136 protein-coding genes and 1 riboswitch (2 of these 137 running past the window's edge) are annotated in these 109,252 nt (G+C 68.7%); of the genes, 114 read left to right on the forward strand and 22 right to left on the reverse strand.

All coding sequences use genetic code 11. The annotated features are described in order from the left end of the window. Positions 1 to 22, reverse strand: the 5' end (the start) of a protein-coding gene (locus H283_RS0103670; protein WP_020142168.1) for an aminoacyl-tRNA deacylase. 512 nt of this gene lie to the left of the window's left edge; only the first 22 of its 534 coding nucleotides appear in the window; it begins with the start codon at positions 20 to 22; its stop codon lies off the left edge, out of view. A 53-nt stretch (positions 23 to 75) separates the two neighbouring features. Between H283_RS0103670 and H283_RS0103675 the strand changes: the two genes are divergently transcribed. From H283_RS0103675 to hutI, 3 genes are read left to right on the forward strand one after another with little or no spacing between them, the layout of a single operon-like run. Then, on the forward strand, positions 76 to 1,341 hold the full coding sequence (locus H283_RS0103675) for an allantoate amidohydrolase (protein ID WP_020142169.1): 1,266 nt from the start codon (positions 76 to 78) through the stop codon (positions 1,339 to 1,341). Next, the gene (locus tag H283_RS0103680) at positions 1,338 to 2,684 is read left to right on the forward strand and encodes a formimidoylglutamate deiminase (protein ID WP_028785308.1); all 1,347 of its coding nucleotides are present in this window, start codon (positions 1,338 to 1,340) and stop codon (positions 2,682 to 2,684) included. The genes H283_RS0103675 and H283_RS0103680 overlap by 4 nt, the downstream gene beginning before the upstream one ends. Next, positions 2,681 to 3,877, forward strand: a complete 1,197-nt coding sequence (hutI, locus tag H283_RS0103685; RefSeq protein WP_020142171.1) for an imidazolonepropionase — start codon at positions 2,681 to 2,683, stop codon at positions 3,875 to 3,877. The genes H283_RS0103680 and hutI overlap by 4 nt, the downstream gene beginning before the upstream one ends. Here hutI and H283_RS0103690 read toward each other — a convergent pair. Together H283_RS0103690 and H283_RS0103695 are read right to left on the reverse strand one after the other, a co-directional pair. Further along, a complete protein-coding gene (locus H283_RS0103690) occupies positions 3,874 to 4,083 on the reverse strand; it encodes a DUF1918 domain-containing protein (protein WP_020142172.1) in 210 nt (69 codons plus the stop codon). The two genes, hutI and H283_RS0103690, sit on opposite strands and share 4 nt — an antisense overlap. A 91-nt stretch (positions 4,084 to 4,174) precedes the next feature. After that, on the reverse strand, positions 4,175 to 5,587 hold the full coding sequence (locus H283_RS0103695; protein WP_020142173.1) for an MBL fold metallo-hydrolase RNA specificity domain-containing protein: 1,413 nt from the start codon (positions 5,585 to 5,587) through the stop codon (positions 4,175 to 4,177). A 162-nt stretch (positions 5,588 to 5,749) separates the two neighbouring features. Here H283_RS0103695 and H283_RS0103700 point away from each other — a divergent pair, with 162 nt between their 5' ends. Both H283_RS0103700 and H283_RS0103705 read left to right on the forward strand, forming a co-directional pair. Next, positions 5,750 to 6,934, forward strand: coding sequence for a sensor histidine kinase (locus tag H283_RS0103700; protein WP_020142174.1), 1,185 nt, complete (start codon positions 5,750 to 5,752; stop codon positions 6,932 to 6,934). Positions 6,935 to 6,978: 44 nt separating this feature from the next. Continuing rightward, positions 6,979 to 7,632, forward strand: coding sequence for a response regulator transcription factor (locus H283_RS0103705; protein WP_043648360.1), 654 nt, complete (start codon positions 6,979 to 6,981; stop codon positions 7,630 to 7,632). 3 nt (positions 7,633 to 7,635) lie between these two features. Here the strand turns inward: H283_RS0103705 and H283_RS0103710 are convergent, their stop codons facing one another. Further along, a complete protein-coding gene (locus tag H283_RS0103710; RefSeq protein ID WP_020142176.1) occupies positions 7,636 to 8,103 on the reverse strand; it encodes a DUF4235 domain-containing protein in 468 nt (155 codons plus the stop codon). A 64-nt stretch (positions 8,104 to 8,167) separates the two neighbouring features. Continuing rightward, positions 8,168 to 8,284, forward strand: a riboswitch (TPP riboswitch). Positions 8,285 to 8,373: 89 nt separating this feature from the next. Between H283_RS0103710 and H283_RS0103715 the strand changes: the two genes are divergently transcribed. From H283_RS0103715 to H283_RS0103745, 7 genes are all read left to right on the forward strand, one after another. Further along, entirely contained in the window at positions 8,374 to 8,988 is a 615-nt protein-coding gene (locus tag H283_RS0103715; RefSeq protein WP_020142177.1) for an ECF transporter S component, read from the forward strand. 22 nt (positions 8,989 to 9,010) lie between these two features. Continuing rightward, positions 9,011 to 11,341, forward strand: a complete 2,331-nt coding sequence (locus H283_RS0103720) for an ATP-binding cassette domain-containing protein (RefSeq protein ID WP_020142178.1) — start codon at positions 9,011 to 9,013, stop codon at positions 11,339 to 11,341. 61 nt (positions 11,342 to 11,402) lie between these two features. After that, positions 11,403 to 11,933, forward strand: a complete 531-nt coding sequence (locus H283_RS0103725; protein WP_020142179.1) for a hypothetical protein — start codon at positions 11,403 to 11,405, stop codon at positions 11,931 to 11,933. A 1-nt stretch (position 11,934) separates the two neighbouring features. Then, the gene (locus tag H283_RS0103730; protein WP_020142180.1) at positions 11,935 to 12,531 is read left to right on the forward strand and encodes a histidine phosphatase family protein; all 597 of its coding nucleotides are present in this window, start codon (positions 11,935 to 11,937) and stop codon (positions 12,529 to 12,531) included. After that, the gene (mptB, locus tag H283_RS0103735; protein WP_020142181.1) at positions 12,524 to 14,077 is read left to right on the forward strand and encodes a polyprenol phosphomannose-dependent alpha 1,6 mannosyltransferase MptB; all 1,554 of its coding nucleotides are present in this window, start codon (positions 12,524 to 12,526) and stop codon (positions 14,075 to 14,077) included. Before H283_RS0103730 ends, mptB begins: the two co-directional genes overlap by 8 nt. Before the next feature lie 126 nt (positions 14,078 to 14,203). Then, a complete protein-coding gene (locus tag H283_RS0103740; protein ID WP_020142182.1) occupies positions 14,204 to 14,737 on the forward strand; it encodes a hypothetical protein in 534 nt (177 codons plus the stop codon). A gap of 87 nt (positions 14,738 to 14,824) precedes the next feature. Further along, positions 14,825 to 16,039, forward strand: coding sequence for a pyridoxal phosphate-dependent aminotransferase (locus H283_RS0103745; protein WP_028785311.1), 1,215 nt, complete (start codon positions 14,825 to 14,827; stop codon positions 16,037 to 16,039). Between the two features lie 10 nt (positions 16,040 to 16,049). Here H283_RS0103745 and H283_RS0103750 read toward each other — a convergent pair whose 3' ends face one another. Further along, entirely contained in the window at positions 16,050 to 16,331 is a 282-nt protein-coding gene (locus H283_RS0103750) for a hypothetical protein (protein WP_020142184.1), read from the reverse strand. A gap of 15 nt (positions 16,332 to 16,346) precedes the next feature. Here H283_RS0103750 and H283_RS0103755 point away from each other — a divergent pair, with 15 nt between their 5' ends. Further along, positions 16,347 to 16,796 carry a DUF732 domain-containing protein gene (locus H283_RS0103755; RefSeq protein ID WP_020142185.1) on the forward strand — a complete coding sequence of 150 codons (450 nt, stop codon included), beginning with the start codon at positions 16,347 to 16,349 and terminating at the stop codon, positions 16,794 to 16,796. A 40-nt stretch (positions 16,797 to 16,836) separates the two neighbouring features. Here H283_RS0103755 and H283_RS0103760 read toward each other — a convergent pair whose 3' ends face one another. Next, positions 16,837 to 18,366 carry a hypothetical protein gene (locus H283_RS0103760; RefSeq protein ID WP_020665704.1) on the reverse strand — a complete coding sequence of 510 codons (1,530 nt, stop codon included), beginning with the start codon at positions 18,364 to 18,366 and terminating at the stop codon, positions 16,837 to 16,839. A gap of 185 nt (positions 18,367 to 18,551) precedes the next feature. Here H283_RS0103760 and H283_RS0103765 point away from each other — a divergent pair, with 185 nt between their 5' ends. Then, positions 18,552 to 19,541, forward strand: a complete 990-nt coding sequence (locus H283_RS0103765; protein ID WP_020142186.1) for an LLM class flavin-dependent oxidoreductase — start codon at positions 18,552 to 18,554, stop codon at positions 19,539 to 19,541. Positions 19,542 to 19,590: 49 nt separating this feature from the next. Then, a complete protein-coding gene (locus H283_RS0103770) occupies positions 19,591 to 20,031 on the forward strand; it encodes an OsmC family protein (protein ID WP_020142187.1) in 441 nt (146 codons plus the stop codon). Positions 20,032 to 20,064: 33 nt separating this feature from the next. On the opposite strand, the gene H283_RS0103775 is transcribed toward H283_RS0103770, so the two are convergent. From H283_RS0103775 to H283_RS0103800, 6 genes are all read right to left on the reverse strand, one after another. Then, on the reverse strand, positions 20,065 to 20,988 hold the full coding sequence (locus H283_RS0103775; protein ID WP_020142188.1) for a helix-turn-helix transcriptional regulator: 924 nt from the start codon (positions 20,986 to 20,988) through the stop codon (positions 20,065 to 20,067). Between the two features lie 68 nt (positions 20,989 to 21,056). Beyond that, positions 21,057 to 22,430, reverse strand: a complete 1,374-nt coding sequence (locus H283_RS27090) for a L,D-transpeptidase family protein (protein ID WP_156022944.1) — start codon at positions 22,428 to 22,430, stop codon at positions 21,057 to 21,059. A 183-nt stretch (positions 22,431 to 22,613) separates the two neighbouring features. After that, positions 22,614 to 23,438 carry a thioesterase family protein gene (locus H283_RS0103785; RefSeq protein ID WP_020142189.1) on the reverse strand — a complete coding sequence of 275 codons (825 nt, stop codon included), beginning with the start codon at positions 23,436 to 23,438 and terminating at the stop codon, positions 22,614 to 22,616. 30 nt (positions 23,439 to 23,468) lie between these two features. Next, a complete protein-coding gene (locus H283_RS0103790; RefSeq protein ID WP_020142190.1) occupies positions 23,469 to 24,179 on the reverse strand; it encodes a TetR/AcrR family transcriptional regulator in 711 nt (236 codons plus the stop codon). Between the two features lie 35 nt (positions 24,180 to 24,214). Then, entirely contained in the window at positions 24,215 to 25,279 is a 1,065-nt protein-coding gene (locus tag H283_RS0103795; RefSeq protein ID WP_231372216.1) for a glycerophosphodiester phosphodiesterase family protein, read from the reverse strand. 1 nt (position 25,280) lies between these two features. Further along, positions 25,281 to 26,261, reverse strand: a complete 981-nt coding sequence (locus H283_RS0103800) for an L-lactate dehydrogenase (protein ID WP_020142192.1) — start codon at positions 26,259 to 26,261, stop codon at positions 25,281 to 25,283. Between the two features lie 159 nt (positions 26,262 to 26,420). Here H283_RS0103800 and H283_RS0103805 point away from each other — a divergent pair, with 159 nt between their 5' ends. After that, positions 26,421 to 27,179: a YqjF family protein gene (locus tag H283_RS0103805; protein WP_020142193.1), complete on the forward strand. Its 759-nt coding sequence runs from the start codon at positions 26,421 to 26,423 to the stop codon at positions 27,177 to 27,179. 17 nt (positions 27,180 to 27,196) lie between these two features. Here H283_RS0103805 and H283_RS0103810 read toward each other — a convergent pair whose 3' ends face one another. Then, a complete protein-coding gene (locus tag H283_RS0103810; RefSeq protein WP_020142194.1) occupies positions 27,197 to 28,552 on the reverse strand; it encodes an aspartate aminotransferase family protein in 1,356 nt (451 codons plus the stop codon). Positions 28,553 to 28,704: 152 nt separating this feature from the next. Between H283_RS0103810 and H283_RS0103815 the strand changes: the two genes are divergently transcribed. Further along, positions 28,705 to 30,087 carry an FAD-binding oxidoreductase gene (locus H283_RS0103815; protein ID WP_028785314.1) on the forward strand — a complete coding sequence of 461 codons (1,383 nt, stop codon included), beginning with the start codon at positions 28,705 to 28,707 and terminating at the stop codon, positions 30,085 to 30,087. A 46-nt stretch (positions 30,088 to 30,133) separates the two neighbouring features. On the opposite strand, the gene H283_RS0103820 is transcribed toward H283_RS0103815, so the two are convergent. The 4 genes from H283_RS0103820 to H283_RS0103835 form a co-directional block, all read right to left on the reverse strand. Then, positions 30,134 to 30,955 (reverse strand): 2-phosphosulfolactate phosphatase, encoded by an 822-nt coding sequence (locus tag H283_RS0103820; RefSeq protein WP_020142196.1) that lies wholly within the window; start codon positions 30,953 to 30,955, stop codon positions 30,134 to 30,136. 20 nt (positions 30,956 to 30,975) lie between these two features. Continuing rightward, entirely contained in the window at positions 30,976 to 31,767 is a 792-nt protein-coding gene (locus tag H283_RS28025; RefSeq protein WP_020142197.1) for a CAP domain-containing protein, read from the reverse strand. Positions 31,768 to 31,842: 75 nt separating this feature from the next. Continuing rightward, entirely contained in the window at positions 31,843 to 32,250 is a 408-nt protein-coding gene (locus H283_RS0103830; RefSeq protein ID WP_028785315.1) for an MmcQ/YjbR family DNA-binding protein, read from the reverse strand. Positions 32,251 to 32,288: 38 nt separating this feature from the next. Then, positions 32,289 to 32,981 (reverse strand): DsbA family oxidoreductase, encoded by a 693-nt coding sequence (locus H283_RS0103835; RefSeq protein ID WP_156022945.1) that lies wholly within the window; start codon positions 32,979 to 32,981, stop codon positions 32,289 to 32,291. 59 nt (positions 32,982 to 33,040) lie between these two features. Here H283_RS0103835 and H283_RS0103840 point away from each other — a divergent pair, with 59 nt between their 5' ends. After that, positions 33,041 to 34,687: a recombinase family protein gene (locus H283_RS0103840; protein ID WP_020142200.1), complete on the forward strand. Its 1,647-nt coding sequence runs from the start codon at positions 33,041 to 33,043 to the stop codon at positions 34,685 to 34,687. A gap of 181 nt (positions 34,688 to 34,868) precedes the next feature. On the opposite strand, the gene H283_RS0103850 is transcribed toward H283_RS0103840, so the two are convergent. Further along, positions 34,869 to 35,375 (reverse strand): hypothetical protein, encoded by a 507-nt coding sequence (locus tag H283_RS0103850; RefSeq protein ID WP_020142202.1) that lies wholly within the window; start codon positions 35,373 to 35,375, stop codon positions 34,869 to 34,871. Between the two features lie 89 nt (positions 35,376 to 35,464). Between H283_RS0103850 and H283_RS0103855 the strand changes: the two genes are divergently transcribed. From H283_RS0103855 to H283_RS0104205, 69 genes are all read left to right on the forward strand, one after another. Continuing rightward, positions 35,465 to 36,883: a hypothetical protein gene (locus H283_RS0103855; RefSeq protein WP_231372217.1), complete on the forward strand. Its 1,419-nt coding sequence runs from the start codon at positions 35,465 to 35,467 to the stop codon at positions 36,881 to 36,883. Positions 36,884 to 36,912: 29 nt separating this feature from the next. Further along, positions 36,913 to 37,092 (forward strand): hypothetical protein, encoded by a 180-nt coding sequence (locus H283_RS0103860; protein ID WP_020142204.1) that lies wholly within the window; start codon positions 36,913 to 36,915, stop codon positions 37,090 to 37,092. A gap of 168 nt (positions 37,093 to 37,260) precedes the next feature. Then, a complete protein-coding gene (locus tag H283_RS27530; protein ID WP_156022946.1) occupies positions 37,261 to 37,476 on the forward strand; it encodes a hypothetical protein in 216 nt (71 codons plus the stop codon). Between the two features lie 99 nt (positions 37,477 to 37,575). Next, positions 37,576 to 37,878, forward strand: coding sequence for a hypothetical protein (locus H283_RS0103870; RefSeq protein ID WP_156022947.1), 303 nt, complete (start codon positions 37,576 to 37,578; stop codon positions 37,876 to 37,878). A gap of 344 nt (positions 37,879 to 38,222) precedes the next feature. After that, complete coding sequence (locus H283_RS0103880; protein ID WP_020142208.1) at positions 38,223 to 38,579, forward strand: hypothetical protein; 357 nt, start codon at positions 38,223 to 38,225, stop codon at positions 38,577 to 38,579. Positions 38,580 to 38,651: 72 nt separating this feature from the next. Continuing rightward, positions 38,652 to 39,128, forward strand: a complete 477-nt coding sequence (locus tag H283_RS28030; protein ID WP_196805900.1) for a KTSC domain-containing protein — start codon at positions 38,652 to 38,654, stop codon at positions 39,126 to 39,128. A 47-nt stretch (positions 39,129 to 39,175) separates the two neighbouring features. Beyond that, positions 39,176 to 39,490: a hypothetical protein gene (locus H283_RS0103890; RefSeq protein WP_156022948.1), complete on the forward strand. Its 315-nt coding sequence runs from the start codon at positions 39,176 to 39,178 to the stop codon at positions 39,488 to 39,490. A gap of 126 nt (positions 39,491 to 39,616) precedes the next feature. Then, positions 39,617 to 39,856, forward strand: coding sequence for a hypothetical protein (locus H283_RS0103900; protein WP_020142212.1), 240 nt, complete (start codon positions 39,617 to 39,619; stop codon positions 39,854 to 39,856). Between the two features lie 39 nt (positions 39,857 to 39,895). After that, positions 39,896 to 40,144 (forward strand): hypothetical protein, encoded by a 249-nt coding sequence (locus H283_RS0103905; RefSeq protein ID WP_020142213.1) that lies wholly within the window; start codon positions 39,896 to 39,898, stop codon positions 40,142 to 40,144. Then, positions 40,128 to 40,412 carry a hypothetical protein gene (locus tag H283_RS0103910; RefSeq protein WP_020142214.1) on the forward strand — a complete coding sequence of 95 codons (285 nt, stop codon included), beginning with the start codon at positions 40,128 to 40,130 and terminating at the stop codon, positions 40,410 to 40,412. The genes H283_RS0103905 and H283_RS0103910 overlap by 17 nt, the downstream gene beginning before the upstream one ends. 179 nt (positions 40,413 to 40,591) lie before the next feature. Next, complete coding sequence (locus H283_RS0103915) at positions 40,592 to 42,094, forward strand: hypothetical protein (protein ID WP_020142215.1); 1,503 nt, start codon at positions 40,592 to 40,594, stop codon at positions 42,092 to 42,094. A gap of 59 nt (positions 42,095 to 42,153) precedes the next feature. Next, positions 42,154 to 42,573, forward strand: a complete 420-nt coding sequence (locus tag H283_RS0103920) for a hypothetical protein (protein ID WP_020142216.1) — start codon at positions 42,154 to 42,156, stop codon at positions 42,571 to 42,573. An 8-nt stretch (positions 42,574 to 42,581) separates the two neighbouring features. Next, entirely contained in the window at positions 42,582 to 43,025 is a 444-nt protein-coding gene (locus H283_RS0103925; RefSeq protein WP_020142217.1) for a hypothetical protein, read from the forward strand. Positions 43,026 to 43,094: 69 nt separating this feature from the next. Further along, positions 43,095 to 43,499 carry a hypothetical protein gene (locus H283_RS0103930; RefSeq protein ID WP_020142218.1) on the forward strand — a complete coding sequence of 135 codons (405 nt, stop codon included), beginning with the start codon at positions 43,095 to 43,097 and terminating at the stop codon, positions 43,497 to 43,499. A gap of 9 nt (positions 43,500 to 43,508) precedes the next feature. Beyond that, positions 43,509 to 43,793 carry a hypothetical protein gene (locus H283_RS0103935; RefSeq protein WP_020142219.1) on the forward strand — a complete coding sequence of 95 codons (285 nt, stop codon included), beginning with the start codon at positions 43,509 to 43,511 and terminating at the stop codon, positions 43,791 to 43,793. Positions 43,794 to 43,871: 78 nt separating this feature from the next. Continuing rightward, positions 43,872 to 45,602, forward strand: a complete 1,731-nt coding sequence (locus H283_RS0103940; RefSeq protein WP_020142220.1) for a phage portal protein — start codon at positions 43,872 to 43,874, stop codon at positions 45,600 to 45,602. Between the two features lie 107 nt (positions 45,603 to 45,709). Beyond that, a complete protein-coding gene (locus H283_RS0103945) occupies positions 45,710 to 46,597 on the forward strand; it encodes a hypothetical protein (protein WP_020142221.1) in 888 nt (295 codons plus the stop codon). Between the two features lie 72 nt (positions 46,598 to 46,669). Continuing rightward, the gene (locus H283_RS0103950) at positions 46,670 to 47,650 is read left to right on the forward strand and encodes a N4-gp56 family major capsid protein (protein ID WP_020142222.1); all 981 of its coding nucleotides are present in this window, start codon (positions 46,670 to 46,672) and stop codon (positions 47,648 to 47,650) included. A 126-nt stretch (positions 47,651 to 47,776) separates the two neighbouring features. Beyond that, complete coding sequence (locus H283_RS0103955) at positions 47,777 to 48,118, forward strand: hypothetical protein (protein ID WP_020142223.1); 342 nt, start codon at positions 47,777 to 47,779, stop codon at positions 48,116 to 48,118. A gap of 33 nt (positions 48,119 to 48,151) precedes the next feature. Beyond that, positions 48,152 to 48,556 (forward strand): hypothetical protein, encoded by a 405-nt coding sequence (locus H283_RS0103960; RefSeq protein ID WP_020142224.1) that lies wholly within the window; start codon positions 48,152 to 48,154, stop codon positions 48,554 to 48,556. After that, positions 48,553 to 49,377 carry a hypothetical protein gene (locus H283_RS0103965; RefSeq protein ID WP_156022949.1) on the forward strand — a complete coding sequence of 275 codons (825 nt, stop codon included), beginning with the start codon at positions 48,553 to 48,555 and terminating at the stop codon, positions 49,375 to 49,377. Before H283_RS0103960 ends, H283_RS0103965 begins: the two co-directional genes overlap by 4 nt. 2 nt (positions 49,378 to 49,379) lie before the next feature. Then, positions 49,380 to 49,946 carry a hypothetical protein gene (locus H283_RS26470; RefSeq protein WP_020142226.1) on the forward strand — a complete coding sequence of 189 codons (567 nt, stop codon included), beginning with the start codon at positions 49,380 to 49,382 and terminating at the stop codon, positions 49,944 to 49,946. A 170-nt stretch (positions 49,947 to 50,116) separates the two neighbouring features. Continuing rightward, entirely contained in the window at positions 50,117 to 50,716 is a 600-nt protein-coding gene (locus H283_RS0103975) for a hypothetical protein (protein WP_156022950.1), read from the forward strand. Positions 50,717 to 50,761: 45 nt separating this feature from the next. Next, the gene (locus H283_RS0103980; protein WP_020142228.1) at positions 50,762 to 52,267 is read left to right on the forward strand and encodes a phage tail sheath C-terminal domain-containing protein; all 1,506 of its coding nucleotides are present in this window, start codon (positions 50,762 to 50,764) and stop codon (positions 52,265 to 52,267) included. A gap of 14 nt (positions 52,268 to 52,281) precedes the next feature. Beyond that, positions 52,282 to 52,839, forward strand: coding sequence for a phage tail protein (locus tag H283_RS0103985; RefSeq protein WP_020142229.1), 558 nt, complete (start codon positions 52,282 to 52,284; stop codon positions 52,837 to 52,839). A gap of 51 nt (positions 52,840 to 52,890) precedes the next feature. After that, entirely contained in the window at positions 52,891 to 53,715 is an 825-nt protein-coding gene (locus tag H283_RS0103990) for a hypothetical protein (RefSeq protein ID WP_020142230.1), read from the forward strand. A 160-nt stretch (positions 53,716 to 53,875) separates the two neighbouring features. After that, positions 53,876 to 56,863: a peptidoglycan DD-metalloendopeptidase family protein gene (locus tag H283_RS26475; protein WP_051103520.1), complete on the forward strand. Its 2,988-nt coding sequence runs from the start codon at positions 53,876 to 53,878 to the stop codon at positions 56,861 to 56,863. Further along, complete coding sequence (locus H283_RS0104000) at positions 56,863 to 57,762, forward strand: hypothetical protein (RefSeq protein WP_020142231.1); 900 nt, start codon at positions 56,863 to 56,865, stop codon at positions 57,760 to 57,762. Before H283_RS26475 ends, H283_RS0104000 begins: the two co-directional genes overlap by 1 nt. Continuing rightward, positions 57,750 to 58,040, forward strand: a complete 291-nt coding sequence (locus tag H283_RS23970) for a LysM peptidoglycan-binding domain-containing protein (RefSeq protein WP_196805901.1) — start codon at positions 57,750 to 57,752, stop codon at positions 58,038 to 58,040. Before H283_RS0104000 ends, H283_RS23970 begins: the two co-directional genes overlap by 13 nt. Further along, on the forward strand, positions 58,030 to 59,181 hold the full coding sequence (locus H283_RS0104010; RefSeq protein WP_020142233.1) for a phage late control D family protein: 1,152 nt from the start codon (positions 58,030 to 58,032) through the stop codon (positions 59,179 to 59,181). Before H283_RS23970 ends, H283_RS0104010 begins: the two co-directional genes overlap by 11 nt. A gap of 25 nt (positions 59,182 to 59,206) precedes the next feature. Next, a complete protein-coding gene (locus H283_RS0104015) occupies positions 59,207 to 64,156 on the forward strand; it encodes a phage baseplate assembly protein V (RefSeq protein WP_020142234.1) in 4,950 nt (1,649 codons plus the stop codon). A 48-nt stretch (positions 64,157 to 64,204) separates the two neighbouring features. After that, a complete protein-coding gene (locus H283_RS0104020; RefSeq protein WP_020142235.1) occupies positions 64,205 to 64,624 on the forward strand; it encodes a GPW/gp25 family protein in 420 nt (139 codons plus the stop codon). After that, positions 64,624 to 66,114, forward strand: coding sequence for a baseplate J/gp47 family protein (locus H283_RS0104025; RefSeq protein ID WP_020142236.1), 1,491 nt, complete (start codon positions 64,624 to 64,626; stop codon positions 66,112 to 66,114). The genes H283_RS0104020 and H283_RS0104025 overlap by 1 nt, the downstream gene beginning before the upstream one ends. Continuing rightward, on the forward strand, positions 66,114 to 66,770 hold the full coding sequence (locus H283_RS0104030; RefSeq protein WP_156022952.1) for a hypothetical protein: 657 nt from the start codon (positions 66,114 to 66,116) through the stop codon (positions 66,768 to 66,770). The genes H283_RS0104025 and H283_RS0104030 overlap by 1 nt, the downstream gene beginning before the upstream one ends. Before the next feature lies 1 nt (position 66,771). Further along, entirely contained in the window at positions 66,772 to 68,727 is a 1,956-nt protein-coding gene (locus H283_RS0104035; protein ID WP_020142238.1) for a phage tail protein, read from the forward strand. After that, positions 68,724 to 69,986 (forward strand): hypothetical protein, encoded by a 1,263-nt coding sequence (locus H283_RS0104040; protein ID WP_020142239.1) that lies wholly within the window; start codon positions 68,724 to 68,726, stop codon positions 69,984 to 69,986. Before H283_RS0104035 ends, H283_RS0104040 begins: the two co-directional genes overlap by 4 nt. A gap of 12 nt (positions 69,987 to 69,998) precedes the next feature. Then, positions 69,999 to 70,241 (forward strand): hypothetical protein, encoded by a 243-nt coding sequence (locus tag H283_RS0104045; RefSeq protein ID WP_020142240.1) that lies wholly within the window; start codon positions 69,999 to 70,001, stop codon positions 70,239 to 70,241. Continuing rightward, positions 70,241 to 70,477, forward strand: a complete 237-nt coding sequence (locus H283_RS0104050; RefSeq protein ID WP_020142241.1) for a hypothetical protein — start codon at positions 70,241 to 70,243, stop codon at positions 70,475 to 70,477. The genes H283_RS0104045 and H283_RS0104050 overlap by 1 nt, the downstream gene beginning before the upstream one ends. 82 nt (positions 70,478 to 70,559) lie before the next feature. Further along, positions 70,560 to 71,810, forward strand: coding sequence for a hypothetical protein (locus H283_RS0104055; protein ID WP_028785316.1), 1,251 nt, complete (start codon positions 70,560 to 70,562; stop codon positions 71,808 to 71,810). A gap of 225 nt (positions 71,811 to 72,035) precedes the next feature. Further along, positions 72,036 to 72,491 carry a helix-turn-helix domain-containing protein gene (locus tag H283_RS0104060; protein WP_156022953.1) on the forward strand — a complete coding sequence of 152 codons (456 nt, stop codon included), beginning with the start codon at positions 72,036 to 72,038 and terminating at the stop codon, positions 72,489 to 72,491. A gap of 151 nt (positions 72,492 to 72,642) precedes the next feature. Beyond that, the gene (locus tag H283_RS0104065) at positions 72,643 to 73,368 is read left to right on the forward strand and encodes a hypothetical protein (protein ID WP_020142243.1); all 726 of its coding nucleotides are present in this window, start codon (positions 72,643 to 72,645) and stop codon (positions 73,366 to 73,368) included. Beyond that, positions 73,365 to 74,597 (forward strand): DnaB-like helicase C-terminal domain-containing protein, encoded by a 1,233-nt coding sequence (locus tag H283_RS0104070; RefSeq protein WP_020142244.1) that lies wholly within the window; start codon positions 73,365 to 73,367, stop codon positions 74,595 to 74,597. Before H283_RS0104065 ends, H283_RS0104070 begins: the two co-directional genes overlap by 4 nt. Beyond that, complete coding sequence (locus H283_RS0104075; RefSeq protein WP_020142245.1) at positions 74,597 to 75,046, forward strand: hypothetical protein; 450 nt, start codon at positions 74,597 to 74,599, stop codon at positions 75,044 to 75,046. Before H283_RS0104070 ends, H283_RS0104075 begins: the two co-directional genes overlap by 1 nt. Then, positions 75,046 to 76,101: a toprim domain-containing protein gene (locus H283_RS0104080; RefSeq protein ID WP_020142246.1), complete on the forward strand. Its 1,056-nt coding sequence runs from the start codon at positions 75,046 to 75,048 to the stop codon at positions 76,099 to 76,101. Before H283_RS0104075 ends, H283_RS0104080 begins: the two co-directional genes overlap by 1 nt. Beyond that, positions 76,101 to 77,756 (forward strand): DEAD/DEAH box helicase, encoded by a 1,656-nt coding sequence (locus tag H283_RS0104085; protein WP_156022954.1) that lies wholly within the window; start codon positions 76,101 to 76,103, stop codon positions 77,754 to 77,756. Before H283_RS0104080 ends, H283_RS0104085 begins: the two co-directional genes overlap by 1 nt. Before the next feature lie 123 nt (positions 77,757 to 77,879). Next, positions 77,880 to 78,326 carry a hypothetical protein gene (locus H283_RS0104090; protein WP_020142248.1) on the forward strand — a complete coding sequence of 149 codons (447 nt, stop codon included), beginning with the start codon at positions 77,880 to 77,882 and terminating at the stop codon, positions 78,324 to 78,326. Continuing rightward, positions 78,323 to 78,778 (forward strand): MerR family transcriptional regulator, encoded by a 456-nt coding sequence (locus H283_RS0104095; protein WP_020142249.1) that lies wholly within the window; start codon positions 78,323 to 78,325, stop codon positions 78,776 to 78,778. Before H283_RS0104090 ends, H283_RS0104095 begins: the two co-directional genes overlap by 4 nt. A 13-nt stretch (positions 78,779 to 78,791) precedes the next feature. Next, positions 78,792 to 79,001, forward strand: coding sequence for a hypothetical protein (locus tag H283_RS0104100; protein WP_020142250.1), 210 nt, complete (start codon positions 78,792 to 78,794; stop codon positions 78,999 to 79,001). After that, entirely contained in the window at positions 78,998 to 79,249 is a 252-nt protein-coding gene (locus H283_RS0104105; RefSeq protein ID WP_020142251.1) for a hypothetical protein, read from the forward strand. Before H283_RS0104100 ends, H283_RS0104105 begins: the two co-directional genes overlap by 4 nt. Beyond that, a complete protein-coding gene (locus tag H283_RS0104110; RefSeq protein ID WP_020142252.1) occupies positions 79,250 to 80,086 on the forward strand; it encodes a hypothetical protein in 837 nt (278 codons plus the stop codon). Between the two features lie 84 nt (positions 80,087 to 80,170). Further along, complete coding sequence (locus tag H283_RS0104115) at positions 80,171 to 82,111, forward strand: DNA polymerase (protein ID WP_020142253.1); 1,941 nt, start codon at positions 80,171 to 80,173, stop codon at positions 82,109 to 82,111. After that, on the forward strand, positions 82,108 to 82,512 hold the full coding sequence (locus H283_RS0104120) for a hypothetical protein (RefSeq protein ID WP_020142254.1): 405 nt from the start codon (positions 82,108 to 82,110) through the stop codon (positions 82,510 to 82,512). The genes H283_RS0104115 and H283_RS0104120 overlap by 4 nt, the downstream gene beginning before the upstream one ends. Before the next feature lie 7 nt (positions 82,513 to 82,519). Further along, complete coding sequence (locus tag H283_RS0104125) at positions 82,520 to 83,005, forward strand: hypothetical protein (protein ID WP_028785317.1); 486 nt, start codon at positions 82,520 to 82,522, stop codon at positions 83,003 to 83,005. A gap of 30 nt (positions 83,006 to 83,035) precedes the next feature. Further along, positions 83,036 to 85,090 carry a hypothetical protein gene (locus tag H283_RS23975; RefSeq protein ID WP_020142255.1) on the forward strand — a complete coding sequence of 685 codons (2,055 nt, stop codon included), beginning with the start codon at positions 83,036 to 83,038 and terminating at the stop codon, positions 85,088 to 85,090. A gap of 88 nt (positions 85,091 to 85,178) precedes the next feature. Then, positions 85,179 to 85,373, forward strand: a complete 195-nt coding sequence (locus H283_RS0104135) for a hypothetical protein (protein WP_020142256.1) — start codon at positions 85,179 to 85,181, stop codon at positions 85,371 to 85,373. Then, positions 85,370 to 86,530, forward strand: coding sequence for a hypothetical protein (locus H283_RS0104140; protein WP_020142257.1), 1,161 nt, complete (start codon positions 85,370 to 85,372; stop codon positions 86,528 to 86,530). The genes H283_RS0104135 and H283_RS0104140 overlap by 4 nt, the downstream gene beginning before the upstream one ends. Beyond that, entirely contained in the window at positions 86,527 to 86,787 is a 261-nt protein-coding gene (locus H283_RS0104145; protein WP_020142258.1) for a hypothetical protein, read from the forward strand. Before H283_RS0104140 ends, H283_RS0104145 begins: the two co-directional genes overlap by 4 nt. Next, the gene (locus H283_RS0104150; RefSeq protein ID WP_020142259.1) at positions 86,774 to 86,992 is read left to right on the forward strand and encodes a hypothetical protein; all 219 of its coding nucleotides are present in this window, start codon (positions 86,774 to 86,776) and stop codon (positions 86,990 to 86,992) included. Before H283_RS0104145 ends, H283_RS0104150 begins: the two co-directional genes overlap by 14 nt. Positions 86,993 to 86,997: 5 nt before the next feature. After that, positions 86,998 to 87,402: a WhiB family transcriptional regulator gene (locus H283_RS23980; RefSeq protein ID WP_196805902.1), complete on the forward strand. Its 405-nt coding sequence runs from the start codon at positions 86,998 to 87,000 to the stop codon at positions 87,400 to 87,402. Further along, entirely contained in the window at positions 87,293 to 88,396 is a 1,104-nt protein-coding gene (locus H283_RS0104160) for a hypothetical protein (protein ID WP_156022955.1), read from the forward strand. The genes H283_RS23980 and H283_RS0104160 overlap by 110 nt, the downstream gene beginning before the upstream one ends. After that, on the forward strand, positions 88,386 to 88,772 hold the full coding sequence (locus tag H283_RS0104165) for a hypothetical protein (protein ID WP_020142262.1): 387 nt from the start codon (positions 88,386 to 88,388) through the stop codon (positions 88,770 to 88,772). The genes H283_RS0104160 and H283_RS0104165 overlap by 11 nt, the downstream gene beginning before the upstream one ends. A gap of 22 nt (positions 88,773 to 88,794) precedes the next feature. Continuing rightward, positions 88,795 to 89,178 carry a hypothetical protein gene (locus tag H283_RS0104170; RefSeq protein ID WP_020142263.1) on the forward strand — a complete coding sequence of 128 codons (384 nt, stop codon included), beginning with the start codon at positions 88,795 to 88,797 and terminating at the stop codon, positions 89,176 to 89,178. Further along, positions 89,175 to 89,405: a hypothetical protein gene (locus tag H283_RS0104175; protein ID WP_020142264.1), complete on the forward strand. Its 231-nt coding sequence runs from the start codon at positions 89,175 to 89,177 to the stop codon at positions 89,403 to 89,405. Before H283_RS0104170 ends, H283_RS0104175 begins: the two co-directional genes overlap by 4 nt. Next, positions 89,402 to 90,028 (forward strand): hypothetical protein, encoded by a 627-nt coding sequence (locus H283_RS26480; protein ID WP_020142265.1) that lies wholly within the window; start codon positions 89,402 to 89,404, stop codon positions 90,026 to 90,028. The genes H283_RS0104175 and H283_RS26480 overlap by 4 nt, the downstream gene beginning before the upstream one ends. After that, the gene (locus tag H283_RS0104185; RefSeq protein ID WP_020142266.1) at positions 90,025 to 90,558 is read left to right on the forward strand and encodes a hypothetical protein; all 534 of its coding nucleotides are present in this window, start codon (positions 90,025 to 90,027) and stop codon (positions 90,556 to 90,558) included. Before H283_RS26480 ends, H283_RS0104185 begins: the two co-directional genes overlap by 4 nt. Beyond that, positions 90,555 to 90,911: a hypothetical protein gene (locus H283_RS0104190; protein WP_020142267.1), complete on the forward strand. Its 357-nt coding sequence runs from the start codon at positions 90,555 to 90,557 to the stop codon at positions 90,909 to 90,911. Before H283_RS0104185 ends, H283_RS0104190 begins: the two co-directional genes overlap by 4 nt. Before the next feature lie 87 nt (positions 90,912 to 90,998). Continuing rightward, a complete protein-coding gene (locus H283_RS26485; RefSeq protein WP_020142268.1) occupies positions 90,999 to 91,295 on the forward strand; it encodes a stage V sporulation protein S in 297 nt (98 codons plus the stop codon). Between the two features lie 95 nt (positions 91,296 to 91,390). Next, positions 91,391 to 91,681: a hypothetical protein gene (locus tag H283_RS0104200; RefSeq protein ID WP_020142269.1), complete on the forward strand. Its 291-nt coding sequence runs from the start codon at positions 91,391 to 91,393 to the stop codon at positions 91,679 to 91,681. An 11-nt stretch (positions 91,682 to 91,692) separates the two neighbouring features. Then, complete coding sequence (locus tag H283_RS0104205) at positions 91,693 to 92,010, forward strand: hypothetical protein (RefSeq protein ID WP_020142270.1); 318 nt, start codon at positions 91,693 to 91,695, stop codon at positions 92,008 to 92,010. Here H283_RS0104205 and H283_RS27535 read toward each other — a convergent pair. Then, the gene (locus tag H283_RS27535; protein WP_020142271.1) at positions 91,999 to 92,163 is read right to left on the reverse strand and encodes a hypothetical protein; all 165 of its coding nucleotides are present in this window, start codon (positions 92,161 to 92,163) and stop codon (positions 91,999 to 92,001) included. The genes H283_RS0104205 and H283_RS27535 overlap by 12 nt on opposite strands. Positions 92,164 to 92,177: 14 nt before the next feature. On the opposite strand from H283_RS27535, the gene H283_RS0104215 reads away from it, so the two are divergent. From H283_RS0104215 to H283_RS0104225, 3 genes are read left to right on the forward strand one after another with little or no spacing between them, the layout of a single operon-like run. Next, entirely contained in the window at positions 92,178 to 92,729 is a 552-nt protein-coding gene (locus tag H283_RS0104215; RefSeq protein ID WP_020142272.1) for a hypothetical protein, read from the forward strand. 1 nt (position 92,730) lies between these two features. Continuing rightward, positions 92,731 to 93,255 (forward strand): hypothetical protein, encoded by a 525-nt coding sequence (locus tag H283_RS0104220; RefSeq protein ID WP_020142273.1) that lies wholly within the window; start codon positions 92,731 to 92,733, stop codon positions 93,253 to 93,255. A 4-nt stretch (positions 93,256 to 93,259) separates the two neighbouring features. Continuing rightward, positions 93,260 to 94,891, forward strand: coding sequence for a hypothetical protein (locus H283_RS0104225; protein WP_020142274.1), 1,632 nt, complete (start codon positions 93,260 to 93,262; stop codon positions 94,889 to 94,891). Here the strand turns inward: H283_RS0104225 and H283_RS27540 are convergent. Next, positions 94,875 to 95,030 (reverse strand): hypothetical protein, encoded by a 156-nt coding sequence (locus H283_RS27540; RefSeq protein WP_156022956.1) that lies wholly within the window; start codon positions 95,028 to 95,030, stop codon positions 94,875 to 94,877. The genes H283_RS0104225 and H283_RS27540 overlap by 17 nt on opposite strands. A gap of 30 nt (positions 95,031 to 95,060) precedes the next feature. Between H283_RS27540 and H283_RS0104235 the strand changes: the two genes are divergently transcribed. The 10 genes from H283_RS0104235 to H283_RS0104285 all read left to right on the forward strand — a co-directional run bounded on the left by H283_RS0104235 (position 95,061) and on the right by H283_RS0104285 (position 100,987). Continuing rightward, positions 95,061 to 95,372 (forward strand): hypothetical protein, encoded by a 312-nt coding sequence (locus H283_RS0104235; RefSeq protein ID WP_156022957.1) that lies wholly within the window; start codon positions 95,061 to 95,063, stop codon positions 95,370 to 95,372. 162 nt (positions 95,373 to 95,534) lie between these two features. Beyond that, positions 95,535 to 95,768 (forward strand): hypothetical protein, encoded by a 234-nt coding sequence (locus H283_RS0104240; protein ID WP_020142277.1) that lies wholly within the window; start codon positions 95,535 to 95,537, stop codon positions 95,766 to 95,768. Between the two features lie 76 nt (positions 95,769 to 95,844). Then, positions 95,845 to 96,324 (forward strand): hypothetical protein, encoded by a 480-nt coding sequence (locus H283_RS0104245; protein WP_020142278.1) that lies wholly within the window; start codon positions 95,845 to 95,847, stop codon positions 96,322 to 96,324. Positions 96,325 to 96,332: 8 nt separating this feature from the next. After that, complete coding sequence (locus H283_RS0104250; protein WP_020142279.1) at positions 96,333 to 96,551, forward strand: hypothetical protein; 219 nt, start codon at positions 96,333 to 96,335, stop codon at positions 96,549 to 96,551. Next, positions 96,551 to 96,943 carry a hypothetical protein gene (locus H283_RS0104255; protein WP_020142280.1) on the forward strand — a complete coding sequence of 131 codons (393 nt, stop codon included), beginning with the start codon at positions 96,551 to 96,553 and terminating at the stop codon, positions 96,941 to 96,943. The genes H283_RS0104250 and H283_RS0104255 overlap by 1 nt, the downstream gene beginning before the upstream one ends. A gap of 32 nt (positions 96,944 to 96,975) precedes the next feature. After that, positions 96,976 to 97,428 carry a hypothetical protein gene (locus H283_RS0104260; protein ID WP_020142281.1) on the forward strand — a complete coding sequence of 151 codons (453 nt, stop codon included), beginning with the start codon at positions 96,976 to 96,978 and terminating at the stop codon, positions 97,426 to 97,428. A 109-nt stretch (positions 97,429 to 97,537) separates the two neighbouring features. Next, positions 97,538 to 99,067 carry a hypothetical protein gene (locus H283_RS0104270; protein WP_020142283.1) on the forward strand — a complete coding sequence of 510 codons (1,530 nt, stop codon included), beginning with the start codon at positions 97,538 to 97,540 and terminating at the stop codon, positions 99,065 to 99,067. Positions 99,068 to 99,274: 207 nt separating this feature from the next. Then, complete coding sequence (locus tag H283_RS0104275) at positions 99,275 to 99,571, forward strand: hypothetical protein (RefSeq protein WP_020142284.1); 297 nt, start codon at positions 99,275 to 99,277, stop codon at positions 99,569 to 99,571. A gap of 63 nt (positions 99,572 to 99,634) precedes the next feature. After that, the gene (locus tag H283_RS0104280) at positions 99,635 to 99,850 is read left to right on the forward strand and encodes a hypothetical protein (RefSeq protein ID WP_020142285.1); all 216 of its coding nucleotides are present in this window, start codon (positions 99,635 to 99,637) and stop codon (positions 99,848 to 99,850) included. A gap of 117 nt (positions 99,851 to 99,967) precedes the next feature. Beyond that, a complete protein-coding gene (locus H283_RS0104285) occupies positions 99,968 to 100,987 on the forward strand; it encodes a LysM domain-containing protein (RefSeq protein ID WP_156022959.1) in 1,020 nt (339 codons plus the stop codon). A gap of 68 nt (positions 100,988 to 101,055) precedes the next feature. Here the strand turns inward: H283_RS0104285 and H283_RS0104290 are convergent, their stop codons facing one another. Together H283_RS0104290 and H283_RS0104295 are read right to left on the reverse strand one after the other, a co-directional pair. Further along, complete coding sequence (locus H283_RS0104290) at positions 101,056 to 101,967, reverse strand: FtsK/SpoIIIE domain-containing protein (RefSeq protein WP_156022960.1); 912 nt, start codon at positions 101,965 to 101,967, stop codon at positions 101,056 to 101,058. Beyond that, on the reverse strand, positions 101,964 to 102,284 hold the full coding sequence (locus tag H283_RS0104295) for a hypothetical protein (protein WP_020142287.1): 321 nt from the start codon (positions 102,282 to 102,284) through the stop codon (positions 101,964 to 101,966). The genes H283_RS0104290 and H283_RS0104295 overlap by 4 nt, the downstream gene beginning before the upstream one ends. A 156-nt stretch (positions 102,285 to 102,440) precedes the next feature. On the opposite strand from H283_RS0104295, the gene H283_RS27545 reads away from it, so the two are divergent. The 14 genes from H283_RS27545 to H283_RS24000 form a co-directional block, all read left to right on the forward strand. Next, positions 102,441 to 102,617, forward strand: a complete 177-nt coding sequence (locus H283_RS27545; protein ID WP_020142288.1) for a hypothetical protein — start codon at positions 102,441 to 102,443, stop codon at positions 102,615 to 102,617. Positions 102,618 to 102,657: 40 nt separating this feature from the next. Then, positions 102,658 to 102,972, forward strand: a complete 315-nt coding sequence (locus tag H283_RS0104305; protein WP_020142289.1) for a hypothetical protein — start codon at positions 102,658 to 102,660, stop codon at positions 102,970 to 102,972. A gap of 89 nt (positions 102,973 to 103,061) precedes the next feature. After that, positions 103,062 to 103,325: a hypothetical protein gene (locus H283_RS0104310; protein ID WP_020142290.1), complete on the forward strand. Its 264-nt coding sequence runs from the start codon at positions 103,062 to 103,064 to the stop codon at positions 103,323 to 103,325. A gap of 89 nt (positions 103,326 to 103,414) precedes the next feature. Further along, on the forward strand, positions 103,415 to 103,882 hold the full coding sequence (locus tag H283_RS0104315; RefSeq protein ID WP_020142291.1) for a hypothetical protein: 468 nt from the start codon (positions 103,415 to 103,417) through the stop codon (positions 103,880 to 103,882). Next, positions 103,879 to 104,343, forward strand: coding sequence for a hypothetical protein (locus H283_RS26490; RefSeq protein ID WP_020142292.1), 465 nt, complete (start codon positions 103,879 to 103,881; stop codon positions 104,341 to 104,343). Before H283_RS0104315 ends, H283_RS26490 begins: the two co-directional genes overlap by 4 nt. Positions 104,344 to 104,432: 89 nt before the next feature. Further along, the gene (locus tag H283_RS0104325; RefSeq protein ID WP_020142293.1) at positions 104,433 to 105,368 is read left to right on the forward strand and encodes a DUF2786 domain-containing protein; all 936 of its coding nucleotides are present in this window, start codon (positions 104,433 to 104,435) and stop codon (positions 105,366 to 105,368) included. Positions 105,369 to 105,373: 5 nt separating this feature from the next. Further along, the gene (locus tag H283_RS0104330; RefSeq protein ID WP_020142294.1) at positions 105,374 to 105,625 is read left to right on the forward strand and encodes a hypothetical protein; all 252 of its coding nucleotides are present in this window, start codon (positions 105,374 to 105,376) and stop codon (positions 105,623 to 105,625) included. A gap of 5 nt (positions 105,626 to 105,630) precedes the next feature. Next, complete coding sequence (locus H283_RS0104335) at positions 105,631 to 105,876, forward strand: hypothetical protein (RefSeq protein ID WP_020142295.1); 246 nt, start codon at positions 105,631 to 105,633, stop codon at positions 105,874 to 105,876. A 91-nt stretch (positions 105,877 to 105,967) separates the two neighbouring features. Continuing rightward, positions 105,968 to 106,261: a hypothetical protein gene (locus H283_RS0104340; RefSeq protein ID WP_020142296.1), complete on the forward strand. Its 294-nt coding sequence runs from the start codon at positions 105,968 to 105,970 to the stop codon at positions 106,259 to 106,261. A 35-nt stretch (positions 106,262 to 106,296) separates the two neighbouring features. Further along, entirely contained in the window at positions 106,297 to 106,530 is a 234-nt protein-coding gene (locus tag H283_RS0104345) for a hypothetical protein (RefSeq protein ID WP_020142297.1), read from the forward strand. 236 nt (positions 106,531 to 106,766) lie between these two features. Next, the gene (locus H283_RS0104350) at positions 106,767 to 107,177 is read left to right on the forward strand and encodes a hypothetical protein (RefSeq protein ID WP_020142298.1); all 411 of its coding nucleotides are present in this window, start codon (positions 106,767 to 106,769) and stop codon (positions 107,175 to 107,177) included. Positions 107,178 to 107,267: 90 nt separating this feature from the next. Beyond that, complete coding sequence (locus tag H283_RS0104355; protein WP_156022961.1) at positions 107,268 to 107,942, forward strand: hypothetical protein; 675 nt, start codon at positions 107,268 to 107,270, stop codon at positions 107,940 to 107,942. A gap of 94 nt (positions 107,943 to 108,036) precedes the next feature. Next, a complete protein-coding gene (locus H283_RS0104360) occupies positions 108,037 to 108,405 on the forward strand; it encodes a hypothetical protein (RefSeq protein WP_020142300.1) in 369 nt (122 codons plus the stop codon). Between the two features lie 90 nt (positions 108,406 to 108,495). Continuing rightward, positions 108,496 to 109,252 carry the 5' portion of a hypothetical protein gene (locus H283_RS24000; RefSeq protein ID WP_020142301.1) on the forward strand. It continues 161 nt past the right edge of the window, so 757 of the gene's 918 nt are visible here — the first part of the coding sequence; the start codon lies at positions 108,496 to 108,498; its stop codon lies beyond the right edge, outside the window.

Consider the following 109,252-nt stretch of genomic DNA (forward strand, 5'->3'; position numbering starts at 1 on the left):
TGTCATCGCGGTCAGGATCCATGGGACAGAGCCTAGTTACACAGCCGGACGCAGACGCCGGCGTTGCGAGGAGTGGTGATCGAGGTGACGACGACGAGCTTCGACCGGATGTGGGCTGATCTCGAGCCCGTCGGCCGCGACGCCGGATCGGGTGGCTACCGCCGCTACGCGTGGACCCGGACCGACCACGACCTGCGGGAGTGGTTCGCCGCCGAGTGCGCCACCCGCGGTCTCGACCTCGTCGAGGACCGGGCCGGCAACCAGTGGGGCTGGTGGGGCGATCCCGACACGACGCCGGGGGTCGTCATCGGCTCGCACCTCGACTCGGTGCCCGACGGCGGCGCGTTCGACGGCCCGCTCGGCGTCGTCAGCGCCCTCGCGACCGTCGATGCGCTGCGCGACGCGGGCTTCGAGCCGGACGTGCCGCTCGGTGTCGTCAACTTCGTCGACGAGGAGGGGGCGCGCTTCGGCATCGCCTGCGCGGGCTCCCGGATCATCACCGGGGCCCTCGACGCCGACCGCGCCCGCTCGCTGACCGACGCCGACGGCGTGTCGATGGCGGAGGCCTGGCGCAGCGCGGGACGGGACCCGAAGACGCTCGGCCGTGACGACGACACCGTGCGACGCGTCGGCCGTTTCGTCGAGCTGCACGTCGAGCAGGGCAAGGCGCTCGCCCTCGCCCCCGACGGCAGCGAGGACCTCGGCGACCCCGGCCGGGCCGTCGCGATCGGCACCGACATCTGGCCGCACGGCCGCTGGCGGGTCGACATCCCCGGCGAGGCCAACCACGCCGGCACGACGCGCATCGCCGATCGGCAGGACGCGATGATCGGCCTCGCCACGGTCATCCAGGCGGCCCGGTCGTACGCCGTCGGGCTCGGCTGCGTGGCCACGGTGGGCAAGGTCCACGTCGTCCCGGGAGGCGTCAACGCGATCCCGAGCCACGTCACGGCCTGGCTCGACGTCCGCGGCCGCAGCGAGCACGTCGTGCACGCGGCGGTCGACGCCGTGTCGTCGGAGGCCGGTCGATCGGGCGCCACGACGACCCCCGAGTCGTGGACGCCGACGACCACCTTCGACACCGGGCTCGTCGGCAGGCTGCGCGAGATCCTCCCCGACGCGCCGCTGCTCGGGACGGGCGCCGGGCACGACGCGGGCATCCTCGCGACGCACGGCGTCCCGAGCGCGATGCTCTTCGTCCGCAACCCCACAGGAGTTTCACACTCACCCGCCGAGCTCGCGAGCACGGATGACTGTCACCATGGGGTCACGGCCCTGACAGCCGTCGTGACCGAGCTGTGCACAGGGAAGGACCCCGAGTCGATGAGCGACGCCCGATGACTGCATTCTGGTGCGAGAGTGCCTGGCTCACAGGAGGATTCGCGCGACGGGTCCGTCTCGTGACCCAGGACGGCCTCTTCAAGGAGGTCCTCGTCGATGCCGATCCCGAGCCCGACGACGTCCGCCTCGCCGGCGTGACGCTGCCCGGCATGGCCAACGCGCACAGCCACGCCTTCCACCGCGCCCTGCGGGGCCGGGTCAACGGCGGGGGTGGCAACTTCTGGAGCTGGCGGGAGCAGATGTACGCCGCCGCGGAGCAGCTCAACCCCGACACGTACTTCGCCCTCGCGCGAGCCGTCTTCGCCGAGATGGTGCAGGCCGGGATCACCGTCGTGGGGGAGTTCCACTACGTCCACCACCGTCCGGGCGGACACCCCTACGGCGACCCGAACGCCATGGGGCTCGCGGTGCGCCAGGCCGCCGACGAGGCCGGCATCCGGCTCACCCTCCTCGACACCTGCTATCTCGAGGGCGGCCTCAACGGCGGCGGCCACGTCGAGCTGCACCCCGGTCAGCGACGCTTCAGCGACGGCACCGTCGAGGCCTGGGCCACCCGGATGTCGGAGCGCCGCCCCGAGACCGACCGCGTGCGGCTCGGTGCGGCCATCCACTCGGTCCGCGCGGTCCGCCGTGAGGACCTGCCGCGGGTCGTCGAGGCGGCCGGCGACCTGCCGCTCCACGTGCACCTGTCCGAGCAGCACGGCGAGAACCTCGCCTGCCAGATGTTCTACGGCGCGAGCCCGACCCAGCTGCTCGACGAGGCGGGTGCCCTCGGTGCCCACTCGACCGCCGTGCACGCGACGCACCTCGAGGACCGCGACATCGACCTGCTCGGCGGCACCGGCACGGGCGCGTGCTTCTGCCCGACGACCGAGCGCGACCTCGCCGACGGCATCGGCCCGGCCCGGGCGCTCCACGATGCTGGCAGCCCGCTGTCGCTCGGCTCCGACCAGCACGTCATCATCGACCCCTTCGAGGAGCTGCGCGGTCTCGAGATGCACGAGCGGCTCGTCACCAACGAGCGCGACCGCTTCTCGGCCAACGACCTGCTCCTCGCGGCCTCCTTCAACGGCTACCGCTCCCTCGGCTGGTCCGACGGCGGCCACCTGAGCAAGGGCGCGCTCGCGGACTTCGTCACGGTGCGCACCGACACGGTCAACACCGCCGGTGCCGCGCACGACCAGATCATCTACGCGTGCGTCGCCTCCGACGTCTCCACCGTCGTCGTCGGTGGCGACGTCGTCGTCAGCGACGGCCACCACCGGATGGGCGACGTCGGACGGATGCTCGTCGGTGCCATCGACCGCGTCGCGGGAGGGGTCGTCGGAGGGGTGCACGCGTGAGCCTGCTCCTCACCGGCATCTCGGAGCTGACGACGAACGACCCGGCCCGCGGTGACGGCCACGCCGACCCCGGCGACGCCCTCCTCGGCGTCATCCGTGACGCGGCCCTCGTGGTCTCGACCGACGGCGTGGTCGAGTGGGTCGGCCCGGTCGCCGAGGCTCCTGACGCCGACACCCGCCGCGACCTCGGCGGGCGCGCGGTCATCCCCGGCTTCGTCGACTCGCACACGCACCTCGTCTTCGCCGGCGACCGCTCGGCGGAGTTCGCCGCGCGCATGACCGGCACGCCCTACGACGGGGGCGGCATCGCCGTCTCGGTCGCCGCCACCCGGGCCGCGAGCGACGACGAGCTGCGCGCCCTCGTCGCCGCCCGCGTCGCCGAGATGCGTGCCCAGGGCACGACGACCGTCGAGATCAAGAGCGGCTACGGCCTGACCCTCGACGACGAGCTGCGCAGCCTCCGCATCGCCCGCGAGGTCACCTCGCACACGACCTTCCTCGGAGCGCACGTCGTGCCGCGGGAGTACGCCCCGGACCGGGCGGCCTACGTCGACCTCGTGACGGGCCCGATGCTCGACGCGGTCACCGCCGACGGCCCCACCACGCTCGCCGAGAGCATCGACGTCTTCTGCGAGCCCCACTCGGCGCACGCCTTCGACGGCGACGAGGCGCGCACGATCCTCGAAGCCGGCCGCGCGGCGGGCCTGTCGCTCCGCGTCCACGGCAACCAGCTCGGCCCGGGCCCGGGCGTCCGCCTGGCCTGCGAGCTCGGCGCGCGCAGCGTCGACCACTGCACGTTCCTCGACGAGGCCGATGTCGAGGCGCTCGCCGCCGCCAGGGGCACGACCGTCGCGACCCTGCTCCCGGGCGTCGAGTTCTCGACCCGCTCGCCCTACCCCGACGCGCGGGCCCTCATCGACGCCGGAGTGGACGTGGCGCTCGCCTCCGACTGCAACCCCGGCACGTGCTACTCGTCGTCCATCCCCTTCGCCATCGCCCTCGCGGTGCGTGAGATGGGGATGACGCCCGCCGAGGCGCTGCACGCCGCGACGGCGGTGTCGGCGCGCTCGCTCGGCCTCGACCGTCGCATCGCGCCGGGACAGCCCGCCGAGCTGGCCGTCATCGACGCGCCGAGCCACCTGCACCTGGCCTACCGGGCCGGGGTGCCGATCGTGCGCGCGCTCGACCTCTAGGAGCCGGCTGCGTCGTCGGCCGGGTGCTCGCAGCGGAGCACCGAACCAGGTCCGGGATGGATGATCCCGGTGTGCCCGTCGGACCACTCGACGACGTAGGGAGGGGCACCGCCCTCGCCCTTCACCTCGCGGATGACGCCCTCGCGCGTGCTCTGACCGACGTGCTCCGCGGCCATCGTGATGCGGTCACCGACCCGTGCCTCCATGGCACACCTCCTCGCGCTGGGGATCCCCTCCAAGGACACCACCTCTTCGCCCCCGCGGGAAGGTCTTCGCGGGCCGAGTGACCGACGAACCTCAGTCGAGCAGCACCCGCTCGCCGAGGCGGGGCACCGAGACCGCACAGTCGAACCGTTCGCGTATGCCGTCCGCCAGCGCCCGCGCGGCCGCGGGCTCCCCGTGGACGACGTGGACGCTCTCCGGGGGGTGTGGCATCTCGCCGATCCAGGTGAGCAGCTCGTCGGCGTCGGCGTGCACCGAGAAGTCGTCGAGGGTGACGACCTCGGCCCGCACCGGCACGTAGCGTCCGGCCATCTTCAGCTCGCGAGCCCCCTCCTGCAGGTCGCGGCCCCGGGTGCCGATGGCCTGGTAGCCCGTGAGCAGCACGGTGTTCCGCGACTGGGGCAGCAGGTGGCGCAGGTGGTGCACGACCCGGCCGCCGGTCGCCATGCCGGAGGCCGACACGATGATGCACGGCGTGCCCGGGGTGTTGAGCCGGATCGACTCCTCGGCGGTGTGCGCGGTCCGCAGGCCGGACAGCCGACGCAGCCGGTCGAGGGCGCCCGGCCGCACCTCCGCTGCGTGGGTCGGGTCGCGGTAGATGTCGAGCGCCGCGAGGGCCATCGGGCTGTCGACCCACACCGGCACGTCGGGGATCGCGCCGCTCCGGACGAGGTCGGCGATGGCGAGCAGGACGATCTCGGTGCGGTCGACGGCGAAGGCCGGCACGACGACGCTGCCGCCTCGCCTGATCGTGCGCCGGATCGCGTCGGCCATGACGTGGTGCTCCGGGTCGACCTCGGGGTGTGCGCGGTCGCCGTACGTCGACTCGACGACGACGGTGCGGGCCGCCGGCGGTCGGGCGCGGGGAAGCAGCACCGGGTGGTCCGGGCGCCCGAGGTCACCGGAGAAGAGGACGCTCGCCCCGTCGACCTCGACGAGCACGCTCGAGCTGCCGAGGATGTGGCCGGCCGGCACGAAGGTCACGGTGGCGCCGTTCGGGCCGCCCACGCGTACGGCCGCGTCGTCGCCGACCGGGCGCAGTGCCGCGACGGCCACGTCGGCGTCACCGACGGTGTAGAGCGGCAGAGGCGGGTCGTGCCGCGACCAGCCGCCCCGCCGGGCGCCCTCGGCCTCCTCCTCCTGCAGGTGCGCGCTGTCGCGCAGGATGACGGCCGCGAGCGCCGCGGTCCCGGACGTCGCGTGCACCGGTCCGCCGAAGCCGCCCCGGACGAGCGCCGGCAGGTACCCGCAGTGGTCGAGGTGGGCGTGGGTCAGGGCCACGGCGTCGACCGATGCTGGGTCGACCGGCGGCGCCTCCCAGTTGAGCGACCGCCAGCGCCGCTCGCCCTGGTAGAGGCCGCAGTCGACCATGAGTCTCGCGCCCTCGCTCTCGACGAGGAACTTGCTGCCCGTGACGGTCCCGGCCGCGCCGAGGAACGTCAGTGCCGGCGCCGGTCCGTGCCGTTCGGGTCTCCCGTGACTGCTCATGGCCCCTCCTCGGGTCCCCCTCCATCGTCCTCCCGGCCGGGCGCCGATGACCCGGGCTCGCTGCGTGATGATGGAGACACCCGCCCGGCGGTCGGCGACGTCGGGCCGGTCTCCGACCACGGTCTGACGACCCGACCCCGAGGTCCTCGTAGGCTTCTGGGCGTGAGCGAGGGGAGTGTCTACGACTGGCTGCAGCGCCGGCCGATGCTCCTCGACGTCCCGCTGGCGGTCTGCCTCGCGCTCCTCGGGCTCGTCGTCCTCGGCGAGGGTCACGGCCTCGGCTGGGCAGTCGTGGGACTCTCCAACCTCGCGCTCATCTGGAGGCGTTCCCACCCGGCCACGGCGTTCGCGGTCGTCAGCGTCGCCCTCGCGCTCCGGGTCGTCCCGACGACCAACCTGCTTCCCGGTGACATCGCCTTCCTCGTCGCGCTCTACTCGCTCGCCGCCTACGACCGTCGCCGCGGCGTGCGCCTCGCCGGTCTCGGCGTCGCGGCCCTCGGGTCGGCCATCGCCGGTGCACGGTTCAGCGCCGTCAGCGGTCGCGTGCCCGGTCCCGGCGAGTTCATCTTCACCTTCGTCGCCTGCGCCGCGGCCTCTCTCGCGGCGTGGGCGCTCGGCGACCTCAAGCGTGCCCGCCTCCAGCGCCTCGCCGACCTCCAGGACCGCGCCGAGCGGGTCGAGCGCGAGCGCGAGCAGGCCCTCCGGCTGGCCGCCCAGCAGGAGCGCGCGGCCATCGCCCGCGAGATGCACGACGTCGTGGCGCACGCGCTGTCGGTCATCGTCGTGCAGGCCGACGGCGCCGCGTATGCCGCCGAGCGGAGCCCCGAGGGCGCGCTCGCCCGGTCGGTGGGCGCACTCGAGACCATCGGGTCGACGGCCCGCGACGCCCTGACCGAGACCCGTCGCCTCGTCGGGGTGCTGCGCGACCCCGAGTCGGGCGTCGAGCTCGCACCGACGGGTGGGGTCGCCCAGCTCGACGACCTCGTCTCAGGAGTCCGCGCGGCCGGGGTCCCGGTGGTGCTGACAATCCGGGGCGCGGAGCGCGCCCGGCCCGTGGGACTCGACCTCGCGGCATACCGCGTCGTCCAAGAGGCGCTGACCAACGTCATCAAGCACGCCGGTCCGGCCGCGAGCGCCGTCGTCGACGTCGAGCAGACCGACGAGGTGCTGCGGATCTCCGTGTGCGACGACGGGGTCGGGGCGCGCAGCGTCGACGACGGGCGCGGTCACGGGCTGCCCGGGATGCGCGAGCGCGTCGCCGTGCACGGTGGCACGCTGACGGCCGGGCCGCGTGCGGGCGGCGGCTTCGAGGTGCTCGCGACGATGCCGACGGACAGAGAGCGGTGACCGAGGTGACGACGGAGCGACGAACGGACCGGCCGACCCGGGTCATGATCGTCGACGACCAGGCGCTCGTGCGGGCGGGGTTCCGGATGGTCCTCGACGCCGAGCCCGACATCGCCGTCGTCGCCGAGTGTGCCGACGGGCTGGCCGCGCTCGACGCGCTGCCCGGCCGCGACGTCGACGTCGTGCTCATGGACATCCGGATGCCGCGGCTCGACGGCATCGAGGCGACACGTCGGGTCGTCGAGCGCGGCGACACCCCCAAGGTGCTCGTCCTGACGACCTTCGACCTCGACGAATACGTCTACGCGGCCCTGCGGGCGGGGGCGGCCGGCTTCCTGCTCAAGGACGCCGGCCCGTCGGAGCTGCTCTCGGCGATCCGGGCCGTCCACACCGGCGACGCCGTCGTCGCCCCGGGCCCGACCCGGCGGCTGCTCGACCGCTTCCTGCCGGTGCTCGCGAGCCCGGCGCAACCGTCCGGCCTCGAGCGGCTCGACGTCCTGACGGAGCGAGAGCGCGAGGTGCTCGAGGCCGTCGGTCGGGGCCTGAACAACACCGAGATCGCCGCGGCGTTCTTCGTCGCCGAGGCGACGGTCAAGACCCACGTGGGGCGCATCCTCGCCAAGCTGGGCCTGCGCGACCGGGTGCAGATGGTCGTGCTGGCGTACGAGACGGGGCTCGTGCGCGTCGGCGACGCCTGAGGGTCAGCGGCCGCCGGTGGCCTTGTCGATGGCCTTCTTCGTGGCGCGCTCGGCCTTGGCCTTGCCCCTGGCGAGCTGCTTCGAGGCCTTCTTGTCGGTGGGCGACACCTTCTCGTCCTCGAGAGCCTTGGGCAGGTGGCCGGTCGAGCGGCGGTAGTAGCTCGCCGCGCCGCGCTCGACGGCGACGCGGGCCGTGGCCACGGCCATCGACGAGAGCGCCGTGAAGAGGATGACGTCGCGGGTGCGCTCGCGCTCGAAGTCACCCTTGACGGGCACGTTGCGGCCGGTCGCGAGCTTCCAGCCCTTCTGCGTCGCGTCCGTCGCGATCTTCGTCGCGAGGATCGTCGAGCCGACGCTGAGGATCTTCCACACCGGGCCGCCGAGCGGCGTGCGGGGCGTGGCGGCGTCCTCGGTCCTGGCCTTGGCCCTGCCGAGCGCCTTGGTGGCCTTCTTCGAGTCCTTGGATCCCATGCCGTGACTGTACCCACGTGGTGCGGAGTAGAGTCACCCCCGACAACTGAAGAGCACCACCCACCCATCACGACAGGGGAGCGCGTCACGCGCTGAGAGTGCGGCAGCCCGAAGGGCCGAGCCGCAGACCCTCGAACCTGCTCCGGTTAGCACCGGCGAAGGAAGTCGGTATTTCTCAGGCCACTGCACGGCACACGTCATCGACGCGTGCCGTCCGGCTGGCTTCCCCCAGGTATCCACACGTATCCACTGGAACCCGGGAGACAGACCATGTCCACGACCATCACCGCGAGCGGTCCGCTGACCCGCTGGCGCACCATCGACCTGCTCACCTGTGCCTTTCTCGGCGTCGCCTTCGGCGTCGCGTACTGGGCCTGGGGGCTCGTCTACGCCGTCCCGTCGAACGCCGTGTCGGCGGCCTTCCCGCCCCTCGGCGCCCTCTTCAACTGGCCCTGGCTCGTCGCCGGCATCGTCGGCATGCTCATCATCCGGCGCCCCGGAGCGGCCGTCTTCACCGAGCTCCTGGCGGCCGTCGTGTCGGCGCTCATCGGCACGCAGTGGGGCCTGACCACGCTCGTCTCGGGCCTCGTCCAGGGGCTCGGCGTCGAGCTCGGCTTCGCCGCCTTCGCGTATGCCGTCTACAGCTGGGCGCCGCTGCTGCTCGGTGGCTTCCTCGGTGGCGCCTTCGAGGCCGTCTACGAGTGGTACTCCTACTGGACCGACTGGGGCTGGGGCTACAAGGTCTCCTACCTGCTCCTGCTCGGTGCGTGCGTCGCCGTCCTCGGCTCGCTCGTCGCCGTCGGCCTGACGCGACTGCTCGCCGCGGCGGGTGCGCTCAACCCGTTCCCTCCGGGCCAGGAGGTCCGCGAGCAGCGGGCCGTCTGACCCGGTCGACGTGGACGCGCCGATGGCACGAAAGACCGAACACCTCGACGCGCCGTCGCCGTCGGTGTCATCGGGCGTCGGCGTGCGCGTGCAGGACCTGACGTGGAGACCCTTCGGGCGCTCCCGTCCGGTCCTCGACGGCCTCGACCTCACCCTCGAGCCCGGCGAGCGGGTGCTGCTCGCCGGGCCGAGCGGGTCGGGCAAGTCGACCCTGCTCCGGGGCCTCGCCGGACTGCTGCTCACGGCTGACTCCGGCGAACTGTCGGGCACGGTGACCGTGGGCGGCTCTGCGCCACAAGAGGTTCCGGGATCGGTGGGCCTCGTCCTGCAGGACCCGGGCGCGGGCACCGTCGCCTCGAGCATCGGTCGTGACGTCGCGTTCGGCCTCGAGAACGTCGTGCTGCCGCCGGACGGGATGCCCTCCCGCGTCGCGGCCGTGCTGCGCGAGGTCGGGCTGACGATGTCGCCGGACAGCGCGCCGTCGACCCTGAGCGGGGGTGAGTCCCAGCGGCTCGCGCTCGCCGGGGCGCTCGTCATGGAGCCCTCGGTGCTCCTGCTCGACGAGCCGACGGCCATGCTCGACGCCGACACGGCCGCCGACGTGCGGGCCGTCGTGGCCGACGTCGTCGAGCGGCGCGGTCTCACGCTCGTCGTCGTCGAGCACCGTCTCGACGGTTGGCTCGACCTCGTCGACCGGCTCGTCGTCCTCGACGCGGCCGGCTCGGTCGTGGCCGACGGCAAGCCTCACGCCGTCCTTGCCACCCACGGTGAATCCCTTGCGGCGCAGGGCATCTGGGTCCCAGGCGTGCCCGACCCCGAACCGCTGCCGCTCGACCTCGAGCCGGCGCCGCAGGCGGCGGCCGGGCGGGTGCCCCAGGGTCGCGTCGTCGCAGCCGCCTCCGACGTCCGGGTCGAGCACCGGAGCCGGCGACTGGGGGAGCGGTCCCGCACGACGCTCGCCGTCGACGGCGCCGACCTCGAGGTGCGGGCCGGCCGGTCCGTGGCCCTCGTCGGACCCAGCGGCGCCGGCAAGTCCTCGCTCATGGCCGCCCTCGGCGGCCTCGTCGAGCCGTCGCGCGGCACGGTCGACGTCGCGCTGCCGCTCACCCCGGCCGAGACCGGCGACCGATCCGGCGCGCGGGACCGGCTCACGCCCCCGCACGAGTGGTCCTCGCTCGACCTCGCGCGCGTCGTCGCGTGGGTGCCGCAACGCGCGGCGACCTCCATCGTCGGCCGCACGGTGCGCGACGACGTGCTCACCACCCCGCTCGCGCTCGGGCAGGACCCCGCGACCGCCGGCCGACGGGCCGACGCGCTGCTCGCGGCGCTCGGGCTCGGGCACCTCGCGCAGGCCGACCCACGCCAGCTCTCCGGCGGCGAGCAGCGGCGCCTCGCCATGGCATCGGCCGTCGCGCACGGTCCCGCGCTCGTGCTCGCCGACGAGCCGACCGTCGGGCAGGACCGACTCACGTGGGCTGCCGTGTCCGGCGTCCTGGCAGCCGCGCGTGACGAGGGCGCGGCCGTCGTCGTCACGACCCACGACCCCGGCGTCGTCGACGACGCCGACCGCGTCGTCCGGCTGGAGGCGCCCACCCAGCCGCCGCCCGACCCGGAGCCGGAGCGTCACCCCTTGCTCGCCCGGGTCGGACCCCTGGCCCTGCTCGGGGCGGCCCTGTGCGTCCTGCCCCTGCCCGCGCTGCTCGAGACGTGGCGCCAGGGACTCGCCGTCCTCGTCGTCGAGGTCGTCCTCGGCCTCGTCGGCCTTCTCGCCCCGGGCCGTGGCCGCGCCCCCGAGGGGCGCCTCCGGGGCGTCCTCGCGCGCCTCGCCCCGGCGGCGCTCGCCGTCGTCGGCGTCGCCTGGTCGGCGTGGCTCCTCGGCGGCCGGGACCTCGAGGTCGCCGCGGGAGCCGCCCTGCGCGTCCTCTGCCTGCTCGTGCCCTCGGCCTTCGTCGTCGGCTTCATCGACCCGGAGCGTCTCGGCGACCACCTCGCCCAGCGGCTCCGTCTCCCGGCCCGACCCGTCGTCGCCGCGACGGCGGCGCTCCAACGGCTCCAGTCCTTCGACACCCTGTGGGGCGAGCTCATGACGACCCGCCGGGTGCGCGGCATCCGGGCCGACCGCGGGGCCCTCGCCCGCGGCCGCGAGGCGGTCGTCGTCACCGGAGGGCTCCTCGTCGGTGCCCTCGGACAGGCCTCGGCCCTCGCGCTCGCGATGGACGCCCGGGGCTTCGCGGAGGCCCGCCGGCGCACCTGGGCGGGGCCGGCGCCGTGGCGCCTGCCCGACACGCTGGCCCTCGGCGCCGGCCTGCTCGTGGTCGCCGCGGCCGTCGCGGCCCGGCTGACGCTGTCCTGACGCCCTCGCGGGGCACAATGGGCGGCGCACACCTGCCGACAGGAAGGGGCCGCACGTGCCCATGCCAGGCCGACCCCGCCGAGCCACCCGGACCCACCGCACCCCGAGGGCGTATGCCGTCCCGACCATCGCGCTGGGCCTGTCCGTGTCGCTCGTGCTGGCGATCTCCGGCTGCGGCCAGCCCGCCCCGTCGTCGCCCGACGACGCCGTGGCGCCGACGGTGAGCGTCCCCGTCCAGCCGACGATCACGGCCGAGACCCCGAGCGACGACGTGCCCGACCCCGTCGACACGACCGACCCCGGCGACGGTGGCCTCTTCGACGCCGCTTCGAGCCTCACCGGGGCGACGTGTGCGCCCACGGGCGAGTCGTGGAGCTTCACCGGCACCCTCACGAACTCCGACACGCAGGAGCACACGTTCACCGTGGCGGTCTTCATCGTCAAGACCTCCGACGGCTCGGACGTCGCCGGCAAGGAGGTCGAGGTCAAGCTCGCCGCCGGAGCCACCGCGCCGGTCTCCATCAAGGACTTCCACACCGGGCCGAGCAAGGGCGTCGAGTGCCTGAGCGGCGTCACGGTGAAGGGCCTCTGACGTGCGGCTCTACCTCGTGCGGCACGGGCAGACCCACGCCAACGTCGCCCGTCAGCTCGACACGGCCGTCCCCGGCCTCGACCTCACCGACGAGGGGCGGGCGCAGGCACAGGCCCTCGCCGACCGTCTCGGCGGCGAGGACCTCGGCGCGATCTACACCTCCGACCTCGTGCGCACCCAGCAGACCGCGGCACCGCTCGCCGGGATGCTCGGTCTCGAGATGGTCGTCCTGCCCGGGCTGCGCGAGATCCAGGCCGGCGACTACGAGATGTCGACCGAGTGGCAGCCCTACATCGACGCGGTCATCCGCTGGCGCGACGAGCCCGACCACGCGATCCCCGGCGGCGACAGCGGTGCCGGCTTCATGGAGCGCTACGACGCGGCGATCGCCCGGATCGCCTCCGACGGCCACGAGTCCGCCCTGGCCGTCAGCCACGGGGCCGCCATGCGGGTGTGGTGCTCGGCCTCGCTCAGCCTGCCGGCCGACTTCTTCGACGACCGGCGGCTCGACAACGCCCACGTCGTGACGATGGAGGGCGACCCCGAGGCCGGGTGGCGCCTGCTCGCGTGGGGTGACGAACCGGTCACGCATGGCTGACGCCCGGCCCGCCGGCCCGTGGCGCTGGGCCGGTGCCGTCGCCGGCGTCGTGCTCGCGGCCGCCTCGTGGGGCTCGGGTGCCCTGCCGCGGCTCAACACCGGGGTGCTCTGGCCTGGCGTCGCCTGGTGGACGCCCAAGGGTGGCTCACCCCTGCTCGCCACCGTCGCGGTGCTGGCGATGGGCCTGCTCGTCCTCGCGTGGTGGCGCCTGCGTGACGCCGACGTGTCCGTGCGCTGGTGGTGGGTGACGATCGCGCTGTGGTTCGCGCCGCTCGTGGCCGCAATGCCGCTCTACAGCCGCGACCTCTACTCCTACGCCGCCCAGGGCCTGCTCTGGGACCAGGGCCTCAGCCCCTACGACCACGTCGTCCGTGAGCTCGACTCGCCGTGGCGCGACTCGACGGCGCCGACGTGGCTCGACAGCCCGACGCCCTACGGGCCCGTCTGGCTGCTCCTCGCCCGGGCCGTCGCGTCGGTCTCGGGCGAGCTGTGGGTCGCGCTCCTGCTCCTCCGCCTCCTCGCCGTGGCCGGCGTCGTCGTCATGGCGTGGGCGGTGCCCGACGTCGCCCGTCGGATCGGCTGGTCGCCGGTCCTGGCGCTCTGGCTCGGCGTCGCGGTGCCGCTCGTCGGTGCGCACTTCGTCGGGGGAGCCCACAACGACGCCCTCATGGTGGCCGCGGCGCTGGGTGGGCTGGCCCTGGCGCTGCGCGGGCGGTTCATCCTCGCCTGCGTCGTCGTCGCGCTCGGGGCCATGGTCAAGGTCACGGCCGTCATCGCGCTGCCGTTCGTCGTCATCCTCTGGGCCCGCCACATCGCGGCCGCACACCCCCCGAGGACGGAGGGGACGGCATACGCCCGCTGGGGTGACGTCGTGCGCGCGGGCGCGCTGACCGTGCTGTGCTCGGGCGTCCCCATGGTGCTCGGCGGCGTCGTGACCGGGCTCGGGTTCTCGTGGCTCAACCCGACGGGGACCCCGGGCAAGAACGAGCAGTGGACGTCGCTGCCGACGTCGATCGGGATCACCGTCGGTGCCGTCGGGCACCTGCTCGGCCACGACGAGTGGCGCGACACGGGCATCGCGACCGCGCGGGCCCTGGGACTCGTCGTGCTGGCCCTGCTACTCGCGCTCGTCTGGCTCGCGGCGCTCAAGCCGGCGGACACCAGCGGCCTCGCTGCGGAGGATGCCGCGGCCGAGCCGCTCCTGCGACCGGTGCGCGGGGTCGCCTGGGCCATGCTCGCCGTCGTCGTGCTCGCCCCGGTCTTCCTCGGGTGGTACTACCTCTGGGCGCTCCCGTTCTTCGCGGTGTCGCTCGGCGCCCTCTGGCAGGCGCGGCTCGAACGACCCCTCGCCGTCGTCGCGACCGTCGTGTGCTTCGCGACGCTGCCCGAGGGCTACAGCCTCGGTCTCACGACGACGGCCGTCGGGGTCCCGGTCGCGCTCGTCGTCCTCGTGCTGCTGCTGCGGCGCGGGCTGCGCACCGCCCGCCGCACCGACTGGCGGCACCTGCTCGACCTCGACGTCCCGCTCCTTCGCCGTTCGCGGTGACCTCGGCACCGGGGCCCGGTGTCGCGGGTGCCGCGATCCCCGTGGACGGCACGCTGCCGGGTCACGGATCGGCGACAGTTGCCGGCGTCCCCGACGGCACGGGGCCCGGTGCCGGACACTGTCCCGGTGAGTGACTCCGGCTTCGTCGACGAGGCCCCCCTCGGCTCCCCGGACGGTGCCTCCGACCGCCCTGCGCGGCCCCGGTCCGCACGGAGCCGACGGCGTCCCGGCCCGGCGGCCATCGTCCTCGTCGTGCTCCTCGTCGGCCTCGTGGCCTTCGGCGGCTGGGCCTGGTCGAGCCGCGTCCACGCCGACGACGTCGCCGCCTACGAGTCGCTCGCGCGCGAGGTCGACGTGCTCGACCGCTCCATGGTCCCGCTCGGGCACAGCGAGCTCCCACCGTGCCGCGAGGGGGTGGACGGGCGCATCACCCGCACCTACCCGCCCTCGACCGGGCCGCAGGCCGCCGAGCTCGTCGGTTACCTCGAGCAGTCGGGCTGGACCGTCCGGCCGGCCGCCCCGCCGGGCTTCGCCCACCTGACGCGCACCGCGTCGGGGCACGTGCTCACCATCGACGTGGTCGCGGCGAGCGAGTCCTCGCTCGTCGAGTCGCTCACCGCGACGAGCCCCGCCGGTGGCTTCGGCTGCCTCCTGCGCTGACCGCCACACCGATGCGTGATCCACCGCACGGGCCACATGGTGGGAATGACGCGGTCCACGGCACACGGCGGTGGGACGCTGGTCCACATGCGCGCGGTGACCCAGAGCAAGAAGCTGCAGAACGTCTGTTACGAGATCCGTGGTCCCGTGCTGGCCGAGGCCAAGCGGCTCGAGGACGAGGGGCACCGCATCCTCAAGCTCAACATCGGCAACCCCGCGCCATTCGGCTTCGAGGCGCCGGAGGACATCCTCGTCGACGTCATCCAGGAGCTGCCGACCGCGCAGGGCTACAGCGACAGCAAGGGCATCCTGTCGGCCCGGCGCGCCGTCAAGCAGCACTACGAGGTCCGCGACTTCCCGCCCGTCGGTGTCGAGGACATCTACCTCGGCAACGGGGTCAGCGAGCTCATCGTCATGGCGATGCAGGGCCTGCTCGACAACGGCGACGAGGTGCTCATCCCGGCCCCCGACTACCCCCTGTGGACCGCGGCCGCGAGCCTCGCCGGCGGCAACGCCGTCCACTACGTCTGCGACGAGCAGGCCGGCTGGGCGCCCGACCTCGACGACATCCGCAGCAAGATCACCGACCGCACGCGGGCCATCGTCGTCATCAACCCGAACAACCCGACGGGTGCCGTCTACCCGCGCGAGGTCCTCGAGGCCATCGCGCAGGTCGCCCGCGAGCACGAGCTGATCATCATGGCCGACGAGATCTACGACAAGATCCTCTACGACGGCGCGACGCACACCTCGATCGCGGCCCTGGCTCCCGACCTGCTCTGCCTGACCTTCAACGGCCTGTCCAAGGCCTACCGGGTGGCCGGTTTCCGCTCCGGCTGGCTCGTCATCTCCGGACCCAAGGAGCATGCGCGCAACTACCTCGAGGGCCTCGACATCCTCGCCAACATGCGTCTGTGCGCCAACGTCCCGGCGCAGCACGCGATCCAGGTGGCGCTCGGCGGCTACCAGTCGATCAACGAGCTGATCCTGCCCGGCGGCCGCCTGCTCGAGCAGCGCAACGTCGCCTGGGAGATGCTCAACCAGATCCCGGGCGTGTCGGTGACCAAGCCCGAGGGGGCGCTCTACCTCTTCCCACGGCTCGACCCGAGGGTCCACGACATCCGTGACGACGAGCGCTTCGCCCTCGACCTGCTGCGCGACCAGAAGATGCTCATCGTGCACGGCACGGGCTTCAACTGGGCGACACCCGACCACTTCCGGCTCGTCTTCCTGCCGCGCGTCGAGGACCTCGAGGACGCCGTCGGACGCCTCGAGAAGTTCCTCTCGACCTACTCCCAGTAGGCCGTTCGGGTCAGCGCGAGGTGGCCCACCACTTGAGGAGCAGTCCGAGCACGATGCCCCACACGACGGTGAGCAGCAGGCTGATGCCGGCGGCCAGCAGCGCGGGTCGGCGTCCGCCCGGCTCGCGGCGCACGAGGCTGATCCCGGCAAGCGCCAGACCGAGCAGCTGCGGCAGGAAGACGAACCCGAAGACGACCGCCGACAGCGACGCCACGACCGCACCCCGGGCGATCGGCGCCCCGGCGGCCAGTCTCGCGGACGCGGCGTCGCGGGGACGATCAGGCTCGCTCACGCGTTCAGGGTAACGATGAACACGAAGACACCGGCGCACGCTCCGCGACCGTATGCCGTCCGCCCGGCTCTGCGCGGGGCGCTCGCTGCCGGGGTCGGCCTCGTCGTCGTCCTGTCCATCGCCGCTTGTGGCGGGTCGGACCCGACCCTCGGTGACCTGCCGGCGGGAGTGGCGGACGCCCGGCCGAGCATCTCGGCGGAGGAAGCGCAGTTCGTCCTCGCCGCGCAGCAGCTCGGGGCGTCGGTGACGGGCGCCACGGTCGACGACGACATCGAGACCGGGACGACGACGTGCTGGGCCCTGAAGAACGGCGGCGTCGAGCTGGCCCAGATCGCGGTCGACGACGAGGACAAGCCGCTCGGCAACACCGGGGACGCGCTGCGCACGAAGCAGCTGATGGCCGCCGGCGTGCAGGCGTTCTGCCCCGACTACGACGACCAGGTCTCCCAGCTCGACCTGCCCTGACGGCGGTCGCGAGCACGCTCTCGGGGCCGGCCCCGGGTCGTCAGATCCAGCCGGGCGGGGCCGGCACGACGATGCCGACGATGCCGGGCAGGCTCCCGGCCCGACCCAGGTCGACGACCGGGCCCGACGTGGACCGCGCCGCGATCTCGCGGCACTCGATGCCGATGCACCAGCGCGGCACGCGACCGTCCTGCTCGACCCGGACGGCCATGAAGAGGGTGCTCGCCATGAGCCGGCCCGAGCGGGTGTCCTTGAGAGCGGGGTCCTGGTAGACGACGACGGTCGGCGGGGCGGTCCCGGTCGGGTGCGCCGTCGCGGCCTCGGCGAGCGCGGCATACTGCCGGCGCGTGTCCTGGTGCGTGCCGATGTCGGCTCGCCACGCGAGGACCCCGCACGCAGCGAGCACCGCGAGCAGCGCCGTCGCGACGCGGGCGGTCGGCGTCACGCCGGGCTGAGGCGTGGGCGCTCGCCCGACGTGCACCCCCGCGACCGCGCCGCGGTCGACGAGGAGCAGGGCGACGGCCACCACCGCCGCGAGCCACGTCCACAGCTGGCCACGGGCCTCGGTGACGAGGCCCGTCGCGAGGGTCTGAGCAGCGTCAATGCCGCACGCGACGGCGAGGGCGAGGAGGAGACGCTGCAGCCGGGGTCGCACGACCGCGTCCCTCCAGCCGAGGGCCACGGCGGCGATCGCCACGACTGCGACCCACCACTGCGCAGCCCAGAGCGAGCCCGCGGCCGACAGCCACCGACGAGCGTTGACGCCGAGGGCGTCGAGCGAGGTCAACGGGTTGGCCTGGCGCCAGCCGGCGACCTCGATGCCGAAGTGCCCGTTGACGACCCAGTTGAGCGAGTAGGCCACCGCGACACCAGCGGCGAATCCGGCGGCCCAGCCGACGACGACGAGAAGCACCCTGCGCCACGGGGCCTCCCGCAGCGACACGACGGCCAGGACGAGCAGCACGAGGGCGATCGGTGGGTAGGTGAGCACGGAGGCGATGCCGCTGAGGACGAGCCAGGCCACCAGCCACCGCCCCGAGCGAGCGGCTCCGGGCAGGAGCCAGACCGCGCCGGCGGCCACGAGGGCCGACGGCGTCAACGCCCCGGGCCAGTAGAGCAGCTGGACCCAGACCGGCGAGGCGAAGAGCGCCGCGCCGAGGAGCGCGTCGGTGACGGGCCGGGGACGCACCCCGGTCCGGTGGAGCACCCGCCAGATGCCCGCCACGAGGAGCGCGTACGCGGCGGCATACGTCAGGGCGGCGGTCGTGACGGTGCCGTGCTGTCCGACCAGCCACCACCAGCCGGAGTTGAGCCACCGCCCCTCGCTCACGTTGTAGTACGACGGTGGCACCGCCCCCGGCGAGCCCTCGGGCAGCAGGAACGCCCAGTCGTCCTGGCGGATGAAGGGAGTCACCGCCTGAGCGACTCCCTCGGTCACGACGAACGCGGCGGCGATGACGGCGGCGACGCGCAGGCGCACGCCGACCCGCGGCGTGACGCCGGGCAGGCGCACACCTCGGCGTTCGGACGCGGGGGCGAGGGTCTCGGTCGACATGGTGGTGGCGCTCACGGGGTCGGGACGACACGGACCTGCCGTCCGTGTCGGTGAACCATAGGTACCCAAAGTGCGCCTCCACCGCATCCGGTGCCCGCCTCTCAGACGTGCGCAGGGGCTCGTCCGGACCGTGGGTCCCCGGAATACGGGGCCCCGGCCTGCCCGTTGGCACCCACGTGAGTCCTGCCCCGAGAGCCCAGTTGAACATCCTCGATCTCGTCCCCGTCCTCGACGGTGGCAGCGCCGGTGAGGCCATCGCCTCGACGGTCGACATCGCCCGGCACGCCGAGAAGTGGGGGTACCAGCGCTACTGGATGGCGGAGCACCACAACATGCGCGGCGTCGCGTCGAGCTCGACGGCCGTGCTCATCGGCCACGTCGCCGACCAGACCGAGACGATCCGCGTCGGCGCCGGCGGGATCATGCTGCCCAACCACGCACCGTACGTCGTCGCCGAGCAGTTCGGCACGCTCGCGACGATCCACCCGGGCCGCATCGACCTCGGGCTCGGCCGCGCCCCGGGCACCGACCCCTTCACGACCCGCGCCCTGCGCCGCAACGAGGCCGCCGCGATGAACTTCGCCGGCGAGGTCGAGGAGCTCATCGGCTACCTCGGCGACCCGGACCCCGACGCCAAGGTCCGTGCCATCCCCGGTGAAGGCACCCACGTGCCCATCTGGATCCTCGGGTCGAGCCACGGTGGCGCCCAGGTGGCGGCCGCCCTCGGCCTGCCCTACTCCTTCGCCTCGCACTTCGCGCCGGCCGCGCTGATGAGCGCTCTCGAGGTCTACCGCTCCCGGTTCACGCCGTCGACCGAGCCCGGCGGCCTCGACGCCCCCCGTTCGATGGCCGGCGTCAACGTCATGGTCGCCGACACGACGGCCGAGGCCGAGCGCCTCTTCACGAGCGTGCTCCAGCGCTTCCACGGCATCGTCACCGGCCGCCGGGCCGGGCTGCCCGAGCCGGAGGGCGACATCGCGAGCCTCATGGCGCAGTGGTCACCGGCGGAGCGCCAGGCGGTGAACGAGATGACCCGGGTCTCGCTCGTCGGCACACCCGCCGAGGTGCGTGACGGGCTCGCGGGCTTCGTCGAGGCCACGGGCGTCGACGAGGTCATCGTCACGTGCGGCGCCCACGACCACGAGGCACGGCTGCGCTCCTACGAGCTCCTCGCCGACGCCTGGCTCTGAGCTCCGGACGCGACGAGCCGCCACCCACGACCTCTGAGAGGCTGCACCCATGAGCGAGAGCACGACCGCAAGAGACCCCAAGGACCTGCGCCGCGTCACCCTGACCCGCGACAGCGTCGGCCGCTACACCGCCCGCAACGACCGCGGCGGCTCGATCACGCTGAGCTCCGGCACCGACGAGCTCTCGCCGGTCGAGCTGCTGCTCGCCGGCATCGCCGGCTGCACCGCGGTCGACGTCGACACCGTGACGACGCGGCGCGCCGAGCCCGAGCAGTTCGAGATCGAGGTGACGGCCGACAAGGTCAAGGACGAGCACGGCAACCACCTCCAGGACATCGAGGTGCGCTTCCGCGTGCGCTTCCCCGAGGGCGACGGCGGCGACGCGGCGCGCGAGATGCTGCCCAAGCTCGTCAAGCGCTCGCACGACGAGTGGTGCACCGTGAGCCGCACCGTCGAGCTCGGTCAGCAGGTCACGACCACCATCGAGTGACGAAGACCCGCCGTCCCCCGACGGCGTGGGCCGTCAGGCGTGGTGGGCGGCGTCGAGCCACTCGATGGGGTCGCCCCACCCGAGCCGGCTGACCCCGTGCCTGTCGAGCGCGCGCACCGCGAGGGTGCGCCGGTGCGCCGCGAACGTCAGGACGTGCGCGACCATCGCGCCGTAGGAGCAGACGTAGGGCGGGTCGCAGGACGCGTCGACGAAGACGTCGTCGAGCCGACCCCCTTCGATCGCCTCGCGCACGTGGCCGAGGAAGACGGGTGCGGCGTCGGCGAGACGACGGCGAGCCGACGTCAGCGACTCGTGCTCCTCGACGGAGAAGTCGTAGTCGCGGCTCGCCATCGTCGCGTTCCACATCGCCATCTGGCCCACGAGCCGGCTGATGATGCGACGCAGCGTGGACGGGTCGGGATCGTCGTCGACGTTGATGACGATCGGCTCGTCGAGCTGTTCGTCGGTGAGCTGGCCGGCGCACTCGATGAGCTGGCCGGTCAGCCAGATGTGGTGCTCGACCATCCTCTGCACGAGGTCCATGGCAGTGACCTTTCGCTGGGCCGGGAGGCGTATGCCGCCGGGCGGGTGGAAGTGGATGTCGTTGGCCGCCTCGAGACGGATCGTCCCCGGACGTCCGCGCCACGCGCTCGGCGTCGTGCCGTACGCGCGACGGAACGCCCGGGTGAACGCCTCGTGCGAGCCGTAGCCCGCCTCGACCGCGACGTCGAGGACGGAGAGGCGGCTGGCCGCGAGGCGGTAGGCGGAACGCTCGAGCAGCACCCTGCGGCGCAGGGAGCTCGGCGCCTCGCCTGCGCCCGCGCTGACGATGCGGTCGAGGTGGAACCGTGACAGGTGCAGCCGGCCCGCGATCTGCTCACCGGTCAGGTCGGGCTCGTCGAGGGTGTCGACGAGCACGTCCAGCCAGGCGCTGAAGGTGTCACGGGAGCCGGTCACGTCACGATCCTGCGCGCCTCGGCCCGGGCGTACTTGATCGGGTTTGCTCCGTCGGCGAGGCCGCCCGCTCAGGGGTAGACGACGACCTTGTCACCGATGCGCACCGCGAAGAAGAGCGCCTTGACCTGGGCGTGGTCGGCGATGTTGACGCAGCCGTGGCTCGCGCTCGCGTAGCCGAGGCGCGCGAAGTTGGACGAGTAGTGCACGGCCTGGCCGCCGGAGAAGAACATCGAGTAGGGCATCGGCGTGAAGTAGAGGTTGGAGATGACGTACTCGTACTTCCGGGAGACGCTGAAGGTGCCCTCGCGCGTCTCCTTGCCGGGCCGGCCGAAACGGGCCCACATCGACGTGAGCGGCTTGCCGTTCACGACCCACGTGAGGGTGCGGGTGGACTTGTCGACGCACATGACCCTGCCGGTGCGGCAGCGCTTGTCGAGCGAGGAGAGCGCGGGCACGAGCGGGCGCAGGCCCGCGTAGTAGCGGTGCTGGTCGAAGGTGCCGGGCGTGTAGGTGAGGGCCCGCAGGCGCGCCCACGTGCGGCTGTCGACGACACCTGACTGGGGCACGTCGTAGGCGCGCTGGAAGGCGAGCACCTTCTGGCCGAGCGTCCAGCCGTAGGTGCCGGAGAACGCATACGGCCACAGACCCTTGGCGCCGAGGCGCCGCTGGAGCTCGCGGACGTTGGCGGCGGGCGCCGTGGTGCCGAGCACCACCGGTGACGTCGTCATCGAGACCAGCCGGCTCCACGTGCGCTGGTCGAGCACGCCGGACTGGGGGAGGTTCTGGTCGCGCTGGAAGGTGAGCACCTTCTGGCCGAGGGTCCAGCCGTAGGTGCCGGACACGGCGTAGGACCAGTAGGAGGTCCTGACGGCACGCAGACGCGACTGGAGGTCCTTGACGGCGTAGCCGGTCGAGCCCTCCTTGAGACGGGTCGTGGTCGCGGTGAGGGCGACGAGCCGGCTCCACGTGCGCTGGTCGAGCACGCCGGACTGGGGGAGGTTCTGGTCGCGCTGGAAGGTGAGCACCTTCTGGCCGAGGGTCCAGCCGTAGGTGCCGGACACGGCGTACGTCCAGTAGGACGCCTTGACGAGGCGCAGGCGCACCTGGAGGTCCTTGACCTTCCAGCCGGAGCTGCCGGTCGGGATGACGACGGGGCTCGGCGCGGGCGGCGGCGGGGTCGTCGTCGTGGGGCTCGACGTCGTCGTGGTCGTCGTCGTGGGGGGCGTCGTCGTGGTGGTCGTGGTGGTGCCGGACGTCGAGGTCGTCGTCGCGTCGGCGACCGTGCTCCCGGCGGTCGAGCCGACCGAGCCCGTGGACGTCGAGGTGCCGGGCGGTGTCGGCGTGCCGGTGAGGTCGTCGGCACGGGCGGCCGGAGCCGTCACGGCGAGTGCGATGACCGCCAGCGTGGCAGCGACGCTGCCCACGGTGCGATTCCTGTCCATGCGGATGGTCCTCATGGTGTCCCCTGGTGTCCTGACCGCGCGACGGCGGGTGTGAGTCGGCGCGATCGCGCCCTTCATTGTGGCAGGCGAACCGGGCTTTGGCGCGGCGTGCCGACACCTCCCCAGACGCGTCGGCGCGCCGGAAGGTTGTCGCGGACCGGCGACCGGTCCGGAGGACGGGCGTCAGGCCCCCGGGAGGCGGCGGACCGTGAGGATCTGCTCGGCGCGACCGACCGGGCCGCGCACGTCGTGCAGCGTCGTCGACGTCAGCCCGAGGCCCGTGGGGCCCATCGTCACCCGGGTGTCGAATCCGACCCATCCACGGACCGGCTCGCGGAAGAGGTGCACGCTGAGGTCGACGTTGGGGAACATCCACTCCCGCGGCGAGACGCGCACGGCGATGCCGTTGGCGGTGTCGGCGAGGCGCACGAGATCGGCTGTGGGAGAGCAGGTCTCGCCGTCGACGAGCGGGTTGAGCGCACGGATCCAGGCCCGGGTGCGGCCCGGGCGACGCTCGGCGTCCACCCGGAACTCGAGGCCCTCGATGTAGCCGCCCTCCCACGTGTCGGCCCCCGCCCACGGCAGCATCTCGCCGGGTCCGGGGATCGGCTCCAGCTCGACGCCGGCCACGGGCTCGGAGTCGTGGGCGGCGAGTCTCCACGCGTGGGCGCGCACGACGGGACGGTCGTCGACGAGCAACGTCGCCTCGACGAGCTCGATGGTGCGACCGGGGCGGGTCGTGCGCACCTCGACCCGGCTCGGCCGCGCCGGGATCATGCCGAGGATGTCGAAGGAGATGCGCGCCAGCTGCATCCCCTCCCGTGGCTCGTGGAGGTCGATCTCGTGGGCGAGGATGCCGCTGACGGGAGCCATGTGCTGCTCGTCGTCGCGCCAGGCGCCCTGCACGTGCACGGTCGGGGCGTAGAGGCCACGATCCAGCCGGCGGTAGAAGGCCGGGGTGTCGCGGTCGAGCTCGAAGTTGGTGCTGTCGCGGGTCTCGCTGGTCACCCGCCCACCCTAGGTGTCGGTGGGTGCCGCTCAGACCGCGCCGTCGGAGAGACCGAGCCCGAGGTCGACCATGCGGACGAGACGCGGTGCGAGCTCGTCGACGGCGCCGGGCGGCAGGTCGCGCAGCGGGCCCTCGAGGGCGAGCATCGCCATGCCGTGGACGGCTGACCACGCGAGGAGCTCGGCACCGGGACGCTCGTCGTCGGACATGACGCCGGCGTCGACCATGGCGTCGAGCGAGTCGGCGAGCAGCTGGAAGGGGGTGCGGCCGGCGGCGCCGGCAGCGTCCGGGGAGGCGGCCCGGCTGAGGTCGACCGGTACGGCGAACGCCGCCCGGAACAGGCCCGGCTCGTCCATCGCGAAGCGCAGGTAGCCGACACCGACGGCACGGAAGCGGGCACGCGCCCGCTGGCCCGTCTCGAGGTCGTCGGGGACGGCGTCCATCGTGGCGCTGATGACGTCAGCGGCACGCGCCTGGGCGCGGGAGACGACCTCGCCCAACAGCGCGTCACGGTCGGCGAAGTGGCGGTAGGCCGCATTGGCCGAGACCCCCACGCGGCGCGTGGCCTCGCGCAGGACGACCTTGTCGGGCCCGCCCTCGCGGGCGAGGTCGGTGCCCGCCTCGAGCAGGGCGCGGCGCAGGTCACCGTGGTGGTACGTCGCCCGCGCGGGCGGGGTGCCCGACGGGTCGGGTGCCGTGCCGGGTGCCGGGTCGGCGTCGAAGGCGGCGGACGTGCTCACAGGCCCATCATGCTCCGGGGGTGTCCCGGTGGGCCTCACCCGGCTGCGGGATGGGACGGGGGTGTCGCGAGGCCGCGCCGGGTCAGCACGGCGCGGAGCAGGTCGGGGCGGTTGGTGATGAGACCGTCGACGCCGAGGTCGACGAGACGTGCCATGTCGTCCTCGTCGTCGACGGTCCACGGCACGACGACGAGCCCCGCGGCGTGCGCGGTGCGGACGAGCGTGGCATCGACGGGGAGGTCCTGCCGCGGTGACAGGGCGACGACGCCGGCGATCCCGGAGGCGGCACGCACGACGTCGCCGTCCACGGCGTCGATGTCGATGCCGCCCAGCCACGGGGACGCGCCCTCCTCGCCGCGCTCTAGCCGCTCGGGCGAGACGAGGGCGACGAGCCGGGCGCGGGGCGCGATGCGGTGGACCGCGGTGAGGCTCGCCCAGTCGAACGACTGGACCGTCGCGCGGTCCGCGACGCCGCCCTCGTCGAGCACCGCCCACACCTTCGCGGCGTACTCGTCGCGCGGCACGGTGAGTCCGAGGTCGTCCGCCTGCACCTTGATCTCGACGTTGAGCCCGACGTCGTCGGCGCCGCGCTCGCGCAGCAGGTCGACGACCTCGCGGAGCTCGGGCACCCTCGCGCCGGACACCGCGCGCTGGTCCGGGTGGTCGGGGGTCGGTTGGAAGCCGCAGTCGAGCGTGCTCACCTGCGCGAGCGTCAGGAGCCGGAAGGGCTTGCCGGAGTAGGGAAAGAGGTCGTCGGACGGGCTCGCCGGCGACGTGTCGCGGCACGTGTCGGGGTTGACCCGGTTGTCGTGGGCGACGACGACGGCACCGTCGCGGGTGACCTGCGCGTCGAGCTCGAGGGTCGTGACGCCGATGTCGAGCGCGCGCGAGAAGGCCTCCAGGGTGTTCTCCGACGTCAGGTCCGCACCGCCGCGGTGCGCCTGGAGGTCGAAGGCGCCGGCCCGTCTGGTCGGGGCGTCCGCGGGCGGCCCTCCGCCGCCTGCGCAGGCGGCCACGAGGAGAGCGACGAGTGCGAGGACGATCGTGCCGGCGAGCGCCGTGGCGGCGCAGGGACGCGGCTCTCCTCGCGTGGCCACCACGTCAGAACCCGAAGCGCCGGGCCGTCGCACGCACGGCCTCCGCGGACGCCCGCAGGCCCGCCAGCTCGGCGTCGGTCATCGGCACCTCGACCCGGTCGCCGACGCCGCCGGAGTGGACGATCGCCGGCACCGACAGGCAGACGTCGCCGATGCCGTAGTAGTCGTCGAGCAGCGAGCTGACGGGAAGGATGCGGCGCTCGTCGTAGAGAACCGCCTCGATGATGCGCGTGGCGGCGAGGCCGATCGCGTAGTTCGTCGCGCCCTTGCCCTCGATGACCCGGTAGGCCGACTGCACGACGTCGGTCGCGATGCGGTCGCGGGCCTCCTCGTCGAGGGCGATGCGTCCGTCCGACGCGCGCCACTGCAGGAGCGGCACGGAGCCGATGGTCGCGGACGACCACAACGGCAGCTCGGAGTCGCCGTGCTCGCCGATGACGTACGCGTGCACGCTCTGGGCCGCGACGCCCGTGTGCTCGGCGAGGAGGAAGCGCAGGCGTGACGAGTCGAGGACCGTGCCCGACCCGAAGAGCCGTTCGGCCGGCAGCCCGGACACCTGGAGCGCCGCATACGTGACGACGTCGACGGGGTTGGTGACCATGACGTGCACGGCGTCGGGAGCGACCTCGACGAGCCGCGGCAGGATCGCGCGCATGATGCCGATCGTCGACTCGGCGAGGTCGAGCCGGGACTGCCCCGGCTTCTGCTTGGCCCCCGCCGTGAAGACGATGACGTCGGAGTCGGACAGCACCTCGACGTCGTCGGAGCCGTCGACGTGCGCCATCGGGACGAACTGGATGCCGTGGCTCAGGTCGAGCGCCTCGGCGCGCACCTTGGCGGCGTTGACGTCGAAGAGCGCGACGTTCTGCGCGACGCCGCGCATCAACGCGGCATACGCGAGCGTGGCGCCGACGGCGCCGGCCCCGACGATCCCGAGCTTCGTCGTGCGGCGGCGGGTGCTGCCTGCCGGTGTCTCCACGGTCATCGTCGGTCCTCCGTCGCTCGTGCCCGTCGTCGCTGCGAGTGTGTCAGCCTCACGGCCTGACTGCCGAGAGGTGGGCGAGCCCGGACAGGGCCGAGCGGGGGCCACCCTTCGGCTCGAGGTGTCCTCGGGCACGCGGCCGAGGCGTGTGACGATGGGGTCGTGGACCTGCCCCTGGATGCCGTCCCGTCGCTGGACGGGTATCCCGTGCAGCCCCCGCCACTGCGCCCGCCCGTCGTCTTCGACCAGGTCTGGCGCGACCTGACGTTCGTCCACTGGCCCGTCGACCCGGACTCGGTGCGCCACCTCTTCCCGACGGGCACGCGCCCCGACGTCTTCGCCGACGGGCGCACGTACGTCGCGCTCGTCCCCTTCGTCATGGACGGCATGCGGCTCGGTCGGGCACCCTCGCCCCGGCTCCCATGGCTCGGAAGCTTCCTCGAGACCAACATCCGGCTCTACTCGGTCGACGACGCCGGGCGCCACGGGGTGCTCTTCCGCTCCCTGGAGACCGAGCGGTCCCTCGTCGTCCTCGGCGCTCGCGCCGGCCTCGGGATCCCCTACACGTGGGCCAGGATGCGGCTGCGCCGTGACGGTGACGTCGTGACCTACACGAGCCGGCGCCGGGCACCGGCCCGCGGACTGCGCAGCCTCCTCACGGTCCGCGTCGGGGAGGCCGTCGACCCGACGCCGCTCGAGACGTGGCTGACCGCCCGCTGGGGCGCGCACACCCGCGTGGCCGGGCGCACGCTCTGGGTGCCGAACGAGCACGACCCGTGGTCCTTGTATGCCGCCGAGGTCGTCGAGCTCGCCGACGACCTCCTCGGGGCGAGCCGTGTCACCCCCTCCGGACCGCGGCTGCGCGCCCTGTGGTCACCGGGCGTGGCCACGCGGTTCGGCCGCCCGTCACGCGTGGCCTGAGGTGCGGGAGGGGTCGGTCAGGCGAAGAGCTCGCGCAGGCAGTCGCCGAACATCGTCGTGTGCGCCTCGACGTCGGCGGCGGTCGTCGCGGGGCTCATCAGCGCCATGTTGTGGAAGGGCGTCAGGAGGATGCCGCGGTTGAGCGCGTAGAGGTGGAGGTACTGCTGCAGCTCGAAGTCGTCGGCGTCGTGCGCCTCCTGGCCGTCGTGCGAGGGGCGGCCGGAGAAGTTGTACTCGGCCCGGGCGCCGAGACGCGTCACGTGCCAGTCGGCCCCGACGGCGTCGATGCCGGCCTGCACGCCGTCGGCCCACGCGTCGGCGAGCGGCACCATGTGCTCGAACGCCTCGGCTGTCATGACGTGCTCGAGCGTGGCCTTCATGGCAGCCATCGAGAGGCCGTTGCCGGCGAGCGTGCCGCCGATGCCGCCCACGTCGATGTCCTCCAGCTCGATGGAGCGCGCGATGCGGTCGGCGATGTCCCGGCTGAAACCGAAGGTGCCGCACGGGATGCCGCCGCCGATGGACTTGCCGATGACGAGCAGGTCGGGCTCGAGGCCGTGGGCGCCGGTGTAGCCACCGGGGCCAGCGCAGATCGTGTGGGTCTCGTCGTTGACGAGCAGCGTGCCGTAGCGCGTCGCGAGCTCGCGCACGCCCTCGTTGTAGCCGGGGTCGGGCAGCACGATGCCGATGTTGGTCAGCGCCGGCTCGACGAGGATCGCCGCGACGTCGCCATGGGCCAGGGCGCGTTCGAGCGCCTTGAGGTCGTTGAACTCGACGACGCGCGTCGTCTCCGACGTGTCGACGGGCGCGCCGATGTTGCTGCCCCGGTCGACCGTCGAGCCGTCGGGGCCCAGCGTCGCGAAGGCCTCGTCGACGGAGCCGTGGTAGCACCAGTTGTGGACGACGACCTTGCTGCGGCCGGTGAGGTGGCGGGCGTAGCGGATCGCGTGGCGGTTCGCGTCCGTGGCGGTCAGCGTGAACTGCCAGTAGGGGAGGCCGAAGCGCTCGGCAAGGCCGGTCGAGACCGCGATGGCGTCCTCGGTGGGCAGCATCGTCGTGATCCCGCGGGAGAGCTGTCGGGTCACGGCCTCGACCGTCGGCGCGGGGGAGTGCCCCATCATCGCCCCCGTGTCACCGAGGCAGAGGTCGACGTGGTCGATGCCGTCGACGCACGTGAAGTGCGCCCCCTCGGCGTGCTCGACGAAGACCGGGAAGTCGCCGGGCCACTTGACCATCCAGCTCATCGGGACGCCACCGGGCATGTGCGCGGCCGCCTGCTCGGCCAGGGCCCGGGAGCGCGGGCGAGCCTCGGAGAAGGCTGTCCGCTCGCGGGCGTGCAGCTCGGCGAGACGGGCGCGGTCGACGGTGCTCATGCCCGCATCATGCCCTGCCGGGCCACGTGGTGGAAGTGATGCCACGAACCCGGCCGGACCGCGGATTCCGTAGGTGTTGGAAGGGGATTCAAGCGAAAAGGCACAGGTTCCCAGGGGTTGCGGAGGGCCGGTGAGGTGGCATGATCCCGCCCATGCCCCCGAGCGGTTACCGCGGCCTCAGCCTCTGGCACGACACGATCGACGACATCGAGCCGCGCCCCTCGCTCGACACCGACATCGACGTGGACGTCGCCGTCGTCGGGGCCGGCTACACGGGTCTGTGGACGGCCTACCACCTCGTCGCGGCCGACCCGACGATCCGGGTCGCCGTCATCGAGAAGGAGGTGGCCGGCTTCGGCGCCTCGGGCCGCAACGGCGGATGGTGCTCGGCCCTCTTCCCCGCCTCGCTCAAGCGGATGGCCGCCGAGCGCGGCCGGGAGGCGGCGGTGCGGATGCAGCACCTGCTGCACGACACGGTCGCCGACGTCGGCCGGATCGCCGACGCGGAGGGCATCGACTGCCACTTCGACCAAGGCGGCTACCTCTCGGTCGCGCGCAACCCGGCCCAGCTCGAACGGGTCCGCGAGGAGGTCGCCGACCACCGCGAGTGGGGCTTCGGCGAGGACGACCACCGCCTCCTCGACGCGCACGAGGTCACCGCGGTCGCCGGTGTCAGCGACGCGCTCGGCGGCTCGTTCACCCCACACTGTGCAGCCATCCACCCGGCCCGCCTCGTCCGCGGGCTCGCCGACGCCGTCGAGCGCCGGGGGGTCGTCGTCCACGAGCGCACGACGGCCGTCGACGTGCGCAGCCACCGTGTGGTCACACCGCACGGCACCGTGCGCGCCGAGCACGTCGTCCTCGCCACCGAGGGCTACACGCCGACCGTCGCGGGCCGCCGGAGGGCCATCGCGCCGATCTACTCGCTCATGACGGCGACGGAGCCCCTGCCCGACGACACGTGGGCGCAGATCGGGCTCGACAAGCGCACGACGTTCGCCGACAACCGGCACCTGACGATCTACGGCCAGCGCACCCGCGACGGACGGATCGCCTTCGGCGGCAGGGGCGCCCCGTACCACTACGCCTCCAAGGTCTCCCCGCTCTACGACCGGGACGAGCGCGTCCACGCAGCGCTGCGCAGGATCCTCCTCGAGCTCTTCCCGGTCCTCGACGGCGTCACCTTCACGCATGCCTGGGGTGGCAACCTCGGCGTGCCACGCGACTGGTTCCCGTCGGTCCGTCACGACCGACACACCGGCCTCGCCTTCGCGGGCGGCTACGTCGGAGACGGCGTGGCCACCTCGGCGCTCGCTGGCCGCACCCTGGCCGCGATGATCCGCGGCGACGACCCCGAGGGCCTGGCCACGCTCCCCTGGGCGGGGCGCACCTCACGCGACTGGGAGCCCGAGCCGCTGCGCTGGCTCGGCGTCAACGCCGTCACCGCGCTCATGACCTCGGCCGACTGGTCGGAGCGCCGCACCGGCCGCCCGTCGCGCGCCGCCTCGGCCTTCTGGACGGCGCTCGGCCAGTAGGCCGGCGGGTCCGTGGGCGCGTGACGAGCCGCCGTGTGGGGTCGGCTCAGGCGCGGTGCGCGCGGTAGGCGCCGTCCGTCAGAACCGGCACGAGCGACGACGCGTCGAGCTCCGCCGCGACCGCCACGTCGTCGGGCCAGCCCTGCTCGACGAGCTCGCGGCCGCTCGCGCACGCGTGCAGGGCCTCGCCGACCCGGTGCTCCACGGCGAGCCACGCCGCGCCGGCGGCCTCGGCCTCGGGGCTGAGCAGCAGGGGTCCGCCTCGGTGCTCGAGGAGGCCGGCCAGGGCGGCGACGACGGCTCCCGCACCCCACAGGTCCTCGACGGCGGGCCGCAGGGACCCGTCGGGCCAGCGCTCACCGGACGGGACGACGAGGACCGCCGGCTGCGACGCCGGACCGTGCGACCGCCGGGACGTGTCGAGCCAGTCGACGAGCCAGGCGGCCACCGCGGCACGGTTGCGCAGCGAGGCCGCCACGACGTCGGCCCCGGCGCCGGCCAGCACGGCGGTGGTCGTCGAGCCGTTGGGCGAGGGCAGGACGAGGTCGCCGACGGCTCCCGCCGTGCGGATCGAGGCAGGAGACAGGCTGATGCCACCCTCGACGCGAGCCTCTGACCGACCCCGGGCGAGCGTCGCGCCGAGCCCGTCGGCGAAGGCCCGGGCCGACTCGTCCTTCCACCGGTAGGGGTGCACCCGGATGCCTGCGTCGACGGCGACGGACACGCACGTCGTGAAGCTGAGGACGTCGACGACGACCGCGCACACGGGCGAGCCCGCGGCGACGGCATACGCCGTCATGGCCTCCGCGGCGGTGGGCCCCCAGTCGAGGCGGACGACGTGCCGGTCCTGCGCGTGCCACTGCTGCATGGCACCAACCTAGGGGCGGCTCAGCCGCCGAACGTCTGGGTCCAGTACGTGCCGTAGGTGCCGCCGGTCGCGTAGCCGACGCCGATGTCCCGGTAGGTGCAGTCCAGGATGTTCGCCCGGTGCCCGGGACTCGCCATCCAGCTGCGCATGACCTCCTGGGCGCTCACCTGACCGGCCGCGATGTTCTCGGCGATGGCGCCGCCGTCGTAGCCGGCGGCGCGGATGCGCTCGGCGAAGGTCACCCCGTCGGGGCTCGTGTGCGAGAAGTAGTCGCGGCTCGCCATGTCGTCGCTGTGACCCTGCGCAGCGCGCCGGAGGGCGGCGTTCGCCGACACCGGGCCGCAGCCGGCGCGGGAGCGCTCGACGTTGACGAGGGCCACGACCTGCTGGGCGACGCCGGCCCGTGGTGGGGGTGCCGGTCTCGAGGTGGCCGACGGCCGCGGGAGGGAGTCCTCCGTCGGCGTCGGCACCGTGACGAGCGGAGCCGGTGCGCGGGTGGTGAGCGACGGTTCCGGCGAGGCGGTCGGGGATGCGGTCGGGCCGGTGGTCGGGGCGGTGGTCGGGGATGCGGTCGGGGTGGTGGTCGAGGTCGCCGACGGCGTGCGGCCGGTCTCCGTGGCGTCGGCGACGCGGCTGCTCGGGGTGACCACCGGTACCGAGGGCGTGGACGGCGTCGACGGGTGGCCGGGGCGCAGCCCACCGGACTCGTGGAGGATCGCGAAGCCGCCTCCGACGAGCAGCGCAGACACCGTCAGGGTCACCACCGCGGCGCGCCGCGACCCCATGGCCGCGGGATCGGTGTGCCGTCCCATGTGCGCCTTTCGTCGTCCAGCGAGCGGTACCTTACGCGCCCCCCGGCCACGCGTGGACGATGGGCGCGCCCGGGCTCAGCCGGCGTCGAGCTCGCGCACGAGGCGGGCCGGTGCCGTCAGTCGGTAGGATGCGTCGACGAGCTCGGCGACCTCCTGCCAGTCGACCTCCTCCGGCGGGCCGCACGCACGCAGGTCGAGCCCGACCCAGCCGGAGGGACCGACGTAGGCGGGGTCGTAGAAGCGTCCGTCACCGAGCAGGGCCGGCCGCTCGGCGGCGTCGGGGAGCACGAGGACCGACTGCCGGTAGGGCTCCGGGTCGTGGTCGCCCTTGACGGTGCCGCCGTAGGTGAGGAAGACCTTCGTCGTGAAGAAGCTCGGCCGCCCGTGCGAGACCTTCTCGTCGGCGCCCGGCAGCGCCAGACAGATCTCGCGGACCCGGGCCAGGTAGGGGTCCGCGCCGTCGAACATCAGGGGGTGGGCCACCCGACCACGGTAGGGCCGGCGCACCCCTGGGAGGTGCCTCAGGCGCCGCAGACTCCGCCGCAGCCACCCGCGCCGCAGCCGCCGCCGCACCCGCCCGCCGCGACGGGCTCCGGCACCTCGTGCCTGGTCGACCACGCGGTCTCGAGGGCCTGGGTGAAGACCTCGACGGGCTGGGCGCCCGAGACGCCGTACTTCCGGTCGAAGACGAAGAAGGGGACCGACTCGATGCCGAGCATCTTGGCCGTCGCCTCGTCGCTGCGCACGTGGTTGCCGTAGTCGTCGGAGTCGAGCATGGCGCGCACGGCGCCGTCGTCGAGACCGATCTCGGTCGCGAGCCGCACGAGCACCTCGTGGTCACCGACCGCGAGGCCGTCGGTGAAGTAGGCGCGCATGAGGCGCTCGTGGGCGGCGTCGGCCAGTCCCTGCTCGGCGGCGAGGTGGACGACCCGGTGGGCGTCGAACGTGTTGCCGTAACGGGCCTGCTCCCAGTTGAACGTGAGGCCCAGCTCGGCAGCCGCCGCGGCCATCGACCGGTGCTGCGCGACGGCCTGCTCGCGCGTCGTGCCGTACTTGGCCGCCACGAGGTCGACGAGCGCGACGTCCGGGGCCGGCTCGGCTCCGCGGTCGAGCTCGAAGCTGTGCCACGTCACCTCGACCTCGTCGGCGTGCTCGAACTGCGCGAGCGCGCCCTCGAGGCGGCGCTTGCCGAGGTAGCAGAACGGGCACACGATGTCGGACCAGAAACTGGTCTAAACTGCTACCCAGAACCGGTTCCGGAAAATGGGGAGAAATGGCCACCAAGAAGAAGCGTAGTGCGTTCAAGCGGCGAGGCAACCGCGTCATCATCTACATCCGAGTGTCGGACACCACGGGCCGCGAGGACCGCCTCATCTCGCACAAGGTGCAGGAGGACCAGTGCGCGCGGCTCAGCCAGCGCGAGGGGCTGGACGTCATCGACGTCATCAGCGACATCGACCTCTCTGGCCGGACCTCCGAGAAGCGCGCCATCCGGAAGATCATCGACCGCATCGAGCGGGGCGAGGCCGACGGCGTCGTCGTCTGGAAGATCAGCCGCTGGGGGCGCAACACCATCGACTCGATGCTCAACATCGGGGAACTGCAGGACGCGGGTGGCTTCATCGCTTCGGCCTCCGAGAACCTCGATGAGATCGACACCCCGGCGGGCAAGTTCCAGTTGACCGTCCTGCTCGCCATCGCCCAGATGTACTCGGACGAGATCGGCAAGACGTGGGCCAACATCCATGACTACCGGGTCACCAACGGCAAGACGCACAACGGCTCCCCTCGGCTGGGATACGTCTACGCCAAGCACATCCCGGAGGACGCCGTCGACCGCTACCCGATGCCGGAGGGCGCGGACTACGCGGTCGACCCGGAGACGGGTCCATGGGTGCGCAAGGCCTTCGAGTGGTACGCCGCCGGGGAGTCCTACCCCGAGATCGTCCGTCGGCTAGAGGCAGCCGGGATCAAGTCGGTGCGGGGCAACCCCATCCGGGTCACGTCCCTGCGCGGCACGCTGGAGAGCGGCTTCGCTGCTGGGCTCGTGGTGGACCGTCGCGGAGAGGATGTCGAGTACCGCCCCGGCAAGCACGAGGCGCTTGTGTCGCCGGAGACGTGGGAAGCCTGCCTCCAGCGTGCGAAGAAGAAGTCGGACCCTCGGACCAAGTCCGCCCCGTTCAGGCTCGCAGGGCTGCTGTTCTGTGGCACCTGCGGGACGCGCATGGTGGCCCAGTGGCGCACCAACAAGAGGACCCAGAAGAAGTACCGCTTCTTCCGGTGCGGGCGCGTCCAGAAGACCTCCCGGATGGTCTGCCCGGCCCCCGCACTGGTCGACGAGACCCGCGCCGAGAAGACGATGCTGGAGTGGCTGCGCGAGAACGCCGAGGGTGAGTCGGCGAAGAACACTGAGATGTCGCGAGCCATGGCCGTCGACCGCGCGGAGGTGGACCTGACCAAGATCGACAAGGAGATCTCGCGGCTCGACCGCTCCATGCTGCGCCTCTACAACGAGTACGAGGCGGGCCGCGTGGCGCAGCACGTCTACAAGTTGAAGGAGACGGAGATCCTCGAACAGCGCGAGCGACTCGAAGCCGCCAAGGACAGTGCCAACATCGCCGTGAAGGTCAACGCCATCCCATCCCTCACGGTCTTCGGGGCAGTGCTCGCAGGCTGGGAGCGCCTCTCTCCCGCCGTCATGAACGAAGCGCTGCAGGCAGTGGTCGGGGAGGTGCTCGTCTACAAGGCGGACCAGCGGTGGGCCCGCTCGCGCCTGCGCGTTGTAGGACAGTGGGAGGACATGGTGTCCCCGGGTCTTCGTGACCGAATGCGCGAGGTCCAAGAGGAGGCCAAGCGTCAGGCTGCCGAGGAGGTCAACTGGAAGCCGCTGGCGGCGAAGGCGGATCTGACCGCAGTCTGACGGGTAACGCAAGAGCCCCAACCGGGAATCACCGGTTGGGGCTCTCGTGTGTCACGCGGCCTCCGCCATCTCCTGCTCTGGGGCGGGGAGGTCGCCCTGTTGATGAAGTTCGACGAGCGCGGGGCCCATGATGGCCCAGAAGCGGTTCCAGCACTGTTCCTTGTCCATGGCCGGAACCATATCAGACAACCGGAACAGTGGTCCCGCTTGCCATGCGTGCGGCCCGCTGGGCTGCGATCTGCTCGCGCTGGTAGTCGGCAGCCTCCCGGTGGGTCGCGGGGGTGCCAGAGACGCGCACGGCGTCGAACTGCTCACCTGCCAGCAGCGACGTGGCCGCGCGGTGGGTACCCGACAGCAGGACCTCGCGGTCCCGGACAGTGTCATGGAAGACGACGGGGTGCTGGTTGCCCGCCTGATGCGCGTCGGCGAAGAGAGTGCCGGGGTTCTTCATGTAGTGCTCGACACCTGCCCGGGTCAGCCCCGGCTGGCTTCCGTGAAGGTTGCGGGGGTCGACCTTCACCATGTGGGCCTCGGGGTTGGCCAGCGCCTCGTCGACCATGCGCGGGTCGAAGGTGCGGTGGGTGCGGGAGGGGGACGCCTGCGGGAAGGGGGAGACAGTGGTCGGAGACCCGTCCGGGAACATCTTCTCGACGGAGCCTGCGCCCCAGAACTGGGCCGTTCGTGACATGGGTGACCTCTCGTGGTTCACTTGTGGAGTCAATCAGTACAAGGGTACCGATTGACACGCAACGCTTTCCGAATCTGAAAGGCCCCACCTTGGCCCTCTCGACACCCGGACTGCGCGGGCTCTACGAGTCCGACGCCCGTGTCCGAAAAGCCCTCGACTCCGATCAACCCTCGCCCGAGGTGGCCCGCTACCTCGCGGACGCCGGGTACCAGACCAGCGAGCGGGCGGTGAGACGGCTGCGGGCTCGGGTGGCTCATCCCGACGGGCGGCTGACGCCCAACTCGATCCCGGACCGGCTCATCGAGAGCCAGAGCAAGAAGCGCATCGAGGGCAGTGCCTCCCTGAAGGACGGCGGCAAGGAGGGGACCTTCGAGGTCCGCCTCCCGGAGCCCATCGTCAACGACAACTGGGACCACGTCTTCGAGCACTTCAACCTCGACCCCGAGAAGTTCTTCATCGTCGGCGACACCGTCAACATGAAGATGTCGAAGTGGGAGCAGTCCAAGCGCACCGAGGACGGCGACCGCGACATGGCGCAACTGAGCGCCTACTCCTACTCGGCCGCGTTCAAGCGCCGCAGCGACGAGGCCATCCGGCCCGAGGTCTTCGAGCAGTGGCGCATGCAGATCCTCGACCGCCCGTTCGAGCCGGTGCTTCATACGAGGCTCGCGATCCCGCGAGGCACGTACGACCTGAACATCGCAGACCCGCAGTTGGGCAAGAAGGGCACGGCCGAGGCCGTCGAGAACTGGCAGCGCGGTGTGCGCTGTCACAAGGAAGAGATCAAGCGCCTGACGGCCTTCGGGACGCCCGTGGAGCGCGTGCACGTCGCGTGGCTCGGTGACGAGACCGAGGGCGTCGCGAACAACTACGGCAACCAGCCCCACACGGTGGAGTTGAACCAGACGCAGCAGTTGGAGTTGGACTTCGACCTGCGCATGTGGACGCTGCGAGAGTTGCTCGAACTCGGCATCCCCCTCTCGGCGTCCTCCGTCATCTCCAACCACGGCGAGTGGACGCGCAATGGGTCCAAGGACGTCGTCACGACGAAGAACGACAACGCCAGCACCCACATCGCCCGGCAGGTGCAGAAGGCCTTCGCGACGCTGGAGCCCTTCGGCATCCCGCACATCGACTGGACCATCGGCGAGGACCACCCGGGCATCGTCGTCAACCTGTCCGGGATCGACACCTACTTCTCCCACGGCTACATCGAGAAGGGTCGTGGGCAGTCCACGGAGATCCGCACCAAGGCAGCCATCGAGCGCCAGATCCTAGGCGACACGCCGCGATTCGGGCCCGTTCCGCTCTGGATGATGGCCCACTACCACCACTTCTACGCGCAGGAGTTCGAGGGCCGCACGCTCTTCGGCATGCCCGCGCTGGAGGCCGAGCGCTCGTCCGAGTACATGCTCCACCAGTTCGGCGTATGGAGCCCTTCCGGCATGTTCGGGGCAGTGGTCGGCGACCACCTCGCTCGCGGCTGGTCCAACGTCAACGTCTTCTAATCCCATTACCGAATAAGGAGATTCACCAAATGCCCGAGTTCAAGTTCGACGTCCGCTGGGAGTGGAATAGCACCGTCACGGTCTATGCCGATAGCCCCGAGGAGGCCGAGGCAGTGGCCGTTTCCGCTGCTCAGGAGCAGTTCGCCGAGGAGATGGAAGGCTCGCTTCCTCCGCAGGACGATATCGAGGTCTACCCGATAAGCGACTGACAAGAACGTCAAGCGGATCAGTCGCTTTACTTGCGCTATACCTTCAAAGGTGTTCTACTAGTTACTACCAGACAGGCACGACAGGCGCTTCCGATCTACAGTGGCCACCAAGGACCACGGCGCTTGAAGGCAGGGAAACTGTCTGGTCGAGGAAAGGTGTAGGACACCATGGCAAGCAATCTGGGCGCAGACAAGGACACCGCGAAGATGATGCGCGCCGCCACGAAGACGTGGGGCAAGCAGTCCGTCCGTATGACCAAGAGCAACCACATCCAGTTCCTCCCTCCGCACTCGCGCATCATCATCACCGGCTCGCTCACGGGCTCGGTGACCAGTCAGCGCAAGTTGCGGGGGCAACTGCGCAAGGCCGGTCTCGCAGTCTGAGGCAAGCCGCTCGACCGTACAACTTGACACACCGCTGGCCGTACCCTTAGGGGGACAGTTCCTACGCCCAGTTCGGAGGCCTACACACCCGTGTTGACCATGCTCTCGCAGAGCGCCTCCGAACTGGGCGTAGATGTTGATCCACGGGTTCTCGGGCCCCTCGCTGCCTTCGTCTTCCTGATCTTCACCTTCGAGGTGGTCGTGTCGGGCAAGGCCTACAAGCGCGAGGTGGAGGAGAACGCACGACTCCGCGAGATGAACGCCAAGATCATCCCAGTCGCCGAGGAGATGGTGTCCCTCTCCAAGAAGATGATCGAGGTCACCGACAGCACCGGTAAGGCGCTGGAGGACTTCGTCGCTTGGTGGACTACGGAGTCATCGACTCGATGGGTAGGCAGATGAGCATTGGCACACCAGTACTCACGAGGGACGAGCGCGATGCGCGCTACCTCTCTCTGCTCGGCGATCTGAACTCGCTCCAGCAGATGACGCAAGACCACCATGCCGCTGTCGACCAGCGCATGAGTCGGATCCGGGGAACCATCCTCGCGCTGCACGAGACTCACAACCTCACCGCGTCCGCAACTAGCCTTGTAAACGATGTTCGTTGACGCGTGCCAGAACCGAGACGGTGTCTGGCTGTACCACGCCAAGGGGTGCCCTCACTTCGCTTCGCGCGAGGAGGACGGCACACCGGTGGTGGCGCGCGGCTGGACAGCACAGCAGACCCCGATCAAGGAGTACCCATGGCAACGAAGAGTGACATCGTGAGCGACACCGACCACCTCACCGGTTGGACGGTCCAGCAGGGCGGCGTTCCGGCGGCTCCGGAGAGCGTCCCGGGCAACGTCATCAAGGCCGAGGAGTTGCCGCTGGCCTCCTCGCTGGAGAAGCAGGGCGTCGACCCCAAGCAGTACTTCGCCAACCTCCACATCGTCGCCGGTGAGGACGAGAAGGCCGTCGCGCGTGGCGAGAAGCCGGGCGAGGTCGAGGAGGTCTCGGCCGAGGACGCCGTGGCCGAGCAGGAGAAGGACGCCGACGAGGCCGACGAGAAGGACGAGGCTCCCGCCAAGGCCCCTCGCAAGTCCGGCAAGGCTGCCTGACCCCACCCCGTTCACGATCCCCGGTTCGACTGACTGTTGAGCCGGGGATCGGCATATCCGAAGGAGGCCACCATGGCCCGCAGGCGCGTTTCGGTCCCGAGCATCGCTGACATGATGCGGGGCCAGAAGGCCAACCTCACTGCGTACGAGCGCGAAGTCCTCGGCGCAGCAAATCAACCCAGCGTCTCCGGCCGTGGTCGGGGAGCAGACGGCATCGGTGTGTCCGCTCGCGCGCAGGCGCAGCAGAAGATGGACCACGAACTCGCCATGGCCATGCAGGAGGCCAAGGAGGGCGACGACTACAACCTCCTGCCGTACCAGCCGACCCCGTCGATCAACCCGCCTCGCCCGCGCACGTTGGCAGCGGGCTACGACAAGAACACCGGCGTGATGCGGGTGCGCTTCCGCGAGGGTGCGGTCTACGGCTACTCCGACGTGACCCCCCGCGAGTGGGCGAACTTCCGCCGGGTGAAGTCCCCGGGCCGCGCGATCAACCGCACCTTCAACGGCAAGCCCTACTGGCGAGAGACGATGTTCGAGCAGCACTGACAACCGGAACTATCACTCTGGTTGTCGGCTTGACTAGCGTGGTCGGCATGGCACAGACAACGACACACGACGTGGGGCGGCTCTTCTGGCACGTCATCCGCGTGCGGAAGGGTACGCCACTCCATCACCGCGCGCTGACGCAGGAGTACGACGACCCCTTCCGCTTCTCGAACTCGCACATCATCAGGCTCCCCTTCGGGCGGGCACTCGTCCTTGGAAGGTGGCACACCGATGAAGCGCTCGACGAGACGACTGCTCTGCGCCGGGCTACTCACGTTGCTGGTGCTAGCGGCATCGACTGGGAGTGGGACGTCGACACCGACGACGACGGACGACTCCGACTCCTCTACGGTGGACGCTGAGGCTCAGGAGCGGGAGGCCGTGCAGGAACTGACCCCGGAGAGCCGGGATCGCCTGCGCGCCATGCTCGCTCGAACATCGAGCGACATCAACGAAGAGTGGTTCGCACTACAGGACTGGGGACTCGCATGATCATCGGCAAGGCGCAGACCGCCTCCGACCTTCACCCGACCTCGCGCAAGGCGCGCAAGCGGCTGTCCCGCCTCGCTGACGCCGACGTCGTGCGCTACGGTGACAACGCCTGCTCGCAGGTCAACCGGATGCTCGGGGAGTACGTCAACACCTCCGAGCCGCTGGCACTGGACGACGCCCACACGCAGGCGCTCGTGCTGCTTGCCTCCATCGAGACGCTGCTCTCCCGCCGCTGAGGATTGTCAACCGATCCCGACGGTGGTATTGTCATTGACATGACGACAACCCCTGACACTGAGCCCCTCGGCCCCTACGAGGCCACCGTCCTCGCCGAGTTCCCCCGCCGCCACGACCTCACGGCCCGGGTCTCCCGGGTGGAGGTGGACGGCGTCATCTACCTCGACATCCGCGAGTGGGTCCCCTCGATCAACCAGTGGGGTCGCGGCATCCTGCTCCCGGCTCGCATCGCGAAGAGCGTCGGGGCCACCCTGACGGAGGAGACCGCAGATGTCGACGACGCCTGAGGGGTTCCTCTACGAGGTCCGCTGCGCCGGGTGCGCGCGGCAGGTCGGCGTCAGCCGCGTCTCCAAGTACGGGGTCTTCTGCGACGAGTTCGACGCGTGGGACTTCGGGGTCTCGAACACCGAGCAGCGTGACGCGGTCGTCGAGGCCATCATCCGGGACACGGACAAGTCGCAGGCCGAGGTGGCCCGCGAGTTCGGCTTCACCCGCCAGCGCATGTACCAGTTGCGCAGCAACAGGGACATCAGGAAGACCGCCGCCGCCAAGTGAGGTGACGCGCGGATCTACCACAAGGCCTCCGGTTCTACAAGAGCCGGGGGCCTTTTCCCTACCCTTGGAGACGATGCAGAACTTCTTCGTGGGAATGGGTGTAAACCGGCATGTCCGATCTGGTTGATGAGCAAGACGAGTTTGGCGACGAGACCGAGGCCGAGCGTGCTGCCCGGGAGATGCTCGAAGACGCCGTCAACTCCATCTCCATGGAGACCGTGGAGATGCTCATCGACAAGATGATGCTCGTGGTCGACGAACTCTCCGGCCACCCCCTGCGCCCCTACCAGATCCCCTTCGCCCGGCGGATCTTGGAGTCGCTGATCATCAACGACGGCGCGACCCTCACGGCCCTCTTCGCCCGCCAGAGCGGCAAGTCGGAGACGGTGGCCAACGTCATCGCCGCCGTCATGATCATGTTCCCGCGCCTCGCGAAGATCTTCCCCGACCTGCTCGGCCGCTTCTCCGAGGGCGTCTGGGTTGGTGCCTTCGCGCCGGTCGACGATCAGGCCGACACCCTCTTCACCCGCATCACGCGCAACCTCCAGAGCGAGCGCGCCATGGACATCCTCGCGGACCCCGACATCGACGAGACGGTCGTCTCGAAGTCGAAGGAGTTCCACCTGAAGAAGTGCGGCTCGCTCGTCCGCAAGCAGACCGCCCACCCGCGCGCCACCATCGAAGGCCGCACGTACCACCTCATGCTCATCGACGAGTGTCAGGGCGCGGACGAGGTCATGGTCAACAAGTCCATCGGCCCGATGGGTGCCTCGACCAACGCGACGATGATCTTCACCGGCACCCCCACCTACACCAAGGGCGTCTTCTACAAGACGATCCAGATGAACAAGCGGCAGGCCACCCGTCGCGGGGCCCGCCAGAACCACTTCGACGCCGACTGGAAGGCCGTCGCGAAGACCAGCGAGAACTACAAGAAGTTCGTGCTGAAGGAGATGCTCCGCATCGGCGAGGACTCCGACGAGTTCAAGTTGGCCTACCGCCTCATGTGGCTGCTCGACCGAGGGATGTTCGTCACCTCGGAGCGGCTGGAGGAACTGGGCGACAAGAGCATGGAGATCGTCCCGGCCTACAGCAACTCGCCGGTCATCGTCGGCATCGACCCAGCGCGCAAGATCGACTCCACCATCGTCACCGTGGTGTGGGTCGACTGGGATCATCCCGACCAGTTCGGCTACTACGAGCACCGGGTCCTCTCGTGGCTCGACCTCGGCGGCATGAACTGGGAGGAGCAGTACTTCCGCATCGTCGAGTTCCTCTCCAACTACCGCGTCATGGCCGTCGGCATCGACAGCGGGGGAGTGGGCGACGTCGTGGCCCAACGCCTGCGGATCCTCATGCCCCACACCGAGGTCGTGGACGTCTCCTCCTCCCGGCCGGAGCAGTCCAAGCGCTGGAAGCACCTGTCGGAGTTGATCGACCGGGGCAAGATCGGCTGGCCCGCGCACGCCAAGACGCGACGGCTGAAGGCCTACCAGCGGTTCATCCAGCAGATGGCCGATCTGGAGAAGCACTTCGAGGGCCCACACGTCCTCGGTGCTGCCCCGAACGAGCGCGACGCGCACGACGACTACGCCGACAGCCTCGCCATCGCGTGCAGCCTGACGACCGACCTGACGATGCCGACGGTCGAGGTCTCCAGCGCTTCGTGGCTCCGTGGGTGACAAGCGGATCAGCCAAACCAATACCCTAGAAGGGTTTCTAGGAATAAGGGAGGCCGACCGTGGCTGACGAGTGGAACAACATCGGCTGGACGTCCCAGAAGGGCGTCGTCACCTTTGACAACAGCGGGCTCGCGCCGTGGAAGATCCCCGCCGACATCCAGACCGTCAAGGTCACCGCCGAGTACCAGTCCGCCTCCGGTGGCCGGGCCCGAGGCTTCGTGCAGTTCCGCCCCATGGTCGACGTGCTCACACACCTCCCCACCAAGGCGAACATCATCAAGCCGAAGTGGACAGCCGCCATCGGTCAGGATGGACTCGCGATCCTGAACATCCCCGCGACCGACGCCACCGCGCTGAGCCCGAACCCCTTCGTGTACGAGGTGCTCGTCACGGTCAACTACCGGGTCGTCGAGCGCTTCACCTGCAGCCTCCCGGCTGCGACACCCGAGATCGACATCAACGACATCACCCGCAACTAGGAGCACCGATGGCCACCAAGACCACCCGCACGTACCCCCTGAAGCACGTCGCCGTCGAGGGCGACACCCCGCGCTCCGTCGCGCTGGCCAGCGACCTGCAGGACGCCGCCGTAGCCTTCCTCAACGAGGTGCCCCGCACCCACGAGTTTGCCGAGGGGGACGAGGTCTCGCTCGGTGCTGGCCGCGTCTACGACGGCGTCGTGTCCGTCGCCCGGGTCGAGAAGATCCTCTCCACCAAGAAGGCCACCGACGACAAGACCGTCGCGCTCATCCAGCACAACCTCGCCACGGCCGGTCTCCTGAAGGGCCGCTTCGTCACCGGCGACTACAACGACGAGACCGCCGACGCCCTGCGCCTCTGGCACGTCGCGCTCGGCCGCGAGAAGGACGGCCCGCTGGACCGCGTGGTGCTCTACGCCCTCGGTCGCGGCACCTTCAGCGTCGAGGACTAACAGTCCTCGGAACGCCTTCCATACCATATGAAAGACACCTCTTCCAGTCGTTCCAGCAAAGGACACCCCATGTCGAGTAACCTTGCGCCCACCCCGGGGTACCCCGAGCGAGTCGGCACCGCCTACGAGGCGAAGATCGCCCCCGCCATCCCGGGCAACCGTGGCCCCCTCCGCTTCGAGGAGGGCATCGGCACCGACACCGACGTCCCCAACGAGTTCACCAAGGGTGCGATGCAGGGCTACCTGACCGCCCCGGGCCGTCCGAACCACAACGCCAACGTCTTCGAGAAGTTCCCCGAGGAGACCATGGCCGAGCGGGCCCACGTCGGCTCCGCTGCGTGGGTCGAGTCCCCGCAGTACCTCGGCGCGTTCGCCCACGGCACCAACACCGAGGTCGCCGCCCAGCGCTTCGAGCAGGACGTCCGCTCCGGTGGTCACTACGCCCGTCGCAGCCCGGCTGTCGTCACCGACTGAGCCGCTGCGATGGTCGACTTCCACGACCGTCGCCGGGTAGCGCTCACCGCGCCCAAGGAGGCCCCCGACCTGCACTCAGGTTCGGGGGTCTTCCTGTCCCGGAAGGTCATCAACGACTGCTTCGTCATCTCCAGCGAGGCAGGGCCGCTCACCAAGGGCCAACGCATGTACGCCATCCACGAGGTGCTCCCCAGCGGCGAGACCGTCCGCCGCATGGACGGCTACCCCACCCCGTACGCCGCGAAGAGGGACGCCCGCGAGATGGAGCCCTCCTCGGTGCGCCCGCTGCGCTAACAGACGAACTCGGGCCAAAAGTAGACTCGAAGAGCGTCAACCGGACGCACCCAACCGCTTGTCAGAGACGGAGTACGGATGTCGGCTATCTCGTTCGCGGCCCCCTCAGCGAGGGCGTCAGGGGCCGACCTCGCCGTCTCCATCTCGCCGCTCGGTCTCGTCGAACTGGCGGACGAGGAGTTCGAGGTCCACGGGCCTCGCCTCAACCGCTACGCCACCAACTGGGCGTGGTACCTCGGCCACCACTACTCCGTCGCGAAGCCCGCCGGTGACAACAACCTGACGTTCAACTACGTCCGTGCGTTCTCCGACTACACGACCAACTTCTGCTTCGCTCGCGGCGTCGAGTTCACGACCTCGAAGATGTACCAGCACATCGTCCCCTCGCTCTACAAGCGCATCTGGGAGACGGACAACGACAAGATGGCCACCCTCATGGAGATCGGGCAGGGCGGCTCGGTCTCCGGCGACGTCTTCGTCAAGGTCGCCTACGAGGAGGCGTGGACCGACCCGGCCGGGCAGGTTCATCCCGGGCGTGTCTGCATCCTTCCGCTGAACCCCCAGCACTGCTTCCCCGAGTTCCACCCCCACGACCGCAACCGGCTCGTGCGCTTCAAGTTGAAGTACCGCTTCTGGAGCACGACGGCCGACGGCACGCGGCAGGTGTTCACCTACACCGAGGTGATGACCGACGAGGCCATCGAGGAGTACCTCAACGACGAGTTGATCGACTCGCGCCCGAACCCGCTGGGCCAGATCCCCATCGCCTTCACCCCGAACTTCCGCGTCTCCGGCTCGCCGTGGGGCCTGTCGGACATCGGCGACATCATCGGGCTCAACCGCGAGTTCAACGAGAAGGCGTCGGACATCTCCGACATCATCAACTACCACGCCGCTCCGGTCACGATCATCAAGGGCGCGAAGCCCGGGTCGCTGGAGAAGGGCGCGAACAAGGTCTGGGGCGGGCTGCCCAAGGACGCCGAGGTGCACAACCTCGAAGGCATGGGTGACCTCGCTGGCTCGATGGGCTTCTTGGAGACCCTGAAGCGGGCCATGCACGAGATGACCGGCGTGCCGGAGAGCGCGCTGGGGCAGATGCAGCCGATTTCCAACACCGCTGGAGTCGCCCTCGCAATCATGTTCCAGCCCATGATGCAGCGCTGGAACCACAAGAAGTTGACCTACGGCGCGCTGCTGAAGAAGATCAACCGGCTCGCGCTGGAGACGCTCTTCCTCATGGAGCCCAACACGCTCTACTACGACCCGCAGACGGACGGCATCATCCAAGAGGGTCAGCCCGAGGCCATCGACCCGCGCGACCCCCTCGTCTTCGAGCACAACATCGAGTGGGCCCCGCCCCTGCCGGTCGACGCTCTCCTGAAGTTGCAGGAGATGCAGATGAAGATGGCCATGGGTCTGGAGTCGAAGCGCGGCGCGATCCGCGAACTCGGCAACGCCTTCCCCGACGAGAAGCAGCAGGAGATCTTCGAGGAGATGGTCGCGGACGCCAAGTACGAAGGCGCTCTCGCTCTCCTGAAGGCCCAGTTCGCCTCGGCGATCACCGCCGCCACCGGCATGGTCCCGGGCGCGGACGGCTCGATGGAGCCCCTACCCCCCGCTCCTGCTCCGACCGGAGACAGTGGCTCGGAGGGTGCGCCTGCCCCCGGTCCGATGGCTGCCGCGCCCAACCCGCTGAACTCCATGGAGGCCGTCACGGCCGAGGGTCAGCAGCAGGCTCTGGCCGAGATCGTGACGCAGGCCTACGGCACGCGCGCTGGCATGCGCAAGATGCCAACCGGATCGAACTGACCAGATTACAAAAGTCGGTTCGGATGGTGCAAGCATAAAGACGTTGAAACTTTCGGTACGCCACCTGAGACACATTCGTAGAACCGGCTGAACACAGGAGATGTGACATGAGCAAGAACCTCGCCCGCCTCGCAGCGATGGACCTTCGGGCCCCCGGTGCAATCGAGAACCTGATCGCCCTTCACCGAGCCAACTTCGGTACCGCGACCATGGAGATCGACCCCGCCGCCCCCCAGATCCCCGCTGACTCGATCACGGTCAACGTCCCCGCGACGCCCCCGGCCCAGCCGCAGGGTTTCGACGAGGAGGCCTTCCTGAAGTCCCCCGCTGTCGCCGCGCTTCTCGCGTCGGTGCGCAAGGAGGAGAAGGACAAGTTGTACCCGACCATCGAGGGCCTGAAGACGCAGGTCGCCGACCTCACTGCTTCCAAGCAGGCCGAGATCGCCGCCGCTGCTGAGCAGGCTCGCAAGGACGCAGAGGAGCAGGCCCGCAAGACGTTCGAGGAGTCGACCGCCAAGGACCTCGTCGCGCAGACGCGCGCGGAGTTCGAGGCCAAGATGGCCGACCTTCAGCGCGAGCGTGACGAGGAGAAGGCCCTTCGCGAGAAGGAGTCCGCCTTCAACTCGCTCCGCGACTACGCCCAGAGCAAGGTCAAGGCAGCCCTCGACGCCGGTTCCATCGCCCCCGAACTCGCCGGTCTCGTGACCGGCAACTCGGCCGAGGAGATCGACGCGAGCCTCGCGCAGATGCAGGCCACCACCGAGGCGCTCGTCGCCAACATGCAGCAGGCCGTCCAGCAGGTCCCCGCCGTTCCCGCCCCGCGTGGCGTCTCCCCCACGGGATTCGCCGCTGGCAACGGACCGATGGAGCAGGTCGGCGGCACGCGGACCCTGTCCGCCGCTGACATCCAGAACATGTCCCTCGCCGAGTACGCGAAGTTGCGCCCCCAGTTGGGCACGGCGCGCGAGTCGGCACACCGAGGCCTCTTCGGCTGAGGCACCCAGAAGTTTCAACCCACCACCGACGCGGGGCACTAGGCCCGTCCGCATAACCCGAAAGAGAACCCCATGGCGAATGCAATCACGGGATCCAGCGCCCTCTCGGCCAGCCCGACCAACTACTCCGGCGCGAACTCGCAGTTGTCGCAGGCGATCCAGACCATCTGGTCCAAGGAGATCCTGTTTCAGGCGATGCCGATCCTCCGGTTCGAGCAGTTCGCGGTCAAGAAGACCGAACTCGGCGTTCAGCCCGGTCTGACGATCAACTTCATGCGCTACAACAACCTCGGTCAGGCCAGCCAGTTGGTCGAGGGTGTCCGCATGGAGACGAACGCGCTCTCCGCCACGCAGTTCAGCATCACCGTCGCGGAGCACGGCTACGCCGTCGCCGTCTCGGAACTCCTGCTCAACGCGTCGTTCGACGACATCATGGCGTCGGCGTCCCGCCTGCTCGGCCGCAACATGGCCACCTACCTCGACGTGTCGGCCCGTGACACCCTCCTCACGGCCTCCAGCACGATCTACGGCTACGACAAGTCCGGCCTGACGTTCGGTGCCAACAGCCCGTACGACCACGGCACGGCTGCCGCCAACCGCGCGGCGCTCACGGCGAACCACAAGTTCACCACGGCCACGGTCAAGGACGCCGTCGAGACCCTCGCGACGAAGAACACCCCGCGCTTGGGCGAGACGTACGTCTGCTTCATCCACCCGCACCAGTCGCGTCAGTTGCGTGACGACCCGGAGTTCATCGAGGTCACGAAGTACGCCGCCCCCGGCAACTTCATGCTCGGTGAGATCGGCCGTCTCAACGACGTCGTCTTCATCGAGACGACCCAGATCAAGCAGGTCGCCGGTACCGCCGGTCTGCCGGTCTACCAGTCGATCTTCCTCGGCGACAACGCCTTCGGCCACGCGATCTCGCTGCCGGTGGAACTCCGCGACGGCGGTATCCTCGACTTCGGTCGTGAGCACGCCCTCGCGTGGTACGCCATCTGGGGCCTCGGCCTCATCACGGACCAGTCGGTCCTGAAGGCCGAGACCGCCTGATCAAAGGCCCTCGCGTCAACCGGAAGCCCCCAACCGCTTGGTTGGGGGCTTCTGGCGTTCACATTCGAACCGGTTCCTCACCTAGCCTTGAAATGCACATCTCGTGACACGACATAGGAGAACCACATGGTCACCAACATCAACCCGCAGGACCTGACGGGTCGCAAGAAGGCCGAACTCGCCGCGACGCATGCCGCCGAGCAGAAGGCTGCCGCGCAGCGCATGGCGACGATCACCGCCGAGGCCAAGGAGGTCAAGGAGGGCGTCATCGACGTCTCCGGCCCCAACTCCGTCGTGGTCGACGACGTGGAGGTCAAGGTCAAGAAGACCGAACTCCGCGTCAACACCCTGCTGGAGAACACGACCATCGGTCACGGCACCAACTACACGTTCGAGCCCGGCCAGAAGTACAAGGTCGAGCAGCACGTCTACGACTACCTCGACGAACTCGGCTTCGTCTGGCACTGATCGTCCCTCCTAGGCACCCTGAAGGAGTGACCTGTGGCTCTGTCCCCTGACAGCACCCTCGCCGAGGTGATCGACACGATCACCAAGCGCGGTGCTACCACCTACCTCGGACTGCTCGTCGCCGACATCGGCAACACCGACACCATGGCGACGATGCAGGAGTACGTCGGCGCTGGCTACGCGCGCGTCGCTGTCACGTGGACAGTCCCGACCGCTCCCAACGTGGGTGACCCCATCGTGTCGAGCAACGTCAACAGCGCGACGTTCACCTTCACGGCTGACGCCACCCAGACGGTGCTTCATGTCGTGCTGGTGACCGTCCTCGCGGGCACGACCGGCACCATCCGTCGTGTGTGGCCGGTGGCGACGCCGTTCACGCCCAAGGCTGGCGACACGTTCACGATCAACATCGGCGACCTCGTGCAGGGCGCTGCGTGAGCATCCTTACTGAGGCAGTGGCGAAGGTTCGTCGTGGACTGGGTGACTTCGGTCAGCCGTTCACGGCGACCTTCGTCGGCCTCGGCGCAGACAACGGACGCTGGGACCTCATCGAGACCCGCGTGACCTCTGCGACCGTGCTTCACCTTCGCGCGGGAGTGACGACTCCTCTCGTCGAGGGCACCGACTTCACCGTCGACTCCGTCGATGGCACCCTCAACGTCCTGCGGGCCGACCTCCGGCCGCTCCCCGAGAACGACACCCTCATCGTCTCGGGTCAGAGCGCTGGCATGTTCGTCGACTCCGAGATCGAGGAGTACGTGCACGAGGCCTTCGTGCGCCACAGCAACTCCCGCAGCGTGCGCGAGCGCGTGCGCGACCAGAGCGGCTTCGTCAAGTACGTCGAGCGCCAGATGGAGATCGAGGACCTGCCCGAGGCAGAGGTCCCGCTCGTCGCCATGCTGGCCACCATCGAGGCCATGTGGGACCTGTCCACCGACGCGTCCCTCGACGTCGATGTGCACACGCCCGACGGCACGTCCGTCCCGCGCTCCCAGCGCTACGCGCAGATGCGCAACCAGATCCTCGTGCTGGAGGAGAGGTACAACGACCTCTGCGCCCAGTTGAACGTCGGCCTCCACCGCGTCGAGACCCTGAACCTGCGTCGCACCTCGCGACAGACGGGTCGCCTTGTGCCCGTGTGGGAGTCGCGTGAGTACGACGACAACACGCCCGCTCGCCGGATCCTGCCGCCGGTCGACAACCGCAACGCGGACGAGAGCGACATCCCGTCCAGCATCAACGGCGGAGGGTTCTTCTAACCGTGCCCGCCAACGAGTGGGGCGCGCAGCCCTACATCCCGACGAACACCACCTCGGTGCCCAACCGGCTGGACTTCCGGCGCGGTCGCTTCAGCATCGACTTCGAGACGAACCAGATCAACGGCGCGCTGCGCGGCTGGCAGACGGTGAACGGCGACTTCGTCGACTACTACCGCTTCTCTCGCGAGGACTCGCAGATGGACGACGTCTACGACGAGGGCACCGGTGGCGGCAAGGTCTACGTCGGGCCCATCGACCTCCCGTGCCTGCACGTGCTCCACACGCAGGGCGGTCGCGAGCAGCAGGACGGCGGGCTCTACTACAACGACGGGCTCCACGTCACCCTCAGCGTCGACTCGCTCGACAAGGTGGGGCTCACCCGCACGGACGTCGAATCCCAGCGCTACCTGCTCGACCGGCTCGTCTACGACGGCAAGGTCTTCAAGGTCATCAAGGTCGACGTGCTCGGCCAGATCCAGCGCCGCGACCTCGTCTTCACCATCGACGCCGACCAAGTACGCCCGGACGAACTCGTCGGAGACAAGCAGTTCGAGCGCTTCTCGGCCTGATTCCGGGGTTATCTTCCGAACCCGCCTGATCCGTATCCTTGGGAACAGCAGTTATCACAACTTCCCATACCGGTCAAGCGAGGCGTCGTGTCTGATTTCCAGCATGTGCGCGCGAGTGTCGTAACCGACGCCGCGCGGTGCCGCCGTACCGGTATGGCGGGGAGCCTCTGATGTGGCTCCGGAACGAAGATGCTGCGCTGAAGCGGAAGTTCGCAAGCATCACCGTCGAGGACGCCAACAGTGGCACCTCCGGTCGTGCCGTGACCGCCCGCTTCCTCACGCCTGAGATGGAACTGGCGCAGTTGACCTACCCCTGCGTCCTCCTCTCCGCCCAGCAGATGGAGCGCGCCAGCGACCGCGAGCACCGTGGATCCGCCGCAGTGACCTACTACCCGGAGGGAAACCCTTCCGGGGACAGTGCTCGGTTGGACCCGGCGGTCGCGCCCAAGGTGGAGTTCCCGGTCCCCATGGACCTCATCTACCAGATCACGGTCATGTCGCGGCGCATCGAGCACCGCATGCAGATCGTGAACACGCTGGCGCAGCAGGACTTCCTGCCCGCGCGCTTCGGCTACCTGACGGTCGACGAGGACTCCTCGGTCCGCAGCCTGTTCCTCGACGGCGGGCCCGAGTTCTCTAGCGCCATGGACAACGACGGGAAGCGCGTCTTCATGGCCCACTACGTCGTCCGCATCCCCACCGAGATCCCGCCGGTCATCGCGCCGGAGAACGAGATCACCGAGGTCGTCCTCACGACCACGGGCCGGTAAGCACAACCGAACCCAACGCAACAAGCCCTTACCAAAGGAGACCCCATGCCTTTCCCCAAGAGGCCCGGAATCACGATCAACGAGTCGCTCACGCCGCTCCCCAAGATCGACGCAACCTCCGGCCGTCCCTCGGCTGTCTTCGTCGGCCTCAACGCCGCCGGTGGCCCGGTCGACCCCACCGTCGTCTCCTCGTGGGCGGAGTTCAACCTCCTCTACGGCGGCTTCGGCGTCGGCGGTGACCTGCTCCCGTTCTCGGTCTTCGAGTACTTCAACAACGGCGGCGGCGCGGCCTACATCATCCGCGCGACGAACGCGAACGCTGCTGTCGCGACGAAGACGTTCGCCGACACCGAGGGTGCCCCCACCCAGACCCTGACGGTCTCCGCGAAGGCCCCGGGCCTCTACGGCAACTCGATCACGGTCGACGTCACGGCGGGCTCGGCCGCGAACTCGGTCAGCGTCACGGTGACCAACACCAAGACCGGCATGACCGAGGTCTACAACGACGTCACCCTCGACCCGGTCGCCCCGCGCAACCTGCTCTCGATCATCAACGGCGCGTCCTCGCTCGTCACCGTCTCGGCCAACCTCCCGGCCGGTGCGTTCCTCCCGACGTACAACCCCGCGCTCGTCGCGGCTGTCAGCCTCGTCGGCGGCACCGACGGCACCGGCACCCCGGACCTCGTCGCGGCCACGCAGAAGATCGCCAACATCAGCGGCATCTTCGACATCAACCTCCCGGGGGTGAACGACGCGACGACGATCAACGCCCTCACCACGTGGGCCGCGACGCAGAACAACGTCTTCCTCGTCGTGGACGGCGTCAAGGGCAGCGCGACCGACACCGCCGCGCTCAACCAGACGGCCCAGTCGACGCTCGTGCAGGGCTTCACGCCCACGAGCACGGCTGCCGTCTACGGTCCGTGGCTGCAGGCCGTCGACCCCATCGGCGCTGTCGCGGGCTCCCCGCGCTTGCTGCCCCCGGGTGGCTTCGTCCTCGGCCAGTACGCCCGCACGGACGCCTCGCGGGGCGTGCAGAAGGTCGCCGCTGGCATCGACACGACGCTCAACGGCGTCATCGGTCCGCAGTTCCGCTACACCAGCGCTCAGCAGGACACGCTGGCCCCCATCGGCCTGAACATCATCAAGCCGATCCCGGGTGCGGGCACCTGCATCTTCGGCGCGCGGACGCTGTCCAACGGCATGCCGGACCGCTACGTCAACATCCGGCGCACGCTCATCGCCCTGAAGAACGGCCTGACGGAGATCACCCGCTTCGCCATCTTCGAGAACAACGACGACGACCTCCGCCAGCAGGTGCAGGACATCTGCGAGCAGTACCTGCGCACCCAGTGGGCGTCCGGGATGCTCGCGGGCGAGACGGAGGACAACGCGTTCTTCGTCGTGTGCGACGACACCAACAACACCCCCGCGACCATCGCGTCGGGTGCCGTGAACATCCAGATCGGTCTGGCCCTCCAGACCCCGGCGGAGTTCATCATCTTCAACATCGGCCAGACCGCCACTGGCACGACCACGCAGACGGTCTGAGAGGTAGACATCACATGGCAACCACCACGTCCATCGGACACATCGCCACCGACCCGCTGAGGAACTTCAAGTTCGACGTGAACATCGCGCACCCGGGCTTCCCGGCGGGCTTCCTGAAGATGGGCTTCATGAACGTCTCGGGCCTGTCCCAGACGACCGAGGTCATCCCCTACCGCGAGGGTGGCATGAACACCACCACGCAGAAGATGCCCGGGCAGACGGACTTCGCGCCGATCTCGCTCTCGCGCGGCGTCATCGTCGGGCCGCAGCCGGTCCTGCAGTGGGTGAAGCAGTTGTTCACCGTGCAGCAGGGCACCGGCACGCGCTCGGCGGGTCTCACGGACTTCCGCGCCACGCTGACGATCAACGTCAAGGACCACCCGGTCACGCGCGGCAAGGTGCCCGTCAAGGCCCAGTTCAAGGTCTACAACGCATGGCCGACGGCCGTCGCGTGGTCCGACCTCGACGCTGGCGCGAACGCGATCATGGTCAACCAGATCACGCTGGCCCACGAGGGCTTCGACCACGCTGTGGCGAAGGACTTGGGTGCCAATTCCGAGGCTCGCGTCTGACAAGATCGTCAAGTAGATCCCACCATCTGATTCACATGAGGAGCATTACCCGTGACTGACATCCTGACAGAGACCGCCGAAGCGAACGCTGCCGTCGAGAAGTTCCTCCACTCCGGCGACGCCCCCGCCGCCCCGGTGCTGGAGTCCCCGGAGCCCGGATTCTTCCGGCTTCCCGGTGGCTTCACCCGGGGTGGCGCGGGCGCGGACGTCGTCTACGAGGCCGAGGTGCGCGAACTCACCGGTGCGGACGAGGAGTACCTCGACCGCGTCAAGCGTGGCAAGCCCGAGAAGTTCATGGACGCGCTCATCGAGCGTGGTCTCGTGAGCATCGGCGACGCCCCGGCCTCGAAGGACAACATCGGCCTCCTCCTCACCGGCGACGGCGAGAAGGTGCTGCTGGAGATCCGTCGGGCCACCTACGGCGACACGCTGGAGTGGGACGAACTCACCTGTCCGCACTGCGGTGAGCGCTTCGCCCTCACCCTGTCCATCGACGACATCCCGATGACGACGCTGGCCAAGAGCGAGGACCGCAACTTCGACGTGACGCTGCGCCGTGGAGGTGTGGCCCACTGCCACCTGCCGCGCATGGCGGACCTCCCGACGCTCCCGGCTGACGCCACGGACGCAGAGGCCAGCACCGCAATGCTCGCCAACGTCATCGACACCATCGAGGAGCGCGGCAACGTCACCTTCGTCGCCGGTGCCGCCGACGCCGTCCGGTCCCTCGGGCTGGCCGACCGCAAGGCCATCCTCACCGAACTGTCCAAGCGCCGCATCGGCCCTGACCTTCAGGCCGTCTCCTTCACGCACGACGTCTGCCAGAAGGAGGTCCCCTTCCCGCTCACGGCAGGGGACCTGTTTCCGGGACTGTGACGGAGGCCTCGCCTACTCCGAATATGTAGCGATCATCACGCACAACCCGGCTTGGAAACTCGACGATGCACGCCGGTTGTCGGTCCGCGAAAGGCGCTTCTGGCGCAAGCGATTCCGCTACCAAACCGCCGCCATCATCGACGCGAAAGAACACCGGTAAATGAGTGACATCGAAGGCCTGATCCGACGGCCGACTGAGCCCAGCCCCAGCAGCATCACCCCGCTGCTCGGAACGAACCGGCTGCAGTCGGCCGTCGATCACATGTCCAAGAGCGTGGACAAGGTCTCGGGCTGGTTGGACAAGGCGTCCGACCGGCTCGCGAAGATGTCTGCCCCGACGGCCGGGATGGGCTCCGGCACGACGCTCAACGGCGGCAAGCAGAACGGTGGAGGCTCCTCCATCGGCGGCGTCCGCATGCTCGGTGCGGGGGCCTCCAACGGTGCGGCGTCGGGCACGCCGCACTCCTTCTTGGGGATGCCGTACCAGCAGAACATCCCCACCATGACGCAGCAGTACGGTGCGCCCACGCAGACCGGCGGCAAGAGCAACGGCGGTGCCGTCAACTGGCCCCGCTACGGTGCCGCGCTCGGTGGCGCGTGGGGTGCTGCCACGGTGCAGGCCGGGCTCGACCGCACCCAGTCCTTCGTCGCGAGCAACACCTCCGCGCAACTCATGACCCGCTCCGTCATCGGTGGGGACTGGCAGCGCCTGCGTACCGGCGTCGTGCACGACAACTGGACGGCGACCTCAGATCAGGACGCATTCGCCGGAGTGGCCAACCTGCGCGCCAGCGGCTTCACCTACGGCTCGCGGCAATGGAACAGCCAGATGTCGCAGGCCAAGAACTACTCGATGATGGACCCCACCGTCAGCGGTGCCGACGCCGGGGCGCGTATTGCTGCCCCCCAGCAGATCGCGACGACGAACTACCTCCTCGGCCGTGGCATCAACACGCGCGGGAAGACCGGCATGGCCGTCGCCGACCAGATGGTCGACAAGTTCATCAAGAGCAACAAGTCGTGGTCCCAGAAGGACTACGACTCGCTCTGGGGTGCGCAGGGCGGCGCGCGGCTCGCCACCAACCAGATCGCCAAGGTCGACCCCAACGCGGCGGCGCTCTTCCAAGACCGCCTGCAGGGCACGATGCAGGCCCAGATGCACGGCATGACCAAGGAGGCCTACCGCAGCGCCATCGACAGCGGCAACTGGGACGCCTTGAAGCAGTACGGGTTCTCCGAGACCGACCTGAACAAGACGAAGGAGAAGGCTGCCCGCCAGCGCAACATCGACGACAACATGGCTGGCGGCTTCTCGACCGGACTCAACAACGCCGTGGACGCCATCGGCGCGTTCCAAGAGGCACTGGAGAAGGTCACCGACGGCCCCCTCGGCGCGATGGCCGGATACGGGCACGGCTGGGCAGGCTCCTCGGGCCTGCTCGGCTCCGCCACCCACATCGGCGGCTCCATGGCGGGCGGCTACTTCGGCGGCAAGATGGCCTCCTCCCTCGCCAAGAACGGCGTCAAGGGCACCGCGATCAACGCTGCCTCCTCCGGCGCGGGTGCCGTGGCCAAGGGCGCGAGCGGCGTCGCCAGCGTGGCTGGCAAGGCCGGGAAGTTCATGAAGGGCGTGCCCCTGCTCGGGCTCGGTATCGACGCCGCCACGACGGCCTTCCAAGGCGACGAGCGCGACCGGCGCAAGCAGAACGCCATGAGCCACGGCTGGGGCGACGGCATGGCCACCTACATGTCGTGGCGCGACACCTTCGCCAGCAACCTCACCTTCGGCCTCTACGGCGGCGCACCGGACACGCAGGACCCCTCCAGCGGCGGCTCCGCAGGCGAGCGCTACGGCATGTTCGGCACCGGCGGCGAGAAGGGCGGGCAGGCCGTCAAGCCCGTCGGCAACGCTCCCATCACGGCACCCTTCGGCCGCTACAAGAAGAGCGGCAAGGCTCACTACGGCATCGACTTCGGCGTGCCCTCGGGCACCCCCGTGCGCGCCAACCGCTCCGGCAAGGTCGTCGTCGCAGGCTGGTCCAACACCGGCTTCGGCAACCACGTCCGGATCGACATCGGCGACGGCACCATCGAGATCTACGGCCACCTCTCGCAGTTGAACGTGCGGGTCGGCCAGACGATCAAGGCTGGCGACGTCATCGGCAAGTCCGGCTCCAGCGGCAACTCGACCGGCCCCCACCTCCACTTCGAGGTCCGCAAGGGTGGTGGTGGCACGGGCAACGCCGTCGACCCCTCCTCCTACCTGAAGGGCGCAGACAACCCCGCACCGGTGTCGGCCGACGCAGGCAGTGGCTCCTCTGTGGGCTCCGCAGGCAAGGGTGCCGACGGCCTCGGCTCGGCCCGGTCGATGACCGCCAGCCCGTGGGGCGTCGGCGAGGGCCAGATCGTCTCTGGGGCGCTCGGGTCGCTAGTCGGCTCCATGCGGTCCGGCTCCAGCGGAGAGGGCGACAGTGGCGCAGCAGACGCGCCCTCCAGCCCTGCCACGGCTGCCTCCGGCCAGTTCCGGGACGTCCTCGCCCGGGCGGGCTTCAAGGGCACCTCCCTCGGCATGGCCTACGCCATCATGATGGCCGAGTCCGGTGGCAACGCCCACGCGCACAACACCAACAAGGCCACCGGCGACAACTCCTACGGCCTCTTCCAGATCAACATGCTCGGTGGCATGGGCCCCGAGCGCCGGTCGAAGTTCCACCTCGCGAACAACGACGCGCTCTTCGACCCGCTGACGAACGCCAAGGTCGCCTACGACATGTCCAAGGGCGGCAGCGACTGGCACGACTGGAGCACCTACAAGCGCGGCGACTACAAGAAGTACCTTGGGGGACAGCAGAAGTCGTACGACGTGGGCTCCACGAACATCGACGTCGATCAGGTCGCTCGGGTCCACAAGGGCGAGATGATCCTCGACCCCGTCACCGCCGACGAGATGCGCAAGGCGCTCTCCTCCAACCGCCCCACCGACCTCTTCGGCTCGAAGGGCGGCAAGGGCGGAGGCATCCGGATCGACAACCTCACGATCCAGACGGCCCACCAGTTCACCGACAGCGCGGCAACCGACCTCGCGAAGCAGTTCCTGAGCATCGTCAACAACCACGACGAGGTCAGCACCATCATGGGAGGCAACTGATGTCCGTATTCCTCAACGGAGGCGGCAACCAGAAGCCCGGCGTCGGCAGCGGCGGCGGGGGCTGGACGTACGTCACCTCGAAGACGTCGTCGGGCGCGAAGAGCACGGCCACCACGGGGTTCATCAGCAACCCTCCGTTCGACTCCCGCACGGGATCGCGCGGGGCCGTCGACTCCACCGGCAAGTTCATCCAGTCGAGCCGTGAGAAGTTGAAGCGCGGCTACATCATCACGGACAAGCCGAGCAGCCTCGGGAAGCGCTACCTGCTCAACTTCCAGTACAACCCCACGTCCTTCTCGCACTCCGCGAGCCTGCAGACTGACATGTCCGCCCTCGGTGTCGACACCAACGGCAAGGACGTCGACTGGGCCTCGTTCATGGCCAGCACCGGCCAGTCGGTGGACTTCTCCCTGCTCTTCGACCGCACCTACGAGACGTGGATCTACAACAAGGACAAGCCCGCTTCCGCGCAGGGTGTGCTCGCCGACATCAAGACGCTCTACGCCATGCTCGGGCTGTACTACACCTCCGACGCATCGGGCGGCGGGGGCGCGACGGGCGACCCGCTCTCCATCGCCACGCTGTCCCCGACCGGCGTCCTTCAGGCGACCCCCGTGTGGGTCTCGTTCGGTCCCCTCATGCAGTTCTACGGGATGATCGGGGGGGTCAACGTCACCTTCACCCACTTCACGCAGAAGATGACCCCGGTCCGCGCTGCCGTCAACCTGAGCCTGACCGTGCTCCCGCGCTCGGAGGACTCGCCCACCCAGAAGGCGACCAAGACGATCAACAACGTGTTCAACGCGGCCAGCGCCTTCGACACCGCCGACTACGCGCGGCAGCGGCACAACGACCAGATGCTGCAGCGCTCCAGCATGAAGACTGCGTGGATCGCCTGATGATCGGACCTCTCTCCCGGTACGCCGACTCCACTGTGTCGCTGACGGATTCGCCCGAGCGCGGATCGGTCCTCACGGTCATGCCTCGTCGCCCCAGCACTCGCGTCTTCAACTACACCTCGATCTACTTGGAGGACGGTGACCGCCTCGACCTCATCGCCGAGCGCCTCTACGGCGATGGCGCACTGTGGTGGAAGATCGCCGACGCCAACCCCGAGATCCTCGACTGGTCCGACGTGCCCGCAGGCACCCTGCTGAGGCTCCCCAGTGACTACTGAGCGCTCCGTATCCGTCTACTTCAACGGTGTCCGGTCGACCTCCCCGGTCGTCCGCTACGAGACGCACGCCGCGTTCGGGAAGCACTCGGTCAACGTCCTCGACCTTCGCACCGGCTCGGCGCGGATCGCCTTCCCCGAGTGGACCCCCGTCGTCGTCGACCTGCGCGTGGGAGCCACCATGGACCGCTGGTACGGCTACGTGCACCACTACGGCGAGGTCGACGACACCCGCGCCTCCGACGTGTCGAACCAGAACACCCGGTACACCCTCATCGGCACCAGCCTGCCACTGAACGAACAGCGCACGCGCTCGTGGAAGAACATGACCCGCTCCGGTGTCGTGCGCGAGGTCGCCCGGGCCCACAAGTTCCGCACCATGGTGCAGCGCGACGGCGAGATCCTGCCCTTCATCGCGCAGGCAGGCAACAGCGACATGGCCCTCCTACAGCAGATGGCGGACGAGTCTGGCTACCGCCTCTGGGTGGATGGCTCCACGCTGCGCTTCATCGACCCCGACACCCTGCTCACCGGCGTACGCACCCTCGACATCCGCTCGTTCAACAAGGGCGGCGGACCCGGCACTCCCGACGGGATCATCTCGTGGAGCACCAAGGCGGGCAGCATGGTCCCGCGCGCCACGGGCAGCGCTGGGGCACAGAGCGTTTACGGGCTCGACCGGCGAACCGGCACGGTTGTCGGTGCAGCCGTCGACCAGACCCCCTCGGGACTGCCGAGCCTCACCAAGATCGACACCAACAGCGTCGTGACAGGCACCGGTCAGGCCGTCTCGCGCGCGTCCGCCAACAGCAAGAAGGCCCGCGCGTGGGTCACGGCCAAGGCCATCGTCGTCTGCAGCCCCGGGGTCAAGCCGGGAGACGTCATCGAGGTCGCGGGCGACCGCATCAAGCCCTACGAGCGCGGCCTGTGGCTCGTCACCGGCGTCAGCCACCGCGTCCTCAACGACGGCTCGGCCGCTGGCTTCGAGTACCTCACGACGCTCGATCTGGAGCGCGACGGCATCTACTCCCCGTCCTTCAACGCGGCCTTCAGGACAATTAACACGCGTGATCTGGTTGCGGCGAGAATCAGAGATGGCTATCGCTGGGAAGCCGAAGTGATGGAGGACGTTCGAGTTGGCTAAGTTCGATTCCACGTACCGGGGCCTCGTGGTCCGCACCAACGACCCGCAGGCATCCGCCCGCATCGTTCTGCGGATCCCGCAGGTCCTCGGTACCGCCGAGAGCGCATGGGCTCGCCCCTCCGCGTTCGCCTCCGGCGTGCCCAACGTCGGTGACACCGTCTACGTCACCTTCGAGGGCGGGGACCTCGCGCAGCCCGTCTACACCCCACAGACGACCATCGACTCCACCACGACGCCGATCCCGAAGCCGCCGACGGCACTCGACCTGACCCCGGCCACCGTCGTCACGGCCGAGGGAGTCACGCTCGTCAACCTCTCGGCCGTCTGGGTAGCCCCGACGGAGAACCAAGACGGGTCCGTCCCCGTGCACCTCGCGGGCTACGTCGTCTACCTCTCGACCGACGGCGTCACCTACGACTCCGGCGACTACGTCGACAGCGCCTCGTGGATCCGCCGGGCCCTCCTGCCCGGGCGCACGTACTTCGTGCGTGTGGCAGCGGTCAACGAGATGCTCCAGCGCTCCGCCACCACCTCGGCCGCGCAGGTCACCGTCGCGGCTGCCACGCCGCCCAGCGACTCCGTCCTCGGCCAGCAGAGCACCACGCTCACCAACATCCAGACCACCCTCACGACGCAGGCCGGGCAACTCGACGGCAAGGCAGCGGTCTACGTGCAGGACACCCAGCCGCACGACTCCAACGACCCCAAGGACAAGGGCGACGTCTGGATCGACACGGCCAACAACCGCGTCATCAAGACCTACAACGGCAGCGACTGGATCCTGTCCGACGACACCCGCCTCGCGCAGGCCGTCACCGACATCACCTCGAAGATCACGACCTTCTACGCGGTGGCGGCATCCGCACCCACCGCGACCGCCATCGGCGACCTGTGGATCATCACCGACCAGAACAACAAGATCAAGCGGGCCAGCGCGGTCGGCGCAGCCAACTGGGTCGACGTGACGCCGAAGTACAACACCGCCGACCTCATCGACTGGCAGAGCATCAACACCGGCATTCAGGGCAAGATCGACGGCAAGGCCGAGACGTACGTCCAGAGCGGCGACCCCTCCGCCGGTGCGACCCCGGCGTGGGGCACCGAGCACGCGGGCGACATCTGGATCAACAACGGCGTCACGCCACGCGTCATCAAGACGTGGGTCGACGGCACCACGAAGTGGATCGAAGCGGATTCCCGTGTGGCACAGGCCGTTACGGACATCACCAAGAAGACCACGACGTACTACACGACGACCGGCACGCCCACCGTTCCCACCGGTGGCTTCACCGAGGGCGACCTCTGGGTCGACAACGGCGTCGTCCCGCAGCAGATCAAGCGCTGGACCTCCGGTGCATGGGCCGTCCTCGACGTCGTGTCCTCGACTTACCTGCAGTCGCGCGCGACGAACATCATCACCAATGGCTCCGGCCTGCTCGGCAACAACACGAACTTCAGCACGGGGTTCACCTTCGACAAGACCGACGCGCCTACAGGTGCCATAGGTGCCTTCAAGACTGCCCTCGGGAGTAACGCGTCGCTCAACACCGACGAGTTCATCACGGTCGACCCGACGAAGCGCTGGCAGATGTCCCTTCAGGCCAAGCAGAAGGGTTCCTCGACCACTGCTACCTGCTACGGCGCGGCGTTGCCCTACGACTCGGTCAAGGGAATCATCGGCCCCAACAACTACATGTTCATCGCAGGCACGACCACGACGCTTGCAGCCCCGCTCAACCCGGGTGACACGACGATCACCCTGACGTCGTCGGCGAACTGGTACGGCACCTCGGGCAAGCCTGCAGGCACGAACACCTACAACCGAGCCATCATCTTCTGGGACTACACCGACACCCTCGGCAAGGCGTGGGGCACGGAGACCTTCAGTCGTAACGTCACGGCCTTCGACATGTGGGCCGATGGTGGCATCACCGGCAACGTCATCACTCTGCGGACCCCGTGGGCGGGCACTACCAAGCCCTCCGGAACCAGCCTGTCCAACGCGACGTCCGGCGGTTCGTACATCTACATGACCGGTTTCGCGAACACCGTTGTCCCGCAGACGTGGACGACGTTCTCCTCGACGATCACGGGTGTCGTCTCCGGCGGCGCGGGGGCGTCCTTCGCCGCCGGATGGCCTCCGGGAACCGCCTACGCGAAGTTGGGCTTCTTGCCCAACCGCGTCTTGGCCACGGGCTCAGCGGACCCCAACTCCCAGATGTCCTTCGGGCTCATCTCCTTCTCCGATGCTGCTGCCGCATCGGCCGACGCGGCTGCGGCCGACCAGAAGGCCGTGCTGGCCCAGCAGTCGGCCAACGGCAAGAGCACCAGCAAGTACTCGCCGAACGCCCCGGCTGCCACGGACGCCAACGTCCTCGGCGACATCTGGTTCCAGCAGGACAGCAACGGCAACGTAATCGGTCAGTGGCTCGGCGGTGGCGGGACGGGCCCGAGTTCCTACCTGTGGAACCAGACGCAGATCTCCAGCGATGTGATCGCCAACCTCGACGTCGGCAAGTTGGTGGCTGGCAAGATGAACGCGAACATCGTCGTCTCCGGCGAGTTCGCAACGGACGACCCCGGCAAGCAGCGCACGGTGATGGGCAGCGACGGCATCCAGCAGATCGCTGCCAACGGCGCGATCCTCACCGACCTTCCCAACGACCCGAACAAGATGGCCCGCTTCAGCGGCATCATCAACGCCTTCGGCGTGACGGTCAACGACGGCCTCGAACTCCGAGGCACCGGCAACACCTTCGCCATGGCCTCCGTCACGTCGCTGGCCTCCGTCACCGGAGCCTCCGCAACTGCTGCAGGCTTCACCGTCGACTGGGAGCGCTACGACGCTGGGCTCTCCGGTCCGCAGGGGATCTACGCCACTGCGGGGTTCCATCAGGAGGTCGACGCGGCGGGGGCATTCGCGGCCTTCGGCTTCTACGGCTACGGCAAGGTCATCACGCCTACGGGCTCCTACGTCTTCCCCGAGATCACCACCGCGTCCGGCGGCAAGGCAGGCACGTGGTGCCCCTCGTCCATGGCGATGGTGTACACCAGCGGTGGTCAGCGGATGGTCATGACCGGTGTCGGAACCGCCGCCGGGGGCTCCGGGGTCAACTACCTGCGCTCCTACGACGTCTCGACCCTCACAAGTGGTGGCACCGTGGCTCCGGTCCAGAAGGCGAACCTCGCCTACGGGACGAACGACTACGGTCGGCAGTACCAGATCGGCCGGTGCTTCTCTCCGACAGGGACCAGCACGCTACAGTCGCAGATCGCCATGGCGGATCGAAACGCCGTGGCCAACACGCTCACCCTGCGGCGGTTCGACGTCAGCGAGACGACGTTCACGCAGCAGGGCTCGGACATCTCGGTGACCAACCCGCTCATCAAGGACGAGACACTCTCCGGGGTCGTCTACGGCTCGTCGGCGAAGATGTCCTTCCCGGGCACCGACCAGAACATCTGGGTCGTGCTGGGCACGAAGAGCGCCTACGCCTTCACCGCTGCAGGTGCGCGGCTGCCTGCGTTCGACTTCCCCATGGGGCCGAACTGCGGGGTGTCCTGTGCGGCAGGGAGCACGGCTTCCGGGGCCAACGCCTTCCTCGGCTTCCGGGGGTACCAGTGGGGCTCCGACGGCGACGGGCTCGTCACGAAGTTCACCAACATCCACTGGGCCAGCACCGACTCTCCGGTGTGGTGGGCGGGCTACTCGTGGTTCGACTCGGACCCGACCGGCACAGGCACCCACGAGACGCCTGTCTCGGTGCTCGCGTCCGTGACGATGAAGCAGCGTGCTCGGCTGACCGTGACGACGCCCCCACTGCCTGACCCGGCGACCGGACAGGGCACCGCGCGGGGAGTCGACGATGTCAACTCGTTCCGCATCTACATGCAGCGCGGGTCGGTCAAGCCCACCAACGCCACGCTGTGGAAGCAGGCCACGCAGCCCGCCGACCTCGCCACCTCGGTGACGCTCACAGCCATGCCGCAGTGGTCGGGCACCACCAACCCCCTGACGGCGTCGACCTTCCCTTCGTCGGCACCGGCGGTCATCCAGTCCACAGACCTCGGCAGCGACAGCAAGTCGAAGTTGATCGTGCGTGGCGACGGCTACCTTCACGGTGAGTCTCTCGACATCAATGGCACGGGTGCTACGGCTCTGTCGGGCAAGGCAGTCGACCAGTTGTACTACGTCGCTCGCGCGCAAGGCATGCTGTCCGGTGGTGGCAAGATCACCGTCAGTACCAGCGGCGAAGTCCGCTGGAGTTCCCGCCTGATCACCATCGGCCTAGGCCGAGGCCCGAACATCGCCACGGCCGGGTTCTTCGAGATCACCTGCCCCGCCACCGGCGTCGTCATCCCCGGCGTTGGCGGCGCGGCCAACAAGACGGTCACGGCCAACGGCATCCCGCTCAACAGTTGGGAGAGCATCTACTACGTGCTCCCGTTCGGGAGTGCGAACACCAGCGTGGATGCCAACCTCCGCGTGGTCAACTACACGACCACCTTCACGGTGCCCAACGACTGGGTGCTCGTCGCCACGCGCGTCGCCGACTCCGGCACCATCGCGTTCAACAACGGGCGCATCGTCTCGCTCGGGTGCACGACGTGGGAGGACACCGGCTGGGTCGACTGCGCCGCCGCTCTGACCGAACAGCCCGGGTTCACGACGACGCTCGCGCGGTACCGCATCAAGGACGGGCTCGCCGAGATGTCGTGGGCGGGTTCGAACACCACCGCAGGGCGCGTCATCACCACCAGCGCCACCGGTGACGGTGCCAACATCGACGTCACCACCGGTTGGCCCACTGACATCCGCCCCTCCGGCTGGTCCCGGGGTCTCACGCCGTCCATCTCGGGTCCGCCCCTCGGGTACGCGATGACCGGAGCCGGAGTCCTGACGATCACGGGTGGGTTCCAGAACCAGACGCTCAGCGCCCTAAACCTGTCGGTCACCGGTTCGTGGTTCCTGTAGCACGTCAACCATCACAACTCAACCGGTTCCCCTGAGATAATCGGAGGCATGCCCATCGAGATGTCTCACCCCTTCCGGATCTCCGCCAACGGCGGCGTCTCGACGACCCCGAACCCCGACGCGCAGATCGCGCAGAGGGTGAAGGCCCTGCTCTCCACCCAGCCCGGTGAACGCCGCGTCAACTACGCCTTCGGCGTGCCGACCACCTCGATGCTCTTCGAGAACAAGACGGCTCTGACCGGCGGCATCCTCGCCGGGCAGGTGCGCGACACCCTCGCCGTCTTCGAGCCCGGAGTCGCCGTCGAGAACATCGACGTGACCCCTTCGGCCGACGACGCCGGGGGTGTCGACGTCGCCTTGGCGTACTCGCGCCGTGAGGCCGCGACCACCGACGCCGGGCTGTCCCGGAACACCAACACTGCCGTCATCAGCATCGGCGGCACCGTCAGCGAGATTGTGAGGGGCTGATGAGTTCAGTCCAAGCGACCATCGACTACACCTCGAAGGACTACGACGGCCTGAAGGCCTCGATGCTCGACTTCGCGGCGCAGGTCATCCCCGAGTGGCGTTCGCGCAGCGAGGGTGACTTCGGTGTCGCCCTCGTCGAACTGCTCGCCTACGAGGGCGACATCCTGTCGTACTACGGGGACCGGATTCAGGACGAGGCCTTCCTCAGCACCGCCACCCGGCGCGAGAGCCTGCTACAACTCGCCGCGATGCTCGGCTACCAGCCCAGCAACGGCGTGAGCGCCACAGGCACCGTCACGCTGCAGTCCGCCAACCCCGGGCCCGCAGTCGTCGTCCCGGCTGGCACCGACGTGGTCACCGACTTCATCGCCGACATCGACGGTCGACTGGTCTTCGAGACCGACACGGCTGTCACGGTCCCGGCCAACGGCGGCACGGTGCAGGTCACGGTGACTGAGGGCGGGACGCGCTCCATGGTCTCTCTCGGAGCCTCCAACGGCCTGCCGAGCCAGTCCTTCCGCCTCCCCGAGACGGGCGTCCTGACGGGCTCTGTGCGCGTCTTCGTCGACCGCGCAGTGACGGCAACCGGCACCAACGTCGAGGAGTGGACGCAGGTCGACTTCCTCGTCGACTCCGACTCCACCAGCCGCACCTTCTCGGTCTCGGTGGACGCGGACGGGGCCTCCTCGATCCTCTTCGGCGACGGGACGGACGGCATGGTGCCCAACACCGGCCTCAACGTCTACGCCACCTACAAGACGACCAGCGGCAGCGCTGGCAACCTCAGCGCCGGGAACCTCATCTCCGTCGACAGCCCCAGCCTCGCGGGCGTCTACGTCGCGCAGGACACCAACGGGGCGTACCTCTCCACCGCCACCGCCGGTGGCGCTGACCCCGAGACGAACGACCAGATCCGCGCCAACGCCCCGCGCGCCTTCCGGTCCCAGCGCCGACTGGTCACCCTGAAGGACTTCGCCGACGCAGCCATCGCTGTGCCCGGCGTGCTGCGCGCCAACGCCTCCGCCGGGGCGTTCTCCTCGGTCTCCGTGTGGATCGTCGGCGCGAGCGGGGGACAGCCCACCACGGACCTGATCAACCGCGTGCAGGCCAACCTCAACAGCAAGGTCCTCGCGGGCGTCACCCCGACCGTGGGCACCCCCACCTTCGTCAAGGTCAACGTCGGCGCAGCCGGGGCCAACGCCTTGGTCGTCAAGGTCTACGACAACGTCAAGCAGGGCGTCGTCAAGGCCAACGTCGAGACGGCCATCCGCAGCCTGCTCGCCCTCGCCAACGTCGACTTTGCACAGCGGCTCACGGTCTCCGACTTCTACTCGGCGATCATGTCCGTCCCCGGCGTCCAGTACGTCGTCATCCCCATGATCGCGCGCAGCGACTCCGCCCAGACGGGAACGGCCGACATCGTCTGCCGCGACTGGGAGATCCCCACCCTCGGCAACCTCGTCGTCACCGCAACCGGAGGCATCCTCTGATGGCCACTTACCCCCTCGCCGTGAAGACCTTCACGCAGAAGCGCAACCTGCTCGACGACGTCGATGCCGGGCACATCAACGACATCCAGTCCGAGATCGTGGCCCTCCAGAACGCGCTCGGCACGAGCCCGGGCAAGGACAAGGTCACCGGGGCCACCTACGCCACGGTCGACGCGCGCATCAGCGCTGTCCGGGGAGGGACGCACACCGACGCGTTCTACCTCGCCCAGACCCTCGACACGAACACCTTCACGGCCTCCAACACCACCGCGTACAACGTCCCGCTCGGCAACAAGTGGTTCGACTACGCCGGTGGCTCGAACGGCACCGGCTACACGATCAAGGAGAGCGGGCTCTACCAGATCAACGCAGGCCTCTCCTTCGGCAGCGTCGCGATCCGTGGCAGCCGCCACATGTACGTGCGCCGCTACCCGGGCGGTGGCTCGTCCTACTCGACCTTCGTCACCGACTCCTTCACCATTCAGGTCAAGGACGGCCGGTGGACCAACGGTCGGCGCAACGCCTCGATCCTGTACCCGCTCAACAAGGGCGACAAGATCGCCCTCTGGTGCCAGTTGGAGAACGACACCCCCGACACCGGCAAGTTCCCCGTCCGCTGGGGTCGTCTCAACGGCTACAAGGTGAGGGACCTCTGACGTGGCGACCTACGGGATCTCCCTCTACGGGCGGTCGAAGTACGGGCCCACCACGAGCATCTGGGTCGACTACCTCGTCGAGCCCTTCATCGCCGAGGCCACGGACTACAGCACCATCAGCCTCTCGTGGCGCAGCCCGAAGGGCGACTGGACCGCGTTCCGGCTGGTGAAGAACTTCAAGGGCTTCCCCTCCTCGGAGAAGGACGGCACGATCCTCTTCGAGAGCACCTCGGCCCGCTCGTCGTTCCTCGACACCAACGTCACGCCCGGCGCGTGGCACTACTACTCCATCTGGGTCAAGTCCGGTGCCGGTGTGTGGCAGCCGTCGGCGCAGGCCTGCGCCCTCATGCTGGAGGACCACGGCTACGCCCAGCGGCTCTTCGACTCCCTGCCGAAGTACCACCAACTCACGCAGGGCCTCACCGACAACGCGGAGGAGGCCGAGAACGACGACCTCCGCCGCTTCCTCACCGTGCTCGGCATGGGCTTGGACTACGCCAAGACCTACTACAAGAGCCTGCTCTTCGTGAACGACCCGCTGCGCAACCGCGTGTCCCAGTTGGCCTCTCTCGCAGACCAGTTCGGCATCTCCTTCTCTCCGGCTTCGCCGTCGGGGCTCTTCCGCAAGCGGGTGCTCAACGCGGGCACGCTCGCGCGCGAGAAGGGCACCTACGAGGGCATCCGCAACATCCTCACCCTCGCCACCGGGTGGGACGTTGACGTGTACACCGGCTCCAACCTGATGCTCCACGAGGACGCCGCCTCCTTCATCCACCCCACCTACGCCACGTGGGATCCGGCCGTGAACTACCCTGCGGGAGAGCGGGTTTCGTTCAACGGCTTCCTGTACGCGGCCAAGACGGGAGGGGCCTACGGGGACCCGCAGAAGCCCTCCGGCACCACCGCGACCAACACGTGGTGGACCAACGTCTCGAACCTCGCGGACACCACCCTGAAGGCAGCCGACGGCTCGGTCGCCGGGTGGTCGCCCGTCTCCTTCACCGCTGGTGTCAACCCGCCCACCGATCAGGTGGCGCTCGGCGTCGGGGTGCAGTCTCCGACCGACCCGACGGTCAACTACGCCAACACCCTGCTCATCCGCAACACCGCAGCCACGACGGCTGACCTCGGCGCGCGCTCGGCCGGAGGGGACCTCAGCGACCCCGCCACGGCCATCCAGCGCGGTGTGCCGCTGCCGCGTCCGCTGCCGTGGGACGCGACCGTCGAGTACGGCATCGGCGACTACGTCACCTACAGCAGCCGCGCCTACGTCGCGGCCAGCGAGAGCCAGAACGTCACGCCCGGCACGAACACCCGAGACTGGGTCATGGTGTCGGACCCCGACGGTCGCACGCAGGTCACGGTGAGCCTGCACGCCAAGGGGATCGACGCTGCCTCGCAGGGCCGCACGGTCTACCCGGTGCTCGACGTCTTCGACGACCACGGGGCTCTCATCACGACTGTCGACGGGTCGAAGGACACCACGGCGCTGAAGTACGACTCCTTCCGCAGCAACGCGCCCGGGGTCACCACCACCCTCAGCGGTGCGGCACCCGAGTACGGCACCGGCACGTGGAGCGTGTCCGGCCAGTGCTTCGAGACCGGCGGCGTCGGGGCGGTGCTCCCCAAGGGCTCGCTCGTGGTCCTCATCGGCACGGCTGACGGTGTGGTCTCGACGACCTTCGAGAAGCAGTCCCCCGGGCTCACGCAGGGCCTCATCCTGCGCTACGCGTCGATCAACGCCTACCTGCTCGCCACGCGAGTGGGGCTCTTCAGCGTCTCGACTGGCACCCCCACCCTCATCGCCAACTACAGCACGCCGTTCGCTGACGGGGAGCGCATCTACGTCACCCTGTCGGGCGCGAACATCACGGTGAAGAAGGGAACGACGACGGTCCTGACGACGTCCTCGACCTTCAACCAGACGTCCACCTACCACGGGATCTCGGTGTCATGACCTCCTACGGCTTCGACAAGAACTTCGCTCCCAACACCACCGCCCTCGGTGTCGAGGACAAGGTCACCGGCTGGATAGCCCGGACGATCCGCTACGCCCCGGATGGCTCCATCGACCCGACCGTCATCCTCACCGGTGGCGTCGTCGGGCACGCCAGCGACAAGTACGCCCTCAACACTCCGGCGCTCAGCACCACGGTGCTCCCGGGTGGGGTCAAGGGCTCGGTCGACGCCGGGGCCGTCTTCACCGACTTCGCCCACTACAGCCTCGCGAGCACGCTGGATCCCAACGCCGTCCTCGTGAAGGCGAAGACCTCCGGCGCTGCGTACGACGGCGCTGCCACCGGTGGCTTCCGACGCGTCAGCATGAGCCTGACGGTCCCGAACGACTCCAACTCCCAGCGGCGGGCGGCGTACGTCGCACCGGGTGTCCGCATCGCAGGCATGGCCCAGAACAACGGCGTCAACATCGACTCCGTGCAGGTCGAGGTCGCGCAGGCTGGAGCCACGACACCGACGACCTACGCCCCCGCGCGCTCCCTGCAGGTCGGGGTGCGTCCGAACCGGCTGAACTGGGGCTGGACGAAGGGCTCCACGGGGTGGTCACTCGTGGCCCCCAGTGGCGGCGCATGGTCCGGCGCTGCCCCGACCGTCATCTCCTCAGGCGCTCCTGACGACAACGGCGCGTTCCTGCGCGGCACCATCAGCACGGCCAGCACATTGGCGAGCGGAGGCTTCGGCTTCGGCTCCTCGGGGACGGACCTGCTCCCCGTGCTCGCGGGCGTGCCGTGGTCCGTCCGTGCCCTCGTCCGCTCCTCCGCCGCTATCGGGGTCAACGCGCTCGTGCGCTGGTACAACCAGTCGGGCGCGCAGATCGGTGGCAACACGGCGAGCGTCACCAAGACGCTGGTGGCGAACACGTGGACCGAGTTCCGGTTCGACGGGCTCGTCCCGCCGAGCGGGGCCACCCGCGCGTTCGTGACGTACTACTCCGTCACGGGCCCGAACTGGGCCATCGGCGACACCATGGACCTCGCCGGGATGCTCATCGAGCAGGCAGTCAAGGCAGGCACCTACTTCGACGGCCTGAGCGGAGCCGACTACCTCTTCGAGCAGGGCGGCGCTGCCCCGGGCGCGCGGTCCTACTACTACGAGGACTACGCCGTTCGGTCTTACCTTCTGAAGCAGGTACTGGCGGAGAATTGCCCTCTGGGAGTCATTCCCGCTGTGCCGCAGTTCGCGGTTCAGCCGCGTTTCTGAAAGCAGGCCCGAATGCTCGCTGAGTACCTTCAGTCCGTCATCCGTTCCGTCGTCCCGGTCGCAGTCGCCGCTGTGGTCTCCTTCGGCCTCCGCTACGGGGTCCACCTCGACGAGGGTGCCACGGCCGACCTCCTCGGTGCCCTCGTGGGTAGCGGCTACTACGCGCTCGTGCGCTGGGCCGAGGAGAAGTTCCCCAACCTCGGCTGGCTCCTCGGCAAGCCGGGCACGCCGTCGTACGGGAGTGCCGGGGACTGATGTTCCACTTCGCGCTGCTCGCCCTCTCGGTCTTCCTCGTCTACGAGATCGGGAGGGCGAGCCTGCCCGACCGCGTGCCGGGCATCGTCCACGCTCTGGGCCTCCCGGTGATCGCCCTGCTGCTCAACCGGTACGCCTCCGAGGAGATCCTCATGGCGGTCGCCGCCGCCTCCGTCGCTGCCGTCATCGACCGCATCATCGTCGGCAGTTCGCGCACCATTTCGCGCGTCAGGTAGCAACTACTTGAGCCGATCCGATTGACAGGCTATGCTTGTCGAGGAGCGAAACCCGCTCCAAAATCGACCAAGGAGCATTGATTTGAGCAAGAAGACCATCGCCATCGCGTTCGTCGGCAGCGCCCCGGTGCGACCCCTCGCCATCCGCTCGGCCCTGAACGACTGGCTCGGCTTCGGCGAGCCCGACGCGGACGGCCTCTTCGAGGAGTCGGCGAAGTACGACGTCAGCCTGCTCTTCCCCGCCGGTCCGGACCACTGGAACCCGGCGCTGGAGGAGGTCTGGAAGTGGTCCGCCATGGCGAACCTCGAATACGACCTCGTCCTCGACAAGCACGGCAAGGACGACGACTCGCTGGAGTTCGTCGTCGAGGACGCCGAGCAGGTCATCGAGGTGACCAACGTCAGCAAGGCGCTCGTCGACAACCTCGACAAGACCGACGCGGACGAGAAGTTCATCGTCGCGCTGTGGGGCGAGGAGGGCGACGACGAGGCCGACTCCGTCCTGACCTTCTCCGAGGCAGCCGGGATCCCCGCCAAGGACCTGTCCGCCGCGCTCGACGACCTCGTCTACGGCGACCCCGAGGAGGACGAGCCCGAGGTTCAGCCCGAGCCGGACCCGGAGCCCGTGCCGGAGGAGCGCCCTCGCCGAGGTCGTCGCGGTGCCAAGGCCGAGGAGAAGGCCGAGGAGCCCGCCGCTGAGGAGGCTCCGCGCCGTCGCCGTGGTGCCAAGCCGGAGCCGGTCGCCGAGGAGCAGGCGCTCGACGAGGACGAGGAGACCCTCGACGACGAGCCCGTGGCTGCCCCGGAGCCGGTCAAGGAGGAGAAGCCCAAGACCACGCGCAAGGCCAAGGAGAAGGCTCCCGAGCCGGAGCCCGTCAAGGACGAGCCGGTGGCCGAGGAGAAGTCGTGGGGCGAGGCCGGTGCCGGTCACGTCGCCAAGGCCGACATCCCGCCGGTCGTCTGGGAGGCGCTGCAGAAGGCGCGTCGCTACATCGACCACATCGACGTCGGCACCGCGATCAAGAACGACGCGGCCGAGACGATCTCCTCGCCCCTCGCACTGCTCCTCGGCAAGGCGCTGTCCGCGCTGGAGAACATCCAGAACGGCGAGCCCACCACCACGGAGCCGGTCAGCGTCGAGGAGAACGCCGAGGAGCCCAAGCGCCGGGGTCGCCCGCGCACCAAGGCCGAGGTGTTCCCCTACCTGCACAACGAGGCGGAGGGCACCTACCGCAAGGCCGGTCGTGGCCGTCCCCGCCGTGGCGAGACCCGCGTCGAGTTGACGCAGGAGCAGGTCGACGATCTCACCAAGCAGGAACTCATCGAGGACTGACCTCCAGATGACGCAGCAGGAGCCCCGGACTGGGAGGCAACGCCTTCAACCAAGTACCGGGGCTCCTGCGCGGGACGTTCTCGCCGGTGCGGGGACCAACCGCTGCCACGGGGACCAGACCGTGTCCGGGAAGAACGTGAGCACCAACCCGGCCGGAAAGGGACAACCGGTTGTGCAGCATCAGATTACACGAATCGTTACCGAAACGCTACACAGAATGGACCAGTGACACCCATGTCCGATCTCGGCACCCGCCGAACCCCCTACTCGATCCCCGACAACACCGAGCCCTTCCCCGAGGACCGGATGTCGTGGGCCATCGAGCAGATCCCTCATCTCTCGCCGCAGGAGTTCGTCGTCCTGCTTCATCTCTCCCGCCACTCGTGGGGCCGTTACACCAAGCAGGGTGATGACCTCATCGGCTTCGTGCGCTCCGAGTGGTCCAGCGTCCGCCGCACGGCCGAGCAGATGAGCAAGTCCCGCTCGTCGATCCAGCGCGCCATGGCGGGGCTGCGCGAGAAGGGGTACATCACCATCTCGCCGACGACCACCTCGCGCGGGAGCGGCCCCAGCGACATCAAGATCTGGTGGTTCGAGAGCGACGACATCATGCGCGAGGAAGTCCGCAACGACCCCGCAGCCCTGCCGGAGATCTTCCGCTCCGGTGAGCCCTCCGAGTAGTCGGGGGTGTCCCACCAGTGGGTCACATGGGTGTCCCACTGGTGGGTCGGGGGTGTCCCATTCGTGGGTCACTCTTATAAGGAAGAGCACTGGCTTTTAGAGCACTGGCAGAGCGCTGGCGGCAGCCGCTGCCGGAGAAGGAAGGACAACCATGACCCGCTACGCGGACAACGACCCCCGAGCGCTCCTCGGTGATGAGCCCTCGGGCGACCGGTACGGCTCGAAGAAGCCGCCTGCGGCCCCTCGTGGCAAGCCCCGCTCCACCGGCGGCACCGGAAGCACCCGCCAGACGCGCGCCACGGCCCGCAGGAGCGACGAGGAGACCGTCCGGCAGGTTCGGGACGGCAAGCCTCAGAACAAGGCCTCCAGCGGCCTCTACGACACCCTCGCCGAGCAGTTCCTCTCGCAGGACTGGATCGCCACGCACCGAGGCAACACCGCGACGGTCCCGACCATCGAGGTGGGCGACACCGGCCGACCACTCATCGCCAAGATCCTCCGCGACAAGGTCGCCTCGGAGAAGCGCTTCGAGGGTCGCGACGACGAGAAGATCGCCGAGGTCGTGGAGTACGCGATGAAGCACTTCTTCGACCGGCTCGACAACGACCTTCGCCGGGGGCGGCTTGTCAACCAGTTCGTCAGTTCCGATTGGTGGGATACGCTTATCCCTGAAGCCATCGACCACTGGCACGCCGTCCGCATCCCGCCCGAGGTGTTCGAGCGCGGACGACAGGAGGCCGAGGCCTTCTACGCGGCGTGGCCCACGCGTGACGCCCGCCCAGCACGACCGACCAACCCGCGTGAGGCTGCCGAGCGCTTCGAGCAGATCCTCGCCGCCAACCGACCGAACTACGACGATTGCGAGCCGCTTACGTGAGTGCCAACGGCAGGTACCTCCTCTCGAAGGTCGTTGAGACCCAGCGCCTTCAACCCCTGCTCGCTGCGGGCATCGGCCCCCAGCACTTCCCCGTGGAGATCGACCGCGAGGTCTTCGAGACCCTCCACGACAGTCATACGCGGCACGGGTCGCTCCTGAGCGTGAAGACGCTGAAGATGGACTTCCCGGAGTACAAGTTCATCAAGGTCCCCGACGACATCGAGATCCTCGTCGAGCGCGTCCAGCGGGACTACCTCGGCTCGATGCTCTCGCTGACGATCAACGCGGCAGCCGAGTCGTGGGACGGCGGGGACTTCGACGCCGCGCGCCTGTCCATGGAGATCGGCCTGAAGCAGATGCAGGCCAACAAGACCAACGGCCTGCGCACCCTCGACATCCGGTCCCTCGCCGAGAAGTGGGAGAACGACCGACTCAACACCGAGAAGGGCATCCCGTTCGGCATCAAGGAGATCGACGACGAGACCGGTGGCGTCTTCTCCGACCAGTTCGTCGTCGTCATCGGCCCTCCCGGCTCGGGTAAGTCCGCCCACCTGCTGTCGTACGCCGACGCCGCTGCCAAGGCGGGCCACCGCGCGCTCTTCATCACCATCGAGATGAGCGACGAGCACCAGATGGCCCGCCTCGCGGCCAAGCACTCGGGCGTGCCCTACAAGACCATCCGTCGTGGCACCCCCGACCAGCGCCAGAAGCAGAAGATCGCCGCCGCGCTGGAGAAGATCGCCGACGGGGAGCGCCTGATCATTCAGGAGGTGCCCGCCGAACTGGCGTCGATGGAGACGGTCAACGACCTCGTCGCGAAGTTCGCCCCGGACGCGATCTACATCGACGGTGCCTACCTGATGCAACTGCCCAACGTCCGCGCGAACGCGGCCCAGTGGGAGAAACTCAGCGAACTCACGCGCTCGATGAAGAACCTCATCCTGAAGCATCATCGCCCGATCTTCATCAGCACGCAGGTGCTGCTCTCGAAGATGGTCGGCGGCGAGGTGACGCAGGGCAGCGTCGGCTACTCGTCCTCGTTCCTGCAGGACGCCGACATCATGATCGGTGTTCAACCCGACGGGGAACTCCCGGACCGCCAGATGGTCAAGGTGCTGAAGTTCCGAGACGGCAACAAGCCGAACGTCCACGTCCAGTGGGACTGGCAGACGTACAACATGACGTCGGCTGCAGAGGCCTCGGGCGATCAACCGCAGGCGCAGTTCTGATGCAGGGCGGCGACATCTCCAACGAGGTCACGGCCCGGTTCCTCCTCGTCTTCGAGGGGCTCATCGGGATCCTGCCGGACAAGCGCGCGGAGGCGAAGTTCTCTCGCAGCGTCCGCTTCAAGCGCTGGGAGGCAGCGGTCGGCCAGTTCCACCTCAACGAGATGGCCTCGAAGGTGGTCTGGGACACGGTCTGGCGGCGCAACTACTCGGTCGACGTCGTCACCTTCCTCGGCGACGACATGGTCGACCACGTCCGCAACCGGATCGAGCACTGGGGCCTGCCCGTCGGCAAGGTCTGGACCGAGGACAAGTACCTGCTCGCCCGCACCCTCAACTACCGGCCCGACGTCATCGGCGTCTACCACACCAACCCGGCCGACTTCGCTGTCTTCGGCAGCAAGGGACGGGTCGTCGACCCCGCCATGCCCACACTCATCGGAGGCTACTGATGCGCCGCGCGAAGCACCGCACCCGACCGGCAGCGACCGGCTGGGAGGCCATGTCGCTCATGGTCTCCAACCCCATCCCCGGGGACATCCCGGCGTGCCTCGACGAGTTGGGCGTCGACTTCCGGCTCGTGCTCGAAGAGGCCCACATGAAGTGCCCCGCGCACTTCCGTCGGCTGGGCAAGGAGGACCGCCACCCCTCCTTCTCGGTCAACATCGAGGACGGCCTCTACAACTGCTTCTCGTGTGGCTTCACAGGCAAGTTCTGGGAACTGGTCAAGGAACTGACCGACATGACCCAAGAGCAGGCCGTGGCGTGGTGCCAGAAGCGCGGGGGAGTGGAGCGCGCGAAGCGCATCGTCAGCGAGGAGGGCGGTCTGAGGTTCGGGGCTGTCGACACCACCACGGTGATCAACGAGGCCAGCCTCGCGCTCTACGTCGAGGTCCCCGAGAAGGCCTGCGCCACCCGCAACATCGCCCCCGACTCCGCCGACCACTACGGCGTGCTCTGGGACAAGGACGAGGAGCGCTGGATCGTACCCATCCGCGACCCCAACACCGGCAAGTTGTGGGGCTGGCAGGAGAAGAACGCCCGGTACTTCCGGAACAAGCCCTTCAACGTCCGCAAGCAGGACACCCTCTTCGGCATCCACCAGATCGACCCGGAGGAGCGCACCGTAATCGTCGTCGAGTCTCCGCTCGACGTGCCCCGAGGTCATACGGCTGGCTACGACAACTTCGTGGCCACCTTCGGCGCGGAGATCACCAACGAGCAGTTGGCGTTCCTCTTCGAGCGCTTCGACATCATCATCTGGGCCCTCGACAACGACCGCGCCGGAGCGAAGGCGCTGAAGGCCATCCTCACGCTCTACAAGGGCTACCCGAACATCCAGCGCGTCTTCAAATACGCCGTGCCGTGGGACCGCGCCCTCGACGACGCGAAGAAGGACCAGCCCGAGGGCTACGTCAAGGACATCGGCGACATGACCGACGGCGAGATCCACACCGGCGTCACCGGTGCCGTCTCCGCGCTCACCTACGGGAGGACCTTCAAGTGATGCTCACCGGGCTGCGGCCCTATCAGGAGGAGGCCGTCGACATGGCCACCGAGCGCGGCTCCGCGCTCATCGCCTACGAGATGGGGCTCGGCAAGACCATCTGCGCCCTCGCGATCTGCGAGGAGATCATGGGCCGCGACAGCGAGACCGTCGCCGCCATCGTCGTGCCCGCCAACCTGAAGTGGCAGTGGGCGCAGGAGATCGCCAAGCACACCGACGTCGACACCACGACGAAGAAGATCCGGCTCAACGGGGAGTCCCACGACATCACCATCCCCAAGGAGCACCACGGCCTCGTCATCGACGGCGACCGGGAGAAGCGCCGCAAGCAACTGCGCTACGCCATGGAGCAGCGCCCGCCGTACGTCATCCTCGGCTACGAGAACGTCGTCAACGACTGGCGGCTCGTGTCCCGGCTGCGCCCCGACGTCATCGTGCTCGACGAGGCCACGGCCATCAAGACGTTCAAGGCCAACCGCACCAAGCAGATCAAGCGGTGGACCGCCGACGTGCGCGTCGCGCTGACCGGCTCGCCCATCGAGAACGGCAAGCCGGAGGAGATCTTCTCGATCATGGAGTGGGTCGACGCCAAGGTGCTCGGCCGCTACGACCTGTTCGACAAGGCCTTCATCACCCGCAACTCCTACGGCGCGGTCGTGCGCTACAAGAACATGCCGGTGCTCAACCGCAAACTGCAGGGCGTCATGTCCCGCAAGCGCCGCACCGACCCCGACGTCGCGCCCTACCTGCCGGAGGTCACCGAGACGACCGAGTGGGTGGCCATCGACAAGCCCACCCGGGACGCCTACAAGGTCATCGGGCAGGACCTGCTGGAGGCCCTCGCCAAGGCAGCGGAGAAGACGGTCAACGACTTCGACCTCTTCAACCACTACCACGGTGGCGGGGACTCCGGCGGCACCAAGGAGGCGGGCGACATCATGGCGCGGATGCTCGCGACCGAGATGCTGCTGAATCATCCCGACCTCGTGCGCCAGTCCGCGCGCGAGTACTTGGAGAGCGTCCGTCGCCGGAAGGAGGGGGAGGAGCGCGCCACGTGGCCCGGGTCGAAGTACGCGGCCCAGATCGTCCGCAACGGAGCGCTCGACGCCGTCAAGAGCAGCCCCAAGATGGATCACCTCATCACCCGCATCGGAGAGATCACCGAGGGCAACCCCGCCAGCAAGATCATCGTCTTCTCGTTCCACCGCCGGGCCTGCGCGATCATCGAGCAGCGGCTCGCCGAGGTCGGCATCGGCTCGGTCTCCTACCACGGCGAGATGTCCGCCAGCCAGAAGGTCGGCGCGGTGGCCAAGTTCCGCAACGAGGAGCAGACCCGCGTCATCATCTGCTCCCACGCGGCAGCCTTCGGCACCGACCTGAACATGGCCGACTACCTGATCAACTTCGACCTGCCGTGGTCGGCTGGGACGATGGACCAGATCAACGCCCGCCACGTCCGCGCGTCCTCGAAGTTCAAGAGCGTCTACATCATCAACATGCTCTGCGAGAACACCATCGAGGCCCGCAAGCCCGAGGTGCTGGCCCACAAGCGCCGCACCGCCTCGGCCGTGGTCGACGGCAAGGGAGCAGACGGACGGGGCCGCGTCGAGAACAGCGTGGCGACCCTAACCGAGTTCCTGAAGCGCACCCTATGACGTCAATCGGAACGCGCTGCCCGGTTGACTCATAGTTACTCCTCCGGTACCTTTGTCTCGTGGCCGCATCACTGCGGCGACTGACAATCGAACCGACCACACCGATTGACGAAAGGTGAGCCTATGCCGCGTGTTGTCCAGCGCCGATCCGGACTGAGCCAGTTCGAGCGCAAGGCCCTGCAGTTCCTCGCGCTGCGCGACGAGGAGAAGCAGATCAAGATCCGCAAGGAGGCCCTGCAGAAGGTCCTTCAACCTCAGGTCGCCAAGGACGGTGACCTCGACGACATCGGCGGTCATCGCGCGCTGACGTTCCGCGAGCCCATCGAGATGGGCGGCAAGACCTACACCGGTCTGAAGCAGGAGCGTCGCGTCAGCAAGGTCTTCGACGAGGAGAAGGCCGAGGAGATCCTGAAGGCCAAGGGCCTCTGGGAAGACGCCATCGAGACCATCGAGGTCATCGACCAAGACAAGGTCTACGCCCTCCACATGGACGACAAGATCACCGAGGCCGAGATGGACCTGATCCTCGCGGACAAGGAGACGTTCGCGTTCGTGACGGTGGCCGCGTGAGCACCCAGATGGTCGACGCTGCCTTCGAGCAGTTGGGGTTCTACCCCGGGTCGAGCCGCCCGATCATCCGGCACCCGAACCGGCACGTCGAGGACCGCCCCCGTCGCCACCAGTACGCCATCGACGACTCGTGGGACGAGAAGCCCCGCAAGTACGTGACCAACGGCGTCGAGACCGAGTTCTTCACCGTCGGCCAGTTGGCCCGGGCCCTCGGTCGTGAGGCGGTCACCATCCGCAAGTGGGAGCGCGAGGGCACGATCCCCGTCGCGATCTTCCAAGTCCCCGGCAAGGAGGGGGACGCCCGAGGCCGACGCCGCCTCTACACGAGGGCTCAGGTCGAGGGGATCGTCCGCATCGCCCACGAGGAGGGCGTGCTCCACGAGCGCCGCCGCTCCTTCGCCACCACGGAGTTCAAGGCACGCGTCCTCGAACTCTTCAAGAAGACCACCTGACAAGGAGATCCACATGTTCAACCCCACCCAGAGCGCTCAGGACAAGTTGCTCAGCGAGCAGGCGTCCGCCGAGATGTTCGGCCGCAACGTCGCCGCCCTCGTCGAGAAGGGCTCGGACCTGAGCAGCGTGCTCGTCACCGTCGCGGAGTACGTCGCCGAGGCCGACGAGCCGACCATCGGAGAGGCGAACCGCTACCTCTACCGCTGGCTTCGCGGCGAGTGAGCATCCGCGTCACCCGAGCCCGCAAGGTCGTCGTCAACCCGGTCATCAACGGCTACGAGTCCATCGAGATGTTCGCGTCAGTCGCGGACGAGTTCGACGTTCTGCCGAAGGACCTCGACGAGTGGGCGCAGGGCTATGACGGCCTGATCGACCGGCTGCTACAGGGCGAGATGGACGCCGCCGCAGCCGTGACCAGCAACGAGCACTCCATCGTGCACGACTACCGATTCACCGAGAAAGAGGACTGAATGCCCCGCACCGTACGCCGTACCACCCGCTCGCGCGACGAGATCGACGAGCAGGACGAGGACCGCCCCACCCGTCGCGGCAGTCATCGCGAGGAGCGACCCGCCCGCCGTGGCCGCTCCCGTGACGAGGACACCGACAACGGCTTCGACGACGATGACGACGACGAGCCCGAGGAGAAGCCCCGCGCCCGTCGCGCCAGCCGCGTCAAGGACGAGCCGAAGCGCAAGTCCGGCCGTGCCGCCGCATCCGGCTGGGGAGCCGCCGAGGAGGTCCGCGAGGCCATCCCGTCGACCGGCAACTTCGCCGAGGACCTGAAGTTGCCCGAGAAGGGCAAGATCATCATCAAGTTCGTCGAGGACGAGCCGTTCGACTCCTACGCGGAGCACTGGGTCCCGCAGAAGGGCAAGCAGTCCTTCACCTGCGCCGGTGAGGACTGCCCGCTCTGCGAGGTCGGCAACCGCCCGAACGCCAAGATCTGCTTCAACGTGATCTCGCTCGCGGACCCGGCCAAGCCGGAACTGAAGCGCTGGCGCACCGGCGTCCAGATCGCCGAGACCATCAAGGAGTTCACGGTCAAGGGCGAGAAGACCGCCCCGCTGAGCCGCGAGGACTACTACTACGAGGTCAAGCGCGCGAAGACGGCCAACGACAAGACGGTCACGACGGTCACGCCGATCAAGGCCCGCGACCTCGACAGCGACTACGACATCGAGCCGCTGACGGACGACGACATCGACGAGGCCATCGAGAAGGCCGGTGGCCTCTACGACTGGGAGTCCACCGAGGACACCCCCATGTCGGTGCTGGAGCAGCAGGCCGACAAGGCCGCTGCCTGACGGCAGCCCGCAACACCCGCCGACGCCCCATCTCTCAGCCGAGGGGTGGGGCGTCGGCATCCTCGGACCACGAAAGGACCACGCATGGCCCGCTTCTCCAGCAACACGATCCTGACGCCTGACCGGCTCGTCGAGGTCGTCGACTACTTCAAGCAGTTCCCCGACATGGTGGTCGACTTCGAGACCACCGGACCCAACCGAGGGACCCCTCATCTCGCGCCCGTCGTGTGGACGATCCTCTCCACGCACGGGCGCACGGTCACCATCCCGACGGGTCATCCGAACGGCAACGTCCTCATCTCCCGGGCGACGAAGAAGAAGGACCCGGAGACGAAGAAGTTCCGCAACATCCCGGCCGTCTACGACGCCCCGCCGCCCCAGATGCGCCCCTCGGTCGCGTGGGAGATCATGGCCCCGCTCTTCACGAACGAGAACCGGATCCTCTACGCGCACAACGCGACCTTCGACTTCCCGACCGCCGCCAAGTACCTCGACGGCAACCTCCCGGCTGGCTCGCTGCGAGACACCATCGTCATCCAGTGGCTGCTCGACGAGAACCGCAACCAGTACGGCCTGAAGCCGCTCGTCGAGCACTACTTCGGGCACAAGTACGACTCCGAGGGCGTCGGCAAGTGCGTCGAGGCTCACCCCTTCTGGAAGGTCCACCGCTACGGCTACCTCGACGGGGCCTACACGTGGCACCTGAAGCAGGGGCTGGAGCCCCGGCTGGCCAAGTTCAACCTCCAGCGCGTCTACGAACTGGAGAACGAGGTCACCCGGATCGTCAGCCAGATGCGCCTCGACGGCGTGCGGGTCAACGAGCCCGAACTCGACCGCCTTCATGCCCAGTACTCCGACGAACTCGTCGACCTCGAAGCCAACTGCTACCGCGCCGCTGGCAAGGAGTTCAACCTCAACAGCGTGCCCCAGAAGCAGGCCATCCTCTTCGACCCGAAGAAGAAGGGCGGGCAGGGGCTGAAGGTCATGAAGAAGACCAAGACCGGGGGCGCGTCCACCGACGCCGAGGCGCTGGACCACCACGCCGCCAACCCAGTGGTCAAGGCGCTCACGGAGTACACCGACGTGCAGAAACTCCAGAGCACCTACATCGAGGGCTACACCGGCGTCGAGGGCGACCCGAAGAAGCCCCGCCAGATCTTCGACGGCCGGGTGCACGCCGAGTTGCTCCAGTACGGCACCGTCACCGGCCGCTTCTCCTGCCGTGCCCCCAACCTGCAGAACATCCCCCGCCCGTCGACCGAGAAGGGCAAGCAGATCCGTGGCCTCTTCATGTCCGACCCGGGCGAGAAGTTGGTCGTCGCCGACTACGGCCAGATCGAACTCGTCGTCCTCGCGCACTACGCCCGGGCCTACGCCTTCGACGGTCGCGGCGCGCTGGTCGACGGCTTCGAGGCAGGCATCGACGCCCACACCCTGACTGCGAGCAAGGTCTACGCCGTGCCGTTCGACGAGGTCGTGCCGCCGATGCGCCAGACCAGCAAGGGCATCAACTTCGCCGTCGTCTACGGCGCGGGCCCGGACAAGGTCGCCGCCATGGCCGACACCTCGGTCGAGAAGGCCAAGGGCTTCCTGAAGATCCACCAGCAGGAGTTCCCCGAGGTCTACGTCTTCAAGGACGCCGTGCTGGAGTTGGCACGCTCGCGCAAGCCGGTGCCCTACATCACCACGCTGGCTGGCCGACGTCGCCGCCTGCCGGGCCTGAACTACTCGGACAAGAGCCTGCGCGGTCTGGCCGAGCGACAGGCCATCAACAGCCTCATTCAAGGCTCGGCAGCCGACCTCATCAAGACCGCCATGGTGCGCCTGACGAAGACGCTGCCGTCGCACTCCTCGCTCATCCTCAGCGTCCACGACGAACTCGTGGTCCGCACCCCCGAGTCGGAGGCCGAGGCGACGCAGGAGATCATGCGCGAGGCCATGCTGGGTGAGGGCATCGCCAAGATGCTCTCCGTCCCGATGACCTCCGACAGCAAGATCGTGGACGTCTGGGCGGAGGCGAAGTGAGCCACCACGACGACGTCGACCCGGCACACGCCGACGGCTGGCAGTACGCCCCGGGGATGCGCTACGAGAGCAGCGAGACGATCCGCCACCGGGTCATCACCGACATCATCCCGCCGGAGCGGCTGGCGAACCCTCGCGTCGCAGAGGGGCTCGGGTACGTCCACCCGAGCCCCGACGTGCAGGCCCTCGACCTAATCCGTCTCGTCGAGCGGAAGAAGGTCATCAGGGAGATCCTCCCGGCCATGGGTCTCCTCATCGCCGAATCGCTTCAGGTAACCGAACAGGCTATTCTGATTGACGGCAACCTTGGTATGACGGACCGCGAGAAGCAGATCGCGTCGACCGTAACCGTCGCCGTCGTCAGCAGCCTGCTCGACATGGGCATCGTCACTCGCAGATAGGAACCACATGACCAACTTCTGGGCCCAGCGGCTGGGCGTGCAGCCCGCCCCGCAGCAGGTTCAACCGGCAGCCCCCGTGGCCACTCCCGGAGCCCCGTGGTGGGCCCCGGCACCGGTGCCCCAGCCCGTCCCGATGCCGCAGGCTCCGGGCATCCCCGGGTACCCGCCGGTGCCCATGCCGCAGGTTCCCGCGCCGGAGCCCGAGCACCACGGGTGGGGCAGCGTCAAGGGATCGCTGGCCAAGGCGAAGAGCGCCAAACTCACCTCCGTCTGCGGCAACTGCGGCTCCGGCAACGTCTTCCGTCCGACGCCCAACGCCATGGAGCAGTGCTACGACTGCGGCGAGAACCCCCGCTTCAGCCAGACCGGCGGCGAGGGAGGGCTCCCCTCCGAGGCCTCCGGCCCGACCCAGCAGGCCCGCCAGATCAGTGGCGGTGGCGGTGCCGGTGGGCGCAGCAACTTCAACCCCGGCGAGATCGTCGCCCGCCTCTAGTACGTGACCAACCCCAACAGGAAGAAGAGCATGACCACCTACGCACGACCGCACTACCTCTCGTTCGGCCTCTCGGACGAGTTCGTCGACCGGTACACCGACCGCCCGGTCCCCTTCGGGTTCGAACTCCCCGGTGGCAGCAGCCTCGGCGAGATCACCTTCATCACCAAGTACTCGCGCAAGCGTGAGGACGGCACCAAGGAGCGCTGGCACGAGGCCTGCCGCCGCGTCATCGAGGGCATGTACTCGCTGCAGAAGGACTACGTCAAGGACAACCGTCTGCCGTGGAACGACCGCAAGGCTCAGGCCTCGGCGCAGGAGGCCTACGACCGCCTCTTCCACCTGAAGTGGACCCCGCCGGGCCGTGGCATGTGGATCATGGGCACCCCGCTGGTCAACGAGCAGAAGAACAGCGCCCCGCTGCAGAACTGCGCCTTCATCTCGACCGACGACATGACGGTCAACGACCCGTCGATGCCGTTCACCTTCCTCATGGAGGCCTCGATGCTCGGCGTCGGCGTCGGCTTCGACACTCGCGGCGCGGACAAGGGCTTCAAGATCCACGAGCCGTCACCCATGCACGACCCCGTGGTGATCCCCGACAGCCGCGAGGGCTGGGTGAACTCCGTCCGGCTCGTGCTGGAGGCCTACCTGAAGCCGAACCAGCACCTGCCGGAGTTCGACTACAGCCTCATCCGCCCTGCCGGTGAGCCCATCAAGACCTTCGGGGGAACGGCAGCCGGGCCCGGGTCGCTCGTCGAACTTCATGTGACCCTCCGCCGCCTGCTTGGCGGACGTGACGGCCAGCCGCTGACCTCCACCGACATCGCTGACATCGGCAACCTCATCGGCAAGTGCGTCGTCGCGGGCAACGTCCGCCGCTCGGCCGAGATCCTCCTCGGCGACATCGAGGATGAGGCCTTCCTCGACCTGAAGAACTGGGAGGTCAATCCCGAGCGCATGGCCTACCCGACCGGCTGGGGCCAACTCAGCAACAACTCCGTCGTCGTCGGCGTCGACACCCCTCTCGACGCCATTGTGGAGAAGATCGCGATCAACGGCGAGCCCGGGGTCATCTGGCTCGACACCGCGCGCAACTTCGGGCGACTGAAGGACCCCGCCGACTACAAGGACTACCGGGTCATGGGCTTCAACCCCTGCGCCGAGCAGCCGCTGGAGTCCGGCGAGATGTGCACTCTCGTGGAGACCTACCTGCACAACCACGAGACCAAGGAGGACTTCCACCGCACCCTGAAGTTCGCCTACCTCTACGCCAAGACGGTCACCCTCATCCCGACCCACTGGCCCAAGACGAACGCGATCATGCAGCGCAACCGCCGCATCGGGACGTCGGCCTCGGCCATCGCCAACTTCGCCGACGACAAGGGCCTCAGCGTCCTGCGTGAGTGGCTCGACACGGGCTACGGCATCGTCGACCAGTACGACCGGATCTACTCCGAGTGGCTCTGCGTCCGCGAGTCGATCCGCACCACGACGGTCAAGCCCTCCGGCACCGTCTCGCTCATGGCCGGGGCGTCCCCGGGCGTGCACTGGCAGCCGGGCGGCAAGTACTTCGACCGCGCCATGCGCTTCGGCAAGGACGACCCCATCGTCGTGCTCGCCGGTGACGCCGGGTACCGCGTCGAGCAGGCCAAGGAGAACCCCGACAACGTCGTGGTCTTCTTCCCGGTCAAGTCGAAGGCGTCACGCTCGGAGAAGCAGGTCTCGATCTACGAGAAGGCCAACCTCGCCGTCGAGGCCCAGCGTTGGTGGAGCGACAACGCCGTCAGCGTCACGGTCTCCTTCGACGCCGAGAAGGAAGCCGACGACGTCAAGCGGGTGCTGGCCATGCACGCGGGCCACCTGAAGACGATCTCGTTCCTGCCCATGGGCAACGCGGTGTACCCGCAGATGCCCTACACCGAGATCACCGAGGCTGACTACATCGCGGCCGAGGAGAGCATCTTCGGCATCGACTTCGAGCCCCTCTACAACGGGGACATGAAGGCCATCGACGCCATCGGTGAGGCCTTCTGCAGCACCGACGCGTGCGAGGTCAAGGATCTCCTGAAGTACGCCGCGTAGTAGCAACTACTTAACTGGACGGCCCGGGTCGTCAGCGCATACCCTAGGTAACTGGATCAGTCGCACCGATTGACCAGAAGGGAACACTATGGCTGGCAACCCGGGCCTTCATGTCACGGTCACGCGCACCGTGACCTACACCTACGTCGAGCCGTTCGTCGATGAGGACAGCATCCACGACCTCGAAGCCACGCTGACCGAGACCGTCCGCTTCCGCGACCCGCAGTACTGCGACGCCTACGACACGACGACGAGCGTCCTCGTGACCGAGGCCACCCAGTGAGCACCTTCACCCCGGAGGCGCTGGCCGTCATGGCCAAGATCAACAAGGACTACGGCACCGGAGCGCTGGTGCTGGCCAAGGACATTCAGGTCCACAAGCGCTACACGACCGGCCACCTCGGCCTCGACGTCGCCCTCGGTGGCGGCTGGCCCGCGAACCAGCCCATCGAGGTCCTCGGCCGAGAGAGCAACGGCAAGACCGCCGTCGTCCTGAAGACCCTCGCGGCCAACATGGACATCGACCCCGAGTTCACCGCCCTGTGGGTCGCCGCCGAGCACTTCGACGTCGATCAGGCCGAGGCCCTCGGCGTGGACTGCAGCCGCGTCATCGTGCACAACACGCAGGCGATGGAAGAGGCCTTTCAGGTCATGCTCGCCTTCGGTGCCGAGCGCGCCGTCGATGCCATCATCCTCGACTCCTACCCGGCCCTCGTGCCGGACGAGGAAGCGGCCAAGGACATGGACGAGCACTCCATGGCCATCGGGGCCCGGCTCTTCGGCAAGTTCTTCCGCAAGTGGGGACGCCAGTGCCGCATCGACATCACCGACCCCGACGTCAAGCCGATGCTCGGCCCGATCATCATCAACCAGTTCCGCGACAAGATCGGCGCGTGGAGCCCGCACGGCACCCCGAAGACGAGTCCCGGCGGCAACGCGAAGAACTACGCCTTCTACGTCCGCGTCGAGGTCCAGCGTGACGAGTTCATCAAGATCACCGAGAACGGCCTGAAGGTCCCCGTCGGCCAGACGATCAAGGTCACCACGACCAAGAACAAGTCCAACAGCCCGGGGCAGGTCGCGGTCCTCGACTTCTACTTCCGTGACGCCGACAGCCTCGACAAGAAGCGCGGCGACTACGACCTCAGCAAGGACATCGCCCTGTGCGCGCTGCTCTTCGGGGTCATCGAGCGCCGTGGCTCGACCTTCGTCTTCGAGAACGGGGAACTCGACTCGAAGAAGAAGCCGCTTCATCGCTGGGCTGGCAAGGACGCGATGTACGCGGGCGTCATGGAGAGCCCCGACCTCTTCGCCCAGATCCGCGAGCGGGTCCTCGCCGTCGCCGCCGACCCGGCCGCAGAGCACGCGCTCACCGAGGAGGCCGTCACCGAGGCTGCAAGCGCCGGAGTGAAGGTCGTCGCACGGAAGGAAGCCGCGTGACGTGGGGCACGGTCTCGGTCGCCCTCAACATCATCCTCGCGGCGCTCGTGCTCTTCCAGCGTCTGCACATCGCACGCCTGACCCGAGTCCTCGCGGAGCGCTCGACCTTCATCACCAACATCCTCGGAAGGACTCATGAAGACCTCGCTGAAGAAGTCGCAGCAGCAGGAAAAGCGCTTGGCCGGACGGTACGGCGGCTCGATATCGGCCGGTTCCGGAAACGGGTGGGTCAGGAAGAACGACGTGCGCAGCGCTGAGGTCAGCATCGAGGCCAAGTACACCGACGCCAAGCAGTTCACCCTGAAGCAGGCCGACCTGCACAAGGGGGAGCGGTACGCGCTGGTCGACGGTCGCGAGTTCGCCTTCGTCATCTCGTTCTCCGGCGAGGAGTGGGTCGTCGTCCGCGAGGCCGACTACAAGGATCTGCGAGAGCGCGCCGACTCGCTGGATACGGCCCTCTGATGGTCATGAAGTTGCGCATCCCGCAGCCGGACTGGACCGGGGCCAAGTGCCTCGACTTCGTCCCGACGAGGGAGTACGACGCCTTCGTCGATGACGACATGGACGAGGCCGTGGCCGTCTGCAACGGCGACATCGACGGCAAGGTCTGCCCGAAGCGCCACGACTGCCTCATCTTCGCGCTCATCAACAACGAGCACTACGGCGTCTTCGGCGGTCTCTACCCCGAGCAGCGCCACGATCTCCGGCAGCGGTTCAAGCGCCGCAAGGGAAAGCCCGCACCTATCGAATGGGAGTTCGACAATGCCACGCCCCAGCAAGACCTCCTCGACGCGGCGGCGGCGCGCGAAGCCGACAGGGAGGCTCTTCGATCTCGCGCAAGCGACGAAGCCGAACTACGTCCTGCTGGGTGACATCCGCAAGCACCTGCTGAGGCAGATCGACGCTCCCTCCGACCGGCGTCAGGACATCCTTCATCCGAGCGAGATGGCCAAGTCGGACTGGTGCCCTCGACAGTCGTGGTATCGGCTGTCGGGGGTGCCGGAGTCGGACCCCCAGAAGAAGCACGGCTACCAGTTGGAGAACATCTTCGACGAGGGCCACACGATCCACGACAAGTGGCAGCGCCGCCTCTGGGACATGGGGATCCTCGACGGCATGTGGGGCTGCCTCGTGTGCGAGCACAAGTGGTGGGATACCGCACCGCAGGAGTGCCCCCAGTGCAGTGCTCCCAAGCGCGTGCTGCAGTACCGCGAGGTCCCGGTCGACGGCGAGGAGCGCTACCTCATCGTCGGCCACGAGGACGGCCTCGTGCGCAAGAGCCTCGTCGAGGTCAAGAGCATCGGTCAGGGGACCCTGCGGATGGACGCACCGGACCTGCTCCGGGCCAACTCCGTGGAGGGCCCCAAGGGCCGCAAGATCTACGACCTCGACGGAATCTGGCGCGACCTGAAGAGCCCCCTCGGGAGCCACCTGCGCCAGACGAACATCTACGCCGCCATCCTCATCGAGAACGGCGTCGAGATCGACGAGATCGTCTTCCTCTACGAGTACAAGTCGAATCAGGACGTGAAGGAGTTCCGGGTCAAGCCGAGCGCCCGGATCGCGAAGCCCATGCTCGACACCGCGCTCGACATCAAGTACGCGCTGGAGAAGAACCGCGAGGTCCCCCGACCCGGGGACCGCGAGAAGACCACCAAGGGCTGCAAAGAGTGCCCGTGGCAGACCACCTGCTGGACCGACAAGGAGAGCAATGCCAAGGACCGTTCGCCGTCAGACAACGCGGCAGAAGCCGGAGAACACGTGGAGCACCGTCCCCGCCGCGTCATACGCGCAGGGGCGTCTGCAGCAGCGGCAGATCGAACTGCCGGAGCACCCCGGCGGCGACGTTCCAAGGTTGCCCCCTGACCCGACCGACCTGACCGACCCGGAGTTGATGACCCTCTTCCGGGAGTTCACCGAGTGGGTGGCGTATCAGGGCGCTCAGTTGGCCGTCGCCGACGTCGAGGAGCAGAGCACGGCGGAGGACGTCAAGCGCATGGAGACGATGTCGGCCGCGCGCAACTCCGGCGCGAAGACGGTTACCGCCGCCAAGGCTGCCATCTGGGAGGACAGTGCCTACATCGACGCCCGGGACGCCCACTTCAAGGCGCAGGCCTACCAGAAGATGCTCCGGGGCATCTACGAGGCTACCGAGAAGAAGCAGGTCCTGCTGTCCCGAGAACTGACCCGCCGCGTCGGCCGCGAGCCGCGCGACAGCCGGAACGGGAAGTGGAATGCGTAGGGTCGCTCGCCGCCGACGTCGGATGATCAAGGCCCCGTGGGAGCAGCGGGGGACCGACGCCAAGGGCCGCACGCTCCTGACCAACGTCAAGGACGCCGTCTACGTCCAGAACCCCGACGGCGACCACGTGGAACTCGGGCTATTCGACCGCATGTACCGGATCTACCGGCACTCCGGCGTGACACCTAATCAGGTCGCGGCCGAGGAGGGTATCCGCTACTTCCGGCACGAGTGGGAGTTCCTCCGCGACAACCAGTGCCTGTGGATCGAGTTCGTCCACCCGTCAACCGGATCAGTCATGCGGATTGACTTCGATTCGGCATCCCGATACGGTTCCGCAGTGACCAACCAGTGGGGGCAGATGTGGTCTGTCCCCGAAACCCGATACGAAGGGAACACCCTGTGACCAGTCATCCCGAGTCGCTCCCCGGAGCGACCGCCTTCCGCACCGTCATCGTCGTCCTGACCGTGCTCCTGTGGCTCCTGATGGTGGCCTGCCTCGGCAGCACCGTCCGCGCCGCATGGACCGGCGACCTGAACGCCGCCCGGGCCCTCGCCCTCGGCTGGGGGTTCTTCGTCGTCTACACCCTGTGGGACATGGCCAAGTACATCCGCGAGCAGGTGCGCCGGTGACCCCGACCATGATGTACGAGGAGGACGTCTACTCCCCGCTCGACCGCCGCACCCGGCTCGTCGGCCTGCACGGCCACGCGCAGACGGGCAAGAACACCTCCGCCGACATCCTCACCGAGGAACTCGGCTACTCGCAGATCTCGTTCGCCGAGCCCCTGAAGCGCCTCGCGCTCTTCGTCAACCCCGTCGTCCAGACGGACTCGCACGGTCGCGTGTTCACCCTGCAGGACATCTTCGACGACCTCGCGCACGAGGACATCCGTGGCGACGCGGCGTGGGAGGAGGCCAAGAAGGTCGGCACCACCCGAGTGTTCCTCCAGAAGTTGGGGGAGGGCGTGCGTGAGATCCTCGGGGAGAACACGTGGGTCGACTACGCCATGGCGAAGGTCAAGGACGGCGGCAAGTACGCCTTCCCCGACACCCGCTTCCGCAACGAGGCGCAGGCCATCCTCGACCGCAGCGGCGTCGTCGTCGAGATCAAGCGCCCCGGCGTCGGCCCGGTCAACGACCACGTGTCCGACCGCCGCCTGCCCGACGAGATGATCAACCTCACGATCATCAACGACGGCGAGATCAACGACCTGCGTGGCGAGGTCCTCCACGCCGAGCGGTTCGCCGCGTGACGCTCTACCTCGGCATCGACCAGTCCTACGGCGGCTTCGCGACGACCTTCTTCGACTCGGAGACGGGCACCCACGACACCCTCGTGCGCTCGTTCGAGGCAGGTCGCTACATCTCGCAGGGATCCCGGCTCGCCGCTGTGGAGACGCACGTCGCGGACCTCCTGAGCGACCGGGCCCCCATGTGCACCGCCATGGAGGGCTACTCCATGGGCTCGAAGTTCGGCCGCGAGAAGTTGGGCGAACTGGGTGGCGTCACGAAGGCGACCCTGCACAAGCACGGGCGGCTGCCGTACATCGTCCAGCCCTCCACGCTGAAGAAGTTCGTCCTTGGCGCGGGGGCGGGCAAGACGAAGAACCTCATGCTCCTCGGGGTCTTCAAGAAGTGGGACGCCGAGTTCAACGACGACAACGCCGCCGACTCCTACGCCCTCGCCCGGCTCGCCCACCTCATCAGCAACCCCGGGCTGGTCGAGCACAAGTACGAGCAGGAAGTCATCAAGACCGTTCTGAAGGAAGCAGGCACCAAGTGAACCTCACCCACACCGACTACACCCTCATCGGGCTCGGCATCCTCGCCGCCCTGCTCTTCGTCACCACGGCGGTCTTCTGGCGCAAGTCGGAGGACCTGCAGGAAGACCTCGCCTTCGAGAGGTTCGAGCACGAGAACACCAAGGAGGACCTGCAGGCCGCTGAGGCGCGCACCGAGCGGGTCGTCCTCGACGTCGCACCAGTCCTCGTCCGCACGGCGTGGTCCTTCGGGATGTCGACTGCCCAGATGCGCGCGGCCGAGGTGCAGCGCAACGAGCAGATCGACCGGGTCAAGGCGGCGATCAAGGTCACCGAGACCGGCAAGAAGTTGCTGGACTCGAAGATCGTCTTCTAGCCGATCAGGCGCTCGTTGTCAACCGGCTCGTCCGAACTCATAACCTAGAGGGACACGCAGCATTTCTCGGAACCCTCTGGAGTACTCATGAGTGACATCTCGATCTCGGACGGGCCGGTTGACGACATCATCCGGGTCGCAGGCAAGACCCCCGCCAGCAAGTTGGCCAGCGCGATCACCCACGCGGTGCTCGACAAGGGCCACGTGACGCTCCGGGCCATCGGCGCGGGCCCGGTGAATCAGGCCGTCAAGGCCATCGCCATCGCCCAGTCGTTCGTCGGCTCGCAGGCCCTCACCCTCAGCACGCGCATCGGCTTCGCCACCGTGCGGCTGCCGGACCAGAGCGAGGTCTCGGCCATGGTCTTCAAGGTGGAGGCCAAGTAAGACACGCAGGGTAAATCGGCTCGTCGGCTCTAGTTGACGGGCCGATTCGCCATACACTGGGGAACGTCCTAATCCTGTGCCTGAGGAGCCACCTAATGAGCCTTCAACCCGGCGGTCGCACGTCGTCGTTCTCGGACGGTGCTCTGGCCCAGTCCCCGGCGTCTCGGATCCACTCCATTCAGGAGGGTGCGGGCCGCGAGGGGTTCAAGCCGTCGTCGACTCTGGACGAGAACCAGATCTTCACGACGGCCAACGGACAGTCCGAGGCCGACCGATCCCGGCAGCCCCTGAAGGGCCCCGGCTTCAGCACCAACGGCCTCTCCGATTCCACCTTCCAGTCGCGTCTGTGGCTGGGCTCGGCTCCCCGCACATTCGGCGGAAAGTGAAAGAGAACCTCATGGCCAACAGCACCGCTCCCAAGTCCGCCTTCGCCACGCAGGGCAAGATCGCCGCCCCCGTCAACGCGTCCGCCGCCCCCTCCGCCAACACCTCGCCGGTCGCCAAGCACGGCAGCGCCGGTGGCATGCTCGACGGCGCGACGGCGAACCACCGTCAGGGCGTCATGGAGCCCCACGGCGCGGCCTTCAAGATCACCGCGACCCTCTACAAGCAGAACGCGGCCGAGGCCAGCGCGACGCAGCGCAACGTGCGACTCGTCCCCTCCGCCATCGGCAACCGCGACTTCTGGGCCTCGCGCGACCGCTCACGCGTCTGAGGACGCCTTCGGGGTCGTGATCTCGCGGTGGTTCAGCACTGCCCAGTCCGCGTCGACCTCGTCGACAAAGGGCCCCTCGCGGAAGAGGCAGTCCGAGCAGTGCGCCCAGAACTCTCCGTAGCCGTCGATGACGGTCCCAATCGTGTGTGCCACCCAAGGAGTATGACATGAGCGACGAGAAGCGCTTCGACAACAGCATGGCCAAGGACGCTTCAACGTTCGCTGGAATGGTCAACAACCCCGACATCGGCGGGTCCTCGTACCACGTCCTGAGCCGCCAGTTCCTCAACGTCGGCGTCGACCGGGCGCACATGGTCGGGGGCCACGAGTTCGCGGGAACCAACACCCGCATCCCCGAGTCCTTCCACGACGCACCGCTCGGCAGCCACGAGGCCCACGCGCACTTCGTCCGCACGGCGGTCAACACCGGCGGCGACGTCAAGGCCTACGCCGGAGGCTGGGCCGAGGACGGGAAGGCCGTGCTCGACGCGTCCACCCGCTACGCCAGCAAGAAGGACGCCGTCCCCGTCGCCAAGCAGCGCGGGGAGCGGGAGATCTTCGACTCCAAGAAGATCGAGTCCTACAAGACGCCGGGCGTCCCCGAGGGGAACACCAACACCGCCCCGGCCCCGGACGTCGCGGCCCCCAAGCCGACGGTCTCGAAGACCCCGCGCGGCTCCACGAAGATCCAGAGCAACCTGCGGGCCGTGAAGGCCTGACATGTCCTTCCAGTTCCTGCCGCCCGTCGACCAGTCGGGCTCCGTCGTCCGCGCCAACGGTGGGGGCGGCACGCAGGTCGTTGGCTACCGCAGCGTCCTCGACGCCCAGCGCTCTCTCGGGCAGGGTGCACGCACCCCGAGCGCGGAGTACCCCGACGGCTACCTCGGCACGATCAACTCCCGGCGAGGCGACCGGCTGCTGAAGAACCTGCAGAGCCGCCTCACCCAGCGCTCGTACCAGCGCGGCGTCCACAAGGGCGACAAGATCGACCCCGGCGACTACGCGTGGCCCGCAGGCAACGTCCACCCCATGGCAGGCATCGAGGCTCAGTCTCGTGGCCAGCGGTGGACCCAGCAGGGCAGCGCGGTCGAGAAGTTGGCGCACGGAGGCAAGGTCCCCGCGCTCTCGCCCGAGGAGATGCTCGCCGTCCAGCAGCAGTACGGCGTCGCCGACAACAACCACACCCAGATGGTCAACCCGCAGCGCCGAGCCCAGATGGCTTCAGCGCTGCCTCGATGGAAGTAGAACGATGGCTGCCAAGAAGAGCCCCGCCCAGAAGGCGGCAGAGACCCGGGCACGCCGCAACCCCCTGACGGGTGGCGAGCCGAACACCTACAGCGCTGTCGGAGAGGGCCGTTCGCTGCCCGCCCCGACGAACGTGCGCGCATGGAAGGGCGACGGCCGAGAGGCCTCCCGTCTCCGTGCCCAGCACGTCGAGGCCACCAAGCCCGGGGGCCTCCCGGACGCACAGGTGGGCTACCGCAAGCCCGAGGGCATGTCGGACCGGCACTTCACGTGGCTCTCCGGTGGCCACCACATGTTCCCCAACGAGGGAGCCGAGCGTGGCAACGCCGCCATCAACGAGCCCCACGCCCACCACCCCGAGGTGACGGTTCAGCGCCGAGCAGAGGACCTCTCCGGCGGCGAGTACCGCAAGGGCACCGCCGTGCTCGCGCACTTCGGCCACGACCCGAAGGACCCCGTCGGCTCGCTCGCCGACCTCCACTCGCGCACCCTGCACCGCGTCATGGCCGAGCACAATCAGGCCGGAGTCGAGGAGTCGTCCTCCCAGAAGTTCTACGGGGGCCGCACGCAGACCGAGATCCCCTCGCACCCCGACATGGACGCCAAGCACTACGACGGCGTCAACGCTGCCCAGACGCGGCTGCGTCAGGCCACCCAGACGGTCTCCAACCACCCCCAGTTCGCCTCCCAGACGGCAGGGCTGGAGCGCAGCGACCGGCAGGCTGCAGCCCGGGCCCTCGTGCATCAGGCAGCGGCCGACACGAGCCCCAACAACAAGTGGCGCGACGGCGAGCACCGCTGGCCCAACATCGAGCAGGCCGAGGAGGCCGTCAAGTCCGGCATCACCGGTGAGGCCCCGAAGTTCATCGGCGGGCGGATCCAGAACAACGACAAGGCCGCTGGCCGCGCTGCCGACATGATCCAGTCCGGCCAGTTCGACACCCACGGCTACGGCAACCCGAAGCAGGCGGCGAAGACCGTCGCCTTCCGTGGCGCGCTGGCCGACGTCAACCACGCCGACGCCTACAAGGTCAGCGACGTGCACGAGGCCTCGGTCGTGGCCCCGGGCCTGTCGACGTCGAAGTCCAAGGTCTACGTGGGTGGCGGCAAGAGCGGGAACACCTACATCCACCCCGACCACCCCAAGAGCGCCACCAAGGGGCTCACGCAGGTCTTCGTGCCCAACAACAGCCGTGAGGGCACCCTGAAGCCCAAGGTCGGCCTCGCCCGCACCGAGGAGATGCTCGCCAAGGGTGACTCGTACGTGCACGCGCTCAACGATCACGCCACGCGCCGCGCGCTGGCAGACAACGGGCTGTCCCGGAGCGTCAACCACGCCGACAACGTCCACCCGGCTCAGGCGGCGGCGTGGGGCTCACAGCAGATGATCCGCAAGGACGTCATGGTCAGCCACGCCGACCAGTACCCCGTCGTCCGCGACTGGGGCCACGAGGGCATCAACGTCCCGAACCACGGCGACGTGCTGGGCGCGCTCTCGCGTGGGGAGACGCACACCCACATGGGTCCGCAGTTCCGCAGCAACCCGAACACCACGGGCATCTCGAAGAGCCCGGAGACGGCGCACTTGGTGAACCCGACGAAGAGCAAGCCCTACCCGGTCATGCCGGGGGAGTGAGGTCCTCGTCCGGCGGGAAGTAGATGTCCGCGAGGTGTTCTTGGTCCGGGTAGACGGCTAGGAACGCCTCGCGGCTCTCGAAGTCGTCCTTCTCCGGCATCGCGCCGGGGGAGTCATATACAGGTCCGTTGGTCGTCATGCAAGCCAGTCTACCGTGTAAAGCCATTCGATGGGAGAGATTGACATGCTGAACGCCGACGGTGTCTACGACCGCACCAAGCCGTGGAACTCGCTGCCCGAGGCGCGGCTGACCGCCACTCTCGGTGCCCTCGCCGGTGCCTCGGCCGAGCAGATCCAAGCCCTGCGCCCGCCCCTGCCGAACACCGTGCTCTTCCCGGCTCGCTTCGGCTTCGAGAAGGTCGAGCCCTCCGTCGAGGACTGCTTCCGCCAGCGCACCCAGTACCCCACCGCCCAGAACGACTACACCCGCGTGCAGCCCGGCTACAGCGGGTCGTCAGTACAGTCTCTCGGCTCGATGTAAGTACCCTAGAACCATGTCTCGTAAGCCGCTTCGCGCCACCGACCGCCGTAAGGGCAAGGTCAGGGATCCTCAGAAGGACTCCTCGACCGGTTCGGCGAACCCGCTTGCGTCCCTGTTCAACGACCGCCGCCACGCGAATGGCGCGGGGAAGCGAGCCCACTGATGACCTACGGTCCCACCCGCAGCATGAACGCCGACCTCCACATCGGTGCCACCGAGGGCTCCTTCAAGAAGGTCATCCGCAACCGTGGCGGCTTCGTCGAGGCCACCACGACCGCCGCGCGCCAGCCCCTCAACGACACGTGGTACGGCATCCACGAGACCCCGAACCAGATGTCCGGCGACGGTGTCGTCCTCCCGCCCCGTGACTACGTGGAGACCCCGCCGGTTCGCTGACTTGCGCCGCGTCAAGCGGAGCACCTAATCTGATTTACGCACCTGTACCTAATTCGCTGAACGAAAAGGATCACACATGTCGGACCACGTCCGCCTACTGCTCTGCCACGAGGACAAGACGCTGGAGCAGGTCGAGGACTACGAGGGCGACCCGCACAACGACTGGGCCCTGAAGTACGTGCTGGAGAAGCACCGCTACCCCTCCGGTGACCCTCATCTCGGCCAGATGCTCCGCGTCGAGAAGAAGCACTGGGACCTCCCGTCGACCCGCGAGGCCATCGAGAAGCAGATCCGCGACAGCGCGGGCCACACCGGTCTCGACCAGTCCTTCTACGACACCAAGGACACCCTCGGCGAGGACGCCCTGAAGTGCTTCGAGAAGCACGGTCGCAACCCCGGCTGCAGCAACTACCGGGACGAGGACAAGCGCCTGAGCGCTGGCACCGACCGAGAGCGCAAGAGCCTCGGTCTCCAGCCGCTTCGCTCGAACCACTTCCTCTGCGACCACTGCCCTGTCCACTCCATGGTCATGGCCCACAAGAACCGGAACCTCTGAGGAGCATCATGATCGACCCCGCTGACCTGCAGAACCGCTTCGACTTCCACCCCGCCACCGACGAGGAGAAGCGCAACGCCCACACGAGCGTCCGCGTCGCTGCCTACGAACTCGCGCAGTTCGTCAACGTCAAGGTGCCGGATGGCCGGGAGAAGGCCACCGCCATCACCAAGATCGAGGAGGCCATGTTCTGGGCGAACGCGGCTCTCGCGCGGAGCAACGGCTGATGGGCGACATCATCATCCCGGCCGGAGCGAAGACCGCTCCCATGCCCGACCTCAACTCCCTCCCCGAGGCTGACCTCGACGCCCTCGCCGCCAAGGTGAACGACGAGGAGACCTACCCGCAGGTCCGCACGGCCTTCGCCGTCGTCATCGGCCTCGACGGGCAGATCAGCCTCGACCCGTCGCTCGTCAAGAACGTGCGCGTCATGCGCGAGCCCCACAACGACGACGTCATCGGCGCGCTGGCCGCTCTGCAGACCGACGTCCAGACCTCCCTCGCGGCGGTCAAGACGGCCCAGATCATGCAGCAGCAGGCCATGGCGATGCAGGAGCAGATGCGCGAGCAGCAGATGCACTCACGCGTCCAGCAAGCCTTGTCGAGCGGCAAGAGGTAAACCGGACCACTCGAACCCGTTACCCTATATAGATGCTGGTCATGGCCATTGACGGGGTCCTAAGGGATCCCGGCACACGTGAGGTAATTCCGTCAGGACGCACGCTCTACCGCGCCCTGACGTCCATCCATGGTCTCGCGCTCGTCTCTGACGACAGCGCCCAGCGGGACGGCATGTGGCTCGCCTCCCACGGCTTCACGGAGCACGCCTTCGTGGCCGAGGGGGGCAGCCCCCGCCCCGACCAACTGACCCGTCTGCGCACCCGGGGCTCCATCGACTTCATCGTCGAGGCCGACCCCGACATCGCGGCCGACGTCGTCGCCGCTGGCACGCCGGTGCTCTTCTTCGCCGTGCCGTCCTACCGCAGCCCCGATGACCTCCCCGGGGCCAGACGCGTACCCACCGCTTGGGGCGTCCTGCAGGCCGAAGTCGAACGCCAGCGGGAGACCAAGAGCACCGACAGCCGCATCGGCGAAGTGCTGTGATCCCACGGGACGTCATGGACGTCTTCTACGGCTCCGTGTGGCTCATCGTGGTCCTCGTCTGCGCGGCAGCCGTGGGGGTCCTGATCACCAAGCACAGGAGAAAGAACCGATGACTGCCCTCTACTTCGGCGGAGCCGAAGTGTCCTCGTGGCGCAAGATGCTCAGCGAGTCCGACGTCAGCCACGTCGCCCTCTCGTACATGGGCCTGCGCCGCAAGGTGAAGTTCGCACGCCCGTGGCTGCTGGACGACAAGTTCCCGGCCGAGCAGAAGATCTTCCTCGACTCGGGGGCCTTCACGGTCAATCAGGACACGGCGGGGGAGAAGTACTCCCAGCGCGACCTGAAGGAGATCGGCGAGGCCTACATGGGCTTCGTGCTCCAGAACATCGACCGCGTCGAGATGGTGTCCGAGTTCGACTCGCTCGCCCTCGGCCTGTCGTGGATCCGCGACCAGCGCGAGGACTTCTACGACTCCCTGCCCGAGGGTAAGTTCCTGCCCGTCTGGCACGCCGACTGGGGCCTATCCGAACTGGAGTCCCTCGCCGAGCGCTACAAGCGCGTGGGCATCATGCAGACGGCCATGGACGGACGTAATCTCGTCCCCACCCTCAACGGGCTCGTGCGCAAGTACGGGACTCATCTGCACGGCGTGGCCATGACCCGCCCGGAACTCATGTCCGAGGTCCAGTGGGGCTCGGTGGCCAGCACGTCGTGGATCTCGCCTGCCCAGTACGGCGACACCATCATCTGGACCGGCCGCGAGTTGAAGCGCTACCCGAAGAAGATGAAGGATCAGGCGCGCATGCGCCACCGCACCTACCTGCGCGACCACGGCTTCGACACCGAGAAGATCGAGGGCGACGACACCAACGAGGTGCTCCGCCTCAGCCTCTGGTCGTGGCAGCGGCTCGTCGAATCCGTCGACCAGACCACTGCAGCCCCTGAAGTAGTTGCTACAAGCGCCGAACCGTCTGACAGCGGTTTCGCGGAAACCGAGGACCCCCTAGTTGTTACCAGCCCCTCGGAAATGCGGAAGTCCGTAGCAACTACCCGGAAGGTCCGTCAGACCACGCTGCTGCCCATCATGGGCGTCAACGTGACCACCGAGAAGGTCCTCGGCGACGACGGTCAACCGGCCGAGGTGACGCGCAACCTCCTCACCGTCAGGTCCCAGAGCCAGCGCCTCTGCGCCTCGTGCTTCCTCGCCGACAAGTGCCCGATGTTCGAGGACGGGGCCAACTGCGCGTACGAGATCCCGGTCGAGGTGAAGACCAAGGACCAGATGCAGTCCCTGCAGAACGGCCTCATCGAGATGCAGACCCAGCGCGTGCTCTTCGCACGAATGAGCGAGGAAATCACCGGTGGCTACCCCGATCCGAACCTCTCCAGCGAGATGGACCGGCTCCAGAAGATGATCAAGACGAAGACCGAACTGGAGCAGGACGGCTTCACCTTCAAGATGGAGGCGAAGGGTCGCGGAGGCTCCGATGGCGGGGGCATCCTGCAGCGGATGTTCGGTGCCCAGCCCGAGCAGACGGCCCGCGCTCTGCCCGCCCCGGTCAAGGCCGACGCCATCGCGGCCAGCCAGTTCAGCGACATCATCGACGTCGAAGTCATCGAAGCAAGGAGTAACTCGTAATGGCCAGCACACTGGTGGAAGAGACATGGTCGCTCGTTCTGGACGACACAGCCGCCGAGGAGGCACCGTGCACGGCCTGTCACGGGCGCTGCACCGACCGCTACGGCGACGACTGCGCCTTCTGTGGCGGGCTCGGCGTGGACTGGTCTGTCAACCGACGTGGCGGACACGGTTGACAACAACCGTCTCGTCCGTCACCCTTGTCACATGATGATCCTCGCTGACGGCCCCGACATGCAGACCTCCCTCCCCGACGCGCTTCAGTACCTCGCCTTGGGCGCGGTCCTCGTCATCACCTTCTACGTCCTGAAGTGGATGGCCCGGCGGAAGGTGCGGGGTCACGTCAGCGGCGTCGTCTTCCGCAGCCCGTGGGCCCCGGTCGTCACGGTGCACGACGGCGACGTCTGGTTCGACGGTGGCGAGCACTGGGTCTGGGAGCACGACCGCTGGGTGGCTGCGACCTTCGAGCAGATCGTCGCCATCGACCAGCGCATCGCAGCCTGATCTCACCACCCCGCCCCGCTGGGGTAACCTGAATCAGACGAACCGCTTACCACAGGAGCCCAGATGTCCTTCATCGCCCCCATGCTCGCCCGAGCAGCCGGATCCGCCGTCGGCGGCGAGGCGGTCGAGGCAGCCGCCGGTCGCAGCGCCTCGTTCACCGCAGGGATGCAGGGCCTCAGCGCTCACGACCTGCCCATCGTCGGCCCGAGCAAGGCTCCCATCGACGACGTCGAGGGCACGGCCAAGCGGACGCAGAACCCCAACAGCGTCCTGCGCTGACGCAGCACCACCGAACGGCCTCCAGCATCGCGCTGGGGGCCGTTCTGCGTTCCCACCCCTCTCAGGTCAATCGGTACCGTTGAACTCGTTACCAATGACTCTGGAGAGGACACACCCATGGGTGGAATGACGCAGCCGCGCTGCGAGACGGTCATCTGGCGCGGTATCCGCGTCTGCAAGCACTCGGTGCCGAAGTTGGTCGCGTGGGCCAAGCGCACCGGCCGCGTCTACCTGAAGGGCATTCAGGGCTGCTACTCGACGGCCATCGTGGCCTCGGGCAACACGCACGCCGGTGGCGGCGTCTACGACGTCGAGATGGACGGCTACAGCCGCTCCGAGGCCATCATGAGCACCAACGAAGGACGGCAGGAGTTCCTCATCACCGAGGACCGTCCGTGGGGCTCGGCGGACAAGCCCAACCACCACATCCACCTCATCGACCCCGAGTGCCCTAATCTCTCGGACGCCGCCATGAAGCAGGTCGAGGAATACCGCCGGGGAGAGACGGGGCTAGTTGGCTACGACCCCGACACCTACTACCGGGGCAACAAGGTCGAGATGCTCCGCCGCTACGACAACCGACTCGACGTCAAGGCTCCGAGCACCGGCGCGCACCGGACGTACACGATCCCCAAGGGCGGGACGCTCGGCAAGGCCGCAGCCGCTCTCGGCGTCACGGTGGCGGTCCTCGCGGGCTTCAACCACATCTCCAACCCCGACGTCGTCCGGCCCGGCACCGTGGTCACCGCGCCGCCCTCGACGTACACCGTCCCGGCCGTCACGCCCACCGCGAAGCCCACGCTGAAGCCCACGCCGTCGCCGGTGGTCAAGGCCAAGCCGAAGCCGGTCGTGAAGCCCAAGCCGAAGCCCGTGGTCGTCGTCAAGCCGGTCTCCCGAGCCGCGCTGAAGGCAGGCAAGACCAACGCCTCGGTCAAGGCCTACGAGGTCGCGCTGAACAAGCGGGGCTTCCTCGCCAAGCGCTACGTGGACGGCTACTACGGCACGGCCACGAGCGCGGGCACCAAGGCGCTCTACCGGAGCCTCGCCAAGAAGCAGCCGAACGCGGGCTGGACGAAGAACGCCACGGTTCCCGGACCTAGTTTGCTGAAGGTCCTGAAGGTCAAGTCGACCCGCTGAGCCGCCCTTAGGATGGGCTAACAGAGAGGCCCCCAACCGATGCGCTACCGGTTGGGGGCCTCACCTATTCAGCCGACGAGCCGCCGGAGGAGACTGCGTCGCTGCTGCTGTACCGGGATCGGCTGGGTCGGGAGGGACCCGGGCACCCTCGCGTCCGGACGGGGGATCTCCGGGGTCCAGAAGGCCTGCATCTGCACCGGCCGGTCACCCACCGTCGCGGCGTACGCCCGGCCCTTGATCGGTGCTCCGTCCTCGCCCGTGGGGAGCGGCTCCAGACGGGTGCGCCGACCGAACATCATGCCGAGCCCGTCGTCGTCCATGTTGCCGAGCGCGACGCGCATGCCGAGGTTCTGGCGGGCCTCCGTCGAGAGCCACGAGGCATCCGCCTGCTGGGAGATGAGGACGACGCTGACCTTCGCCTCACCACCGAGCCGGAGGATGGACCTAATCTGCTCGATGCACGGGTGCTCCGTGCCGACCGGCCGCACCGGTGACTTCACGGCCTTCGCCCGGGCTAGTTCCCGGGGCTTCACGACCGTATTCCAGTGCGTCTTGGTCAGTTCGTAGAGCAGTCGACCCTCATCGACCACGAGCACGAGCCGGTTGAGGTCCTCGGCACGAGCGCCCTGCTCCAGCGCGTCGTAGCGCTCCATCATGCGGCGCTCGACCCAGCCGATCTTGTGGGAGACGTCGTCGAGGTCACGCGAGGTGGCCCGGCCGAGCACGCCCGGGAGGCTCGCCACGTCGACCAGCGCGCTGCGCTTGGGGTCGATGAGGACGATGTCCGCACCCCGCTCGCTCAGGCCCTTGATGACCGTGCGGACGAGCGAGGTCTTGCCCGTGCGCGTGCGGCCCGTGAGGAGCATGTGCGGCTCGACGTCGGGGTTCCACAGCAGCATGCCGGTCTCGGTCAGCCCCAGCGGGATGGACGTGTGGACGAAGCCCGCCGGGATCTCGGCGAAGGTGGGGATCCTGCTCATGCCCACACCCCCGGGAAGAGCGCGTTGATCGCGTCAACGAGGGCCTCGTCGGTGATCGTGTAGGCGGCGGTGAAGCGCGAGCCCCGACCGTTGGAGAAGACCGGGAAGCCGTTCTTCCGGAACACCGAGTCGGCGATCCAGTGCGGCTCGTCGTCCCAGCGCGACAGGTGCAGCACCGTGCCGTCCTTGTCGACGACGGCGACCTCGGAGATGGGCTGGATGTCCGTGGCGAAGACGCCTCGGTTGTCCGTGCCGCGCTTCGCGTCGCGGAGGGTGAAGACTCCGCCGTTCGTGGCGGTGACGATGACCGGGTCCATGGTGACTCCTTGTTGGGTCGGTTGGTGGAGACACCAGTGTGGGGCATGGATCCGAATGTCGCAAGTCAAGTACTTCAGCGGTTCGGCTTGACAGAGGCTCAGAAGGTCTGCGCATACTGTGGGGACACACCGACCGGCTCCCCGAAAGGACCACCCATGACCACTGCTCAGATCTCCCGCATGACGCCCCGCCAGAAGCGCGTGGTTCGCCACTCGCTCGACGTCTTCGTCGTCGCGATGCTGGGCCTCGGCATCTGGCTCGCCTCCGGCGTCCACGAGGTCCGTCCCGTCCCGGCCCACTCGACCACCGTGGACTCCGGCGTCCACGTCTGACCCGCACCCCAACCCAACCGACCCACGAAGGAGTCCCACCATGGCCATCCGCACCACTGACGCCCCCGCCCTCGTCGCCTACTTCAACGTCTTCGTCCCCTACCGCTCGGCCGACAGCGCCGAGGACGCGCAGCGCATCGTCAACCGGTACCTGTACACCGGCTTCATGACCACGACGGTCGTGCAGTCCGAGTCCGACCTCGACGAGCCCTTCGACTCCTACAAGGTGCACGTCCGCTACGCCGACCACATCAGCACCGGCGAGGGCCGCATCCAGCAGCAGCGCGACCGCCTCTCCTCCGGGCTGTACGCCTCGTCGGAGCCCGTCCTCTTCCGCCGGGACGACAACGCCTGACAAGCACTTCGGCGGGTCGGGTTGACAGCCCGGCCCGCCATGCCCCACACTGAAGCCTCAACCCCACCCGACCCACGAAGGAGTCACACATGGCACAGCGAGTCCCCACCACGGCAGCCGACCCCGAGGGCCCCGCCGGTCGCTTCATCGAGCGCCACGGCATCGAGAAGTACCGCCGCGACTACGAGCGCGGCTGGCGCGCGGCCTACGGGCTCGACGCGGCTGACAACGACGGGCGCTCCGGCTCGGACGCGTGGATGGACGGCTACCTCGACCGCGCGTCGCGGGAGAAGTGGCACCTGCTCCGCTGCGCGAACCACGGCAACGAGACCGGCGGCTGCGGAGTCGCCTGACAAGCAGTTCGGCGGACGGGCTTGACACACCCGTCCGTCGTCTGCGCATAATGGTGTCGCACCCCCACCCGGCCCATGAAGGAGCCCCCATGATCACCGCTTTCGGCAAGACGTACGCAGACACCCTCGCGGCTACCGCCCGGATCGCTGTTCTCCACTCGCTGAACGAGACGTGGGGCGAGAGTGACGACCGCGTCACCGAGATCAACGCGCTCCGCGAGGGCATCGCCATCTGGGAGGCCGCGCAGGCCGAGGGCATGACCGAGGAGCCCGCCGAGGTGTGGACCGTCGCGAAGAACGAGTACGAGGTCCCCTGCGAGCACCCGCTCTGCGAGCAACTGCACCAGCGCTTCATGGTCGAGGAGAAGTGCTCCGGCCTCATCCAGACCGCGAACGTGTCGGTCTGGCGCGAGTGGACGGAGCGCTACCACAACCGCACGGTCTCCGAGTGGGTCATCCTCCACAACGGTGAGCGCGACGACCTCGCCGGGCGGTTCGACGCCTTCGACACCAAGCGTGACGCCCTCGCCGCCCTCACCCGTGCGGGGCTGCTGTGAACGTCACGGTGTCCGAGAAGGCCTTCTACGCCATGGAGCGCCGGGTGGACCGCTGGCTGGAGCAGGAGGGTCCTGTGCGGACGTTCGGGGCGGAGTGGTACCCGGAGCCGCTCGTGCGTTTCTCTGACGTCCCCGAAGTCCAGCCGTACGTCGACAAGGTGCTGGCCCTCGTAGGCTGTGACAGGCCCATCCGGGTGCGTCGTCGCCGGGGGAGCGCAGCCGCTCACTACGACGACGGCGTCATCGCCATCCCCTCGCGGCACAACGGCGGCGCGTACTTCCTGCGGGAAGACACCGCGCTGCACGAGATCGCCCACCACCTCACCCGGGGCGACGGACACGGTGCCCGCTTCGCCCGCGCATACGTCGACCTGCTCGCTGCCACCGGTCACCCGGTGCTCGCGCGCATGACGGAGATCGCCTGCTTCGAGGCGGGGCTCCCCGTCGCCAAGAACCGCTGACAACCACTTCGCCGTTTCGACTTGACAGCCCCCGAGCGCGTCTGCGCATAATGGGGGCACACACCAACCGACCCTTGAAGGAGTCACCTGTGTCTGACCACCTCGACCTCATCGCCAAGATCCTCGCCAAGGCGGAGCGCACCAACCACGAGTCCGAGCGCGACATGCTCTTCTCCCGGGCCCAGACGCTCGCCTCGCGCCACAGCATCGACCTCGCCCTCGCCCGCCAGCACACGGCCAAGGCCGAGCAGCGCGAGCAGCCGGAGGAGCGCACCGTCGTCATCGGTGCCTCCCGGACCAAGGGCCTCGCCCGGCTCGTGCGCCTCTTCGTCAACATCGCGGACATCAACGACGTCAAGTGCCTCATCGCGGGCGACAGCACCGTGGTGTACGCCTACGGCTTCCCGTCCGACATCGAGGTCGTCGAGGCCCTCTACGCCTCGCTCTCGGTCCAGATGGTCCACGCCGCAGACCGCTACATCCGCTCCGGTGAGCACAAGTCCGAGATGGTCAGGAAGCCCGGCCACTACAAGTGGGTCACCTGCTCCGAGGATGACCTCTACGGCGTGGAGCGGTTTAACCCCACGACCGGCGGGTGGACCTACCGCAAGCAGGTCTGGGTCGACGGTGAGGAGAAGCCCATCAGCGGCCACACCGCCCGCCAGAACTTCTACGTCGGCTTCGTCAACCGGATCACCGCGCGCCTGCGTGCGGCCCACAACGAGGCCGTGAAGGACGCTGAGACCGAGGAGCGCGGCCCGGTGGCAGAGATCGCCGCTGCGCCCCTCCAGAGCGCCCCTGAGACGCCCAACCTGCCCACCTCCGTGGCCCTCGCCCTCGTCGAGAAGCAGACCGCTGTCGACGAGTTCTACGAGGCCGAGAAGAAGCGCCAGAAGGTCCGTGGCTCGTGGGGTGGAGAGCGCCGCTCGAACCGCAACAGCACCGTGTCCCACGGAGCCCGCAAGGCCGGTGACCGTGCCGGTGCCAACGCCCACCTGTCCTCCTCCAAGCAGATCGGAAACTGACCATGATGAACCGAGCCGAGTACGAGGCCGTCGCCTCCGGGATCAACGAGGCCGAGGGGGACCGGGAGACCAAGGTCACCATCGCGCTGGAGATCGCCACCAACCTCTGCGCCACGAACGACCGCTTCGACCCCGTGCGCTTCCTGCAGCAGACCGGGCTGGCGCTCTCGGCCGACGAGATCGCCGAGTACAGCCACACGCTGCTGCTCCGCACCCGCACGGGCGTCGGTGCCGTCCGGGCCGACAGGAGAGGATGACCCACATGGACATCAGGACCACCACCACCATCACGCTCGACAAGGCCGAGCAGGTCACCTACGAGCGCGACAACGTGACGTTCGCGGTCAAGGTCATCATGCTGCACGACGGCGACGTCGAGCGCCCCCGGATCCTCTGTATCCGCGTGTACCGCAACGGCACCCGGACGGGGAACGCTCTGCCCCGCTCGTTCGGTGAACTGCCCGCAGAGGCCGCAGAGGCGGTGCGCGCGATCATCCGAGCGGTCTGACAAGCGGTCCGGCGTATCGACTTGACACGCCGGTACGCCGGGCCTCACACTGGCCTCACCGCACCAACCGACCCCCGAAGGAGTCAGCAGCATGAGCGAGATCTACGTCGACAAGGACGGCCAGAAGTGGCGCACCCCGACCAAGGAGGAACTGGCCAAGGGCCACGCCGTCCGAGAGGCCGTGGAGAGCCTGCTGGAGTCGTGGGCCCCCAACTACATGGAGTCCGGCCGCGTCTCCTCCTACGACGAGTGGATCGAGCGGGTCGAGGGGCTGGAGTTTCCGACCGAGCCCGACACCAAGATCGAACTCGGCTCGGACACGAGCGAGCACCCGTACACCACCATCAAGCGCATCGCCAAGGCCGTCGCGGCCGACCTCCGCTGAACCCCCACCCATCCCAGCCCGAGAAGGAGCCCCCCATGGCCAAGCACATCGAGTACACGAAGACCATCGAGAAGGTCGAGCGCTTGCGCTCGTCGACCAACGGCAACCCCCGCTGGCTCGTGACGTTCACGGACGGCGCGACGGCGAAGACCCAGCGCGACTCGTCGGTCGGCTACAGCATCGACAACCGGACCAACCTCGGCGTCCCGGTGCTCGTGAAGGCGACACCCGCCGGAGAGATCTGGGGCGTCGAGCCCGTCGAGCCGTGAGCGACACCTGCCCGCACGTCTGGCGCGTGTCGGACTGGACCCGCAGCCCCTCCACGGGGCTGTGGGTTCATGCCGACCCCGGCTGCATGCGACCGTCGCCGTACGCCGTCCCTCGCGAGCCCACGGAGCGCCCTCGTCGCCGCGTGGTGAGGGAGTCCTCCGGCGCTAGGTGATTCCCTCCTCGCGCGTGTCAACCGGGACAATGAGACCGATTGACACGACGAGAGGAACACCTCATGAGCCGCTTCATCCACACCCTCCCAGCCCTCGGCCTCGTCGGCGCTGTCGCCGCCGGTCTCACGGGCGTCCCGCACGACGCTGGAGCCCCAGACGCCGACCCGAGGTCCCACGCGCCCTACACCCAGCAGGAGGCGCTCACGCGGACGTACAAGGCCGCTGACGACATGCTGAGCGCGCAGGTGCACGGCTTCGAGAAGAGCGACGGGCTGAAGTGCTACCCGCCCCTGAAGGGCCCCAAGGACGCGAACTACACCACGATGCTCGTGCGGAACCGGAAGACCACCGGTGACGGCAAGCGCCAGTTCAACACCGGCGTGGTGCGCAAGACCTCGTTCCAGCAGGGCTGGGGAGACGTGCTGGAGCGCAAGGTCGCCGACCCCGTCGCATGGTGCACACCCAAGGGGTGACAACCAATTCGGCGGATGGACTTGACACCCCCATCCGCCGTCTGCGCATAATGGTGCCTCGCCCCCAACCGACCCATGAAGGAGTCCACCGTGACCGAGCAGCAGACCTACCCCACGCCCCTCGCCGACGCCGCCCGCGCCCTGCGCGAAGAGCACGACGCCAAGCGTGCCGAGTTCAAGGCCGAGCGCATCGCGGCCCTCTCCCGGAGCATGACCAAGGAGGCGGCTGTCGACCTCGCCGTCGAGAAGTACATCGACGCCCCGCGCTCGTCGGTGTCGAAGGCCATGGCCATCGAGGAGATCGCTGACGGCGACTGGGAGGACACCCCGCTCGCGAAGCAGATGCGCAAGGCGAACGACGAGGCCCACCGCGAGTCCAAGGTCATCAGCCGCGTCGAGAACCGCGACCAGTCCGTGGAGTTCCGCCAGAAGCAGATGATGGAGGTCATGGCCAAGCCGACCCTCCGCTACAACAGCCGTGGAATCGTCGAGGCCGCGCTCGACCTGCAGACCGCGTTCCTCGCCTCGCTGTGGTGGGAGAAGGTCGGCAACTGGATGACGCCCGAGGGTGAGGCCGAGCCGCTCAGCCCGCTGGACGCCGTTGCCCGGGTCCGTGAGGAGGCGACGACGTTCGCCCTCAACCCGCACCACAACCGCCTGCTCAGCCGCTCCACGAGCCTCGTGGCCAACATGACCGAGGACCTGCAGCGCATCGCCGCCACGGACTTCCTCGAAGAGACCGACAGGATCGTCCGGGGCTGGTAGCCCTCAGCCCTCGCCCCGACGTAGGTCGGCACCGGTGTCACGGCCGAGCGAGGGTACGCAGACCCAACAACCCGACCCGAGAAGGAGTCTCACCATGTCCGCCAAGAACCTCACCGACCAGCAGGCCCTCGACAACGCCCGCACCCTCGTCGACAACCTCCGCACCATCCGGCGGGACATGCTCCGCCGTCTCGACGACTTCACCCTCTACGTCGAGATGATCGCGGAGGACGTGGAGAAGGCTCAGCAGGGCGCAGAGGACGCGCGGAACATGCGCGTCTACTCCGCCACCAACTTCATCCGCCGGACCATGGAGAAGGTCGACGACATCACCAACATGCCCACCGGTGGCACCGACGCGATGCACGTGCGGGAGTTCCGCCACAACGCCTACGAGGCGCTCTCCGGCGAGGCCCTCGAACTGCCCTTCCGCCTCACCCGCGCTGGTGGCCACGAGGGCTGACAACCACTTCGCGCGTTCGACTTGACGCGAGCCCCCAGCGTCTGCGCATAATGGGGGCACACACCGACCCGGCCCACGAAGGAGCCCCGCATGAACCTCACCACCGCCACCCCCGTCGAGATCGACACCGAGATCGCCCGCATCTGGGACGCGCGGGCCACCCTCGGCGCGACGGTCGCCCACCTCACCAACTCGCTGCACCGCGCGGCCAAGGACGAGCAGGTGCGCGTCCACACCGGCCGCTGGGGCTCCTACAAGACGCGCTGGGGCATGGACCTCGACGCCGCCATCGAGCGCGTCGAGGAGATCGCTGCGGGCGACGGCGAGGTCTGGGAGGTCCGCGCTGCTGTCAAGGCCCTCGACGAGTGGAACGCCGCCATGGCGCAGGCGACAGCGCTGAAGGCCGAGGAGGCCCCGCTGCACGCCGAGTTCAAGCGCCGTGGCGGCTGGACCCGCGCCTTCCTCGCGACGTCGTCCAACGGCCACATCCACTCCAGCCGCGAGTGCTCGACCTGCTACGAGACCACCCAGTTCTTCTGGTTCGTCGACCTCTCGGGCCACGACGAGGCCGAGATCGTCACCAAGGCTGGCAGCGACGCTTGCACGGTCTGCTACCCGTCCGCCCCGGTCAACGACCTGAAGCGCCCCCGCTCGATCTTCAGCGACGACGAGAAGGCCGCGCAGGCTGCTCGCGAGGAGCGCGCTGCTGCCAAGGCTGCCAAGGACGCCCTGAAGGTGACGGTCGAGGGCATGGGCCAGAACTACCGGGACGGCGTCCACCGCCCGAAGACCTACAACACCGAGCGCGCCGTCGAACTGGAGATCAGCAGCAACCTCACGTCGCTCA

The organism is Terracoccus sp. 273MFTsu3.1 (genome assembly GCF_000383675.1).
Taxonomy (GTDB): domain Bacteria; phylum Actinomycetota; class Actinomycetes; order Actinomycetales; family Dermatophilaceae; genus Terrabacter.

Coding starts and splice junctions, on each gene's coding strand:
- H283_RS0103815 (WP_028785314.1), top strand. CDS start 28,705: ATGCCCCCGAGCGGTTACCGCGGCCTCAGCCTCTGGCACGACACGATC.
- H283_RS0104160 (WP_156022955.1), top strand. CDS start 87,293: ATGCCACGCCCCAGCAAGACCTCCTCGACGCGGCGGCGGCGCGCGAAG.
- H283_RS26475 (WP_051103520.1), top strand. CDS start 53,876: ATGAGTGACATCGAAGGCCTGATCCGACGGCCGACTGAGCCCAGCCCC.
- H283_RS0103820 (WP_020142196.1), bottom strand. CDS start 30,955: ATGCAGCAGTGGCACGCGCAGGACCGGCACGTCGTCCGCCTCGACTGG.
- H283_RS0103720 (WP_020142178.1), top strand. CDS start 9,011: ATGGCACGAAAGACCGAACACCTCGACGCGCCGTCGCCGTCGGTGTCA.
- H283_RS26485 (WP_020142268.1), top strand. CDS start 90,999: ATGAGTGACATCTCGATCTCGGACGGGCCGGTTGACGACATCATCCGG.
- H283_RS0103725 (WP_020142179.1), top strand. CDS start 11,403: ATGCCAGGCCGACCCCGCCGAGCCACCCGGACCCACCGCACCCCGAGG.
- H283_RS0103680 (WP_028785308.1), top strand. CDS start 1,338: ATGACTGCATTCTGGTGCGAGAGTGCCTGGCTCACAGGAGGATTCGCG.
- H283_RS0104260 (WP_020142281.1), top strand. CDS start 96,976: ATGCTGGTCATGGCCATTGACGGGGTCCTAAGGGATCCCGGCACACGT.
- mptB (WP_020142181.1), top strand. CDS start 12,524: ATGGCTGACGCCCGGCCCGCCGGCCCGTGGCGCTGGGCCGGTGCCGTC.
- H283_RS0103890 (WP_156022948.1), top strand. CDS start 39,176: ATGGCACAGACAACGACACACGACGTGGGGCGGCTCTTCTGGCACGTC.
- H283_RS0104020 (WP_020142235.1), top strand. CDS start 64,205: ATGCCCATCGAGATGTCTCACCCCTTCCGGATCTCCGCCAACGGCGGC.
- H283_RS0104275 (WP_020142284.1), top strand. CDS start 99,275: ATGATGATCCTCGCTGACGGCCCCGACATGCAGACCTCCCTCCCCGAC.
- H283_RS0103690 (WP_020142172.1), bottom strand. CDS start 4,083: ATGGAGGCACGGGTCGGTGACCGCATCACGATGGCCGCGGAGCACGTC.
- H283_RS0104245 (WP_020142278.1), top strand. CDS start 95,845: ATGTCGGACCACGTCCGCCTACTGCTCTGCCACGAGGACAAGACGCTG.
- H283_RS0104235 (WP_156022957.1), top strand. CDS start 95,061: ATGGGAGAGATTGACATGCTGAACGCCGACGGTGTCTACGACCGCACC.
- H283_RS0103935 (WP_020142219.1), top strand. CDS start 43,509: ATGGTCGACTTCCACGACCGTCGCCGGGTAGCGCTCACCGCGCCCAAG.
- H283_RS0103695 (WP_020142173.1), bottom strand. CDS start 5,587: ATGAGCAGTCACGGGAGACCCGAACGGCACGGACCGGCGCCGGCACTG.
- H283_RS0104040 (WP_020142239.1), top strand. CDS start 68,724: ATGACCTCCTACGGCTTCGACAAGAACTTCGCTCCCAACACCACCGCC.
- H283_RS0103880 (WP_020142208.1), top strand. CDS start 38,223: ATGGCAACGAAGAGTGACATCGTGAGCGACACCGACCACCTCACCGGT.
- H283_RS0104045 (WP_020142240.1), top strand. CDS start 69,999: ATGCTCGCTGAGTACCTTCAGTCCGTCATCCGTTCCGTCGTCCCGGTC.
- H283_RS0104085 (WP_156022954.1), top strand. CDS start 76,101: ATGCTCACCGGGCTGCGGCCCTATCAGGAGGAGGCCGTCGACATGGCC.
- H283_RS0103980 (WP_020142228.1), top strand. CDS start 50,762: ATGCCTTTCCCCAAGAGGCCCGGAATCACGATCAACGAGTCGCTCACG.
- H283_RS0104100 (WP_020142250.1), top strand. CDS start 78,792: ATGTTCAACCCCACCCAGAGCGCTCAGGACAAGTTGCTCAGCGAGCAG.
- H283_RS0103710 (WP_020142176.1), bottom strand. CDS start 8,103: ATGGGATCCAAGGACTCGAAGAAGGCCACCAAGGCGCTCGGCAGGGCC.
- H283_RS0103850 (WP_020142202.1), bottom strand. CDS start 35,375: ATGTCACGAACGGCCCAGTTCTGGGGCGCAGGCTCCGTCGAGAAGATG.
- H283_RS0104330 (WP_020142294.1), top strand. CDS start 105,374: ATGAACCGAGCCGAGTACGAGGCCGTCGCCTCCGGGATCAACGAGGCC.
- H283_RS0104220 (WP_020142273.1), top strand. CDS start 92,731: ATGTCCTTCCAGTTCCTGCCGCCCGTCGACCAGTCGGGCTCCGTCGTC.
- H283_RS27530 (WP_156022946.1), top strand. CDS start 37,261: ATGGCAAGCAATCTGGGCGCAGACAAGGACACCGCGAAGATGATGCGC.
- H283_RS0104050 (WP_020142241.1), top strand. CDS start 70,241: ATGTTCCACTTCGCGCTGCTCGCCCTCTCGGTCTTCCTCGTCTACGAG.
- H283_RS0103985 (WP_020142229.1), top strand. CDS start 52,282: ATGGCAACCACCACGTCCATCGGACACATCGCCACCGACCCGCTGAGG.
- H283_RS0104030 (WP_156022952.1), top strand. CDS start 66,114: ATGGCCACTTACCCCCTCGCCGTGAAGACCTTCACGCAGAAGCGCAAC.
- H283_RS0103950 (WP_020142222.1), top strand. CDS start 46,670: ATGGCGAATGCAATCACGGGATCCAGCGCCCTCTCGGCCAGCCCGACC.
- H283_RS0103715 (WP_020142177.1), top strand. CDS start 8,374: ATGTCCACGACCATCACCGCGAGCGGTCCGCTGACCCGCTGGCGCACC.
- H283_RS0104135 (WP_020142256.1), top strand. CDS start 85,179: ATGGCTGGCAACCCGGGCCTTCATGTCACGGTCACGCGCACCGTGACC.
- H283_RS0104270 (WP_020142283.1), top strand. CDS start 97,538: ATGACTGCCCTCTACTTCGGCGGAGCCGAAGTGTCCTCGTGGCGCAAG.
- H283_RS0104240 (WP_020142277.1), top strand. CDS start 95,535: ATGACCTACGGTCCCACCCGCAGCATGAACGCCGACCTCCACATCGGT.
- H283_RS0103870 (WP_156022947.1), top strand. CDS start 37,576: ATGCTCTCGCAGAGCGCCTCCGAACTGGGCGTAGATGTTGATCCACGG.
- H283_RS23980 (WP_196805902.1), top strand. CDS start 86,998: ATGAAGTTGCGCATCCCGCAGCCGGACTGGACCGGGGCCAAGTGCCTC.
- H283_RS0104345 (WP_020142297.1), top strand. CDS start 106,297: ATGGCCAAGCACATCGAGTACACGAAGACCATCGAGAAGGTCGAGCGC.
- H283_RS0103900 (WP_020142212.1), top strand. CDS start 39,617: ATGATCATCGGCAAGGCGCAGACCGCCTCCGACCTTCACCCGACCTCG.
- H283_RS0104285 (WP_156022959.1), top strand. CDS start 99,968: ATGGGTGGAATGACGCAGCCGCGCTGCGAGACGGTCATCTGGCGCGGT.
- H283_RS0103705 (WP_043648360.1), top strand. CDS start 6,979: ATGATCGTCGACGACCAGGCGCTCGTGCGGGCGGGGTTCCGGATGGTC.
- H283_RS0103915 (WP_020142215.1), top strand. CDS start 40,592: ATGCTCGAAGACGCCGTCAACTCCATCTCCATGGAGACCGTGGAGATG.
- H283_RS0103840 (WP_020142200.1), top strand. CDS start 33,041: ATGGCCACCAAGAAGAAGCGTAGTGCGTTCAAGCGGCGAGGCAACCGC.
- H283_RS0104280 (WP_020142285.1), top strand. CDS start 99,635: ATGTCCTTCATCGCCCCCATGCTCGCCCGAGCAGCCGGATCCGCCGTC.
- H283_RS0104065 (WP_020142243.1), top strand. CDS start 72,643: ATGACCCGCTACGCGGACAACGACCCCCGAGCGCTCCTCGGTGATGAG.
- H283_RS0104125 (WP_028785317.1), top strand. CDS start 82,520: ATGACCAACTTCTGGGCCCAGCGGCTGGGCGTGCAGCCCGCCCCGCAG.
- H283_RS0103810 (WP_020142194.1), bottom strand. CDS start 28,552: ATGAGCACCGTCGACCGCGCCCGTCTCGCCGAGCTGCACGCCCGCGAG.
- H283_RS0103770 (WP_020142187.1), top strand. CDS start 19,591: ATGAGCGAGAGCACGACCGCAAGAGACCCCAAGGACCTGCGCCGCGTC.
- H283_RS0104295 (WP_020142287.1), bottom strand. CDS start 102,284: ATGGACCCGGTCATCGTCACCGCCACGAACGGCGGAGTCTTCACCCTC.
- H283_RS0104335 (WP_020142295.1), top strand. CDS start 105,631: ATGGACATCAGGACCACCACCACCATCACGCTCGACAAGGCCGAGCAG.
- H283_RS0103930 (WP_020142218.1), top strand. CDS start 43,095: ATGTCGAGTAACCTTGCGCCCACCCCGGGGTACCCCGAGCGAGTCGGC.
- H283_RS0104310 (WP_020142290.1), top strand. CDS start 103,062: ATGGCACAGCGAGTCCCCACCACGGCAGCCGACCCCGAGGGCCCCGCC.
- H283_RS0103940 (WP_020142220.1), top strand. CDS start 43,872: ATGTCGGCTATCTCGTTCGCGGCCCCCTCAGCGAGGGCGTCAGGGGCC.
- H283_RS0103975 (WP_156022950.1), top strand. CDS start 50,117: ATGTGGCTCCGGAACGAAGATGCTGCGCTGAAGCGGAAGTTCGCAAGC.
- H283_RS0104000 (WP_020142231.1), top strand. CDS start 56,863: ATGTCCGTATTCCTCAACGGAGGCGGCAACCAGAAGCCCGGCGTCGGC.
- H283_RS0104205 (WP_020142270.1), top strand. CDS start 91,693: ATGGCCAACAGCACCGCTCCCAAGTCCGCCTTCGCCACGCAGGGCAAG.
- H283_RS0103925 (WP_020142217.1), top strand. CDS start 42,582: ATGGCCACCAAGACCACCCGCACGTACCCCCTGAAGCACGTCGCCGTC.
- H283_RS0104200 (WP_020142269.1), top strand. CDS start 91,391: ATGAGCCTTCAACCCGGCGGTCGCACGTCGTCGTTCTCGGACGGTGCT.
- H283_RS0103745 (WP_028785311.1), top strand. CDS start 14,825: ATGCGCGCGGTGACCCAGAGCAAGAAGCTGCAGAACGTCTGTTACGAG.
- H283_RS28030 (WP_196805900.1), top strand. CDS start 38,652: ATGGCCCGCAGGCGCGTTTCGGTCCCGAGCATCGCTGACATGATGCGG.
- H283_RS0104215 (WP_020142272.1), top strand. CDS start 92,178: ATGAGCGACGAGAAGCGCTTCGACAACAGCATGGCCAAGGACGCTTCA.
- H283_RS0103755 (WP_020142185.1), top strand. CDS start 16,347: ATGAACACGAAGACACCGGCGCACGCTCCGCGACCGTATGCCGTCCGC.
- H283_RS0104305 (WP_020142289.1), top strand. CDS start 102,658: ATGGCCATCCGCACCACTGACGCCCCCGCCCTCGTCGCCTACTTCAAC.
- H283_RS0104025 (WP_020142236.1), top strand. CDS start 64,624: ATGAGTTCAGTCCAAGCGACCATCGACTACACCTCGAAGGACTACGAC.
- H283_RS28025 (WP_020142197.1), bottom strand. CDS start 31,767: ATGGGACGGCACACCGATCCCGCGGCCATGGGGTCGCGGCGCGCCGCG.
- H283_RS0103800 (WP_020142192.1), bottom strand. CDS start 26,261: ATGACCGTGGAGACACCGGCAGGCAGCACCCGCCGCCGCACGACGAAG.
- H283_RS27540 (WP_156022956.1), bottom strand. CDS start 95,030: ATGACGACCAACGGACCTGTATATGACTCCCCCGGCGCGATGCCGGAG.
- H283_RS27090 (WP_156022944.1), bottom strand. CDS start 22,430: ATGGACAGGAATCGCACCGTGGGCAGCGTCGCTGCCACGCTGGCGGTC.
- H283_RS0104090 (WP_020142248.1), top strand. CDS start 77,880: ATGCCGCGTGTTGTCCAGCGCCGATCCGGACTGAGCCAGTTCGAGCGC.
- H283_RS0104080 (WP_020142246.1), top strand. CDS start 75,046: ATGCGCCGCGCGAAGCACCGCACCCGACCGGCAGCGACCGGCTGGGAG.
- H283_RS23975 (WP_020142255.1), top strand. CDS start 83,036: ATGACCACCTACGCACGACCGCACTACCTCTCGTTCGGCCTCTCGGAC.
- H283_RS0104350 (WP_020142298.1), top strand. CDS start 106,767: ATGAGCCGCTTCATCCACACCCTCCCAGCCCTCGGCCTCGTCGGCGCT.
- H283_RS0104170 (WP_020142263.1), top strand. CDS start 88,795: ATGATCAAGGCCCCGTGGGAGCAGCGGGGGACCGACGCCAAGGGCCGC.
- H283_RS0103945 (WP_020142221.1), top strand. CDS start 45,710: ATGAGCAAGAACCTCGCCCGCCTCGCAGCGATGGACCTTCGGGCCCCC.
- H283_RS0103905 (WP_020142213.1), top strand. CDS start 39,896: ATGACGACAACCCCTGACACTGAGCCCCTCGGCCCCTACGAGGCCACC.
- H283_RS0104340 (WP_020142296.1), top strand. CDS start 105,968: ATGAGCGAGATCTACGTCGACAAGGACGGCCAGAAGTGGCGCACCCCG.
- H283_RS0104290 (WP_156022960.1), bottom strand. CDS start 101,967: ATGAGCAGGATCCCCACCTTCGCCGAGATCCCGGCGGGCTTCGTCCAC.
- H283_RS0104225 (WP_020142274.1), top strand. CDS start 93,260: ATGGCTGCCAAGAAGAGCCCCGCCCAGAAGGCGGCAGAGACCCGGGCA.
- H283_RS0104075 (WP_020142245.1), top strand. CDS start 74,597: ATGCAGGGCGGCGACATCTCCAACGAGGTCACGGCCCGGTTCCTCCTC.
- H283_RS0104315 (WP_020142291.1), top strand. CDS start 103,415: ATGATCACCGCTTTCGGCAAGACGTACGCAGACACCCTCGCGGCTACC.
- H283_RS0104255 (WP_020142280.1), top strand. CDS start 96,551: ATGGGCGACATCATCATCCCGGCCGGAGCGAAGACCGCTCCCATGCCC.
- H283_RS0103860 (WP_020142204.1), top strand. CDS start 36,913: ATGCCCGAGTTCAAGTTCGACGTCCGCTGGGAGTGGAATAGCACCGTC.
- H283_RS0103955 (WP_020142223.1), top strand. CDS start 47,777: ATGGTCACCAACATCAACCCGCAGGACCTGACGGGTCGCAAGAAGGCC.
- H283_RS0104360 (WP_020142300.1), top strand. CDS start 108,037: ATGTCCGCCAAGAACCTCACCGACCAGCAGGCCCTCGACAACGCCCGC.
- H283_RS27545 (WP_020142288.1), top strand. CDS start 102,441: ATGACCACTGCTCAGATCTCCCGCATGACGCCCCGCCAGAAGCGCGTG.
- H283_RS0104250 (WP_020142279.1), top strand. CDS start 96,333: ATGATCGACCCCGCTGACCTGCAGAACCGCTTCGACTTCCACCCCGCC.
- H283_RS0104110 (WP_020142252.1), top strand. CDS start 79,250: ATGCCCCGCACCGTACGCCGTACCACCCGCTCGCGCGACGAGATCGAC.
- H283_RS0103910 (WP_020142214.1), top strand. CDS start 40,128: ATGTCGACGACGCCTGAGGGGTTCCTCTACGAGGTCCGCTGCGCCGGG.
- H283_RS0104115 (WP_020142253.1), top strand. CDS start 80,171: ATGGCCCGCTTCTCCAGCAACACGATCCTGACGCCTGACCGGCTCGTC.